The 115,343-nt window shown below is 71.0% G+C and carries 92 protein-coding genes and 3 pseudogenes (2 of these 95 only partly in view); 56 read left to right on the forward strand and 39 right to left on the reverse strand.

The annotated features are described in order from the left end of the window. The 5 genes from OOK40_RS17845 to OOK40_RS17865 form a co-directional block, all read left to right on the forward strand. Nucleotides 1-829, forward strand: the 3' portion of a protein-coding gene (locus OOK40_RS17845; RefSeq protein ID WP_266482442.1) for a beta-ketoacyl synthase. 440 nt of this gene lie to the left of the window's left edge; 829 of the gene's 1,269 nt are visible here — the last part of the coding sequence; the start codon falls outside the window, past its left edge; the stop codon is at nt 827-829. Beyond that, on the forward strand, nt 826-2,076 hold the full coding sequence (locus tag OOK40_RS17850; RefSeq protein WP_266482445.1) for a ketosynthase chain-length factor: 1,251 nt from the start codon (nt 826-828) through the stop codon (nt 2,074-2,076). The genes OOK40_RS17845 and OOK40_RS17850 overlap by 4 nt, the downstream gene beginning before the upstream one ends. 16 nt (nt 2,077-2,092) lie before the next feature. After that, nucleotides 2,093-2,350: an acyl carrier protein gene (locus tag OOK40_RS17855; RefSeq protein ID WP_142213054.1), complete on the forward strand. Its 258-nt coding sequence runs from the start codon at nt 2,093-2,095 to the stop codon at nt 2,348-2,350. Nucleotide 2,351: 1 nt separating this feature from the next. Then, on the forward strand, nt 2,352-2,825 hold the full coding sequence (locus OOK40_RS17860) for an SRPBCC family protein (protein ID WP_266482450.1): 474 nt from the start codon (nt 2,352-2,354) through the stop codon (nt 2,823-2,825). A gap of 75 nt (nt 2,826-2,900) precedes the next feature. After that, a complete protein-coding gene (locus tag OOK40_RS17865) occupies nt 2,901-3,233 on the forward strand; it encodes a TcmI family type II polyketide cyclase (protein WP_266482452.1) in 333 nt (110 codons plus the stop codon). Nucleotides 3,234-3,313: 80 nt separating this feature from the next. Here the strand turns inward: OOK40_RS17865 and OOK40_RS17870 are convergent, their stop codons facing one another. After that, the gene (locus tag OOK40_RS17870; protein ID WP_266482455.1) at nt 3,314-4,381 is read right to left on the reverse strand and encodes a methyltransferase; all 1,068 of its coding nucleotides are present in this window, start codon (nt 4,379-4,381) and stop codon (nt 3,314-3,316) included. 35 nt (nt 4,382-4,416) lie between these two features. Next, nucleotides 4,417-5,481, reverse strand: coding sequence for a nitrous oxide reductase family maturation protein NosD (locus tag OOK40_RS17875; RefSeq protein ID WP_266482458.1), 1,065 nt, complete (start codon nt 5,479-5,481; stop codon nt 4,417-4,419). A gap of 429 nt (nt 5,482-5,910) precedes the next feature. Between OOK40_RS17875 and rsgA the strand changes: the two genes are divergently transcribed. Continuing rightward, nucleotides 5,911-7,020, forward strand: a complete 1,110-nt coding sequence (rsgA, locus tag OOK40_RS17880) for a ribosome small subunit-dependent GTPase A (RefSeq protein WP_266482461.1) — start codon at nt 5,911-5,913, stop codon at nt 7,018-7,020. Nucleotides 7,021-7,254: 234 nt separating this feature from the next. Here rsgA and OOK40_RS17885 read toward each other — a convergent pair whose 3' ends face one another. The 3 genes from OOK40_RS17885 to OOK40_RS17895 form a co-directional block, all read right to left on the reverse strand. Continuing rightward, the gene (locus tag OOK40_RS17885) at nt 7,255-7,620 is read right to left on the reverse strand and encodes a PPOX class F420-dependent oxidoreductase (protein ID WP_266482465.1); all 366 of its coding nucleotides are present in this window, start codon (nt 7,618-7,620) and stop codon (nt 7,255-7,257) included. Between the two features lie 123 nt (nt 7,621-7,743). After that, on the reverse strand, nt 7,744-8,226 hold the full coding sequence (locus OOK40_RS17890; protein WP_266482468.1) for a DUF456 domain-containing protein: 483 nt from the start codon (nt 8,224-8,226) through the stop codon (nt 7,744-7,746). A gap of 23 nt (nt 8,227-8,249) precedes the next feature. Then, on the reverse strand, nt 8,250-9,242 hold the full coding sequence (locus tag OOK40_RS17895; RefSeq protein WP_266482470.1) for a helix-turn-helix domain-containing protein: 993 nt from the start codon (nt 9,240-9,242) through the stop codon (nt 8,250-8,252). A gap of 317 nt (nt 9,243-9,559) precedes the next feature. Between OOK40_RS17895 and OOK40_RS17900 the strand changes: the two genes are divergently transcribed. The 3 genes from OOK40_RS17900 (at nt 9,560) to OOK40_RS17910 (ending at nt 13,390) form a co-directional block, all read left to right on the forward strand. Beyond that, nucleotides 9,560-10,996 carry a protein phosphatase 2C domain-containing protein gene (locus tag OOK40_RS17900; protein ID WP_266482472.1) on the forward strand — a complete coding sequence of 479 codons (1,437 nt, stop codon included), beginning with the start codon at nt 9,560-9,562 and terminating at the stop codon, nt 10,994-10,996. Nucleotides 10,997-11,057: 61 nt separating this feature from the next. After that, nucleotides 11,058-12,800 (forward strand): pyruvate dehydrogenase, encoded by a 1,743-nt coding sequence (locus OOK40_RS17905; RefSeq protein ID WP_266482474.1) that lies wholly within the window; start codon nt 11,058-11,060, stop codon nt 12,798-12,800. Between the two features lie 215 nt (nt 12,801-13,015). Next, nucleotides 13,016-13,390 carry an ATP-binding protein gene (locus OOK40_RS17910; RefSeq protein ID WP_266484394.1) on the forward strand — a complete coding sequence of 125 codons (375 nt, stop codon included), beginning with the start codon at nt 13,016-13,018 and terminating at the stop codon, nt 13,388-13,390. Nucleotides 13,391-13,616: 226 nt separating this feature from the next. Here OOK40_RS17910 and OOK40_RS17915 read toward each other — a convergent pair whose 3' ends face one another. Together OOK40_RS17915 and OOK40_RS17920 are read right to left on the reverse strand one after the other, a co-directional pair. Continuing rightward, a complete protein-coding gene (locus OOK40_RS17915) occupies nt 13,617-14,693 on the reverse strand; it encodes a DUF2637 domain-containing protein (protein ID WP_266482477.1) in 1,077 nt (358 codons plus the stop codon). 210 nt (nt 14,694-14,903) lie between these two features. Next, nucleotides 14,904-15,749: a (2Fe-2S)-binding protein gene (locus OOK40_RS17920; RefSeq protein ID WP_266482479.1), complete on the reverse strand. Its 846-nt coding sequence runs from the start codon at nt 15,747-15,749 to the stop codon at nt 14,904-14,906. A 149-nt stretch (nt 15,750-15,898) separates the two neighbouring features. Between OOK40_RS17920 and OOK40_RS17925 the strand changes: the two genes are divergently transcribed. Further along, a complete protein-coding gene (locus tag OOK40_RS17925; RefSeq protein WP_266482483.1) occupies nt 15,899-16,714 on the forward strand; it encodes a GntR family transcriptional regulator in 816 nt (271 codons plus the stop codon). A 108-nt stretch (nt 16,715-16,822) separates the two neighbouring features. Then, the gene (locus tag OOK40_RS17930) at nt 16,823-17,182 is read left to right on the forward strand and encodes a hypothetical protein (protein ID WP_266482487.1); all 360 of its coding nucleotides are present in this window, start codon (nt 16,823-16,825) and stop codon (nt 17,180-17,182) included. Nucleotides 17,183-17,191: 9 nt separating this feature from the next. Here the strand turns inward: OOK40_RS17930 and OOK40_RS17935 are convergent, their stop codons facing one another. From OOK40_RS17935 to OOK40_RS17945, 3 genes are all read right to left on the reverse strand, one after another. Next, complete coding sequence (locus OOK40_RS17935) at nt 17,192-17,704, reverse strand: protein phosphatase (RefSeq protein ID WP_266482491.1); 513 nt, start codon at nt 17,702-17,704, stop codon at nt 17,192-17,194. 31 nt (nt 17,705-17,735) lie between these two features. Next, entirely contained in the window at nt 17,736-18,560 is an 825-nt protein-coding gene (locus OOK40_RS17940; protein WP_266482494.1) for a hypothetical protein, read from the reverse strand. A gap of 229 nt (nt 18,561-18,789) precedes the next feature. Continuing rightward, complete coding sequence (locus OOK40_RS17945) at nt 18,790-20,487, reverse strand: PucR family transcriptional regulator (RefSeq protein ID WP_266482496.1); 1,698 nt, start codon at nt 20,485-20,487, stop codon at nt 18,790-18,792. Between the two features lie 277 nt (nt 20,488-20,764). On the opposite strand from OOK40_RS17945, the gene OOK40_RS17950 reads away from it, so the two are divergent. From OOK40_RS17950 to OOK40_RS17970, 5 genes are all read left to right on the forward strand, one after another. Next, nucleotides 20,765-21,655 (forward strand): xanthine dehydrogenase family protein subunit M, encoded by an 891-nt coding sequence (locus OOK40_RS17950; protein WP_266482498.1) that lies wholly within the window; start codon nt 20,765-20,767, stop codon nt 21,653-21,655. After that, nucleotides 21,655-22,266, forward strand: a complete 612-nt coding sequence (locus OOK40_RS17955) for a (2Fe-2S)-binding protein (protein ID WP_266482500.1) — start codon at nt 21,655-21,657, stop codon at nt 22,264-22,266. Before OOK40_RS17950 ends, OOK40_RS17955 begins: the two co-directional genes overlap by 1 nt. A 5-nt stretch (nt 22,267-22,271) precedes the next feature. After that, nucleotides 22,272-24,656, forward strand: coding sequence for a xanthine dehydrogenase family protein molybdopterin-binding subunit (locus tag OOK40_RS17960; protein WP_266482502.1), 2,385 nt, complete (start codon nt 22,272-22,274; stop codon nt 24,654-24,656). A 263-nt stretch (nt 24,657-24,919) separates the two neighbouring features. Further along, nucleotides 24,920-26,401: an NCS2 family permease gene (locus OOK40_RS17965; protein WP_266482504.1), complete on the forward strand. Its 1,482-nt coding sequence runs from the start codon at nt 24,920-24,922 to the stop codon at nt 26,399-26,401. 201 nt (nt 26,402-26,602) lie between these two features. Continuing rightward, nucleotides 26,603-27,739, forward strand: a complete 1,137-nt coding sequence (locus tag OOK40_RS17970) for an XdhC/CoxI family protein (RefSeq protein ID WP_266482507.1) — start codon at nt 26,603-26,605, stop codon at nt 27,737-27,739. Nucleotides 27,740-27,754: 15 nt separating this feature from the next. Here OOK40_RS17970 and OOK40_RS35285 read toward each other — a convergent pair whose 3' ends face one another. Continuing rightward, nucleotides 27,755-27,955, reverse strand: coding sequence for a hypothetical protein (locus tag OOK40_RS35285; RefSeq protein ID WP_323136074.1), 201 nt, complete (start codon nt 27,953-27,955; stop codon nt 27,755-27,757). An 88-nt stretch (nt 27,956-28,043) separates the two neighbouring features. Between OOK40_RS35285 and OOK40_RS35290 the strand changes: the two are divergent. Beyond that, a pseudogene (locus OOK40_RS35290) lies at nt 28,044-28,133 on the forward strand (RNHCP domain-containing protein); the annotation flags it as partial. 21 nt (nt 28,134-28,154) lie between these two features. Here OOK40_RS35290 and OOK40_RS17980 read toward each other — a convergent pair. Both OOK40_RS17980 and OOK40_RS17985 read right to left on the reverse strand, forming a co-directional pair. After that, complete coding sequence (locus OOK40_RS17980; protein WP_266482511.1) at nt 28,155-30,533, reverse strand: serine protease; 2,379 nt, start codon at nt 30,531-30,533, stop codon at nt 28,155-28,157. A gap of 17 nt (nt 30,534-30,550) precedes the next feature. Then, complete coding sequence (locus OOK40_RS17985; protein ID WP_266482514.1) at nt 30,551-30,961, reverse strand: CU044_2847 family protein; 411 nt, start codon at nt 30,959-30,961, stop codon at nt 30,551-30,553. A gap of 69 nt (nt 30,962-31,030) precedes the next feature. Between OOK40_RS17985 and OOK40_RS17990 the strand changes: the two genes are divergently transcribed. Next, nucleotides 31,031-33,367 (forward strand): hypothetical protein, encoded by a 2,337-nt coding sequence (locus OOK40_RS17990; RefSeq protein ID WP_266482517.1) that lies wholly within the window; start codon nt 31,031-31,033, stop codon nt 33,365-33,367. Here OOK40_RS17990 and OOK40_RS17995 read toward each other — a convergent pair. Beyond that, a complete protein-coding gene (locus OOK40_RS17995) occupies nt 33,351-34,064 on the reverse strand; it encodes a class I SAM-dependent methyltransferase (protein WP_266482519.1) in 714 nt (237 codons plus the stop codon). The genes OOK40_RS17990 and OOK40_RS17995 overlap by 17 nt on opposite strands. 103 nt (nt 34,065-34,167) lie before the next feature. Here OOK40_RS17995 and OOK40_RS18000 point away from each other — a divergent pair, with 103 nt between their 5' ends. The 6 genes and pseudogenes from OOK40_RS18000 to OOK40_RS18025 all read left to right on the forward strand — a co-directional run bounded on the left by OOK40_RS18000 (nt 34,168) and on the right by OOK40_RS18025 (nt 38,675). Then, entirely contained in the window at nt 34,168-35,553 is a 1,386-nt protein-coding gene (locus tag OOK40_RS18000) for a histidinol-phosphate transaminase (RefSeq protein WP_266482522.1), read from the forward strand. Nucleotides 35,554-35,731: 178 nt separating this feature from the next. Next, nucleotides 35,732-37,015: an ATP-binding protein gene (locus OOK40_RS18005; RefSeq protein WP_266482524.1), complete on the forward strand. Its 1,284-nt coding sequence runs from the start codon at nt 35,732-35,734 to the stop codon at nt 37,013-37,015. 100 nt (nt 37,016-37,115) lie between these two features. Beyond that, nucleotides 37,116-37,655 carry a DM13 domain-containing protein gene (locus tag OOK40_RS18010; protein WP_266482526.1) on the forward strand — a complete coding sequence of 180 codons (540 nt, stop codon included), beginning with the start codon at nt 37,116-37,118 and terminating at the stop codon, nt 37,653-37,655. A gap of 171 nt (nt 37,656-37,826) precedes the next feature. After that, nucleotides 37,827-38,094: pseudogene (locus tag OOK40_RS18015) on the forward strand (hypothetical protein); the annotation flags it as partial. After that, nucleotides 38,064-38,393, forward strand: a complete 330-nt coding sequence (locus OOK40_RS18020; protein ID WP_266484523.1) for a hypothetical protein — start codon at nt 38,064-38,066, stop codon at nt 38,391-38,393. The pseudogene OOK40_RS18015 and the gene OOK40_RS18020, both read left to right, overlap by 31 nt. A gap of 48 nt (nt 38,394-38,441) precedes the next feature. Next, complete coding sequence (locus OOK40_RS18025; RefSeq protein WP_142213014.1) at nt 38,442-38,675, forward strand: DUF6296 family protein; 234 nt, start codon at nt 38,442-38,444, stop codon at nt 38,673-38,675. Nucleotides 38,676-38,700: 25 nt separating this feature from the next. Here the strand turns inward: OOK40_RS18025 and OOK40_RS18030 are convergent, their stop codons facing one another. Continuing rightward, entirely contained in the window at nt 38,701-39,516 is an 816-nt protein-coding gene (locus OOK40_RS18030; RefSeq protein WP_266482529.1) for a VOC family protein, read from the reverse strand. Between the two features lie 179 nt (nt 39,517-39,695). Between OOK40_RS18030 and OOK40_RS18035 the strand changes: the two genes are divergently transcribed. Further along, nucleotides 39,696-40,325 carry an RNA polymerase sigma factor gene (locus OOK40_RS18035; RefSeq protein ID WP_266484396.1) on the forward strand — a complete coding sequence of 210 codons (630 nt, stop codon included), beginning with the start codon at nt 39,696-39,698 and terminating at the stop codon, nt 40,323-40,325. Then, the gene (locus tag OOK40_RS18040) at nt 40,285-41,052 is read left to right on the forward strand and encodes a hypothetical protein (RefSeq protein ID WP_266482532.1); all 768 of its coding nucleotides are present in this window, start codon (nt 40,285-40,287) and stop codon (nt 41,050-41,052) included. The genes OOK40_RS18035 and OOK40_RS18040 overlap by 41 nt, the downstream gene beginning before the upstream one ends. Nucleotides 41,053-41,125: 73 nt before the next feature. On the opposite strand, the gene OOK40_RS18045 is transcribed toward OOK40_RS18040, so the two are convergent. Then, nucleotides 41,126-43,819, reverse strand: a complete 2,694-nt coding sequence (locus OOK40_RS18045) for an FG-GAP-like repeat-containing protein (RefSeq protein ID WP_266482534.1) — start codon at nt 43,817-43,819, stop codon at nt 41,126-41,128. Nucleotides 43,820-44,189: 370 nt separating this feature from the next. Here OOK40_RS18045 and OOK40_RS18050 point away from each other — a divergent pair, with 370 nt between their 5' ends. Both OOK40_RS18050 and OOK40_RS18055 read left to right on the forward strand, forming a co-directional pair. Then, complete coding sequence (locus OOK40_RS18050; protein WP_266482536.1) at nt 44,190-45,260, forward strand: class I SAM-dependent methyltransferase; 1,071 nt, start codon at nt 44,190-44,192, stop codon at nt 45,258-45,260. A 131-nt stretch (nt 45,261-45,391) separates the two neighbouring features. Next, entirely contained in the window at nt 45,392-47,554 is a 2,163-nt protein-coding gene (locus OOK40_RS18055) for a SpoIIE family protein phosphatase (RefSeq protein ID WP_266482544.1), read from the forward strand. Between the two features lie 6 nt (nt 47,555-47,560). Here the strand turns inward: OOK40_RS18055 and OOK40_RS18060 are convergent, their stop codons facing one another. After that, a complete protein-coding gene (locus OOK40_RS18060; protein ID WP_266482546.1) occupies nt 47,561-48,232 on the reverse strand; it encodes a TetR/AcrR family transcriptional regulator in 672 nt (223 codons plus the stop codon). Nucleotides 48,233-48,295: 63 nt separating this feature from the next. Here OOK40_RS18060 and OOK40_RS18065 point away from each other — a divergent pair, with 63 nt between their 5' ends. The 3 genes from OOK40_RS18065 to OOK40_RS18075 all read left to right on the forward strand — a co-directional run bounded on the left by OOK40_RS18065 (nt 48,296) and on the right by OOK40_RS18075 (nt 54,993). Next, nucleotides 48,296-49,822: a monooxygenase gene (locus tag OOK40_RS18065; protein ID WP_266482547.1), complete on the forward strand. Its 1,527-nt coding sequence runs from the start codon at nt 48,296-48,298 to the stop codon at nt 49,820-49,822. A 71-nt stretch (nt 49,823-49,893) separates the two neighbouring features. Then, on the forward strand, nt 49,894-54,405 hold the full coding sequence (locus OOK40_RS18070) for a CHAT domain-containing protein (RefSeq protein ID WP_266482550.1): 4,512 nt from the start codon (nt 49,894-49,896) through the stop codon (nt 54,403-54,405). A gap of 135 nt (nt 54,406-54,540) precedes the next feature. Further along, entirely contained in the window at nt 54,541-54,993 is a 453-nt protein-coding gene (locus OOK40_RS18075; RefSeq protein ID WP_266482552.1) for a PPOX class F420-dependent oxidoreductase, read from the forward strand. A 1-nt stretch (nt 54,994) separates the two neighbouring features. Here OOK40_RS18075 and OOK40_RS18080 read toward each other — a convergent pair whose 3' ends face one another. The 4 genes from OOK40_RS18080 to OOK40_RS18095 form a co-directional block, all read right to left on the reverse strand. Next, complete coding sequence (locus tag OOK40_RS18080; RefSeq protein WP_266482555.1) at nt 54,995-57,199, reverse strand: bifunctional serine/threonine-protein kinase/ABC transporter substrate-binding protein; 2,205 nt, start codon at nt 57,197-57,199, stop codon at nt 54,995-54,997. Between the two features lie 10 nt (nt 57,200-57,209). Beyond that, nucleotides 57,210-59,477, reverse strand: a complete 2,268-nt coding sequence (locus tag OOK40_RS18085; RefSeq protein ID WP_266482558.1) for a bifunctional serine/threonine-protein kinase/ABC transporter substrate-binding protein — start codon at nt 59,475-59,477, stop codon at nt 57,210-57,212. Then, nucleotides 59,477-60,313, reverse strand: coding sequence for a hypothetical protein (locus OOK40_RS18090; RefSeq protein WP_266482561.1), 837 nt, complete (start codon nt 60,311-60,313; stop codon nt 59,477-59,479). The genes OOK40_RS18085 and OOK40_RS18090 overlap by 1 nt, the downstream gene beginning before the upstream one ends. Before the next feature lie 87 nt (nt 60,314-60,400). After that, nucleotides 60,401-63,298 (reverse strand): AAA family ATPase, encoded by a 2,898-nt coding sequence (locus OOK40_RS18095; RefSeq protein ID WP_266482564.1) that lies wholly within the window; start codon nt 63,296-63,298, stop codon nt 60,401-60,403. Nucleotides 63,299-63,968: 670 nt separating this feature from the next. Here OOK40_RS18095 and OOK40_RS18100 point away from each other — a divergent pair. From OOK40_RS18100 to OOK40_RS18200, 21 genes are all read left to right on the forward strand, one after another. Further along, nucleotides 63,969-65,447 (forward strand): sugar transferase, encoded by a 1,479-nt coding sequence (locus OOK40_RS18100; protein ID WP_266482567.1) that lies wholly within the window; start codon nt 63,969-63,971, stop codon nt 65,445-65,447. Nucleotides 65,448-65,521: 74 nt separating this feature from the next. After that, complete coding sequence (locus tag OOK40_RS18105) at nt 65,522-66,838, forward strand: nucleotide sugar dehydrogenase (protein WP_266482569.1); 1,317 nt, start codon at nt 65,522-65,524, stop codon at nt 66,836-66,838. Next, nucleotides 66,828-68,093: a glycosyltransferase family 4 protein gene (locus OOK40_RS18110; RefSeq protein WP_266482571.1), complete on the forward strand. Its 1,266-nt coding sequence runs from the start codon at nt 66,828-66,830 to the stop codon at nt 68,091-68,093. Before OOK40_RS18105 ends, OOK40_RS18110 begins: the two co-directional genes overlap by 11 nt. Beyond that, nucleotides 68,090-69,457 (forward strand): Wzz/FepE/Etk N-terminal domain-containing protein, encoded by a 1,368-nt coding sequence (locus OOK40_RS18115; RefSeq protein WP_266482573.1) that lies wholly within the window; start codon nt 68,090-68,092, stop codon nt 69,455-69,457. Before OOK40_RS18110 ends, OOK40_RS18115 begins: the two co-directional genes overlap by 4 nt. After that, nucleotides 69,454-70,986, forward strand: a complete 1,533-nt coding sequence (locus tag OOK40_RS18120) for a Wzz/FepE/Etk N-terminal domain-containing protein (RefSeq protein ID WP_266482576.1) — start codon at nt 69,454-69,456, stop codon at nt 70,984-70,986. Before OOK40_RS18115 ends, OOK40_RS18120 begins: the two co-directional genes overlap by 4 nt. A gap of 3 nt (nt 70,987-70,989) precedes the next feature. Beyond that, nucleotides 70,990-72,924, forward strand: a complete 1,935-nt coding sequence (gene asnB / locus OOK40_RS18125) for an asparagine synthase (glutamine-hydrolyzing) (RefSeq protein WP_266482578.1) — start codon at nt 70,990-70,992, stop codon at nt 72,922-72,924. Nucleotides 72,925-72,951: 27 nt separating this feature from the next. Next, nucleotides 72,952-75,147 carry a bi-domain-containing oxidoreductase gene (locus tag OOK40_RS18130; protein ID WP_266482580.1) on the forward strand — a complete coding sequence of 732 codons (2,196 nt, stop codon included), beginning with the start codon at nt 72,952-72,954 and terminating at the stop codon, nt 75,145-75,147. Then, the gene (locus OOK40_RS18135; RefSeq protein WP_266482582.1) at nt 75,144-77,111 is read left to right on the forward strand and encodes an alginate lyase family protein; all 1,968 of its coding nucleotides are present in this window, start codon (nt 75,144-75,146) and stop codon (nt 77,109-77,111) included. The genes OOK40_RS18130 and OOK40_RS18135 overlap by 4 nt, the downstream gene beginning before the upstream one ends. Nucleotides 77,112-77,120: 9 nt before the next feature. Further along, the gene (locus OOK40_RS18140) at nt 77,121-78,653 is read left to right on the forward strand and encodes a right-handed parallel beta-helix repeat-containing protein (protein ID WP_266482584.1); all 1,533 of its coding nucleotides are present in this window, start codon (nt 77,121-77,123) and stop codon (nt 78,651-78,653) included. 1 nt (nt 78,654) lies between these two features. Next, nucleotides 78,655-79,887, forward strand: coding sequence for an O-antigen ligase domain-containing protein (locus OOK40_RS18145; RefSeq protein WP_266482587.1), 1,233 nt, complete (start codon nt 78,655-78,657; stop codon nt 79,885-79,887). A 2-nt stretch (nt 79,888-79,889) separates the two neighbouring features. Next, complete coding sequence (locus OOK40_RS18150) at nt 79,890-81,164, forward strand: glycosyltransferase (RefSeq protein ID WP_266482589.1); 1,275 nt, start codon at nt 79,890-79,892, stop codon at nt 81,162-81,164. Next, complete coding sequence (locus OOK40_RS18155) at nt 81,161-82,396, forward strand: class I SAM-dependent methyltransferase (RefSeq protein ID WP_266482592.1); 1,236 nt, start codon at nt 81,161-81,163, stop codon at nt 82,394-82,396. The genes OOK40_RS18150 and OOK40_RS18155 overlap by 4 nt, the downstream gene beginning before the upstream one ends. After that, nucleotides 82,393-83,223, forward strand: a complete 831-nt coding sequence (locus OOK40_RS18160) for a glucose-1-phosphate cytidylyltransferase (RefSeq protein ID WP_266482594.1) — start codon at nt 82,393-82,395, stop codon at nt 83,221-83,223. The genes OOK40_RS18155 and OOK40_RS18160 overlap by 4 nt, the downstream gene beginning before the upstream one ends. Next, entirely contained in the window at nt 83,220-83,867 is a 648-nt protein-coding gene (locus OOK40_RS18165) for a PIG-L deacetylase family protein (protein ID WP_266482597.1), read from the forward strand. The genes OOK40_RS18160 and OOK40_RS18165 overlap by 4 nt, the downstream gene beginning before the upstream one ends. 3 nt (nt 83,868-83,870) lie before the next feature. Next, the gene (locus OOK40_RS18170) at nt 83,871-84,896 is read left to right on the forward strand and encodes an NAD(P)-dependent oxidoreductase (protein ID WP_266482599.1); all 1,026 of its coding nucleotides are present in this window, start codon (nt 83,871-83,873) and stop codon (nt 84,894-84,896) included. Then, nucleotides 84,884-86,167: a DUF4910 domain-containing protein gene (locus tag OOK40_RS18175; RefSeq protein ID WP_266482602.1), complete on the forward strand. Its 1,284-nt coding sequence runs from the start codon at nt 84,884-84,886 to the stop codon at nt 86,165-86,167. The genes OOK40_RS18170 and OOK40_RS18175 overlap by 13 nt, the downstream gene beginning before the upstream one ends. Before the next feature lie 5 nt (nt 86,168-86,172). Next, complete coding sequence (locus OOK40_RS18180; RefSeq protein WP_266484398.1) at nt 86,173-87,468, forward strand: hypothetical protein; 1,296 nt, start codon at nt 86,173-86,175, stop codon at nt 87,466-87,468. Continuing rightward, the gene (locus OOK40_RS18185) at nt 87,465-88,412 is read left to right on the forward strand and encodes a glycosyltransferase family 2 protein (RefSeq protein WP_266482604.1); all 948 of its coding nucleotides are present in this window, start codon (nt 87,465-87,467) and stop codon (nt 88,410-88,412) included. The genes OOK40_RS18180 and OOK40_RS18185 overlap by 4 nt, the downstream gene beginning before the upstream one ends. Then, the gene (locus tag OOK40_RS18190; protein ID WP_266482606.1) at nt 88,409-89,671 is read left to right on the forward strand and encodes a polysaccharide pyruvyl transferase family protein; all 1,263 of its coding nucleotides are present in this window, start codon (nt 88,409-88,411) and stop codon (nt 89,669-89,671) included. Before OOK40_RS18185 ends, OOK40_RS18190 begins: the two co-directional genes overlap by 4 nt. After that, nucleotides 89,668-90,219, forward strand: a complete 552-nt coding sequence (rfbC, locus tag OOK40_RS18195) for a dTDP-4-dehydrorhamnose 3,5-epimerase (protein ID WP_266482609.1) — start codon at nt 89,668-89,670, stop codon at nt 90,217-90,219. The genes OOK40_RS18190 and rfbC overlap by 4 nt, the downstream gene beginning before the upstream one ends. A 7-nt stretch (nt 90,220-90,226) precedes the next feature. Beyond that, on the forward strand, nt 90,227-91,552 hold the full coding sequence (locus OOK40_RS18200; protein WP_266482611.1) for a glutamate-1-semialdehyde 2,1-aminomutase: 1,326 nt from the start codon (nt 90,227-90,229) through the stop codon (nt 91,550-91,552). Nucleotides 91,553-91,559: 7 nt separating this feature from the next. Here the strand turns inward: OOK40_RS18200 and OOK40_RS18205 are convergent, their stop codons facing one another. From OOK40_RS18205 to OOK40_RS18240, 8 genes and pseudogenes are all read right to left on the reverse strand, one after another. Then, on the reverse strand, nt 91,560-92,246 hold the full coding sequence (locus tag OOK40_RS18205) for a phosphatase PAP2 family protein (RefSeq protein ID WP_266482613.1): 687 nt from the start codon (nt 92,244-92,246) through the stop codon (nt 91,560-91,562). After that, on the reverse strand, nt 92,243-92,467 hold the full coding sequence (locus OOK40_RS18210) for a hypothetical protein (protein ID WP_266482615.1): 225 nt from the start codon (nt 92,465-92,467) through the stop codon (nt 92,243-92,245). Before OOK40_RS18210 ends, OOK40_RS18205 begins: the two co-directional genes overlap by 4 nt. Nucleotides 92,468-92,584: 117 nt before the next feature. Beyond that, nucleotides 92,585-93,574, reverse strand: coding sequence for a glycine betaine ABC transporter substrate-binding protein (locus OOK40_RS18215; protein WP_266482617.1), 990 nt, complete (start codon nt 93,572-93,574; stop codon nt 92,585-92,587). Continuing rightward, nucleotides 93,574-94,341 carry an ABC transporter permease gene (locus tag OOK40_RS18220; RefSeq protein ID WP_257153862.1) on the reverse strand — a complete coding sequence of 256 codons (768 nt, stop codon included), beginning with the start codon at nt 94,339-94,341 and terminating at the stop codon, nt 93,574-93,576. Before OOK40_RS18220 ends, OOK40_RS18215 begins: the two co-directional genes overlap by 1 nt. 104 nt (nt 94,342-94,445) lie before the next feature. Next, nucleotides 94,446-95,627, reverse strand: a complete 1,182-nt coding sequence (locus tag OOK40_RS18225) for an ABC transporter ATP-binding protein (RefSeq protein ID WP_266484400.1) — start codon at nt 95,625-95,627, stop codon at nt 94,446-94,448. Between the two features lie 106 nt (nt 95,628-95,733). Beyond that, the gene (locus OOK40_RS18230) at nt 95,734-96,381 is read right to left on the reverse strand and encodes an ABC transporter permease (RefSeq protein WP_266482623.1); all 648 of its coding nucleotides are present in this window, start codon (nt 96,379-96,381) and stop codon (nt 95,734-95,736) included. Nucleotides 96,382-96,442: 61 nt separating this feature from the next. Beyond that, nucleotides 96,443-96,603: pseudogene (locus OOK40_RS18235) on the reverse strand (Lrp/AsnC family transcriptional regulator); the annotation flags it as partial. Nucleotides 96,604-97,176: 573 nt separating this feature from the next. Continuing rightward, nucleotides 97,177-98,316, reverse strand: a complete 1,140-nt coding sequence (locus tag OOK40_RS18240; RefSeq protein WP_266482625.1) for a magnesium and cobalt transport protein CorA — start codon at nt 98,314-98,316, stop codon at nt 97,177-97,179. 183 nt (nt 98,317-98,499) lie between these two features. Between OOK40_RS18240 and OOK40_RS18245 the strand changes: the two genes are divergently transcribed. Further along, the gene (locus OOK40_RS18245; protein WP_266482627.1) at nt 98,500-99,621 is read left to right on the forward strand and encodes a winged helix DNA-binding domain-containing protein; all 1,122 of its coding nucleotides are present in this window, start codon (nt 98,500-98,502) and stop codon (nt 99,619-99,621) included. A 24-nt stretch (nt 99,622-99,645) separates the two neighbouring features. Here the strand turns inward: OOK40_RS18245 and OOK40_RS18250 are convergent, their stop codons facing one another. Together OOK40_RS18250 and OOK40_RS18255 are read right to left on the reverse strand one after the other, a co-directional pair. Beyond that, nucleotides 99,646-100,290, reverse strand: coding sequence for a LysE family translocator (locus OOK40_RS18250; RefSeq protein WP_266482630.1), 645 nt, complete (start codon nt 100,288-100,290; stop codon nt 99,646-99,648). Between the two features lie 341 nt (nt 100,291-100,631). Next, on the reverse strand, nt 100,632-101,459 hold the full coding sequence (locus tag OOK40_RS18255; protein ID WP_266482633.1) for a helix-turn-helix transcriptional regulator: 828 nt from the start codon (nt 101,457-101,459) through the stop codon (nt 100,632-100,634). Between the two features lie 124 nt (nt 101,460-101,583). Here OOK40_RS18255 and OOK40_RS18260 point away from each other — a divergent pair, with 124 nt between their 5' ends. Both OOK40_RS18260 and OOK40_RS18265 read left to right on the forward strand, forming a co-directional pair. Continuing rightward, a complete protein-coding gene (locus OOK40_RS18260; RefSeq protein WP_266482637.1) occupies nt 101,584-103,272 on the forward strand; it encodes an AMP-binding protein in 1,689 nt (562 codons plus the stop codon). Then, nucleotides 103,269-104,885, forward strand: a complete 1,617-nt coding sequence (locus OOK40_RS18265; protein WP_266482644.1) for an AMP-binding protein — start codon at nt 103,269-103,271, stop codon at nt 104,883-104,885. The genes OOK40_RS18260 and OOK40_RS18265 overlap by 4 nt, the downstream gene beginning before the upstream one ends. Nucleotides 104,886-105,145: 260 nt before the next feature. Here OOK40_RS18265 and OOK40_RS18270 read toward each other — a convergent pair whose 3' ends face one another. Beyond that, complete coding sequence (locus tag OOK40_RS18270; protein ID WP_266482647.1) at nt 105,146-105,871, reverse strand: hypothetical protein; 726 nt, start codon at nt 105,869-105,871, stop codon at nt 105,146-105,148. A 204-nt stretch (nt 105,872-106,075) separates the two neighbouring features. Between OOK40_RS18270 and gcl the strand changes: the two genes are divergently transcribed. After that, a complete protein-coding gene (gcl, locus tag OOK40_RS18275; protein WP_266482655.1) occupies nt 106,076-107,863 on the forward strand; it encodes a glyoxylate carboligase in 1,788 nt (595 codons plus the stop codon). A gap of 517 nt (nt 107,864-108,380) precedes the next feature. Here gcl and OOK40_RS18280 read toward each other — a convergent pair. From OOK40_RS18280 to OOK40_RS18310, 7 genes are all read right to left on the reverse strand, one after another. After that, entirely contained in the window at nt 108,381-109,847 is a 1,467-nt protein-coding gene (locus tag OOK40_RS18280; RefSeq protein WP_266482657.1) for a catalase, read from the reverse strand. 191 nt (nt 109,848-110,038) lie between these two features. Further along, complete coding sequence (locus OOK40_RS18285) at nt 110,039-110,926, reverse strand: 2-hydroxy-3-oxopropionate reductase (RefSeq protein WP_266482660.1); 888 nt, start codon at nt 110,924-110,926, stop codon at nt 110,039-110,041. A gap of 38 nt (nt 110,927-110,964) precedes the next feature. Next, nucleotides 110,965-111,804, reverse strand: a complete 840-nt coding sequence (locus OOK40_RS18290) for a TIM barrel protein (protein WP_266482663.1) — start codon at nt 111,802-111,804, stop codon at nt 110,965-110,967. Between the two features lie 188 nt (nt 111,805-111,992). Further along, on the reverse strand, nt 111,993-112,772 hold the full coding sequence (locus tag OOK40_RS18295; RefSeq protein ID WP_266484403.1) for a hypothetical protein: 780 nt from the start codon (nt 112,770-112,772) through the stop codon (nt 111,993-111,995). Between the two features lie 64 nt (nt 112,773-112,836). After that, nucleotides 112,837-113,412 (reverse strand): hypothetical protein, encoded by a 576-nt coding sequence (locus tag OOK40_RS18300; RefSeq protein ID WP_266482666.1) that lies wholly within the window; start codon nt 113,410-113,412, stop codon nt 112,837-112,839. Then, nucleotides 113,385-114,656, reverse strand: a complete 1,272-nt coding sequence (locus OOK40_RS18305; protein WP_266482668.1) for an MCE family protein — start codon at nt 114,654-114,656, stop codon at nt 113,385-113,387. Before OOK40_RS18305 ends, OOK40_RS18300 begins: the two co-directional genes overlap by 28 nt. Continuing rightward, nucleotides 114,653-115,343 carry the 3' portion of an MCE family protein gene (locus OOK40_RS18310; protein WP_266482671.1) on the reverse strand. Its footprint extends 584 nt past the window's final position, so 691 of the gene's 1,275 nt are visible here — the last part of the coding sequence; its start codon lies beyond the right edge, outside the window — the gene reads right to left on this strand; the stop codon is at nt 114,653-114,655. The genes OOK40_RS18305 and OOK40_RS18310 overlap by 4 nt, the downstream gene beginning before the upstream one ends.

The raw sequence follows: 115,343 nt of genomic DNA on the forward strand, positions 1-115,343 counted from the left end.
CCTCGCCTCCGCGGTCGCCGAACAGGCCGGCGCCCACGGCCCGGTGCAGACCGTCTCGACGGGCTGCACCTCGGGACTCGACGCGATCGGCTACGCCTTCGCCTCCATCCAGGAGGGCCGGGTCGATGTCTGCATAGCCGGCGCGTCGGACTCGCCCATCTCGCCGATCACGGTGGCCTGCTTCGACGCGATCAAGGCGACGTCGCCGAACAACGACGACCCGGCCCACGCGTCGCGGCCGTTCGACCTCAACCGGGACGGGTTCGTGATGGGCGAGGGCGGCGCCGTCCTCATCCTGGAGGAACTGGAACACGCCCGGGCCCGCGGAGCGACCGTCTACTGCGAGATCGGGGGCTACGCCACCTTCGGCAACGCCTACCACATGACGGGACTGACCCCCGAGGGCCTGGAAATGGCCCGGGCCATCAACACCGCGCTCGATCACGCCGGGCTGAACGCCACGGCGATCGACTACGTCAACGCGCACGGCTCGGGCACCAAGCAGAACGACCGTCACGAGACGGCCGCGGTCAAACGCTCCCTGGGCGATCACGCCTTCAAGACGCCCATGAGCTCCATCAAATCCATGGTGGGCCACTCGCTGGGCGCCATCGGCGCGATCGAACTCGTGGCCTGCGTCCTGGCCATGGCCCATCAAGTGGTCCCGCCGACCGCGAACTACGAGACCCCCGATCCCGAGTGCGACCTGGACTATGTGCCGCGCACCGCACGCCCCCGGAAGCTGCGCAGTGTGCTCTCCGTCGGCAGTGGGTTCGGCGGTTTCCAGTCCGCGGTCGTCATGACCAGACCGAATGGGAGGGCGCGATGAGCCCCAGCCGGATCCGGCGGACGGTCGTCACAGGTATAGGCGCCATAGCCCCCAACGGGGCCGGTACCGAGGTCTTCTGGAAGTCGACCCTGGAGGGCCTCAGTGTGCTCGACCGGGTCACCCGGGAGGGGTGCGAGCACCTGCCGCTCCGGGTCGCGGGCGAGGTGCGGGACTTCGACCCCGGTTCGCTGATCGAGGAGCGCTATCTCGTCCAGACGGACCGGTTCTCGCACTTCGCGATGGCCGCGGCCGATCTCGCCCTCGACGACGCCCGGCTGGGCCGCGCCGACTACGAGGGCTCGCCGTTCGCGGTCGGTGTGGTGACCGCTGCCGGGTCCGGCGGCGGTGAGTTCGGCCAGCGCGAACTGCAGCGGCTGTGGGGGCAGGGCCCCCGCTATGTCGGCCCGTACCAGTCCATCGCCTGGTTCTACGCGGCGAGCACCGGCCAGATCTCCATCCGGGCCGGGTTCAAGGGCCCCTGCGGCGTCGTGGCCAGCGACGAAGCAGGCGGGCTCGACGCGTTCGCGCATGCCGCGAGAGCCGTACGCAACGGAGCCGACGCGGTCGTCGTCGGCTCCGCGGAAGCGCCCCTGGCGCCGTACTCGGTCGTCTGCCAGCTCGGGTACGAGGATCTGAGCACCTGTGAGGACCCGGCGCGCGCCTACCGGCCGTTCACCTCGGACGCGTGTGGATTCGTGCCCGCCGAGGGCGGCGCGATGCTCGTGGTCGAGGAGGAGGCGGCGGCCCTGCGGCGCGGTGCCAAGCCGCGTGCCGTGGTGGCCGGCCACGGCGCGACCTTCACCGGTCCTTCCCGGTGGGAGCAGTCCCGCGAGGGGCTGGCCCAGGCGATCCGCGGGGCGCTGGCGGAGGCCCGGTGCGCGCCCGAGGAGATCGACGTGGTCTTCGCGGACGCGCTCGGCGTACCGGAGGCGGACCGCGCCGAGGCGCTGGCGATCGCCGACGCGCTGGGCGCACACGGCCGGCGCGTACCGGTCACGGCCCCCAAGACGGGCATCGGGCGGGCTTATTGCGGAGGACCGGTGCTGGATGTGGCCGCCGCGGTACTGGCCATGGAACACGGCGTCGTGCCGCCCACGCCCAACGTCTTCGACGTCTGCCACGACCTCAGCGTCGTGACCGGCCGGGCCCGACCGGCACAGCTGCGGACCGCCCTGGTGCTCAGCCGCGGCCTCATGGGTTCGAACGCGGCCCTGGTACTGCGCGGCGCCACCGACACCCCCGAGTGAAGAAGGAGAGTCCCCCATGTCCGACCGACTGACCATCGAAGAACTGGCCGCCCTGATGAAGAAGGGCGCCGGTCTCACCGTGGACCCCGTCGACCTCGCGAACCGGCCCGACTCCGGCTTCGACGAGTTCGGCCTCGACTCCCTGGGCCTGCTCGGCATCGTCGGCGAGCTGGAGAACCGGCACGGCCGTCCGCTGCCTCCCGACGCGGACCGCTGCAAGACCCCGCGGGAGTTCCTCGACCTCGTCAACAACACCCTCATGACTGGAGCCTGACGTGCCCGGACACACCGAGAACGAGATCACCGTCGCCGCACCCCTGGACCTCGTCTGGGACATGACCAACGACATCGAGAACTGGCCCGGCCTGTTCAGCGAGTACGCCTCGGTCGACATCATGGAGCGGAAGGGCAGCACCACCACCTTCCGCCTCACCATGCACCCCGACGACAACGGCAAGGTCTGGAGCTGGGTCTCGGAGCGTACGACTGACCGCAAGAAGCGAAAGGTCACGGCCCGCCGGGTCGAGACGGGCCCCTTCGAGCACATGAACATCCGCTGGGAGTACACGGAGGTCCCGGGCGGCACCCGGATGCACTGGACGCAGGACTTCGCGATGAAGCCGGACGCCCCGGTCGACGACGACTGGATGACCGACAACATCAACCGCAACTCCAAGATCCAGCTGGAGCTCATCCGGGACAAGATCGAACAGCGCGACCGCGAGCGCCGCTCCGCCGCCGTCAACTGAAGCCGTCCGTCAACTGAAGCCGTCCGACGCGGAAACCAGGCCGGGTGAGGAGCCCGGCCGGGAAAGGAACCTCCTGTGCACCACGCTCTGATCGTCGCCCGTATGGCGCCGGAGTCGGCTCCGGACATCGCCAAACTGTTCGCCGCCTCCGACGCCGGCGAACTGCCGTACCTCGTCGGGGTGTCCCGGCGCAAGCTGTTCCAGTTCGGCGACGTGTATCTGCATCTGATCGAGTCGGACCGGCCACCTGGCCCCGAGATCGCCAAGGTGACGGAACACCCCTCGTTCAAGGACATAAGCGACCGGCTCCAGGCCTTCGTCAGCCCGTACGACCCGGAGACCTGGCGGAGCCCGAAGGACGCGATGGCCCGTCAGTTCTACGCCTGGGAGCGTGACGCCGCCGTCTGAGAAACCCCACACGGCACAACGCCCCGGGCCCGGCTCCAACGGAGCCGGGCCCGAGGCGTTCGTGGTGTACCAGAACCGGATCAGCCGGGGACGACCGACTCGAAGGCGTGCAGATACGCGTTGACGGGCCGGACCTCACCGATGAGCAGGCCCGCCCGGGTGATGCGCTCCACCAGGCTCGCCCTGGTGTGCTTGGCACCTCCGACGTTGAGCAGCAGAAGCAGATCCATCGAGGTGGTGAACTTCATCGAGGGGGTGTCGTCGACGAGGTTCTCGATGACGACGACCCTCGCCCCGGGGCGGGCCGCCGAGACGATGTTCCGCAGGGTCCTGCGGGTGGACTCGTCGTCCCACTCCAGGATGTTCTTGATGATGTAGAGATCGGCCTCGACCGGGATGTCCTCACGGCAGTCCCCGGGCACGATGCGCACCCGCTCGGCGAGCGAACCGCCCGGAAGCAGCCGGGGATCCGCCTTCGCCACCACATCGGGCAGATCCAGCAGCGTGCCCCGCAGGCCCGGGTGCTTCTCCAGCAGGCTGGCCAGCACATGGCCCTGGCCGCCGCCGATGTCGGCGACCACGCCCACGCCGGTGAGGTCGAGGAGCTCCGCGACCTCCAGCGCCGACTGCACGCTGGACGTGGTCATGGCCCGGTTGAACACATGCGCCGACTCGTGCGCGTCCTGGTGCAGATACTCGAAGAAGCCCTTGCCGTACAGCTCCTGGAACACGTTCCCGCCCGAACGCACCGCCTCGTCGAGGCGGGGCCAGGCGTCCCAGGTCCACGGCTCCGTACACCACAGGGCGATGTAGCGCAGGCTGCCCGGATCGTCCTCGCGCAGCATGCGGGACATCTGGGTGTGGGAGAAGCTCCCGTCCTGCGTCTCGGCGAAGACGCCGTAGCAGGACAGGGCGCGCAGCAGCCGGCGCAGCGGCTGCGGCTCGGTGTTCAGTTCGGCGGCGAGTTCCTCGGCCGTGGCGGGTTCCTCGCCGAGGGCGTCGGCGACACCCAGCCGGGCCGCCGCGCGTACGGCGGCGGCGCAGGCCGCCCCGAACACGAGCTCCCGCAGCCGCATGGCCGGCGGGGGAGCGGCCGGCTCGGCAGTGGAGCCGGCCGCCGGCGTGGGTCTGGGACTTACGGTGGTCATACCGCCTCGATTCTCCAGGTGAAGGGGAACACCGGTCAGCACATTCCTGCGGGCTCGGAGGCCTGGCAGACATTGCCGACGAACGTGTTGCCCGTACCGCTGCCGCGATTGGCGAGGTCCGCGGGCCTGTTGCCCTCCAGCTGGTTGTTCTTGATGACATTGGCGGTGTTCTGGGCGCCCACGAAGCTCTGGAACAGCACGATTCCGCCGGACAGCGGCGAGGCGCCGACGTTGTCCGCGACATAGTTGGCACGGATCACTGTCGACTCGGCGCCGGTCAGGACGATTCCGGAGCCCTGGATGGCGGGGAGCCGGGGGGTGGCCGGGCACGACTTGTTGTTCGCGACGATCCTGTTGGCCCGCAGGGTCATCGCACCGGCCGCGGGCTTCGACTCGTCGCCCACGACGAACACGCCCGCGCAGTTCCCGCTGATGTCGTTGCCGCGGACGGTGAGGTTCCGGACCCGCCTGACGGTGACTCCGATACGGTTCCCGGTCAGCTGGTTGCCCGCGATCACCGCGCCCCCGGTGTCGGTCGCCCCGCCCTCGGCGTCGACCGTGTTCGCGATGAAGATTCCCGCATCGCCGCTGTCCCGGACGATATTGCCCTTGAACACGGCACGGGTGGACCTCTGCTGGGCGATGCCCCAGACCCCGTTCTTCTCCGCGATCACGTTCCGGACCGACAGACGGTCGGTGTCGGAGGCCCAGACGGCGTTCTTCTTGAAGCCTGTGAGAGTCAGTCCCCGGATGGTCACGCCGTCGACCGTCTTGGCTGCCGTGCCCATCACACAGATGCCGTTGCCACTCGCGGCGCAGGAGTTGGCCGCCGGTGTGGTGGCCGCTGCAGGCTTGATGACGGTCTCCGTCCCCCACCCGCGCAGGGTGAGGTCCGCCTTGGTGACAAGGACGCTCTCACGGTATGTGCCGGGTGAGACGACGATGGTGTCTCCCGGCTCGGCGGCGTCCACCGCTTCCTGGATCGATTCGCCCGGGTGCACCGTGTGCATGGCCGCGGCGGAGGACGGGGCGGCTGCGCCCAGTCCCGAGACCACGACGACTGCGATGCATGCCAGGCACATGAGCTGTCGTTTCGTCATGAGGCGAAGCTATGGGCGATCATGAGGGCTCGCCACACGGCGTGAGCGTATGGATACATAACGTGCGCGAGTGGCCCAAGCGGGGGCGGCCGAACAGGTGACGGGGTGAGGCTCCACCGTCGGCGCCGGCCGCGCGGGGAACTCGCCGGGGCCGGGGGCTTGTTCAGGCGTGCCGCCGGGCCGGAAAACAGGTTGACGCCTCACACCGCCGCCGGGCATCGTTGCCTCGTTCCCGGCGGCGGTACGAAATCGCCGCACGGGGCCGCCGTAGGAGAACAGGAGGTGAGGACCGTGATGACTGTCGCTGCGCTGGGTGCTGCCCAGGTCCAGAAGATCATCATGCCCACCCCTGTGGTCTCCGGCTGACCTTCCTTCTCCCTCCGCGCCGACGCGCGCGATGCCGGGGCCACCCCTGTGAAGGGTTTCCCCTTGTCTTTCGCTTCTTTCTCTTCTTCTCAGGCTTCCTCGCACCCGCTGTCCGGCTACGGCTGGGACGAGAGCTGGGACGCCGCATTCGCTCCGTACGCCGAGCAGGGGCTGCTGCCCGGCCGGGTCGTACGGGTCGACCGCGGGCAGTGCGATGTCGTCACCGCCGACGGACTCGTCCGCGCCGACACCGCGTTCGTGACCCCGCACGATCCGCTGCGGGTGATCTGCACGGGTGACTGGGCCGCCGTCGACCGGGACGGCGACCCCCGATTCGTACGGGCGTATCTGCCGCGCCGTACCGCCTTCGTACGCTCCACTTCGTCGAACCGCTCCGAGGGGCAGATCCTTGCCGCCAATGTCGACCACGCGATCATCGCGGTCTCGCTCGCCGCCGAACTCGACCTCGGGCGGATCGAGCGCTTCCTCGCGCTCGCGTGGGAGAGCGGGGCGCAGCCGCTCGTCGTGCTCACCAAGGCCGACCTCGTGCCCGACGTGAGGGGGCTTTCGTATCTCGTCCGGGACGTGGAGACAACGGCGCCCGGCGTGCAGGTGCTGCCCGTCAGTTCGGCGACCGGCGAAGGCGTCGAAGTGCTCGCCGCGGTCGTGTCCGGCGGGACGAGCGTGCTGCTCGGCGTGTCCGGGGCGGGCAAGTCGACGCTCGCGAACGCGCTGCTCGGCGAGGACGTGATGGACGTGCAGGCCATCCGCGACATCGACGGCAAGGGCCGCCACACCACCACGACCCGCAACCTCCTCGCCCTTCCCGGCGGGGGCGTACTCATCGACACCCCGGGGCTGCGGGGCGTCGGGCTCTGGGACGCCGAAGCCGGCGTCGGGCAGGTCTTCTCCGAGATCGAGGACCTCGCGCAGGAGTGCCGCTTCCACGACTGCGCGCACGCAGCGGAACCGGGCTGCGCGGTGCTCGCCGCGGTCGAGGACGGTTCGCTGCCGGAGCGGCGGCTGGACAGCTACCGCAAGCTGCTGCGGGAGAACAAGCGCATCGTCGCGAAGACGGACGCGAGGCTGCGGGCGGAGATCCGGCGCGACTGGAAGCAGAAGGGGGCGGAGGGCCGGGCGGCGTTTCAGGCGAAGCGCGGCGGCGTGCGGTAACACCGGGGGCGCTGCCCCGGGACCCCCGCGCCTCAATTGCCGGCGGGGCTGGATTTTCCGCCGGTCGGCCTGAACATTCAGGCCGACCGGCGGAAAATCAGCCTGTCCGGCGTTTGAGGACATGCGGCCGAAGGTCGCATACGGGGGTCTGGGGGCCTGCCCCCCAGTTCGGGATGGGGGTACCTCCCACGGCCGCCAGGCCGTAGGGGGAGGGCGGGGTGGGGGAAACACCCCTCACTCCAAGCCCCAGCTGTGGATCTTCTTCGGGTGGATTCGGATCAGCTCCTCACTGAAGTGCGGCCCCAGCTCATGCGGCCCAGTCACCAGTTCCGCCTCCCCCCGGATGTCCACCCCCCGCACCCTCCACGGGCGCAGGCTCACAATGTCGTCGACAACCAGCGCCACCTTCGGATTCGCCTGCAGGTTGCGCCACTTCTTCGTCGTCGCGAGGGCGTACCCGCCGATCAGGATCGTCCCGTCGTCCTGGGGGAAGAAGCCGACCGGGTTCGCCTGCGGCTGGCCCTTCGGGTCGACGGTCGCCAGCCGTCCCAGCCGCTGGGACGCGAGATACGCGCGCTCGGCCTCGCTGAATTCGGTCATGTACGCAGCCTCACACGCGTACCTCGTCCGCCGCATCGGATACGGGACCCAGTCGGGTCCTAGGACTTCTGTCCGGGTTCAGGCGCGGGGGTGCGGGGGCGGAGCCCCGATGACGGGCACCGCTCAGTTCGCCAGCACCGCGCCCAGCCACGCCCCCATGACCAGCAGACACGCGAACAGCTCCACCAGCACGCTCGTCCCCACCGCCCGCATCACCGTTCGCGTCGAGGCCGCCGCCGGCCCGTGCCCGCCCAGCCGTAGCCGTTCGGATCCGTAGATCCCCCCGATGAATCCCGGGATCGCGCCCACCACCGGTATCAGGAAGAAGCCGATCAGCGCCCCCACGCCCGCGGACACGACCATCCGGCGGGTGACCCCGACCCCCCGCAGCCGGCGCGGCGGCAGCAGCCACACCAGCACCTGGTCGACGAGCAACACCACCGTCGCGCCCACCAGCAGGGCCCAGGCCGTTCCGGTCTTCTCGTGCAGCGACCACCACATGACCGAGGCCCACACCAGCCACCGCCCCGGCACACCGGGAACGAGTACCCCGAGCAGGCCCAGCAGCATCACCAGGCCGACCAGCAGGAGCTGCCACACGCCCATCTGCCAAGGGTGCAGGATCCCGCTCAACCGCGCAGGTCGCGAGCCACCCAGCCCTTCGCGTAGGCATGCCAGCCGAGCTGCAGCCGGGTCGTCACGCCCGTCAGCTCCATCAGCCCCTTCACCCGGCGCTGAACGGTCCTCAGTCCCAGGTCCAGCTGCTTGGCCGCACTCGCGTCCGTCATCCCGGCGAGCAGCAGCGAAAGGATCTCCAGATCCGTGGCGTCGGGCCCAGGAGCCGCTTCCTCACAGACGTCGCCGTGCGCGCCCAGCCGTATCGGCAGGGCGTCCCGCCACACCGCCTCGAACAGGCCCGTCAGCGATTCGAGGAGCCCGCTCGCATGGACGACGAGGGCCGCGGGCTCCGCCCCTCGCCCGGTCAGCGGCACCATCGCCAGGGTCCGGTCCGCGACGACCAGCTTGGTCGGGACCCGCTCCACCACCCTGACCTGTTCGTCGCGGCCGAGCGCCGCGCTCAGTTCGGTGATCCCACCGGGCATGGCCAGCACCTCACGCTCGACCACCACGCGGTAGGTGACGCCGCGCGCCGCCGCCTTCTCCTCCGCTTCGTTGTCCGTTCCGGTGACCACGACCGGATTGCCGGTGACCAGGGCGCAGACCTCCTCGGTCGCACCCAGCTGCAGCTGTACGAAACGGTGCGCGACGGCGCTCGCGCCCGTCACCACCTCGACCAGATCGTGCACCGCGGGCTCGGCGGCCTCCGCGCGGTACTCCTCGGCGAGCAGCGCCGCCGCCAGTTCGGCCTGATCCAGCTCGTGCCGCTGCTGGGTCAGCAGCGCCCCCAGCGCCACTCCCGGCGGAGCCGCCACCCAGCGTCCCGTACGCGCCGAGGACTGCGCGGCGAGGCCCTGTTGCTCCAGCCTGCGCAGCGCGCGTTCCGTGTCCGGCTCCGGCAGGGCCAGCCGGTGCGCGAGATCGGTGACCTCTGCGGCTCCGAGCGCGACGAGCGCGCGGTAGGCCGACTCCTGTCTCTCGTCGAGACCTATCGCTCCCAGCACCAGACCCCACCCCTCCCCGGACGTGCACTTCTTCGGCCGTGATGGCGGAAACCGGCCACGGCGTATTCCCGCCTCGCACATCATCCCTGCTCCGGCCGCCGCTCTGCCAATGTGGCGCCACCGCAGCACCAACAACCCCCGGAAACGGCGCATTTCGCGCACAGCTCGTGGCCGGCGCATACGCCCTGCGCCGACCACGAAACGGTCCGCCGGACGTCCTTCCCGTGGGGGGTTGGGACGCCCGGCGGACCACCCGTCGGACGCCTATTTTCCGGATGCCCCGTTTTCGTACCGCCCTTGCGGTGGACAATAAGGGCATGAGTCAGCAGGGGGAGAGGCCGGCCACCGAGGACGACTGGTGGAACCGGCTGTACGACGCGTCCGCCCCGGACACCGGGCCCGCGTCGAGAGCGGGCGACACGCTTGACGACCGATTCGACTCGGCGGCGGATGCGGTGGCTGCGGACGACGCACCCGAGCCGCGAGAACCGGGCCCGGAGCGGTACCCGGAACCGCGTCCGGCGCCGGACCGGGTGCGCCCGCGCGCCTGGTGGGAGACGCACCCCGCGGACGTCTCCGCTCCCGCTCCGCCCGCCGCGGCGCCGAGCACCCCGGACCGGCCCGCCGCGCCCCCGAGGCAACGCGCGTCGTGGGAGCCGCCGCGCACTGAGCCCTCGCGCACCGAGCCCCTGCACCTCCCGCCCGCCCAAGTCCCGCTCCCTCCCCAGGAGTCGGCCGGCTCTCCGGCCACGCCGCCGCCCACGCCTCCCGCCCGTCCCCAGGCCGGCCACATCGGCGACGGCCCGCCCACCTACGACGCCGAGCCCACCGCCCTGCCCCCGGCCCAGCCCCAGGACCTGGACGAACTCGTCGCCGACACCGTGCTCGACGGCGCCCGCTACGGCACGTACACCCTGCGCGCCGTCTCCAGCCGGGGCGACTCCGCGCGCTACCGCGGCGAGCCGCGCCGCGACGCCCTGCTCACCGCCCGCTTCGGCACCGGCGATGCCGCGCTCGTCCTGGTCGCCGTCGCCAGCGGCGCCCGCGCCGCCGAGGGCGCCCATCTCGCCGCCGCCGACGCCTGCCGCTGGATCGGCGAAGCCGTCGGCCGCAGCCACGCCCGGCTCTCCGAGGACATCAGGGCAGGCCGCCGCGGCGACCTCAAATCCGGGCTCCACCGGCTCACCGACCGCACCTTCGGCAAACTGCGCGCGGGCGCCGCCGAGCTCGGTGTCCAGCCGGAGGAGTACACCGCCCATCTGCGCTGTCTGCTGCTCTCCGCCGATCCCGAGTGCCGCACCCGGGTGTTCTTCGGCGTCGGCGGGGGCGGTCTGTTCCGTCTGCGTGACGGCGCCTGGCAGGACATCGAGCCCTCGGTCCCCGAGCGCGCGGCAGTCACCGGCGACCCCGTCGTCGGATTCGGGTCACCGCCCGCCGAGACCCCCGAGGGCGACCGGCTCACCATGGACCTGGGGATCGCGACGCCGCCCTCGCCGTACATCGAGGCACCGCCCCCGCCACCGGCCGAACCCTTCCGCTTCCGTGCCTCCGTGGCCCGTCCGGGCGACACCCTGCTGCTGTGCAGCACGGGCCTGGCCGAGCCGCTGCGCTGCGAGCCCGCCCTCGCCGAGGAGCTGGCCGTGCGCTGGACCCCCGCCGAGCCGCCCGGTCTTGCGGCGTTCCTCGCCGACACCCAGCTGAGGGTGAAGGGGTACGCCGACGACCGTACGGCTGTCGCCATCTGGGAGGCGTAACCGCTCCCTCCATGGGTTGATGGACGTTCAGGCCCATTGAGCGGAGAAGGGTACGCATTCCATGGCCAAGCAGAATGTGGCGGAGCAGTTCGTCGACATCCTCGCCCGGGCCGGAGTTCAGCGGATGTACGGCGTTGTCGGCGACAGCCTCAACCCCGTCGTCGACGCCATCCGGCGCAACTCCGCCATCGACTGGATCCAGGTCAGGCACGAGGAGACCGCCGCCTTCGCGGCCGGTGCCGAGGCCCAGATCACCGGGAAGCTCGCGGCCTGCGCGGGATCCTGCGGCCCCGGCAATCTGCACCTCATCAACGGGCTGTACGACGCCCACCGCTCCATGGCCCCCGTGCTGGCCCTCGCTTCGCACATCCCCTCCAGCGAGATCGGCCTCGGCTACTTCCAGGAGACACATCCCGACCAGCTGTTCCGCGAGTGCAGTCACTACAACGAGATGATCTCCAACCCGCGGCAGATGCCCCGGCTGCTCCAGACGGCGATCCAGCACGCGATCGGCCGCGGCGGCGTCAGTGTCGTATCCCTGCCCGGTGACATCGCCTCACAGGCGGCACCCGAGAAGTCCGTCGAGCATGCGCTGGTCACCTCCCGCCCCACCGTGCGGCCCGGGGACTCGGAGATCGACAAGCTGGTCCGCATGATCGACGAGGCGGACCGGGTCACGCTCTTCTGCGGCAGCGGCACGGCGGGCGCGCACGCCGAGGTGATGGAGTTCGCCGAGCGCGTCAAGTCGCCGGTGGGGCACGCGCTGCGTGGCAAGGAGTGGATTCAGTACGAGAACAGGTTCGACGTGGGCATGAGCGGTCTGCTCGGCTACGGAGCGGCGTACGAGGCCACCCACGAGTGCGACCTGCTGATTCTGCTGGGCACGGACTTCCCGTACAACGCCTTCCTCCCCGACGACGTCAAGATCGCCCAGGTCGACGTCAGGCCCGAGCATCTCGGCCGCCGCTCAAAGCTGGATCTGGCCGTCTGGGGCGACGTACGCGAGACGCTGCGCTGCCTCACACCGCGCGTGCGCGCCAAGACGGACCGCAGGTTCCTCGACAAGATGCTGAAGAAGCACGCCGACGCCCTTGAGGGCGTCATCAGGGCCTACACCCGCAAGGTGGACAAGCACGTCCCGATCCATCCCGAGTACGTCGCCTCCGTACTGGACGAACTCGCCGACGACGACGCCGTGTTCACCGTGGACACCGGCATGTGCAATGTGTGGGCCGCGCGCTATCTCTCACCCAACGGCCGCCGCCGGATCATCGGTTCCTTCAGCCACGGCTCGATGGCCAACGCCCTCCCGCAGGCGATCGGCGCTCAGTTCACCGACCGCGGCCGCCAGGTCGTCTCGATGTCGGGCGACGGCGGATTCACCATGCTGATGGGCGACTTCCTCACCCTCGTCCAGTACGACCTGCCGGTGAAGATCGTGCTCTTCAACAACTCCTCGCTGGGCATGGTCGAGCTGGAGATGCTGGTCGCGGGACTTCCCGCGTACGGGACCGCCAACCGCAATCCCGACTTCGCGGCGATCGCGCGGGCGGCCGGTGCGTACGGCGTCCGGGTCGAGAAGCCCAGGCAGCTGGCGGGCGCACTCAAGGACGCCTTCCGGCACAAGGGCCCGGCCCTGGTGGATGTGGTCACCGACCCGAACGCGCTGTCCATCCCGCCGAAGATCAGCGCCGACATGGTCACGGGTTTCGCGCTCTCCGCCAGCAAGATCGTGCTGGACGGCGGCGTGGGCCGGATGGTGCAGCTGGCTCGCTCCAACCTCCGAAACGTACCGAGGCCCTGAGCCCGGCCCGGCGTGTGGTTGATGAATCGACATGAGTGGTGCTCTCCGCGCGGGGAATGCATGTCCGTGAGCGTGTGCGACAAAGGGAGTCATTCCGGAGAAGGGGCTGTTCCGACGTGCGGGTGGGGATGATGACGGGGCGTCAGGGAGAGGCCGGGCAGGCGGCGAGCGGGTGCGGCCGGGAATCCGGGGCAGAGCGAGAAGGGCGCGGTCTGCTGCATCGCAGGCTGGGCTGTGCGGATCTCACTGCCGTGCCCGAAGTGCGACGTGCTTTACGGGAGTTGTTACGGCACTGGAGGGGGCAGGACACGAAGGACGTGGCGGAGCTGCTGGCCAGCGAGCTGGTGACCAACGCGCTCGTCCACACCGATCACGGCGCGGTCGTCACGGCGACCGTCGCGGCCTCCACCCTCCGCGTGGAGGTACGGGACTTCATGGCCGGACTGCCGGTTCCCCGTGCACCGGCGGCGCACCTGGACACCCACGGCCGCGGGCTTGTGCTGGTGCAGAGCCTGGCCGACGCGTGGGGCGTCCATACGCACGGCGTGGGCAAGGTGGTCTGGTTCGAGCTGCACGGAAGGCCGGTCTGACCCTCGCAGACCGGCCTTCGTGTGGGTTGCGCTGCGCTTAGGTCCTGTCCGGCCGATCTTGCCGGGCTCGCGTGCCCTGGCACGGCACCTCGCTGCGTTGTCGTCAGTCGCCTACGCTCCGCGTGGGCTCTCCCCCTGCCTTCGGCGGGGGGACCCCCATCCTCCGGCCTGCGAGGCACCACGCCAGACCCCGCTCCCTGATCCGGCCTGATCGACCGGACAGGACCTAGCCGAACTGCCGCTCGAGATCCGTGAGCTTCCGCTCCAGGGAGTCGAGACGCGGCAGCGCCTGGGTGTCGTCCTCAGCGGTGAGGTCGATCGTCCGCGGCTCAGCGCCGTTGGCCGGTTTCACGGCCTGCAGGGAGGGCCGGGAACGATATGGCAGCTGTCCCGGCTCGGATATGGCAGGCTCCGCGACGGACCCGACGCCGCCCGAGGCGGTCTGTGCCGAACCGGTTGCGGAGCCCAGGGCGGGAAGCTCCGAGCGCAGTTCGGACAGGCGGTGGCGGCCGCGCCCCCAGGCTCGGTGCTGCCGGTTGAGTGCCCTTATCTGCGCCCGTTCCATCTTCTCCCGGTCCCGCCTCCGCAGGCGGTTCTGCTCCTTCAGCTGCCGGTCCTCGCGGACCTCCTCCACCGCCTCGTCCAGGGTGCGTACGCCCTCCAGAAGCATCAGCGACCAGGCGCCGAAGGTCTCCCGGGGAGCGCGCAGCCAGCGCACGACGCGGATCTGCGGCAGCGGGCGGGGCACCAGGCCCTGCTCGCGCAGCGCCGCCCGGCGGGTCTGCTTGAGCGCCCGGTCGAACAGGACGGCTGCCGAGAGCGACATCCCGGAGAAGAACTGAGGGGCCCCGTCGTGGCCGAACCCCCTTGGTGCGTGTACCCAGTTGAACCAGGCGGCCGCGCCCGCGAACAGCCACACCAGCAGCCGCGAGCCGAGCGCCGCGTCACCGTGGCTGGCCTCGCGCACGGCCAGCACCGAGCAGAACATGGCGGCGCCGTCGAGGCCGAAGGGGACGAGATACTCCCAGCCCCCGGTGAGGTTGAGATTCTGCTGGCCGAAGCCGACCAGGCCGTGGAAGGAGAGCGCGGCGGCGACGGCGGCACAGCAGAACAGGAGCACATAGGAGGCCGTGCCGTAGATCGCCTCCTTGCGCCGTCGGCGCTCCTCGCTGCGTTCCCAGGAGTCGTCAGAGGCCTTGTCACTGGCGCGCTTGCCGCGTGTGAACACCGTCACCGCGCCCAGGCACCCCAGGAGCATCACGCCGCCAGGAAGCAGCCACAGTGATATGTCGGTCAGTCTCATGGGCGGTGTCCCTTGCATCGCGGTAGAGCGTTTCGGCCGCCATAGTGGCCGAAGTCCCAGCGCCCCCAAGGGGTTTCGGGGCAAGAGAACGCCAATGGGGCACCAGGGCATACAGATAGGTGCGTTTCGCTCGAACTGCCGTATGAACAAGGGGAGTTGGTTCGATTTACGTCACCCGGTCGGATGGCGTGTCAACCGGCATACGGGGGATCAGACGCTCGGCCGCAGCCGTTCCACGCGGTCCGCGTCACATGTGCGCGGACAGGTGACGCACGTGTCCTCGGGCCGCAGGGTGTAGAAGAGGCAACAGCCGGCCCGGTCTCGGGTCGGCAGCAGCTCGCCGGCCGGGCCGGTGAGCTCGCGGAAGCCGGCGGTCCCGACGTAGGGCTTGGTGGTGCCCGGCAGCAGCTGCCCCAGCTCCGCCACCGCGCGCTGCTCCTCGCCGAGCAGATTCCCGACGTACCACAGGCTCTCGACGATCTCGTCGGTCGCCATGCCCCACAGCGCGCGCCTGCCGCGTCGCATCCGTGGGGCGAAGCCGTCCAGTACGGGCCCGATGTGCTCGGCGACGGCGTCACGCACCGCGGCGCACAGGGCCTCCTCGTCAGGGACCACGCGGGCGCCGGGCAGCTGCGCGGCCCGGTCGCCCGGCAGGCAGGTGAATTCCCTCACGCGGACCGTCATGCGGCCGAGCGTCCGCTGGAAGGCGACGTCCTCGACGGGCAGGCGCGGCACGCGGCGGTGGAGAAACCAGGGGACCGTGATCAGCAGACAGGCGGGCCAGGCGTAGCGGTGCAGGCCGAAGCCGGCGATGACGTCGGGGCGGGCCTGCTGTCCGTAGTCCCGCAGGACCTGCGCGTCGTCCCAGGCGAGAAAGGCGTCGAGGGCGGGCCCACCCGCAGCGAGCTCCGCGGCGCCCACCCAGCCGCCGCCCACGGGGGCCTGCTCGCCCTCCGAGAGCTCCCGTATCCGCAGCCCGGAGAAGACCTCGGCCAGGCGGGTGTAGGCGTCCTGGACGGGCGAGGCAAGGGCGGGCAGCAGGGCGGGACGGGTCATGCCGGGACCACCGAATCGCGATCGTTAGGAGGTTAGCCTTACCTTACCCGACGCGATCGATGTTTGAACTGTCGTCTTGTCCGCCTATGGTGCACAAGGGCCCATGCGTACGCGAGCCGGGCCAGACCGCCGTCCGGAGGAGGACCCGAGTGGAGCAGGCCCGAGCGCGCGGCGCCGCGGCGCCGCAGCTTTTCGCGTCCCCGCACGTCCCCGAACAGGCAGGTCCGGCGGACTCCCGGCCCGCCCGTCCCCTTATCCCGGAACAGGCCCGCGTTGTCCCGGAACGGGCCCGCGGCGAACACACCCACAGCGAGCCCCCCGCGCCGGGCACAGCCCCCCGCACGGTTCAGCGCCACTCGGTCCGCGGCCAGATCCTCGAAGCCCTGCGCACAGCCCTCGTCGACGGCGAGCTTGCCCCCGGCGAGGTCTACTCCGCCCCTGTCCTCGGCGAACGCTTCGGCGTCTCGGCCACACCCGTACGCGAGGCGATGCAGCAGCTCGCCATCGAGGGCGCGGTCGAGGTCGTCCCCAACCGCGGCTTCCGCGTCACCGTCCGCAGCGCCCGCGAACTGGCCGAACTCGCCGAGGTCCGCGCCCTGATCGAAATCCCGGTCATGCTCCGCCTGGCCCGCACGATCCCGGCCGCCCGCTGGTCGGCGCTGCGCCCCCTGGCCGACGCGACGGCAGCGGCGGCGGCAACGGGCGACCGCGCCGCCTACGCGGAAACGGACCGCGCCTTCCACCGGGCGCTACTCGCCCTGTCGGGCAACCAGCAACTCGTGGCGGTCGCGGACGACCTCCACCGCCGTTCCCAATGGCCACTGACGAGCGCCCCGGTCACCCGTCGCGCGGACCTGGTGGCGGACGCGGCGGAGCACATGGCACTGCTGGAGGCACTGGTGGCAGAAGACCTGACGGTGGTGCAGTCGCTGGTGAGGGAGCACCTCACGGGCGCGGAGGGCTGACGCCCCATCCGGTCGCGGCATCCCCTGCCCACCCGCCGATGACCCTTGGCCATGGCTGCACTAATCTGTGGCGCCATTGTCGAAGTCCGTACGAACGGGGGGTCGTTGATGACCGCGGAGCTACCGGAGTCGTCCATACCCGACGAGGCATGGGAGGAGTTCCAGCGCGAGAGCGAAGGACCCGCACGGCTCGCCGCGCCGAAGGAGCCGTCCGCGCGGGCGCGGATGGTGGCCGAGCGGTTGCGGCGCGAGGACGAGGAGGCCGCCCGGCAGCAGGGCAGGGTGCGCCGGCTGGGGAAGCGGGGCAGGAGTCGGGTGCGGGCCGAGCCCGAGGCGTGGCGGGCGTGGCCCGATCGGCAGCGGCAGGCGCGGCGGCGCCGTGGGTGGGGAGTTCTCTGGGTCGTCGTGGCCGTCGTCCTCGTACTGCTGGTCATGAATCCGGTCAGGGCCCTTGCCTGGCTGGTGTGAGCCGGATGGTCAGGACGGTGACTCCAGGCCCGTCAGCAGTGAGGCGATGTCCAGGCCGGTCATGAGGTACTGCTCGAAGGCGACGTTGTGCAGGGCCCACGGCGAACGCCTGCGCCGGACCAGGTCGATCGCTCCCGCGCCGTCGTGGCCCAGTTCGATCAGGGTCTGGGCCACCACCAGGCCCGAGCGGTTGTAGCCGGAGTAGCAGCGTACGAGCGCGGTGCGGCCTGAGCGTACGGCGTCGGCGGTGATGAGCGCCAGGCGGAGGACCTCGTCGATCTGCTCCGAGGTCAGCCAGTCGTCCGGGATCGGGACGACATGGTGCTCGATGCCGTCGGGCGGACCGTGGCCCTGGCGGGTGAACAGGCTGATCACCAGGTCGAATTCACGGTCGATGACGGCGTCCAGATGGCGGCCGTCCGCATCGGCCCAGACATGGCCGCCCATCCACAGGCCGGTTGTGATCTCGTCCCAGGGCGACTGGGGTTCCGGGACGGGGCCGTCCGCCCGGCGGGTCCTCACCGGTGGCTCCTCGCGCCCGTCATGCCGCCGGTCATGCCGCGGGCTCGGGCTGCGGAGGCGAGGACTGGACGGGAGGGGACTGGACCGGGGAGGACTGGACCGGCACCGCCGGGGCCAGTTGGGCGCCGAGCCACATCGGTACGCCGCCCAGGAGACGGAACAGCCGTCCCGCCTCCGCCCGTAGCCGGCTCGCCTCCGGCTCCGGCTCGCAGTCGGCGAGCGCGGCCAGCGCCGGGGCCGTGCCGATCAGAAAGCCGAGCTCCTCGCGGATCCGCAGCGACTCGGCGAAGCCGTGCCGTGCCTCCGCCAACTCCCCTTCGCGCAGGGCGAGTCCGGCCTGATGGCGCCAGGTGAACGAGAGCAGCAGCGTGTCCCCGTGCGCGGCCGCTCCGGCGTGCGCCCGCTGATAGGCGGCGCGGGCCGCCTGCGGGGAGTCGGCGATGTGCTCGGCGACAAGGCCGCGGCGGAAGTCCAGCAGCGGTCGTCCCGGCGAGGTGGGGGCGAGCAGCGCCGCGGCCCGGCCGAGTGCCGCGCGGGCCTCGTCGGCGCGGTCGCGTACGCCGATACGGGTCGCCGCGTACGCCAGCCGCCCGCGCTCGCACGCCGCGCCGCCGCGCTCCTCGTCGTCCCCGGCCACCGCCTCCGCCGTACGCAGCGCGTCCTCCGCGTCGGCCCAGCCCTCGCCGGTGAACAGGCAGCGCTCGACGAGCAGTCCGGCCCGTTCGAGCGCCGCGGCCGGATCGGCCGCATGGGCGGTGAGCAGAGCCGCTGCGTCGGTCCAACAGCCGCGCGAGCGCAGCCGCCATACCGCGGTCTGGAGTGGATCGTCACCTGCAGTGGTTCCGGAACCAGACATGGCGGTATGCGCCACTTGCCCTCCCCGAGCACGCCATTGAGCTGTTGAGTCTGCCCGCATCTCAGCATGGATAGGCATGCCTGGCCAAGGGGTCAGGTGAATGAATTCACAATCGCGTGGTGAGAGAGGGGTGGAGCGTCAACTCAATGACTTGCGCCGTCCCTCGTGTGGGTGACGGTGGTGAGCCGGGCGGGGTGAGTTTCCGGCCCCTGGCTCGGCGGAATGCGAGTCAGCTCATCCGCAGCGCCAGGAAGAAGTCCAGCTTGTCCTCCAGGCGCGACAGATCACGGCTCGTCAGTTGCTCGATCCTGCCCACCCTGTACCGCAGGGTGTTCACATGCAGATGCAGCCGCGTCGCACACCGCGTCCAGGACCCGTCGCAGTCCAGGAACGCCTCCAGCGTCGGGATCAGCTCCGCCCGGTGCCGCCGGTCGTAATCGCGCAACGGGTCCAGCAGCCGGGCCGTGAAGGCGCGGCGCACGTCGTCCGGGACGAACGGCAGCAGCAGGACGTGCGAGGCCAGCTCGTGGTGGCCGGCGGCGCAGACCCGGCCGGGGCGGGCCGCGGCCACCCGGCGGGCGTGCCGGGCCTCCTCCAGCGCGCCGCGCAGGCCCTCCGCCGAGCTGACGGCCGCGCTGACGCCCAGCGTGAGCCGTCCGTCGCCGTCGAGACCGGCCGAGAGCGGGTCGCGTACGGAGCCGAGCAGCGCGTCCGCGTGCAGTCCGGCCTCCGTGGACTCGACGTCGGGGCCCTCCGGGTCGACGGGGAGGGCGGGCAGCGGGACCAGCGCGATCGCCTCGTCCCCGGTGTGGGCGACCGCGATCCGGTCGCCGGAGTCGGCGCCCTCGGCCGTCGGGTCGACCAGGATCTCCTCCAGCAGGGACTGGGCGACGGGACCGGCCTCGATCGCGGCCCCCGCCGCCTCGTCCTGCTCCCACTCCACCCGGGCCACCACGACCTGCCAGTGCGGCGCGGTCCCGAGGCCGGGCAGCAGTACGGGGGCGGCCACCCGCAGCCTGGCCGCGATCTCGGCGGGCGCGGCACTCGTCTGGACCAGTTCGAGGACTTCCTGGGCGAGCCGGCGCCGTACCGTACGGGCCGCCTCGCGCCGGTCCCGCTCGACGGCGATCAGCTGGGTCACGCCCTGCAGCAGATCCAGCCGGGCGGCCGGCCAGTCGCCCGCGTCGGCCTCGACCGCCAGCAGCCAGTCCGACAGGACGCTCTCGCGTACGTCGCGGGACGCGGGGGCGGCTCCGCGTCCGGTGTTGCGGATCGGGAAGAGGGAGTACGTCGCTCCTCCGACGGTCGCGCGGTGCGGGCCGCGGCGGCCGGTACGGGTCGCGGCCAGATGCTCGCCCGCGAGCGTGGCGCTCACCGGGCCGGGCAGCGGGTCGCCCGCGCCCGCGATCTGGCGGCCGGTGGGGGAGAGCACCCAGGCGCGAAGGTCCAGGTCGGAGCCGAGGAGGTCCAGGACCACGTCGGGGCCGCCGCCCGCGGGACCCGAGGTCATCAGCCTTCTGTGCCTGTCGACGACTGCCGCGAGGTCACCGGCGCGCTCGCCGGAGACCTGGCGCACGACATACTCTGTGATCGTCGCGAATGCAACAGATTCATTAACTGCAAAGAGTGGCAGCCGATGGCGAGAACACGCCTTCACGAGATCACCGGGAATGTTCCCCAGTTCGGCCTCGCCGGCCGCCAGACCGGCCACCCCGGCGCCCGCCAGGATCCGGACGAACGGCTCCGAGTCCTCGGCCGAATGCCGCCAGGCGAGCCCCGTAAGCACCAGTTCGCCGCCGGAGAGATAGCGGCTCGGGTCCCGCAGGTCGGTCGTCATCACGCCACGTACGCCGCGGTCGAGTTCGTCCTCACCGCCGAGCAGCCGCAGTCCCAGCGCTTCGGTCTCCAGAAGTGCGCGCAGCCGCATCTCGTCGCCGCCGATCTGTCTCGTTGTTGCCGGTGGCCCCTGGCCACGGTTTTCATGGGAAAACAGTGAGGTTGCTGAGCCTCGCCTTTCGTTCGAATCTACAAGACGAGACAGGCGACCAGCCAACTCCTTCATGGTTTCGGTGACTGCACCGGGCGGGGCACGCCTTGTGTACTGGGGCCACACAGCGTTAACGGCACATGAATAACCAGTCGAGGGCCGGCCGTCCCGGGCCCGTTGCGACGAACGACCCCGATTAAGAAGAAGAGAGCCACTCATGGACTTCCTTCGCCCCGCCAGCTGGGAGGAGGCGCTCGCCGCCAAGGCCGAGCACCCCACCGCTGTCCCCATCGCGGGTGGCACCGATGTGATGGTCGAGATCAACTTCGACCACCGCCGGCCCGAGTACCTCATGGACCTGAACCGCATCGGCGAACTGCGCGAATGGGAGATCGGCGAGGACACCGTCCGCCTGGGCGCCTCCGTGCCGTACACCGGGATCATGGACGACCTCCGGGCCGAGCTGCCCGGTCTGGCACTGGCGTCGCACACCGTGGCCTCCCCGCAGATCCGCAACCGCGGCGGCGTCGGCGGCAACCTCGGCACCGCGTCCCCGGCCGGCGACGCCCACCCGGCGCTGCTCGCAGCGGGCGCCGAGGTCGAGGCCGAGTCGGTGCGCGGCAGCCGCCTGATCCCGATCGACGAGTTCTACACCGGCGTGAAGCGCAACGCACTGGCCCCGGACGAGCTCATCCGCGCCGTGCACATCAAGAAGGCCGACGGCCCGCAGCAGTTCTCCAAGGTCGGCACCCGCAACGCGATGGTCATCGCCGTCTGCGCCTTCGGCCTGGCCCTGCACCCCGAGACCCGTACGGTGCGCACCGGCATCGGCTCCGCCGCCCCGACCCCGGTACGGGCGAAGGCGGCCGAGGAGTTCTTGAACGCCGCGCTCGAAGACGGCGGCTTCTGGGACAGCAAGAAGATCATCACCCCGTCGATCGCCAAGCAGTTCGCGGAGCTCGCTTCCGCCGGCTGCAGCCCCATCGACGATGTGCGCGGCACCGCCAGCTACCGCCGCCACGCGGTCGGCATCATGGCCCGCCGCACGCTCGGCTGGACGTGGGAGTCCTACCGCGGCAATGGCCGCAGCATTGAGGGAGTCGCATAATGCGCGTGAACTTCACGGTCAACGGTCGTCAGCAGGAAGCCGACGACGTGTGGGAGGGCGAGAGCCTTCTCTACGTACTGCGCGAGCGCATGGGCCTGCCGGGCTCCAAGAACGCCTGCGAGCAGGGCGAGTGCGGCTCCTGCACGGTCCGCCTGGACGGCGTGCCGGTCTGTTCCTGTCTCGTCGCCGCGGGTCAGGTCGAGGGCCGCGAGGTCGTCACCGTAGAGGGCCTGGCGGACTACGCCAAGCAGCGCGCCGAGCACGGCGGCTGCGCCACCGGCGCCTGCGGTACCTCGCTGGACGCCGCCAAGGGCTGGGAGGCGCGCCCGTCCAACGGCGGGCTCCGCCCGCGGGCCTCCGACGGTCAGGCCGGCGAGCAGGGCGAACTCTCCCCGATCCAGCAGGCGTTCATCGACGCCGGCGCCGTGCAGTGCGGTTTCTGCACCCCCGGTCTGCTGGTCGCCGCCGACGAGCTGCTCGAGCGCAATGCCGAGCCGTCCGACGCGGACATCCGCGAGGCGCTCTCCGGCAACCTCTGCCGCTGCACCGGTTACGAGAAGATCCTCGACGCGGTCCGCCTCGCGGCCGCCCGCCAGGAAGAGGCGGTCTGACAGCCATGGCCACCACCGGAACCCCCACGAACCTCACCCAGGGCTCGCAGACCAAGGGCGGCATCGGCGAGTCGACGCTGCGGCCCGACGGCACCCTCAAGGTCACCGGCGAGTTCGCGTACTCCTCGGACATGTGGCACGAGGACATGCTCTGGGGCCACACGCTCCGCAGCACCGTCGCGCACGCCGAGATCAAGTCGATCGACATCGGCGAGGCCGTCGCGATGCCCGGCGTCTACGCCGTGCTGACCTATGACGACCTGCCCACCGCGGTGAAGAACTATGGCCTGGAGATCCAGGACACCCCGGTTCTCGCCCACGGCAAGGTCCGTCACCACGGCGAGCCGGTGGCCCTGGTCGCCGCCGACCACCCGGAGACCGCGCGCCGCGCCGCCGCCAAGATCAAGATCGAGTACGCCGAGCTGCCGCTCATCACGGACGAGGCGTCCGCGACCGCGCCCGGCGCGATCCTGGTCCACGAGGGCCGCGACGACCACCACATCGGCCATGTCCCGCACCCGAACATCGTGCACCGCCAGCCCATCGTCCGCGGCAACGCCGACGAGGCCGCGAAGCGCGCCGACGTGATCGTCAAGGGCGAGTACACCTTCGGCATGCAGGACCAGGCCTTCCTCGGCCCCGAGTCCGGCCTCGCCGTGCCGTCCGAGGACGGCGGCGTCGAGCTGTACGTCGCCACCCAGTGGCTGCACTCCGACCTCCGCCAGATCGCCCCCGTCCTCGGCCTGCCCGAGGACAAGGTGCGGATGACGCTCTCCGGCGTCGGCGGCGCGTTCGGCGGCCGCGAGGACCTGTCGATGCAGATCCACGCCTGCCTGCTCGCCCTGCGTACCGGCAAGCCCGTCAAGATCGTCTACAACCGGTTCGAGTCCTTCTTCGGACACGTGCACCGGCACCCGGCGAAGCTCCACTACGAGCACGGCGCCACCAAGGACGGCAAGCTCACGCACATGAAGTGCAGGATCGTCCTCGACGGCGGCGCGTACGCGTCGGCCTCCCCTGCGGTCGTCGGCAACGCCGCTTCCCTGAGCGTCGGCCCGTACGTCGTCGACGACGTCGACATCGAGGCGCTCGCGCTCTACTCCAACAACCCGCCCTGCGGCGCCATGCGCGGCTTCGGCGCGGTCCAGGCGTGCTTCGCGTACGAGGCGCAGATGGACAAGCTGGCGGCGAAGCTGGGCATGGACCCGGTCGAGTTCCGGCAGCTCAACGCCATGGAGCAGGGCACGATCATGCCGACCGGCCAGCCGGTCGACTCCCCGGCCCCGGTCGCCGAGTTGCTGCGCCGTGTCAAGGCCATGCCGCTGCCGCCCGAGCAGCAGTGGCTCGCCGCCGGCGAGGAGGCGGACGTACGCGCCCTGCCGGGCGGTCTGTCCAACACCACGCACGGCGAGGGCGTCGTCCGCGGCATCGGCTACGCGGTCGGCATCAAGAACGTCGGTTTCTCCGAGGGCTTCGACGACTACTCAACGGCGCGCGTGCGCATGGAGGTTGTGGGCGGCGAGCCGGTCGCGACCGTGCACACCGCGATGGCGGAGGTCGGCCAGGGCGGTGTCACCGTCCACGCGCAGATCGCCCGCACCGAGCTCGGCGTCACGCAGGTGACGATCCACCCGGCCGACACCCAGGTCGGCTCCGCCGGTTCGACGTCGGCATCCCGCCAGACGTACGTGACGGGCGGCGCGGTGAAGCACACCTGCGAGAACGTCCGCGAGAAGGTCCTGGAGATCGGCCGCCGCAAGTTCGGCTCGTACCACCCCGCGTGGGCCACCGCCGAGCTGCTGCTCGAAGGCGGCAAGGTCGTCACCGACGGCGGCGAGGTCCTCGCCGACCTGGTGGACGTCCTCGAGGACGAGGCGGTCGACCTGGAGCTCGAGTGGCGTCACCGCCCCACCGAGGCCTTCGACCTCGTCACCGGCCAGGGCCACGGCCACGTCCAGTACTCCTTCGCCGCGCACCGCGCCGTGGTGGAGGTGGACACCGAGCTCGGCCTGGTCAAGGTCATCGAACTGGCCTGCGCCCAGGACGTCGGCAAGGCACTCAACCCGCTGTCCGTCGTCGGCCAGATCCAGGGTGGCACCACCCAGGGCCTGGGCGTGGCGGTCATGGAGGAGATCATCGTCGACCCGAAGACCGCGAAGGTGCGCAACCCCTCCTTCACGGACTATCTGATCCCCACCATCCTCGACACGCCGACCATCCCCGTCGACGTACTCGAACTGGCCGACGACCACGCGCCCTACGGGCTGCGCGGCATCGGCGAGGCCCCGACCCTCTCGTCAACTCCGGCCGTCCTCGCGGCGATCCGGAACGCGACGGGTCTGGAGCTGAACAGGACACCGGTCCGCCCCGAGCACCTCACCGGTACCTGATACCTGAACTCTCCGGGCGGTGCGCCGCGACTTCGAGAACGTCACAATTCCCGGCCCGTCGCGCTGCCCGGAGAACCCCAGTACCGCACCGCTCGCGGTCTCTGGAAAACCCCGCAGTAAACCAGCGGTAACCCAGCAGTGATGCAGCACCAACCAAGTTCGCCTCGGGCCGTCCCCCGGGTCGTGCAGCCCACGCACCATCCCAAATCCCGCAATCTCGAGTCCCCATGCGGGTGCCCCTGTGAACCTTGGGAGTAGGCACCATGACCCAGCAGTCCCTTGAGACCAGGACCACGGCGGAGGACGCCGGCGCGGGAACGCGCCAGCCCGCCGGGCGGTCTTGGCTCGACCGGTACTTCCACATAACCCAGCGCGGTTCGACCGTCGGTCGGGAGGTGCGTGGCGGCATCACCACCTTCATGGCGATGGCGTACATCATCCTTCTCAACCCGGTGATTCTGTCGGTTCCCGATGCGGCCGGTCACAAGCTCGACGGTGATCAGCTGACCACCGCGACCGTATTCGCCGCCGCCGCAACCACCATCGTGATGGGCTTCATCGGCAATGTGCCGCTCGCCCTCGCCGCGGGACTCAGCGTCTCCGCCGTCATGGCATTCCAGGTCGCTCCGGAGATGACCTGGGAAAACGCGATGGGCATGTGCGTCATCTACGGTCTCGTGATCGTCCTGCTCGTTGTCACCGGTCTGCGCGAGCTGATCATGAACGCCATCCCACTGGCGCTCAAGCACGCCATCACCATGGGCATCGGCCTCTTCGTCTGCCTCATCGGCCTGGTCCAGGCGGGCTTCGTCACCTCCATGCCCGGCCCCGGCGGCCTCTCCGGCGCGAAGCCGATCCAGCTCGGTACGAGTGACATGCTCACCGGCTGGCCGGTGCTCTGTTTCTCCGTCACCGTCCTGCTGATCTTCCTGCTCCAGGTCCGCAAGGTCCCCGGCGCGATCCTGATCGGCATCGTCGGCGGCACCGTCTTCGCGGCGCTGGTCCACCAGTTCGCCGGCCTCGACAAGAAGGCCTGGGGAGGACTGAACGCGCCCGAGATCACCGGCTCCATCGTCAGCACCCCTGACTTCGGCCTCTTCGGCAGTGTCTCCTTCAGCGGAATCGGCAGCGTCGGTGGCATCACCGTCGGCGTCATCGTCTTCACCCTGGTGCTGGCCGGCTTCTTCGACGCCATGGGCACCATCATCGGCATCGGCCAGCAGGCCAACCTCGCCGACGACAAGGGCAAGATGCCCGGTCTCAACAAGGCGCTCGCCATCGACGGTGCGGGTGGCGCGCTGGGCGGTCTCGCCGGTGCCTCCGGCCAGACGGTGTTCGTCGAGTCCACCGCGGGCGTCGGCGACGGTGCGCGCACCGGCCTCGCCAGTGTCATCACCGGTCTCGCCTTCACGCTCTGCCTGTTCTTCACCCCGCTGGCCCAGGTCATCCCCACCCAGGTGGCCGCCGCCGCGCTCGTCGTCATCGGCGCGATGATGCTGACGAACGCCAAGCACATCGACTGGAACGACCAGGCGACCTCGATCCCGGTCTTCCTCACGACCGTGCTGATGCCCTTCACGTACTCGATCACCGCGGGCATCGCGGCGGGCGTCATCGCCCACGTCCTGATCAAGACCGTCCAGGGCCGGGCCCGCGACATCGGCTGGCTGATGTGGGTGCTGTCCGCCGTCTTCCTGGCGTACTTCGCCCTTCACCCGATCGAGGGCTGGCTGGGAGTCAACTAGGGCCTGTCGTTTGGATCAGGCCGGATCAGTGAGCGGGGTCTGGTGCGTGGGATCGCAAGGCGGAGAAAGGAGCCGACGCGGAGCGTCGGCGACTGACGACAACGCAGCGAGCGTGCGTGCCAGGGCACGCGAACCCGGCAAGATCCGAACGACAGGCCCTAGCTCCCCTCCGCCCTCACACACACCCCTGAGGAGACCGACATGCTGGACATCGCCGACGAGCTGAACCGGTGGGTCGAGCAGGGACGCGAGTTCGCCGTCGCCACCGTGGTGGCCGTCGGCGGCAGCGCCCCCCGGCAGCCCGGCGCGGCACTCGCCGTGGACAGCGACGGCACCGCGATCGGGTCGGTCTCCGGAGGGTGTGTCGAAGGCGCGGTGTACGAGTTGTGTCAGCAGTCGCTCGAGGACGGTCTCACCGTCCTCGAGCGGTTCGGCTACAGCGACGAGGACGCCTTCGCCGTCGGTCTGACCTGCGGCGGCATCATCGAAATCCTGGTCACCCCGGTACGCGGCGGGGTTTTCCCCGCGGCACTCGCGGCCGCCGCCCAGGGAGAGGCGGCGGCGCTCGCCCGCATCACCGACGGACCGCCCGAACTGATGGGCCGGGCGCTGCTGGTGCGGCCCGACGGCTCGTACGAAGGCGCCCTCGGCGGCCACCCGGAACTGGACCGCACCGCGGCGGGCGAGGCCCGGGCCCTTCTTGACGCGGGCCGCACGGCCACCGTCACGATCGGCGAGGACGGCGCGCGCTGCGGCCGCCCGCTGACCCTTCTCGTCGAGTCCTCGGTGCCCGCTCCGCGGATGATCGTCTTCGGCGCGATCGACTTCGCGTCGGCGCTGGTACGGGTCGGAAAGTTCCTCGGCCACCACGTCACGGTCTGCGACGCGCGACCTGTCTTCGCGACCGCCGCGCGTTTCCCGGAGGCGGACGAGATCGTGGTCGACTGGCCGCACCGCTATCTGGAGTCGACGGAGGTGGACGGGCGTACGGTCCTCTGCGTCCTCACCCACGACGCCAAGTTCGACGTGCCCCTGCTCGAACTGGCCCTCAGGCTTCCCGTCGCGTACGTCGGCGCCATGGGCTCACGCCGCACGCACGAGGACCGCAACAAGCGCCTGCGCGAGGTCGGCGTCACGGAACTCGAACTGGCCCGCCTGCGCAGCCCCATCGGCCTGGACCTCGGCGCGCGTACGCCGGAGGAGACGGCGCTGTCGATCGCGGCGGAGATCGTGGCGAACCGACGCGGGGGCAGCGGAGTCTCCCTGACGGGCGCGCACACGCCCATCCACCACGACGGCACGGAGGTTCCGGCGGGCCGGATAGGTTCCGTGGCCTGAGCAGGTACGGGGACGTCAGCCCCTGCCTGCTCCCACACCGCCCGGGGACCGGCCGTGCAGCCCCCGGTCCCGGACGGCCGCGGAAGACGCCCCCGCGCCGACGGCGATGAGCGTCAGGACCGGGCACAGTGCGTAGACCCAGCCGAACAGGGCCAGTTGGACCGGGTATCCGGCGTCGGAGGCCAGGTTCTCCTGGATGTGGGTGAGGTGGGGCACCGCGCGGGAAACGGTGGCGAGGGTCCATGCCGCGAGCGTGATCCGGCTCAGCAGCCGCTGCCGGGCAGGGCCGTGGGCCAGCACGGCGGGCGACGACAACGCCCTGCCGCTGACCCGGCTGGCGGTGCGCCCCCTGGCGCAGCCGCCGTTCCCGCTGGAGCGGCTCACCGCTCTGTGAGGCAGGACGGATCCCGGACTCTCACTGCCCGGGATCCCTCAACTCCAGCCCCTTGTGCCGGAGTTGGGCAACGGGAGCGGCGGCGACCCTCGCCGCCGCCCACTCCGGCCATCCCGGAGCCGTCGGCAGATCCGGCGAGCGCAGAGGCGGCGGCACGCCCGGCTTCGCCTTGCGGGCCCAGCGCTCCAGCACACGCACGGCCGCCCGCGCCAGCGGAGGCGGCACCGGTGCCGCCTCCGCCGCCAGCTTGGTGATCATCACCGCCGCCTGATGGCGACGGCGCGCGGACCAGGCGCCGAGCTCGTCGGCGATCAGACCGGGAGCGGTCGTCAGCAGATGGGCCGCGCGGAAGAGCGCGTACGACTCCTTGTCACGCTTCATGCAGTCCTCGGCGACCTGCCGTACCGCCCTGCTGTCCAGGGGCGTCGTGCTCGCCCACCGGCATGCGGCGAAGTAGTCGACGAGCAGCTCATGGCTGAAGGGCTGGTCCTCTGGGGCATCGGACGCGACCAGCCCCGTCGCGTACAGAAATATCTGGACGTCCTCGATCCAGGGCCTGCTCCCCGACTGCACCCGCAGCTCCGAGGGCACTTGATGGAGAAGTTCTTCCAGGCTCGGCCGCAGCGCGAGCAGCGGATCACGCAGCTCGCCCGCATGAGCCGCGAGCACCCGGCGGAGCTCCTTTCGGGAGAGGGGAGCGGCGCCGGCTCCCTGCTGCTCGGCACCGGTCAGGAGGATCTCCGTCAGCCGTTCCAAGAGCTTGAACCGGCCGCCCTCCAGTCCGTCGGCACCACTCGTCACATACACCGCGCACAGGACGACGCAGAACAACGGCCGCATCGCCAGCTCCGAGAGGCCGAGGCGTTCGAGCTCGCCGAGGAAGATGTCGACGGTGGCGGTGTCGGCGCCGAAGGTGGCGAGGTAATTCTCGGCCAGTTGACGCCGCACCTGCCCACTGAGCCGGCACAGCCGCAGAGTCTCCAGACTCGGCAGCTCGATGTCGTCACCGTCCCGGAACGGGTCGCGGCTGGCCACCACAAGCGTGAACTGCGGGGCATTGGCGAAAGCGGCGAGCGCACCCTGCACCTGTTTCCGGCGCCCCCGGTCCACCTCGTCCACACCGTCGATCAGTACGAGCCACTTCCTGGCCGGGAAGGGCGGCTCCTCGAAGGCCGCCGGCTGGGGCAGCACCTGTTGGAACCGTATGTCGCCCGACCGCTTGGCGGCGGCATCGCTCAGGTCCCAGCTCACGGCACGCGACAGCCAGCGATGGGGATCCCAGGACTCGGTGCCGATTCCGTCGGCCAGAAGGGGTGCCGGGGCATACACAGGCACATAGTCGCCGACCGTGCCGGCGAGCCATTCCTGTGCCGAGTCGCGGGCAACCGCGCGCAACAGAGTCGACTTTCCGGTGCCGGCCTCGCCGACGATGTGTGCACCGGGCAGCAGCGCGGCCGCGTCCAGCGGCCGGCAGTCGGCACCACCATTCTTCTCCGCGTCGTGCCCCGGCTTGGCGCGGACAGGCACCCGGAAGCCGGCCGTCGACAGCGGTGGGCCGCCGGACTCTCCGGACCCGCCGCGTAGCACCCTCTGCAGGACGTCCACATAGCCGTGGCGCGCGGTGGCCTCGCGCAACAGGGTGAGATAGCCCGTCAGATCCGGCCCGGTCCACTTCCAGTTGCCCTCCCGCAGCTGCCCGTCATTGAGCAGCCCGACCCAGTCGTCGAGCGGGCCGTAGCCGATCCGCTGCTCCTGACCCAGCAGCGGAAAGGTGTCCCAGACGACATGAGCCGGCACCAGACGGGACTCGTGGTCCGCCGTGGGGACCGTTCTGCGCTGTTTGGCGCGTACGACTCCGATGACACAGCCGGACTTCTCGTCGATCACCGGCGAGCCGCTGGCCCCTGCCCACAGCTCGGATCCGCCCACCTTGAGGAGCTTGGCCCCGCTCTTGTGCCAGGAGCCGCCGACGATCTCCAGGGTGAAGCTGTCGCCTCCGGAGTAGTCATGGCCCGGGTGCCCGTGCGCGTACAGCTTCTGGCCGCCGGGCGGGAGGCCGGAGCCGCGGGACAGCGCGACGCACGGCTGGTCCCGCGGCGGGCCGCCGGACACCCGAAGCAGCGCCAGATCGGGACCCCGCCCGCCGTCGAACGGCCTCACGTCGATGTCGTCCACGGAGAAGTCGAGGGAGCCCTGCTCCGTGCCCCGGCGCCAGACCCCTTCCACGTGCTCCGCGGCCCTGTCGCCCGGCAGTACGACATGGGCGCAGGTCAGGATGAGCCCGGGGCCGACGAAGAAGCCGGTGCCGTGCTCCTTCGCACCCTGCCGGGAGCTGTGCAGAGCCACGGTCGTGCCGTTGAGCGTCGACTTGAGGCGCTCCCACGCCTGTGCCGGGTCCATCGCGCCGCCCGGCGCGCTCAGTTGCCGCCGCCGGAGCCGCCCGTGCCGCCCGTGCCGACGGACCCGTCCGGCTGCTGTGCCGTCCAGTCCCACTCCATCGTGACCGTCAGGTTCGCGTCCACCGATCCCTTGGTGATGAGAGCGACAAGACCGCTGGTCTCGACACCGACCTGGCAGCCGAACTCCACAGTGAGACGATGGGGTTTGGCCCGGCGCAGCGCGCCCGTGACACCTTGGGCGAAGGTGCCGAGCGCCTCGGTGACTTCGTCGAGATTGAAGGACAGAAGGCCGATCTCCTCCTCCAGAGGCTCGCCCTCACCGTCCTCGGGCCCGGCCCCCGCCCTCTCCGGCGCGACATTGACCGCCTGCAGCATCAGCCGTGTCCCGTCCGGGAGTTCGACTGCTGTCAGGACTTCCTCACCGGCCATCAGGTCCCCCTACCCGCGTTCCGTCCCTGTGCGGCAGAGTAGCGGGCACAGAGTGTCCAAGGGGGGACAGTGAGTGAAGCTTGGGGCGCGATCCGTCCGGCTGCGGCCGACGAGCCCATGACCCTTGAGCTGATTGTCCCCGGTACGCAGCCGGCCGACCCGCAGTATCTGCTCGGGGACCCCCGGATGATCCAGATCGGGGGCGACCGCAGGACCCGGCTGCACCGGCGCGCGGACGATGTCGACGGCGAGCAGCGCCCCGACGAGTACCGAGGCCGCCCCATCCCGGAGACGTACACCTGGGGGTCGCGGGTGGGGGAGGGCCGGATGCGTGGGCTGTGGCTGTTCCTGGGGCCCTTTCTGCTGATGAATCTGGCTTCCTGGATGCTGCCCCAGGCCGACGGCACCGCAGGGCGCGGTCGGTCGCACGTCGCCCGAAGCTACGCCGTGATGATGCGGCTGCTCGCGGCTGCCCTCACCGTTCAGCTCGTCGCGTACCTCGCCGAGATGAGCATGGATCTGATGGTGTGGCAGTGCGCGGCGGCCAGCCGGTCCTGCGTGGAGGAGAACACCTGGCTGCTCTTCCTCAGTCCGGCGAACGGCAGTTGGTGGGCGCGGCCGGGTCCGTCGCTGGCACTCGGTGCGCTCCTTCCGCTGTTCGTCGTCGTCCTGATGGCGCGGCTGGGTCAGCGCACATGGGCGCGGACCGAGGCGCTGCGGCCGGCGCTCTCGGGCCTCCGACCGGAATACGACGAAGGACCCTTCGGCCCCGCCCTTTCCCGGCCGGGGTTCTGGTACGGCCGCAGGCAGGTCCTGCGGCTGCGGTCCGCGCACACCACGCTGGCGATCTCCACCTTGTCCCTGCTGCTCCTGGCTGCGCTGGCCGGGCCCGGCCGGAAGCACGGCAGCGCTCTGTTCACCGGCTTCGAGTGGGCTCTCATCGGCCTGGTGCTGCTGGCCGCCACCGTCGCCGTCTCGGAGGTTGTCCGAGCGGGCCGCAGCGAGCGCTACCTCGCCTCAGGACGCAGCCGGATCGCGGCGTACTCCCCGAGACTCTCGCTGTGTCTGCTCGTGCTCACGTTCGTCGACGCTTTCCTTGCGCGGCCGGGCTGGGTCGCCACCGGCCGGCTCCCGGGCATCGAAGCGCTGCTCGCCGGACTCCTCGTGGGCGAGATGACTCTGGCCGCGGGGCTCTTCGCCTGCTGTGTGCCGCTCGCGGCGAGGCGCGTTTACGGCAGGGTCGCGCTGCGCGGCCTCGGCGGACCGGTCGTGGCGCTGCTCGCATGCTGGCTGGCCACCATCTTCTCGGCGGTCCTTGTCCTCGTGGTCGCGGACATCCTGGAAGGAGGCCGTACACCAGGATGGGGCTCCATCGCGGGGCCGCTGCCGCTCATCGAGGTCGCGGCGTGGGGCCCGGTGCTGCTGGTGCTGCTTGCCGTCGTTTTCGCCGTGGCCGTCAGCGTCCATCACGCACGAAGGGTCCGTCATCTGCGCTTCGTCGTGGAGCACGACTATCAGGGCGAAGCGCCTGATCTGCTGCGCAGCGACGAAATCGCCCGCGCCCACAGCTCGGCTGCCCTCACCGAGACCGTTCCGGTGCTGCTGGCCGCGTCCGGCGGCATGGCGGCTCTGCACTTCGGTCAGATCGCGATCGGCGCAACGGACGCCTTCGCCTACAGCCGCCGTTTCGTGGATGCGCTGGCCGGGCTCGGTACCTGGCTGGGCCCACTGCTCTATGCCCTGGTGTTCCTGGCCGGGTGGGCGGCGTACGCATGGCCCGCCTCCCGTCGCTCGGTCGGACTGCTGTGGGACATCAGTACGTTCTGGCCGCGCGCCGCACACCCCTTCGCTCCGCCCTGTCTGGCGGAGCGAGCCGTGCCCGATCTGCAGTGGCGCATGCTGACCTGGCTGCGCAGCACCGGGGGACGCCTGCTGCTCTCCGGCCACGGGCAGGGCTCGGTCCTCGCGGCGGCGGCCGCGTTTCAACTGGCGCCGGAGTACCGCCGTCGTATCTCACTTCTGACGTACGGATCACCGCTGGCGCGGATCTACGGACGCTATTTCCCCGCCTACTTCGGTCCGTCTCAACTGCGCATGATGGAAGGGGAGTTAGCGATCTGGCGGAATCTGTGGCGGCGTACCGACCCGATCGGGGGGCCGATCGCCATCGACACGGAGCTCAGTGCGGTGGACAGCAGCCCCTTGCGCGACCCGCTCGCCTTCGGCCGCACCCCCAAGCATCCGCTGTACGCGCCCATCCTCGGCCATGACGACTACCAGGCGGACCCCGTTTTCGCCGCGGACCGGGCCCTGCTGCTCGCCCGGCTCGGGCCACGCATGCCTCTCCGCGCCCGCGCGACTGACCGTCCCGCGAGCCGTGGGCCGGGGCTCAGCCCAGGCGGGTAGCCAGCACCAGCCGGCACCGCGGGCTGCCGTCCTTCAGGCGCCCCAGCTCTTCGAGCGGCCGCAGCTCCACCATGAACCCCGCCCGTCCCAGTTCGGACATGACGTCGGAGAGCCGGAAGGTGCGGTAGTACATGACGAACGTCGGCCGCCACAGCAGGTTGCGTACGCGCATCGCCGCGTCGAAGGCCCACAGCGCCCAGTACAGGCGTGATCCGACCCGGGCCGGAGCCGGGAGCGGGAAGACGAATCTGCCGCCGGGACGCAGCGACCGGCGAATCTGCGCGAAGAGCGCCGGGCGCTCACTCGGCAGGAAATGGCCGAAGGCTCCGAAGCTCACCGCCAGGTCGAAGGCCTCGGTGAAGGGGAGCGCGAGCGCGTCCGCCTGTACCCACGTGGCCCAGGGGTACGTGGCCTTCGCCTCGGCCAGCATGCCCGCGCTGAAGTCGACCCCCGTGACCTCGTCCTCGCACAGCTCTCGCAGCACCCGCACTCCCGCGCCCGTACCGCAGCAGACGTCGAGCCCCGACCCGAACGGCCCGAGCGGGCGGATCGCTCGTACCACCGGATCGAGGATCCGGTCGGGGGTACGGAACGGCGTCTCGTCGAATTTCGGGGCGAGCAGGTCATAGCCGTGCTCGATCGACGAGAGCGCCTGTACGGCGAGCTCTCGGAACGTGGGGCCCGACGGTGTGAACATCACGGTCCACAGTAGTCGTTGAACATCACCCCAGGCCCATCCGTATTCCGGGAGGGTCCCTGCGCATCCGTACGGGCCATTGGCAGGCAGGGGAGGCAGATCCATGGCCGGCGGCAACGTCACGGCACTCTTCCGCGCGTCCACCGCGCACAGCCCTTCGTACTTCACCTTGAACAGGGCAGGCGGTGGACAGGCGGGAGAGATCACAGACTTCTGCATCCCGTGCAATCCGTACTTCCCCACCCCCGAGATGTTCGACATGCTCGGCAGCCGACTGCGCGAGATCCTCACCTACTATCCGAGCTCGGCCGACACCATCACCGCCGAGCTGTGCCAGGTACTCGGCCTCAATCCGCAGACCGTCGCCATGGGCAACGGATCCACCGAACTGATCACCTGGATCGACCACTTGCTGGTCCGCGAGTCGCTGGCCGTGCCCGTGCCCACCTTCGGGCGGTGGACCGACCAGCCGATGGAGTCCGGCAAGCGCGTCGACATGCTCCTGCTGCCCGAGGCGCACGGGTTCGGCCTGGACACGGCGTCCTTCGTGCAGTTCATCCGGAGCCGCGGCTCGCGGGCGGCGGTCATCTGCAACCCCAACAACCCCGACGGCGGCTTTCTGCCCAAGCAGCGGGTCATCGCGCTCCTCGACGAGCTCCAGGATCTGGATCTGGTCGTCGTCGACGAGTCCTTCCTGGAGTTCGCGGACGCCGAGCCCGAGCCGAGCGTCGCCTCGGAGGCCGTGCTGCGGACGAACGTGATCGTGCTGCGCAGCCTGGGCAAGAACTTCGGTCTGCACGGCGTGCGCTTCGGCTATCTCGTCTCGAATCCCACCCTCGCCGGGAAGGTGCGCTCCGCCCTGCCGAAGTGGAACCTCAACTCCTTTGCCGAGACTGTGGTGTTCATGCTCAAGGAGCACCGTCAGGAGTACGCCGACAGCCTTCAGCAGGCCCGCCGCGACCGGCAGGAGATGACCTGGCGGCTCTCCCAGCTGCCGGGTATGACCGTCTACCCCTCGCAGGGCAACTTCCTGTACGTACGCCTTCCCGAGGGCGTGGACGGCTCGGTCCTGCGGGACCGGCTGCTCGCCGAGCACGGCGTGCTGGTGCGCGAGTGCAGCAACAAGGTCGGCAGTTCGAGCCGGTTCCTGCGGCTGGTGGTGAGACCGCAGGAGGATGTGCTGCGGCTCATGCAGGCGATGGAACAGGTGCTGTACGGGCGGCGCATCCAGGCTCCGGAGCCGCCTCCGCAGCCCATGGCCCCGATGCTGTCCCAGGTGCCCTCGGCGCAGCCGCTGCCTCCGGAACAGGGCCAGGTGCAGGCGGCGGTGCCGATGCTGGCGCTGGCGCAGGAGCCGGTCTCGGCGCGCGGGCTCGTCCCGGCCCGTGCGCAGCGCGCCGTCCCGGTGGCCGCAGAGCAGCCCCAGCCGATGGCACCCGGCTACAGCTCGGGCACGGCGGCGGTCGACCGTCTGATCGCGGGGGCGTGAGTTCCCGCTCGCGTCTGCGGCGAGCAGTCCAGGGCCGCCCACGGCACGGGCCGGAGAGGCAGATCTGGCTACCGACCAAACGTCGGACTTGCCGCGCCGGGTTGTTCACGATGGAGCAGGACCCGCCGCACGGCCGCCCCTAGCCTCACCGGAACGGCACGAACGAGGGGCGGTACCGGTGAACTGGCTCATCCACGACTACCGAGAGTGCGATCTCGCGGCAGTTGTCCACCTGATCGACACCACGGCCGAACTCGGCCAGGAGTCGGTCTTCTCGCTCGCCGAGTGCATCGGCGCGCTCACCTCCCGCCAGCCCGCCGTCGTCGCCGTCCACCAGGGCGTCCCCATCGGCGCGGCGCTCGCCACCGTGTCCGGTGAGCGGGCCTGGGTGATGCGTATCGCCATCTCCTCCGCGTGGCGCGGCCGGGGCCTGGCCAGCGCCCTCCTGGTGGAACTGGAGCGCCGGCTACTCGCCGCCCGGGTGGGCCGTATCGCCTATGTGCTGCCCGAGGAGGAACTGCTCGGCGAGGGGCTGCTCAACGCGGGGTACACCCGGCAGCCCGCCGTGGCCTACTTCGAAAAGGTCGAGCCGCTCCACGGCCCGGCCGCCGGCCTCCTGGACGACCTCGGCGGACGCTTCCTGCCCAACGGCCTGTGGGCCGAGGTCGCGGGCATGGAGGCGGAGAAGGACCTCATCGAGCGGCGCGTCGTGCTGCCCCTCGCGGAGCCCGAGCGGGCCGCCAGGCACGGGGTCCGGCCGCCGCGGGCCATCGCGCTGTTCGGCCCGCCCGGCACCGGCAAAACGACCTTCGCCCGGGGCATCGCCTCCAAGCTCGGCTGGCCCTTCGTCGAGCTGCTCCCCTCCCGGCTCGCCGACGAGGGCAATCTGGCGGCCGCCCTGCGCAGTGCCTTCGCCCGGATCGCCGAGCTGGAGCGCGTCCTCGTCTTCATCGACGAGGTCGAGGAGATCGCCCCGGTGCGCACCGAGCCCGCGCAGAGCGGCGGGATGCACGGAGTGACCAACGAACTGCTCAAGCTCATCCCCGGCTTCCGGGAGAGGGACGAGCGGCTGCTGGTCTGTGCCACCAACTCCATCCGCTCGCTCGACCCGGCGTTCCTGCGGCCCGGCAGGTTCGACTATCTGATCCCGATCGGCACCCCCGACACGGCCGCGCGTGCGGCCATCTGGTCCCGCTACACCGACGGCCGGCCCGATGCGGATGTGCCGGTCCTCGTGGCCGCCAGCGAACTGTTCACCCCCGCCGACATCGAGCACGCGGCCCGGATCGCCGCCCAGACCGCTTTCGAGCGGGACCTGGAGACGATCGGTACGGGCGAGCGCAGGGCGCCCGGCGCGGACACCGAGGACTATCTGACGGCCATCGCCCAGTGCCGCCCGACCGTGACGCCCGCGATGATCGAGGAGTTCGGCGCGGACATCACCGCGCACGCCCGCTTCTGACGTAAGACTTCCGTCATCCCCCCGGCCGCCCGTCACGGAGCGAAGTCCCGTTGAATGGACAGGCCAGGGCACAGCGCCCGGCGGATATCGGGAGGACGTCGTGGGACGCGTGCGGTTGTGGCTGAAGAGGCCTGTGGTCATCTCGGTGCTGGTCGTCGGTGCGCTGGGGCTGAGCCTGGGGGTCTACTGGTTCCAGCCGTGGAAGCTGTTTGTCGACGAGACGGTACGGGACGCACTCCCCGCCGCCGCGACTCCTGCGGCCGGGGAGCCGGCCGCCGCCGACCCGCGGATCCTCGCGTCCGGCTCGCTCATCAGCCACGAGCACGACACCTCGGGCTCGGCCCGGATCGTCGAGCTGCCCGACGGCTCCCGCATTCTGCGGCTGGAAAACCTGGACACCAGCAACGGTCCTGATCTGCGGGTGTTGCTCACGGACGCCCCCGTGAAGCAGGGCACGGCGGGCTGGCGGGTCTTCGACGACGGCAAGCACGTCAGCCTCGGCAAGCTCAAGGGCAACAAGGGCGACCAGAACTACGCCCTGCCCCGGGACCTCGATCTGACCGGATACACCAGCGTCAGCATCTGGTGCGACCGCTTCGACGTCTCCTTCGGCGCCGCCGAGCTTGCCCCGCGCGCATAGTCCTGCGTTCCCAACTTTCCTGCCGGACAGCGCAGTTGTTCGGGTACCTCCGAGGTTGCCCGAGCCTTCGGGGCGGAGAGGAATGGGACTCCTGCGGTGCAGGGCGGGGGAAGACGAATCGCGGTCAGGGTGATTCGTCGTCTGTAACGGGAGTGCCGCGCTCGGCCTGCCGTGCACCTGGTACATCCCGCGCACACCACGATGGACTGCGCGCAGTGCGGAGCGAGAACCAAGCACGCACTACCTCTTTTCTGGTCTCAACCCGGCTGGTGCTGATCGTGTAAGAGCTGACGGACCGCCGGTCCACAGCCAACGTGAGCCAGGAATCCCCTCCCCCAGGGAGGCGAGGAGTCAACTACCAGGCACAGTTCCAGGCGGGCGGAGTCCAACAAGCTGGACACCGAGCGGGTGCTGCTCTACCCGGCCGGTCAGTTCGTAACCCAGCCGCAGATCATCGCGCTCAACCGGGACGGGGAAAGCTCGGTGACCATCACCCAAGTGGCAGAACCGATATCGGTGATCGGCATCGGACGCAATGCCGCGCTGTCCAACGGGCAGGCGGCGCCGGATCCGGCCGATCCCGCGGCGGGGCCTCGCGTCCGGGTCACCTGCGCCACGGAAGGACTGCGCAACGAGGTCCTGCAGGGCACCGTCTCGGCCCGCTGCCTCGGCAAGGTCCAGGACTGGAACGCCGAGGACGCGGTACTCGAAGTACAGGCGATGGCGATCTTCCGATAGGCGCCGGGGGCCGGTCTGCGCGACGATGGACGATGTCGGGAGGCACTCATGGATTACCCGGAAACCTACGAGCTGGTGTTTCAGGCGTCCGCCGTGGAGGACGATGCGGTGATCGTCCACCGCACCGCGCAGGCGGGCGCGGGGGGATATCCGATCTACGAGGACGAGACTGGAATCGTGCGCGCGGAGATCAGCGACCGGGGAGAGGTACGCATGCTGGCCAGTGGCGGCCATCAGGTGCTCGGGACGCCCATGACGGTGCGGCCGCTCGGCTCCAAGTGAGGTCCCTGCCGCGACGTGATGGTCCCTACCGCGACGCGCTGGACGCCGGGCGGCTCGTGACGGTGAACAGGGCGCCGTCGGGATCGCGCAGCGTCGCCTCCACCCCGTAGGGGGCCGGGCCCTGCCCGAGGACCGAGCCGCCGTGGAGCAGCGCGGCCTCGACCGTGGCCTGCACATCGCCCACGGGGAAGTGGACGTGCCAGCGAGGCTGGAACAGCGGGTCGGGTGTCGTGCCGACCGCGCCCGAACTGAGCCGGGCGAGCACCTGACCGTGCTGGTGCAGGACCACCTCGCCCTCCTGGTAGTCGACCTGGCAGCAGCCGGAGCGCTCTGAGGCCCAGTCGAGGACCTCCCCGTAGAAGATCGCCGCCTCGAACGCGTCGCGCGTGCGCAGCCGCAGCCAGGCGGGCGCGTTCTTGCGCCAGGCCTGCCAGTTGGAGACCAGCTGCCCCTCCCAGATGCCGAACACGGCGCCGTCCCGGTCCGCTGCCAGGGCGCCGCGGCCCACCGGGAAGCGCAGCGGGCCCACCGCGACGGTTGCGCTGCGCTCCCGGATCCGGGCCGCCGTCTCGTCCACGTCGGCGACGGCGAAATAGGGCGTCCATGTGACGGGGGCCCGCAGGGCGCGGCCGAGGGCGCCGATACCGGCGACGGGCGTGCCCTCGAAATGTGCGATCCGGAATGCGGCACCGAGCCGGGCACGCCGGAAGGTCCAGCCGAGGACCGCACCGTAGAAGGACTGCGCGGCCTGAAGGTCGCGTGCCATCAGGCTGATCCAGCACGGTGCGCCGAAGACCTCATGGCTCGACGTCACGCCGGGGGCCGTGCTCGTTGTCTCCATCACCCTCCATCCTCGCCCGCCGCGGGAGGGCTCGCGAGCCCTGCGGCGGCTCGAACGCATGTGACATTTCCGCGGGGCGCGGCGCAGTCATGTGTAGGGGGCATCAGTACGGGTGTGCCGTGACGCGGGGCGACGAAGAGGAACGAGTGGGCAAGGTGCGGGGCGGTCGCCGTGCGGAGATGTACGACGCGAAGCTCGGTGAGGACGTCGCGCGGGCACAGCAGGGGGACGAGGCGGCCTTCGCGGCCGCCTTCCGGCTTCTGCAGCCTCGCCTGCTCGGCTTTCTGCGCGGTCTGGTCGGGGACGACGCCGAGGACGTCGCGTCCGACGCGTGGCTGGAGATCGCACGTGACCTGGGACGCTTCCGAGGAGACGGGGCAGGCTTCCGTGCCTGGACCGCGAGCATCGCGCGCAACCGTGCCATTGACCATCTGCGTCGGCTCGGGAGCCGCCCGCGCGGCACGCTTCTCGAACAGGATCTGATGGAGCTGCCCGCGAGGCAGGACACGGCCTCGGAGGCCTTCGAAACCATCTCCACCGCGCAGGCTCTCGCGCTGATCGCCACCCTGCCCCGAGGGCAGGCGGAAGCGGTCCTGCTGCAGACCGTCATCGGTCTCGACGGACCCACGACGGCACGGGTGCTGGGCAAGCGGCCCGGCGCGGTACGCGCCGCCACGCACCGCGGTCTGAGACGTCTGGAGAAACATCTGGCGACGCTCGGGCGAAGCCGCGTGACAGATTCGGACTCCCGTGCGCTGGGAGAAAGAGATGACCGAGAACCGATCCAGAGGTGCCATGGACCCCGGTGACGAGCCGCGCACGCCGACGTGGAATCCGACGTGGACTCCGATGCGGGCAGCGGCGCCGACTGTGACGGCGGCTGTGACGCTCGACGATCTGCTTGCTGCGGCTGCGCGCACGGCGCCCGCGGCACCGCAGGCAGAGCAGCGCGCCGTCGCCGCCTTCCGGGCGGCACGAGACGCGGCGATGCCCGCCGTGGCCACCCGGCGCAGGGACGACTGGCGGCCCGCGCCGCCGCGGGCCGGGGCCCGCTGGATCAAGGTGGGCCTGGGCGGCTTCGTGGCCGCGCTGACGCTGGGCGGCGTGGCGATGGCGGCGGGCGCGATCCCGGCACCGTTCGGGGACGCGCCGGGCGGGCCCGGGCCGGTGCCGAGCGCTTCGCCCTCGCGGGGCGGGGGGACCACGGCCCCGCCGCGCCCCTTTGTCCCCGTCCCCCCGAAGGTCGGACCGACCGGACCCACGGGCGACGAGCGACCTCCGACCGCCAAGGACCAGCTGGCGCAGTGCCGTGCGTACGAGGCGCGGCAGGGACGCCCCGGGAGTCCGGACAGCCCGGCCTGGCAGCGACTGGAGGACGCCGCCGGCGGTCCCGACGCCGTCGCCGCGTACTGCGCGGACCTGTTGGCCGAGCCGCCTCTCCCGCAGCCGTCGAAGGAACGCCCGTCCAGGGACGCGAATGTCGACGAGTCCAGCGCGGCTCCCGGGCAGAAGCCCCTCACCTCCCGGACCGACTGACCGGGGGACCACACGAAACGGCCGGGGCCCCAACTCGTGGGACCCCGGCCGCAGTTCGTCGGCGGCAGCCGGACTACGGCGTCAGCACGATGCCGATGCGGGCGCCGCTGGGCGCCCCCAGAGCCGTCGTGCCGTAGTACACGGCGGAGCCGGTGACGATCCCGCTCGTGCTGCTGTTGTCGAGCTGGAGGATCGTGCCGTTGTTCGCGTCCTCACCGTCGGCTCCGACGGCGAGATCCGCCCGGCCGTAGCCCGACAGGTCGGTGAGCGAGACGGCTGAGCCCAGGCGGTCGTTGAGCTCGGTGAAGCCGGGCACCCCGGTGGTGTCCTGGTGGTACGCGACCGAGCCGGTGGCCGTCGGTCCGGTGGAGGAGCCGCGCAGCAGGATGACCTGGCCCGCGTTGCCCTGCGAGACACCGTCGCGGGTGAGGTCCTCGCCCGGCAGGCCGGTGAGGATGTCGTCGTAGCCGTCGAGATTGACATCGCCGACGGAGACGGACGCACCCATGTCGTCACCGCTCTCGCCGGTGTCCGGGACGCCGGTGGTGTTCTGCCCGAAGGTCTTGCGGCCGGTCGAGGTCAGCCCGGTTGACGAGCCGAAGACCGCGGTGACCGCACCGCCGGTGAGGGCGTGGCCCGACTCCGTGGTGATCGGCTGGCCGACGGCGAGGTCGGTGTAGCCGTCGCCGTTCAGGTCGCCAGCGGCGAGCGAACGGCCGCCGCGCGCGTCCAGGATGCCGACGCGGACCAGGCCGGTCGCGGAGCCCTTGAGCCACAGCAGTCGCGAAACCCCGCTCGGGTCACGGAAGTTGATCGCGGCGTCGGCGTAGCCGTCCTTGTTGAAGTCGCCGGTGACCGCTGCGGCGTAGGAGACGGCGGCGGTGTACGCGGTCGTGTTGAGGAAGCCGGCCTTGGTGGGGAGGGCGGACTTGTCCTCGAACACCCACCAGCGGCCCGGCTTGCCCGGGGCGATGGAGAGAATGTCCGCCTTGCCGTCCGCGTTGAAGTCGCCGACGGTGACGGAGGAGCCGAGCTTCTCGCCGGTCAGCCGGTAGGCGGCCGAGGTCAGGTACTGCTTCCCGCTGCCCAGCCCCGGGCCGTATGCGACGGTGACCGAGCCGGTGTCGCCGTGGCCGGAGTCGTCGTCCTCGCCGAGCGCGCCGATGGCGAGGTCGGCGTAGCCGTCGCCGTTGACGTCGCCGTACGCCGACGAGGAGCCGAAGCTGTCGCTGGTCTCGTTCTCGCCGGGGATGCCGGGGGAGGCCTGGGTGAGGGTGCGCCGGGTGGCGGAGACCGGGCCGCTCGTGCCGCCGGGCAGGACGGTCACCGCGCCGCCGTTGGCCGCGATCTTCGGCAGGCCGACGGCCAGGTCCTTGATGCCGTTCCGGTCGAAGTCGGAGGTGGGAATCGCGGAGTTGCGCCCGGCGCCCGCGGCGAAGTCACGGATCGAGGAGAGCTTGGCGTACAGGTTCTTGCCCGGGCAGGCGGTGGCGAAGGCGTCGCGGTGGCCGGAGATCACGTTCATCGTGGCCTGCTGGCCAAGGGTCCACTTGCCGGTGTTGCCCATGGAGGTCAGCGTGACGGTGCCCTTGGGGTTGCCGCCGTACTGGCCGAGCTTCCAGGCGGCGATACGGGCGGCCGACTGCATGGCGGCCGTGGTCGGCCGTCCGGCCGGCTTGCCGGTGGCGGCGTCGCCCTCGAAGTCACCGAGCAGCGCGATGCCGGTGGAGTAGCTGTTGAAGCCGTAGGTGTGCGCGCCCTTGACCGGCAGGTCGACGCCGCCGGCCCGGCCCTCGAAGATCTGGCCGCACTTGTCGACCAGGAAGTTGTAGCCCAGGTCGTTCCAGCCCTCGGACTGGATGTGGTACGTCATGATGCCGCGGACCAGGGCGGCCGATTCGGCGCAGCTGTAGTTGTTCGAGCCGACGGTGTGGTGGATGAAGACCGCCTGCACCTTGTCGATGTACTCGGCGGGGTCGTCGACCAGCGACTCGTCGGCGCCCCAGTGGGCCCGGTCGACGATCGGCGGCCGCTTCACCGTGGACGGCGGCGCGGTCGGTTTGGTGGGCGTCGGACTCGGGGACGAGTTCGGGGACGCGGTGTCGGCCGGCGAGTCCGTCGGGGTCGGCGTGGCCGGGTCCGTGGGCGTCGCGGTGTCCGTCGGTACGGCGCTGTCGGACGGCGATGCCGGATCCGTCGGGGCGGCCGGATCGCTCGGGGAGCCGGAGGGGGTCTCGTCCACCACGAAGGCGGAGTTGTCCATGTCCGTGTCCGTGCCGGCCGGGTTCTCGGCCTCGGCCTTGCTCACACCGGGGTCGACCATGTGCAGCTTCAGGTCCTTGGGCAGTGCCTTGCCCGAGCCGACGCGCACCTGCACGGCGGTGGAAGGCCCGACCCACAGTGGCTCGGACGCGCCGTGGTCGGTGCCCTCGGCACCGTCCGGCCGGTGTGCTTCCAGGTCCACCGCCTGCCAGCCGGACCACTTGCCGTCCTCGGCGCTGCGCGTACGCACCTCTGCCGTGCCGTCGACCTTGGCCGTGGAGCTGTCCCAGCCGATTCCGACGACGGAGAACGGCTCGGTGTCGGTGGCCGGCAGCTCCCGGGCCTTGGCTCCGCCCTTGGTGAGCCCCAGTGTGCGGAGCTTGGCCGGCCGCTCCTGCTGATGCGGATTCTTGGGCGAGTCGGACGGGTTGGCCGTGGCGATCGTGACCACCCCCGCCCCGCCGAGGACAACCGCGCCCAGGGTCAGCCAAGCTCGGCGCTTCATGCTCAGGGGTTTGTACGCGTGCGACCTACGCGGGCTCAAGTGCCCCACCTCTCCGATACGTTCACTTGAGGCGCACCCGTCACTTGGGCGGCCTGGACTACCCAGCGCACCGGGCCGTCAAAACATCACGGCTCCGGGCCGGCATGTGATGCGGATCACTGATCAAGGGGTAGTGGGGCGTCGGGCGGGACGGGCGGGCCTGGTCCGCATCTGACGAAACCGTGATGCCGACCCTTCCCGGCGGCGGGGCGCAGGCCCCCCGCGTAGCATCGGAAACATCGACGACATCCTCGGCCGGTCTGCGGCTCGACGTCTCCTGATCGTTCTTTGAATCGCTCTCCGACCTGCGATGACGAAGGAGCGAGATGCGATGACCACGCAGGCGATGGACCCCGCGAAGCAGGAAGAGTTCGCCGGCCGTGCGGTGCAGATATTCAGCGACTCCTGTCTGGGCTTTCTGTGCAGCCTCGGGCACCGGACCGGACTGTTCGACACCATGGCGGGGCTGCCCCCGTCGACCACTGAGCAGATCGCCCGGGCCGCCGGCCTGAACGAGCGCTATGTGCGGGAGTGGCTCGGCGGGATGACCGTGGGCGGCATCATCGAGTACACCGCCAAGGACGGCGCCTACCGGCTGCCGCCCGAGCACGCGGCCTCACTGGTCCGTGCCTCGGGCCCCGACAACATGGGCTCCTTCATGCAGTACTTGGCGCTTTTTGGCACCGTCGAGGACCAGGTGCTCGAGGCGTTCGAGCGGGGCGGCGGCGTGCCCTACTCCGCGTATCCCCGCTTCCAGGAACTCCAGGCCGAGGAGACGGCGAGGGTGTACGACCGCGACCTGGTCGATGTCGTCGTCCCGCTGGTGTCCGGCCTCCCGGAACGGCTGCGAGAGGGAATCGACGCCCTCGACATCGGCACCGGACAGGGACGCGCGGTCAATCTCCTGGCCAAGGCCTTCCCGGCGAGCCGCTTCCGTGGCGTGGACATCTCGGAGACGGGTATCGCCGCGGCCCGCCGCGAGGCCGAGGAGATGGGCCTGGAGAACGCTCGCTTCGATGTGGCGGACACGGCCGAGCTGACCGGCGAGTACGACCTGATCACCGCCTTCGACGTGATCCACGACCTGGCCCGCCCGGCCCGCACGCTGTCCGCCGTGGCCGGCGCGCTGCGGGACGACGGGGTGTTCCTGATGGTGGACGTGGACGCCTCCAGCAAGCTGGAGGAGAACGTCGACCATCCCCTGGGCCCCGTGCTGTACGCCTTCTCCGTCTTCTACTGCATGACCGTGTCCCTCGCCGAGGGCGGCGCCGGACTGGGCACGGTATGGGGTACGCAGACGGCTCGGCGCATGCTCGCCGAGGCCGGATTCGACGATGTCGAGGTACGCGGGGTGGAGGGCGACATCCTCAACGCGTACTACGTCGCACGCAAGCGGCACTGACCTCACCTGGGGACTGCGTCCCACCACCCCCGGGCGGTGGCTCGGTGCCATGCTGGAGGCAGCACTGGAAGGAGCCATGCGGGCGCCGGTCATGCGCCGAGATCCCGGCCTCTCATGGGTGAGGTAGCGCGATGGACACCTCCGACGGCAGCGCCGGGAATGATCCCCTGGCCGCATCGTTCAATGACCTGGGCACCGAGAGCGGCACGGGGCAGGGATGGGAGATGGACCGGTCGCTCGTGGGTCAGTTTCTCGCCCGTTCACCGGTGGGCATGGCCGTGATGAGCCCGGAACTGCGCTACATCTGGATCAACGACGCCCTGGAACGCCTCGGTGGCGTCCCCCGGGAGGAACGGCTGGGGAAGCGGCTCGGCGACGTACTGCCCAAACTGGACGCCGAGGCGATCGAGGCGACCATGCGCAGGGTCCTGGAGACGGGGAAGCCCGCGGTCGACATCGAGTACCGGGGCCGCACCCAGGCCGATCCGGAGCGCGAGCACGCCTACTCGACCTCCTTCTTCCGGCTCGACGACACGCTGGGCAGGGTGCGGGGCGTCTGCTACATGGTCATCGACGTCACCGACCGCTGGCGTGCCGGGTCGCGGCTCGCCCTGCTGAACGAGGTCGGCGCGCGGACCGGCAAGAGCCTGAACCTCATGCACATCGCGCAGGCGCTGGCGGAGTCCTGCGTCCCCCACCTCGCCGACTTCGTCGCCGTGGATCTGCTGGACCCGGTGCTGCTCGGTGAAGCCCCCCGCCCCGGACCTCTGGCCAGTACGCAGCAACTGCGCCGCGCGGGTCTGTGCTCCGCCATCTCGGACCTGCGGGAGCCGATCGCGGAGACCGGGCAGAGCGTGGTCTTCCCGCCGTCATCACCGGGCGAGCGGTGCCTGCTTGACGGCTCGTCATACCTCCGCCCCGTCCTGGACGACGAGGCGGGTGGGTGGCTCGCCGCCGAGCCGCACCGTGCCGAGGACAACCAGGGCCTTGGCCGGTGTTCCCTGATGCTGGTCAGAGTCGGCGCCCGCGGCAACGCTCTGGGCGTCGCCACCTTCATCCGCCGCGAGAGCCGAGGCCCCTTCGAGCAGGCCGATCTCCTCCTCGCCGAGGATCTTGTCGCGCGAGCGGCCGTCAACATCGACAACGCCCGCCAGTTCACCCGGGAGCACAACACCGCGCTGGCTCTTCAGCGCTTTCTGCTGCCCCAGAGAGTGACGACGCAGAGCTCCCTGGAAGTGGAGTCGCGCTACCTTCCCGCGGAAGCCAGCGACGGGGTGGGCGGCGACTGGTTCGACGTGATCCGGCTGTCCGGGGCGCGGGTGGCCCTGGTCGTCGGTGACGTGGTCGGCCACGGGATCCGCGCCGCCGCCTCCATGGGCAGGCTGCGCACCGCCGTCCGTACGCTGGCCGACCTGGACCTTCCTCCGGAGGAGCTGCTGGCCCACCTGGACGACCAACTGCTCGGTCTCATCGGCGAGGACGTGGCGCACCACGAGAGTCCGGCCTCCGCCGTGCTCGGTGCCACCTGCCTGTACGCCGTCTACGACCCGGCCAGCCGCAGATGCAGCATGGCCCGTGCCGGGCACCCGCCTCCCGCGCTCGTCTCCCCGGACGGTTCGGTGGCCTTCCTCGACCTGCCGCCGGGACCGCCGCTGGGCCTGGGAGGTCTGCCGTTCGAGTCGGCCGATTTCGAGGTGGCGGAGGGGAGCGTCCTCGCCCTCTACACCAACGGGCTGATCGAGGCCCGCGAACGGGACGTGGAGGTCGGGATGTCCCGGCTGGGCACCGCTCTGGCCAGCCCCGGCATGCCCCTGGACGAATTGTGCGCGAGCGTCCTGACCCACATGCTCAACGGCCCTCCCGACGATGACGTCGCGCTTCTTCTCGCCCGTACGCACGCCCTCGGCAGCGATCAGGTGGCCTCCTGGGACCTGCCGTCCGATCCGGCGGTGGTGGCCGAAGCCCGTGCCCGGACCCTGCGCTGCCTCGACGCATGGGGGCTCGGCGAACTGGGCTACACGATGGAACTGATCGTGAGCGAGCTGGTCACCAACGCCATCCGCTACGCGTCGGGGCCCATCCGGCTGCGTCTGATCAGCCAGGACGTACTGATCTGCGAGGTCTTTGACACGAGCAACACCTCCCCGCGGCTGCGCCATGCGCGCACCACCGACGAGGGTGGCCGCGGGCTGTTCCTGGTGGCCCAGCTGGCCAAGCGCTGGGGCACCCGCTACACCGCCGAGGGAAAGATCATCTGGGCCGAGCACGACCCTTCCGAAGCTGCGGTGATGTAGGCCCTGTCACGGCCTGGGCTGTCGCAGCGCCCGCAGGCCGTGGACGAGCAGGCGCAGGCCGAACTCGAACTGAGCCTCGAAGTCCGTGCCGGTCAGCACCGGCAACGTCGCGGCGAGATGCGGGAACCGCTCCGTCGTCACCGCCGCGCGCAGGGCGTCGGGGTCCGCGGGACCCGCGTCCCCGGGCTGGAGCGCGGCCTGCTCCTCCAGCGTGTGGCCGAGCGTGAAGTGCACGACGGCGAGCCCGCCGCGAGCCGCTTCCTCGTCACCGAAGCCCGCCTCGCGCAGGGTCCCGATCAGGGTTTCGGCGTACCCCAGGGTGCTCGGGCCGATGGAGTGCGTGCCGGCGTAGACGCGGGCTCCGTCGCGGTGCCGCAGCAGCGCGTCGCGCAGCGTACGGGCCAGAGCGGTCAGCCGCTCGCTCCAGTCGGCCTCGGCCGCTGATGCGGACGGGGAGGTGCCGGCCAGCATTCGCTCGGCCATCGCGGTGAGCAGGTCCTGCTTGGTCGCGAAGTAGCGGTACAGCGCACCGGCGCGGACGTCCATCGCGTCGGCGAGGCGTCGCATGGTCAGGGCGTCGAGACCGCTGTCGTCCAGCAGTTGCAGCGCCGTTTCGACGGTACGTGTCCGGTCGAGCCGGGCGGGCCGGCCTCTGGCGGGGGTTGACGGAGCACTCATGGGCCTCACTATAGTGAACATCGTTCACGTGAACGCCGTTCACTAAATGCTGAGGAGATCACCATGCACACCGATGTGATCGTCGTGGGCGCCGGCCCGACCGGGCTGATGCTCGCCTGCGAGCTGGCGCTGGCGGGCGTACGGACCCGGGTCGTCGAGCGCCGCGCCGAACCGCAGCGGGACTCCCGGGCGCTGACCCTGCACCCCCGCAGCGTCGAGCTGATGGACCAGCGGGGCATCGCCGCCCGCTTCCTCCCGCTCGGCCGGACCGTGCCCGGCTGGCATTTCGCCGGTCTGGACACCCACTTGGACTTCTCCGCGCTGGACTCCCGGCACGGATACACCCTGTTCCTGGCCCAGGCGCGTACCGAGGCGCTGCTGGAGGAGCGGGCGCGCGAGCTGGGCGTGGAGATCAGCCGCGGGCACGAGAGCGTCGGGCTCGGCCAGGACGCCGACGGTGTCGAGCTGACCGTGCGCCGGCCCGGTGGCGAGGAGACCGTGCGGGCGAGGTACGCGGTCGGGTGCGACGGCGGACGCAGCGTCGTGCGACAAGCCGCGGGCATCGACTTCCCGGGAACGGACGAAACGCTGACCGGGATGCTCGGGGACTTCGCCGTCGTCGACCCCGCCGGTCTCGACCGCGCGCGGGCCGCCGGTGTGCTGGCCGTGCCGCTGGAGCACGGGCTGATCCGCTTGGTCTTCATGGATCCGCAGCGGATACGGACGCCGAGCGCGCAGCAGGTGACGATCGAGGAGTTCCGCTCCTCGCTCGTCCGGATCTGCGGCACGGACTGCGGTGTCGCCGAGCCCCGGTGGCTCTCCCGCTTCGGCAACGCCACCCGGCTCGCGGAGAGTTACCGCTCCGGCCGCGTCCTGCTGGCGGGGGACGCCGCCCACATCCACTTCCCCGCGGCCGGCCAGGGCCTCAACACCGGGCTCCAGGACGCGATGAACCTGGGCTGGAAGCTTGCCGCCGAGATCAACGGCTGGGCGCCGCCCGGACTGCTCGACAGCTACCACGAGGAGCGCCACCCGGTCGGGCGGGCGGTCACCGAGAACACCGAGATCCAGACGCTGCTGTGGGAGCTGACGCTCCTGCCCCAGTACGAGCGTCCGGCGGCGGCCCTGCGCACACTCCTCGACGACCTCCTCGGCATCAAGGAGGTCAACCGCCGCCTGGCCGCGCAGGTGTCCGCACTCGGCACCTGCTACCCGCCCGCCGACGCCCAAGCCGATCCGCTGGTGGGGCGCCGCGTGCCCGACATCGGACTGACCGCTGCCGGTTCGGAGGCGACCCGGGTCTACGAACTGCTTCCCCAGGGCCGGTTCGTCCTGCTGGACCTCAAGGGGGACGCCGGCCCGGGGGAGGACGGAGCCGCCGGGCGGCAATCGCGGGTCACCGCTGTGACGCTCACCAAGCACGACGAGCACGCGGACCTGGACGGGGTGACCGAGGTCCTCGTACGTCCCGACGGACACATCGCCTGGGCCACCCGCGCCACCGACGCGGACACCCGGCGCACCGAACGGGCCGAGGCGCTGGCCGCCTGGGCCGGACCGGCGAGGAACCGAACGGCGCCGACCTCGTAATCACGGGCGGATACGGATTCATCGGTCCATTCCGGTTGCTGGCGCGGACGGCGCACCAGCATGCTGAACCCATGGTTTTCTCTCCCACCACGGTCGCACTTGCCGACATAGTTGCCGAGTTGGGCCTGTTCCAGTCTCCGCAGCCCCAGCAGCCCATTGGCTCGCACCACGCCCGTCACCTGTACGAACACGACAGCGGACGGGCCGCCGAGGAGGCCCTCATCGCGTGGTACCGCAGGGCGATCGACCATCCGGGCACCACGCGCCGCCAAGTACGCGCCAACCGGGTCGACCTGGCGCTTCTGCTCATCGACCGGGCCGAACGAAACACGACCGCGCCCACGCCCGGGAATCCAGCCCGGCGCAGCGACCTCGGCGAAGCCGCCGAGCACCTCGACCTGGCACTGGAGGGGCTGGCCCTGCGGCCCGGGCCGGGCGAACCACCCGAGACCGACGAGGAACGCGCCCAGGAACGGCTCAACATCCTCCTGGCGCTGGTGACCGTGCTGAGCATGCTCCTGCCCGGCAGCACCGACGATGCGCGGCTCGACCGCCTTGTCCGGCGGGGGCAGGAGCTGATCGACGTCATCCCCGACGCCGACACCGACCGCGGTGATGCCTGCCTCCGGCTCGCCCTCGCCCTGTTCGAACGGACACACCGTCGCGCTCTGCCGCATCTGCACGAGCTGCTGCTCCGGGCGATGACGCCGGGCCGGGTGGACCCCGAGATCGCCCTGGCGGCCGGGGCCCCCGGCGTACGGGAGGACAACGAGCTGACGATCAGCCTGCTGCGGACCGGCGTCGGCCTCTACGGCTACGAGGACGACCTCTACGAAGCGGCAGCGTGTGCGCTGGCGATCAGCCTTCTCATCGGCTACGCGATCCGGCTGCCGGTGCGGGACCGCGCGCTCATCCAGGAATCGGTGCGCTGGTTCCGTATCGTGCTCGATCGCGCGCACGAGAACGGAGACAGCTTCGCTCCGGATCCGGACTTCGACGCACTTTTCATCTCGGCACTCGCCAACAGCATCTGGACCAGCGACCCCTTCGACCCGGCGCACTTCACCTCCTGGGGGGAGCCGTCATGGGGCCCCGACGTCTCCCGCCACCCCAGCGTCGAGGACGACCTCCAGACCCTCAGGCACCTGCTCGAAACGTCGGCGAAGCGGCGGGAACAGCCCGTGCCCGTGTACGAACTACTGCTGCTCCTGGTCACCTTCGTACGCAGCCGGGGCGAGCTGGACGACGGGGCATGCCGGCACTGGCGGGACCGGCTCCACCGGGCATCGGCGCACACCGACCCGACCGAGCAGCCACTGAAAGGGTTCCTGCTGATAGCGGCTGGGGCACTCGGTCACGAGCTGGGGCGGCGGGGGTCGGCCGACCCGGCCGAGATCGCGTCGGCCGACCGGCTGCTGCGCGAGGGCCTGCGGTACATGCCGCCGGACAGCGACATCGCCCCGTGGTCCGAGCGGCTGCGGCCGGCCGGCTACGCCGGGCTGCTCCAGGGGCTGTTGGGCGCCTTCACGGGGGGCGCAGGGGGTGCCGGTGGGGGAGTGGTGCACGGCGAGGACGCATCCGTACGCTCCCCAGGCCCTGTACGTGCCCAGGGCCACGAGCGAACGACCCCTGACCCTGCGCCTGCCCCCATGTCTGCTTCCGTGCCTGCTTTCGTGCCTGAGGCCGAGCCGGAGGACATTCCGCTGTCCGCCGCCGCGATCCTGCCGGGCGACGGGAGCGGCTATCCCTTCACCGAACCGGTCGGCCGAATCATCGAGATCGTCACACAGCCGACACGGCGAGGCGGCAACGATGACGGCCACCGGCCGGCCGCCGTCATCGCCGTGCACGCTCTGGCGCTCCACCGGCGCTGGCTGCACGAGAGCGGGACCTCGGACCTGACCGACGCCATCGCCCTGACCCAGCAGGCGATCGCGACCCTGGACGGCAGCGACCGACCCCTCGCCGACCGGCTGGCCATGCTCCTCGCGGGCATGCTGCTCGACCGCCACCTGCTGCTCGGCGACCGGATGGATCTCGCCGCCGCTCGCGAAGCCTATGGGCGGCTGCGTGACCGTTCGGCCCCCCGCGACGCCCACCCCGAACTCGTCACCCTGCTGGCCCGGCCCGCCGCCGGGTCCGCCGTGGGACAGCCTGATCTCGGGGCCCTGCTGCGGCCGGGGCGACCGGCGCCGCCCGGCACCTTCTCCGCCGAACTGCTCGCGGCCTCCGGGCTGGTCGGTCTGCTCGCCGCCCGGCGGGACGGAGGCACGGATCTCGCGGCACCCCCGGGCGACGAGGCGGACCGGGCTGTGCGGGCACTCACGGAAGCAGCCCCCGCCCTGCCCGCCGACCACCCGCTGCTGCCCGCGGTGATCAGTGAGTCGGGCCTGTTCCTCGCCACCCGAGCGGCCCACGACGGCGATGTCGCGGCCCTGCGCGCGGCGGTCGAGGATGTCGTCCGCGCGGCCTCGCTCTGCTCACCGAGCAGCGCACACCGGGCGCCGCTGCTGCTCCGAGCGGCCGCTGTGCTCTGCGCGCACTCCCACGCGCTGGACGGAGGCGGCCCGGCCGCCGCCGGCTCTCCCGCTCGGACCTCCCTCGACCGGGGAATCGACCTGCTGGCCGCAGCCGTTGATGAGGCGGGCCAGGGTTTCCACGGGGCCCGCGCCCGCTGCCGGTTCGGCCTCGGACGCCTGCTGCTCGCCCGCTTCCGACGGACGCACGACAAGGCGGACCTTCAGCGGGCGGTCGAGCTCCTGCAGGATGCGCGTACGGCCGTGCACTCCCGGCCCGGTGACCCCTTCACGGTGCTCCTCACGCGCGCGCTGGCCGAGGCGTTGCGGGCCTACGGTCCGCGGGACACGGACCGTCGCGCACAGTCGCGTGAGGCCGCCAAGTCGGTTCTGGCCGCGCACGGACGGGCGGTTCTGCTCCAGACCGGCACCGAAGCCGCCCTCGACTCGGCCCGCGCGGCCGGCACCGACATGATGCGGCTGGTCGACTGGTGCCTCACCGACGGCTGTACCGAAGCAGCCCTGGACGCACTGGAGTTGGGGCGCGGACTCGTACAGAACGCGGCGACCGTTGCCGCCACTGTGCCCGACCTGCTGGAGCAGGCGGGGCGGGCCGAACTCGCCGAGGAATGGCGCGCGGCAGACCACGGGCGAACGCCCGGAACGCCGTCCGGTGCCCCCTTTGGCGTTCCCGACGGACTGCGGCTGCGCGTACTGCAGGCGCTGGAGGGAGGTCCGGCCGAACGGCGCATCCACTCCGCGCCCACGCCGTTCGAGATCGGGCGTGCCCTGCGGGCAGTCCGTGCCGACGCCCTGGTCCACCTGATACCGGGAGCGGACGGGACGGGCGACGCGCTCGTCGTGACGGCCACCGGCCGGGTGGAGCGTGTGCGACTGCCGGGACTGTCAGTCCCCGACGACGGGCCGGCGGCCGCCTACGGCGAGGCGCTCCTGGAGTTCAGCGCGGCCACTCGCGAGCCGGGCGTTCTTCCGGCGGAGAACGATCCGCCCGTGATGTGGGAACTCCACCGGCGCAGCAGGAAGCGCGTGCGCAGGGCGTCGGACCGGTGGCGCAAGGCTCTGGAGCCGCTCTGTTCATGGGCCGGTGAGGTGGCCATGACCCCGTTGATCGAACACTTCCGGTCGAGCCGGCCCCACCGGCAGCCGCGGCTGGTCCTGTCGCCGGTGGGCATGCTGGGGATGGTGCCCTGGCACGCGGCACGGCTGCCCGACGGTCCCGACGGCCCCGTCTATGCCTGCCAGGAGGCAGTGATCTCGTACTGCTCCACACTCCGGCAGCTCGTGGACGTGGCGGCCCGCTCCCGGCTGCCGTGGGACGGTCCGCAGGTCGTCGTCGCCGACCCGGGAGGCACGCGGGTGATGCACGACGAGGCGCGGCTGATCGCGGCACAGTATCCGAAGGCCACCGTCGTCGGACCGGTCGACGATGTGCCCGAGCCCGCCGGCCCCGGTACCCGTCCGCCTTCCCGGGCAGCCACGGCGGCCGCAGTAGGTCCGTTCCTGCCGGGCCGCGGCGGGTCCAGCGCAGCCGTCTGCCACATCAACTGCCATGCCACCGCGCGGGCGACACCCGCCGGGTCGAGTCTCGACCTGCACCCCGCCGCGACGCCGCCCCAGACGTTGACCGTTGCGGAGATCCAGGCGCTCGCCCACGGCCGCGACGCCCGGGCCCCGGGCGGCCTGTTGGTGCTCGCCAACTGCACCAGCGATCTGACCCTGGCCGACTACGACGAGGCACTGACACTGTCCACGGCGTTCCTCACCGCGGGTGCGGCATCGGTGGTCGGCTCCCTTTGGGCGATCTCCGACGACGTTCGTACATCGCTGGTGATGTACATGTTCCACCACTACCTCACCGGCCGGGGACTGCCCGCACACCCGGAGACGGCCGGCTCACCCGCCGACGCCCTGCGCGCCGCCCAACTGTGGATGCTCGACCCGAACCGGATCGTGCCGCCCGCCCTCGCCCACCTGGTGAAGGCGAACCCCGAACTCCCCCTCGACACCCCGCAGATCTGGGCGGCATTCACGCACCAAGGACACTGACCCGGACTCAGGTCACCGGGCGCTCCGGCGTCGGCCGTCGGGGTTCACCTCCTGGCGTGTCGGTTCGGTGCCGATCCGGAGGGATGCCCTTCGTAGGGAAGGTGGAGGACCCCACGCAGACGCCAGGAGGATGCCATGTCGTTCACCGACGAAGAGATCGCCTACATGGGGTCACAGCCGCTCGCCCGCGTCGCGACGCTGTCTCCCGACGGCCGGCAGCCCGATGTGGTCCCGCTCGCCTTCGAGTACGACGGCACGTACTTCTGGGTCGGAGGGACCGGCGCGTCGGTCGCCGGGACCCGCAAGTTCCGCAACGTCCGGGCAGGCCACCACGAGGTGGCCCTCGTTATTGACGATCTGGTGTCCCTCGAGCCGTTCGTCGCACGAGGCGTACGGGTCTACGGCCGCGCCGAAGAGCCTGTCGAGCGCGTGGGGATGGTCGGCCCGGGCCTCTACATGCGCATCACGCCGACGGTCTCCTGGAGCTGGAACATGGAAGGCCGCCCGGCGGGCAATGAGTGGTACCCGTCGCGGCGGACGGTCCACGAAGCCCCGCCTCGCGGCTCTGCTCCCGCCGCCGAGGGCTGAGTCAGGCCGTGGCGTTCTCGTACTGGCCCAGCCAGCGGAAGCGGCCACCGGACGCCTGGAAGAGATACAGCCCGTCCACGTTGTAGCGGGTGTTCGATGCCGTGTAGTGCAGCCGCTTGGTGATCCCCCTGTAGTCGGTGTCGCGCAGCCGGTCCACGATCGCACCCCGTTCCGAGCGGGATGCGCCCAGCGTCGTCATGGCGCGGGCAACGAAGAGCGTCGCGTCGTATGCCTCGGCGGAGTACCAGGGCGGGTCGGCGCCGTTGAAGCGTTTGCGGTAGGCGGTGACGAACGGCTTCGCGGCGGCCACGCGGGTCGGATCGAGGAAGGCGGTGGAGAAGACCCATCCCTCGGCCGCGTCGCCCGCCGAGGTGAGGAAGCCGGGGTCGAGGGCGCGCTGAGTGGCCAACCGCGTACCGGAGTAGCCGGCGGAACGCAGCTCCCGGGCCAGCTTCGCGGCGCGCGCATACCCTCCCGCGAACACCACGGCATCCGCTCCCGAGTCGGTCAGTGTCTCGGCGAGGGCACGGAAGTCGTCCGCTGCGTCGTCCTTCGCGGCGAGGGTGCGCCGGGTCGTGGTGTGCTGCCCGGAGCGCATGGCCTCACTGACGCGTGTGCAGATCTCCCAGCTGAAGTCGCCCTCGGCCGTGTCGTCGACCAGTACCGTCCTGCGTGCCCGGGCGGTGCGGACGAGGTGGGCGACCAGGGGCGCCGCGAGGGTGCCGTCGGTGGGTCGGGTGGCCGCGTACACCCGGTACGTGAAGGCGGACACGTTGTCGAGCCCGACCGACACGGAGACCATGGGGAGCAGCGCCTGCTGGTACCGGTCGAGGGCGGCCTTCGCGCAGGCGTCGGTGGTCGGCCCGATGACCGCGCGGACCCGGTCGTCGGCCGCCAGCTGACGTGCGACCCGTTCCGCCCGGGTGGTGCTGCCCGTGTCGTCGTGCACCTGGAGCGCCAGCTCGAAGCCGCGGTCGGCGCGGGAGTTGAGGTGTTCGACGGCGAGCCGGACGCCGTTCTCCTGGGCGCGGCCCACCGTCCGGTGGTTTCCGCTCAGGTCGGCGTGCAGCGCGACGACAAGCTGCGGAAGCCGTGGGCGGGTCCGGGTTCCCTGCGTCGAGGCGCGGCCCGAACGATCCGCGGTCCACCAGACCGCCGTTCCGCCCGCCGCCAGCACCCCGGCGGCCGAGCCCAGCACCAGGAACCGGCGTCGTGTGGAGCCCTTCGGCGCCTCCTCCGGGACGGGTACGGTCTCGTCGCCGGGCAGCGCACCGGCCGTCGTCGCCCCGGAAACCTCCGTCGCATCGACGGCGGGCAGGGAAAGGACGGCCGTCGAACCGCGCGCGATCAAGCGGGTGAGCGACTCAGGCAACCAGCCCTCGCCGTCCCGGCCGTGGGGCTCCGCCTCGTCCAGGGTCCGCCGTATCTCGGCCACCGTGGGGCGGGAGCCGGAGTCCTTACTCAGACAGTCCCGCAGCAGCGGCAGCAACTCCGCCGGAACGCCGTCCAGGTCCGGCTCGTCGTGGACCGTACGCACCAGCACTTCGGCCGCCGAGCCCCGGCCGAAGGGGCGTTCGCCCGTCACGGCGTACGCCAGCAGACAGCCGAGCGAGAAGACGTCACTGGCCGGCCCGATCTCCCTGCCCCTTCCCTGGGCCTGTTCGGGGGAGAGGAACCCGGGGGAACCGACCACCATCCCGCTGGCGGTGAGCGCGGTGTCCTCCGGCATGCGGGCGATACCGAAGTCGATCATTCGCGGTCCGTCGACCGCGAGCAGCACATTGCCGGGCTTGACGTCCCGGTGCACAAGGCCCGCCCCGTGTACGGCCTCCAGCGCCTCGGCGAGGCGGGCTCCCAGGAACCGGACCGAGCCGTACGGCAGCGGCCCGCACTCCTCCACCGCCTCCGCCAACGAGGGGCCCGGCACGAATGCCGTGGCGAGCCAAGGCGACTCCGCGTCCGGGTCCGCCGCGAGCAGTGGCACCACCCAGGGGCTGGAGACCCGGCCCGCTGTCTCCACCTCTCGGCGAAAACGGGCCCGGAAGCCCGGGTCGCCCGAATGGGCGGCGCGAATGACCTTCAGCGCGGCGAGCGAACCTCCGCTGGAGCGTGCCAGATACACCACACCCATGCCGCCCGCGCCCAGTCTGCGAAGCAGCCGGTAGCCCGCGATCCTGGCAGGGTCGGCGCCGCGCAACGGCTCCATCAGTGCCCCATCAGGTGGACACCTGGTACGGCGCCACGCCCTGGAACCGGAACCGGCCGCCGGTGACCTTCCACAGGAAGACCCCGCTGCCGTCGATGACCAGGGCCCCGGTCTGCTTGTTGAACGCGAAGTTCTTCGTGATCCCCTTGTACGTCGCCGAACGGAGCGCCGTCGTCAGGTTCTTGCGGGTGACGCTCTTGGCGGGCAGCGTGCTGAGGGTCTGCGCTGCCAGACGGGCCACGTCGTAGGCCTCGACGGCGTACCGCTCCGGCTCGGCACCGAAACGCTTGCGGTACGCGGCCGCGAACGCCTTGGCTTCGGGAGCCACGGAGGAGTCCATGACGGGGGCGACGATCACCCAGCCCTCGGCCGCGTCCCCGGCAGCGGACAGGAACCGTATGTCGAGCACCCCCTGGGCGGCGGCCTTGGCCCCGGGGAAGTCACGGTTCCTCAGCTCCCGGGCCAGCAGCGCCGCGCGGTCGTGGTGGCCGGCGAAGACCAGGGAGTCCGCGCCGCCGTCGAGAAGGGCGTCGAGGGTCGGCCCGAAGTCGGTCCGCAGTGCGCTGACCACCTTCGGCACGGCCGGCTGTCTCCCCTGCCTCAGGATATGGCTGAGCGTGCTGCTGATTTCCCAGGCGTACGCGTCCGCCGCCCGGTCGTCGACGATCCCGACCGTGCGCGACTTCGCGGTGCCACGCAGATACGCGCTGAGATACAAGGGCAGGATCGTGTCCGTCACACGGGCGTGGAGGAAGGACCGGCTGCCCATCACCCCCAGCACGGTGGCTCCGGGCGACACCGCGATCACGGGCAGCAGCGCGGCGTCGTATGTCGCGAGTGAGGCCTGCGCGGTGGCATCCGTGGTGGGACCGATCACGGCCACGACGGAACGGTCGGCGACCAACTGCGAGGCCGCGGCGGGCGACTTTGCCGGATCGCCGCTGTCGTCCACGGTCTTCACGGCGAGCGTGAAGGGCTTGTCCCCACGGGAGTTGAACTCATCGACCGCGAGCCGCAGTCCTCGCTCCTGAGCCCGGCCGACCAGCTTCTGATCACCGGTCAGGTCGGCGTGCAGCCCGATGGTGTGCACGGGCCGGGCGGCCGTCGAGGCCGGGCCGGAACCGTCGCCCCTGTCCTTGCCGTCACCGGAAAGCGTCGCCCAGGCGGCCAGGCCGCCTCCGACCGTGACAGCCGTCGCGCCACCCGCCAGAAGGAGGAAGCGGCGTCTGCCGACGGCGCGGCTCTGCGGTGGGGCTCCCGCCGCACCGGAACCGTTTGCCCCGGGGACGACCTCGGTGTCGTCGATGCCGGGCAGCGCGAGCCCGGCAGCCGACCGCTCGGCGATCAGCCGGATCAACGACTCGGGCAACCAGTCGGCTTCGTCGCCGGAGACGTGGCTCGCGGGCGCGTCCGAGGACTGAGAACGCATCCGCAGGGCCTCCCGCGGGTCGGGAGGCGAAACGCCGAGCCCGGGTGGGGCGACCGCGAGGGTCCCCGACAGCGCCTCGGCCGTGGGCCGTAGGGACGGGTCCTTCTCCAGGCAGCCGCCCACCACCTCGGCGAGCTCCTGCGGAACACCCTCCAGATCCGGCGCGTCGTGCACCGCGCGGAACAGCAGAGCGTCGAGTGTGCCGGTACCGAACGGAGGGCGGCCGGTGGCTGCGAAGGCCAGCACACAGCCCAACGAGAAGATGTCGGCGGCCGGTCCCAACTCCCGTCCACCCTGGGCCTGTTCCGGTGACAGAAAGCCGGGAGTGCCGACCACGATGCCGGTCGACGTGAGCGCGGTGTCCTCCGGATCGCGGGCCACACCGAAGTCGATCAGCCGTGGTCCGTCGAGCGCCAGCAGCACATTGCCCGGCTTGACGTCCCGGTGCACGAGACCGACGGCGTGGAGGTCCCGCAGCGCCTGGGCGAGCCGTGCGCCCAGCACCCGCAGGCTCCGCTGGGGCAACGGCCCGTGCGCGGCGACGGCCTCACCGAGCGAAGGCCCCGGCACGAAGGTGGTGGCCAGCCAGGGTGCCGCCGCCCCGGGGTCCGCGTCCACGAGGGATGCCACCCACGGGCTGGTCATCCGGCGCGCCGTGTCCGCCTCGCGCCGGAACCGCTCCCGGAAGTCGGCGTCCTCTGCGTACTCGGCCTGGATCACCTTCAGCGCGACCAGTGATCCGCCCACCGAGCGTGCCAGGTACACCACACCCATGCCGCCCGCGCCGAGCCGCCCGAGCAGCCGATAGTCCGCCAGCCTGGCCGGGTCGGACGTACGGAGCGGTTCCATCACTTCCCCTTCAGCTGTTGCTGGATGCGTGTCAGCATCTGTGCCAGGGCGGTGGCGCCCAGTTGATCGAGTTCCGGCTGGGGGCGCCCCTTCGCGCCCGTCACGGAGACGGCCACGACGATCGTGCCGAGCCGGGCGACCATCCACCGGTACGGCACGGTGCCGCCGCCTTTCCCGCCGTACTCGCCCGCTTCGAGTACGGAGTCGTCGGCGTACTGCTGCTCGCGGTTGCCGAAGGGGGTGCCGAGCGACATCAGGCCCGTGATCCGCTCGTCGGTCCGGGGCTCCTGTTCAGGGCAGCGCAGAACGTCCTCGAGGGTGGTGCTCAGCTGTTCGTCGGCGCCGAGGACGGAGGTGTGCGCGGTGGCCGTGGCTGACACCTTGACGGTGCCCTTGCCTCCGGCACCGGGCAGTCGGCTGTACCGGGACACGCCGGCCAGTACCCCGTGGGGGAGCTTCTCCCGCTGCCAGCGGCAGCTGCCGTCCAGCACGGCCCAGGTATTCGGAGTGCTCTTGGCCGGATTCTGCGCGACGAAGCCCCGGCCCCAGTCGCTCGGGGCGAGCACGACAGAGTCGACCAGTCTTCGCGCGTCCTTCGAGGTCCTGGGGACAAGCGCAGCGTCGGGTGTGAAGCCGGAAGCGGCGCTCGAGCCGTCCGAAGGGGTCGCCCCGGTTCCGGGCGAGGAGCTGTGCGAGGGCGATCCGGTCTTCCGGGAGGCCCCCTCGTTCGCCCCTTGCGCCGACCCCCCGGAACCGCCCGCACAGCCGGTCAGCAGACTCCCCGCCACCAGGACGGCCCCCCAACTCCCCAGCACGCCCCTGGCGTTGCTCTTCACCCAGCCCCCCGAAACCGCTCGCGTCGTCCGACTCCTCGAACGTAGACGGCTGCGAGGGAAGCAGCCTCAGTGGAAACACGTAACCGGCTACGTATTCCTCTGCGAGTCCAGCCCTATGCGGGTCATGAGGCCGGCCAGCGCCGAGCGGGACGGTACGGAGGCCTTGCGGTAGATCGACGACAGGTGCGTTTCGACGGTGCGCCGGCTGAGGTGGAGCCGGGCGGCGATCTCCTGGTTGCTCAGGCCTTCCGCCACCAGTCCCGCCACCTCGAGTTCACGCGGCGTCAGTTCAGCCAGCTCCGCCGGAATCGCTGTTGCCTCAGCCATCACCTGAGGGCGAATCAACTCGGCCAGGTCCACAAGCAGTCGTGCGCCGCCACCGACGGCGATCCGGTGGGCGCGGTGCCACATTGCGGCGGCACGCGGGCCCTGACCGGCGCTCTGCACCAAGGGCGCCGCACGCAGCAGGGAGTACGCCTCCCACAGGGGCTGGCCGCAGCGGACGTATTCCTCTGTGGCCGCGTCGAGGAGGCGTACGGCCTCGCCGGTGTCGCCGCGGTGCTCGGCCAGCGCGGCACCAGCACGCAGCGCGGCTGCGCGCTGACCGCCGAGGCCCAGCCGGTCGGCCTCGCGCTCAGCCTGTGCAGCCCAGCGTTCGGCCTGGTCGATGTCCCCGGTCGCGAGGGCCGCGCCCGCGAGGCTGTCCAGTTGGCCCGGACGGACCGACGGTTGCAGAAGGGGCAGTTCAGTGCCCCCGCCGGCCGTCATGATGGCCTCCTGGGCGCGGTGCGGGTCGCCGCTCACGAACGTCGCGTGCCCGAGCATGCACCAGGCCAGGGCGGACCACCAGCCCTTGCTCCCGCTGGTTGCAGCGACGGCCTCCTCACCGGTCGTCAGGGCGCTGTTGTCCCCCAGCGGACGGGCCAGCAGCAGCACCAGCGTCTTGATGGCGAGGGTGAACGCGAGGAGGTCACGGCTGCCCGCGGCCCGCGCTATGGACTCCGCTTCCTCGGCCGCCTCCAGCGCGGACGGCAGGCGGCAGGTGTTGAGGTGGAGGAAGGCCCTGCTCGTCAGCAGGTGCGGCAGGACATGGAGTTGTCCACTGCGGCGGGCGATGTCGAGGCCCCGGGTGATGTGCCGTTCGGCGTCGGTGTAGCGCTCCAGCACGACTTCCGCCCAGCCCAGCCAGACCAGTGACTCGCACAGATCCGTCAGGCCGGGGTCCGTCAGCGCGTCCGCGAGTCGGCAGGCGGCGTCGGCGAACCGGGTGGCCGCTTCCGTCTCGCCCTCGTAGGCCTCTCCCAGGGCCGCCAGTGCCAGGGCCGCCGCTTCGCCCGTGGGGTCGTCGTCGGAGCGTGCGACGGCGACGGCTTGTGCGACGTCCGCGCGTGCGTCGGGGTAGGACGCGGTCAGCAGGGCGGACATGCCGAGGGCGAGCCTCAGGGAGACTGCCTGGCCGGGGGACGGGCCCGGATGGCGGGACAGCTCCCGGCGAAGCAGTGCGGTGGCCTCGGGGGAATGGCCGAGGTGCCGTTCCATGACGGCGCACTGGGCGATGGCCTGCGTACGCAGCTCGGGATGGTCCTTGCCCGATGCCTCGATCAGGGTGTGCAGCAGGTTCCGGCTCTCCCGGGAGTTCCCGCTGACGCCGAGCGCACGGGCGCGCGCCAGGACGAGTTCGCCGCGCCGCCGGGTGTGGGCGGGTGTGTCCGGCATGCGCCTGAGCACGACGTCCAGCAGGTGGGCGGCGGTGGCCGGCGCGGTCGAGGCGAACTGCGCGGCGGCCTCGCTCAGTACGGCCGCGGCCGTGGGATCCCAGTCGGTCAGCGACCGTTCGACGTGGTGGGCCCGCTCGGTGGCGGGAGCGCCGCTGCGGGCCAGTTCCTGCGCGGCGCGGCGATGGACCTCGGCACGGCGGTGCGGGGCGATGTTCTCGTAGACCAGTGCCCGCACCAGCGGGTGGCGCAGGGCCCATCGGCCGCCCGGCCCGGCGCGCAGCACATCCCGCACCACCAGAGCGCCGGTCTGGTCCTCCACGCATCGGACCGTGAGCCCGGTCGCCACGGCCAGCATGGCGGACGTGGCATGGTCGCCGAGCGCGGCCACCGCTTCGACGATGCGGCGCTGCGGCTCGGTCAGCGCGGTCAGTTCGTCGAGCAGTAGCGCCGCGAGCCCGCTGGGCACGCCAACCGCGTCTGTGGCGACGGCATGGGCGGTGATGCTGGGCAGCGGCGCACCGTTGCGGTACGCGTGCAACAGCGAGAGCAGGTACAGGGGGTTGCCCTCGCTGGCGGTGTACAGCTGCTTGGCGTGGTCCTCGGGAATGTCCAAGGCCAGCGTCCGGAGGGACTCCTGCTCGGGAAGCGGCTCCAGGGCGAGATGCAGCACGGCTCCGCTGTCGGCACCGCGCGTCAGCGCCGCGGTCAAGGGCGTCGGCGTCTGCCGGGAGCGCCGCGCCACGACCAGGAGGACCCGGCCGCGCGCCGGGTGCCGCACCAGGTGGTCCACGAGTTCCCGTGACGCGGGATCCGCCCAGTGCAGGTCGTCGATGGCCAGCACCAGGCCGCGCTCGCCCAGGCGCGCGAAGAACTCCGCGATCGCACGATGCGTCCCGAACCGGGCAGTGGCGCCTGCGTGGGACGCGTCGCCCGGCACGTGCCGGATGTCGTGCAGCACCGAGCCCGCTTCGGCGAGGGCTGGATCAGCGGCCGGTGAGCCGGGAGCGGCATCGGCGAGCGCGTCGGTGAACGCCTGGAAGGGAACGTGCTGTTCGTACTCCGTCGCCCGGCCGCGCAACACCGTGAAACCGGCCTGCTCAGCCCTGGCGCACGCTTCGCCGAGCAACCGGCTCTTGCCGATGCCGGGCTCACCGGCGATGTCGACGACCGCGGGCACTCCCGACTGCCCCAGTCCGGCGAGCACGGCGTCCAGCCGTGCGAGTTCGCCGGATCTGCCCACCAGTTGTGCCGCGCTCGCGTCCCCCACCGGCAAAACTTCCCCCTGTCCAACGGTCCCTGTCCCCACCGACAACCCTACGGTCAGGCGCTGACACGCAGAGGCACCCACAGCCGCACGGCGTAGTGGACAGGGCGTCAGCAGGGCCTGGGTGCGGCCCAGTTGCCACTGCCGGACGCCTCGGGTTTGCCGGTGCCGGCGGCCCAGAGAACTCCCATCATCACAGGTCACAAGGCATGTCTCTTCGTCAAGGCACGCGTAGGGGTCACCGATCGGTGGATCCAGTCTCAAAGCTTGAGCACAAATTGCACACATCCCCTCTACACACTGGCCCCGATGGTCTAGATTGACCGTGCTTCAGCTATTTGGTCGAGGCGACCAATAATCGATCTATAGGTCCGGCGCGCTACGGACGGTCAGCAGTCGCGTCCCCGGCGCCAGACATAACGGGTTCCCGCGCACGTCGAGACTCTGGCAGGACATACGAGTCCGCCGGCGCCTGGGTGGGGTGTTCAAGTAGCGCTGCAATAGCCGGCGGTATGTCATTCGCGGGGGGCGGGGGCCTCCCGGAGGGAGGAACAGCGCGGCGCGGGGGGCGGGGCCTCCCGAGGGGAGGAACAGTGCGGGGGGCGGGGGCCTCCCGGGGGGAGGAACCGTGTGGAAAGAACACGTTGAGCCCACTGGGACCCTGGGGGGGTCTGTGCAGCAGGGGGAATTAGTACGCCCGCTTCTATCGGCGCGTGAGCGTCCGGTGAACGGGGCAATCAGCCGGCCCGCGATCGACTGGGAGCAGCGGTACCGCCGTACCGTGATCACCAGCGATACCGTGGTCACCGCTTTCGTGGTGGCGGCGATCGGCGGCTTCTTCGGGGTCCGGGACGCGGCCAACTGGCACGAGAATTGGGGATTTCTCGCATTCGGCACCGAGCTGCTGGTGCTGGGAGCGCTTGCGGTGGGCCGGTCGTGGGCTCCGGCCGTGCTCGGCCAGGGCGCCGAGGAATTCCGCCGGCTCGGACGCTCACTGTTCACGGCGGCCGTCGTACTGGCGCTGGGCGGGATCGCCCTCACCTCGCGCAACATCAAGCTCTGGATCTTCGTCGCGATCCCGGCGATCGCGCTCGTCACCATGACCGCGCGGTATCTGCTGCGCCTCGGGCTGCATAAACAGCGGAAGGAAGGACGGTGCCTGAGACCGGTGCTCGCTGCCGGGAGCCCGGCCACCGTGCGCGACCTGATAACCCGAGTCCGTAAGTTCCCGCACCTCGGCTGGCGCGTGGAGGCGGTGTGCACGCCGGACGGTCTCGGGCTCGACGGTGACCAACTGGACGGAGTGCCGGTCGTCGGCCGACTGGCGGACGTCGCCAACCACGTCCGCCGCGACGGCTACCGTGTCGTCGCGGTCACACCGGACCCGCACTGGTCACCGTCCCGGCTGCAGCGGCTGGCTTGGAACCTCGAAGGCAGCGATGCCGAGATGGTCGTGGCCCCCGTGCTGATGGAGGTGGCCGGCCCGCGGTTGCACGTCGACGCGGTGCTCGGGATCCCGCTGCTGCGGGTCAGCATGCCGATCTTCTCCGGGGGGCGCCGGGCGGTCAAAGAGGTCGTCGACCGGATGGGCGCGGCGGTCCTGCTGATGCTGTTCGCGCCGCTGATGGTGCTCGTCGGGCTGCTCGTGCTGATGGACAGCCGGGGTGGGGTGTTCTACCGCCAGCGCAGGGTCGGCAAGGACGGCCGCGAGTTCACCATAGTCAAGTTCCGCACCATGGTCGCCGGGGCCGACGGGGCACGTGCCGAGCTGGCCGACCGCAACGAGGGCGCCGGCCTGCTGTTCAAGCTCCGCCGGGATCCGCGGGTGACCCGGTTGGGAGCGATGCTGCGCCGGTACTCGATCGACGAGCTGCCGCAGCTTTTCAACGTGCTCAGCGGATCGATGTCGCTCGTCGGTCCGCGGCCTCCGTTGCCGGAGGAGTCCGCTGCGTACGGCCCGGACATCCGGCGGCGGCTGCTGGTCAAGCCCGGGCTCACCGGCCTGTGGCAGATAAGCGGACGCAGCGACCTGCCGTGGGAGGAGGCGGTCCGGCTGGACCTGCGGTACGTGGAGGACTGGTCGCTCGCCCTTGACACAGTGATTTTGTGGAAGACGCTGCGTGCGGTGCTTCAGGGGCAGGGGGCCTACTGATGCGCGGGGGGGCATCGATCGATCGGCGCGCGGATGGCAGGCCAAAAGGGCCTGCCTGGGGGGAGGAACGGGTCATGAGGATCAGCGTCTTTGGACTCGGCTACGTGGGCTGCGTGTCGGCCGCGTGCCTGGCCAGCCTCGGTCACGAGGTCATCGGGGTGGACGTCAACCAGGTGAAGGTCGACCTGGTCAACGACGGCAAGGCCCCGGTGGTCGAGGAGCGGATCGGCGAGCTCACAGCCGAGGTCGTGCGGACCGGAGCATTACGCGCCACGGGCGACGTCCGCGAGGCGATCATGGACAGCGAGGTGTCGCTGATCTGCGTGGGCACGCCGTCGGAGCCCAACGGCAGCCTGTGCACCACATATCTGGAGCGGGTCACCGAGGAGATCGGTGCCGCGGTGGCCGAGCGGGGTGGGCGGCAGACCGTCGTGTTCCGCAGCACCATGCTCCCGGGCACCTGCCTGAACCTGCTGGTACCGATCCTGGAGAAGTACGTCGGCGGCACGGCCGGGGTGGACTTCGGGGTCGCGGTCAACCCGGAGTTCCTGCGCGAGGGCACGAGCGTGCGGGACTTCTTCGACCCGCCCAAGACCGTCATCGGCGAGCTCGACCCGGCAAGCGGCGACGTGGTGGCGGCGCTGTACGACGGCTTGCCCGGCGAGGTGTTCCGGGTGCCCATCCCGACGGCCGAGGCGATCAAATACGCGGACAACGCGTTCCACGGTCTCAAGATCGGCTTCGCGAACGAGCTGGGCGCGGTGTGCCAGGCGCTCGGGGTGGACTCGCACCAGGTGATCGACGTGTTCCTGGCCGACCGCAAGCTGAACATCAGCCCCGCCTACCTGCGGCCCGGCTTCGCCTTCGGTGGCTCCTGCCTGCCCAAGGACTTGCGCAGCCTGGTCCACGCGGCGCGGCGGGCCGACATCTCGGTGCCCATCCTCGCCCACGTGCTGCCCTCCAACGCCGAACATCTGCAGCGCGCGGTGGAGTTGGTCGAGCGCACCGGCAAGCGTCGGGTGGGCCTGTTCGGGCTGTCCTTCAAACCCGGCACCGACGACCTCCGCGAAAGCCCGCTCGTCGAGCTGGCGGAGAGGCTCTACGGCAAGGGTTACGACCTGCGGATCTACGACCCCAATGTGAACCTCTCCCGGCTGCTCGGCGCGAACCGCGAGTACATCGAGACCCGGCTGCCGCACCTCGGGCAGCTGCTCGCGGAGTCCGTCGACGAGGTCCTCGAGCATGCCGAGGTGTGCCTGGTCGGGACCAAGGATCCGGCCGTCCTGTCGGCGCTGCCCCATGGCGACGGCACGGTGCTCATCGACCTCGTCCATCTTCCCGACGCCGAGGCGCGCCGGACCGAACCGGGATACGTGGGCCTTGCTTGGTGACAAGACCAGCGGCGCCGGGCCCGCCCGGCGCGCGCTGATTCTGGTGGAGAACCTGTCGGTGCCGTTCGACCGGCGGGTGTGGCAGGAGTGCACGACGCTGCGCGACGCGGGCTGGACGGTGCACGTCATCTGTCCCCGGGGGGAGAAGCGGGACACGGAGCCGGAGGCGGAGATCGACGGGGTGCGCATCCACCGCTACCCGTTGCGCGCGGCCACCGGAGGGCCGGCCGGCTACCTGCGGGAGTACGGATCGGCGTTGTGGCACACGCTCCGGCTGGCCCGCAAGGTCGGCCCGGTCGACGTGGTGCACGCCTGCAACCCGCCGGACCTGCTGTTCCTGCCGGCACTGTGGCTGAAGCGGCGCGGGGCGCGGTTCGTCTTCGACCAGCACGACCTGGTACCCGAGCTGTACCTCTCCCGGTTCGACCGCGGCGAGGATCTGCTCTACCGCGCCGTGTGCGCGCTGGAACGGCGCACCTACCGGGCCGCGGACGTCGTGCTCGCCACGAACGAGAGCTACCGGGATGTCGCGCTGCGCCGTGGCGGGCAGCGGCCGGAGGACGTCTTCGTGGTGCGCAGCGCGCCCGACACCAACCGGTTCCAGCCGGTACCGCCCGAGCCGGAGCTGAAGCGCGGGAAGCCTCATCTGCTGTGCTATCTCGGCGTCATGGGCCCCCAGGACGGCGTCGACTACGCCTTGCGGGCCCTCGCGAAGCTGCGCGACGAGTTCGGGCGGACCGACTGGCATGCGGTGTTCGTCGGCGGCGGCGACACCTTCGACGCGATGGTCGAGCTGTCCCGGCGGCTCGGGCTCTCGGAGCAGGTGCAGTTCACCGGGCGCATCCCGGACGCCGACCTGGCGCGCTACCTGTCCACCGCGGACGTGTGCCTCTCTCCCGACCCGCACAATCCGCTCAACGACGTGTCGACCATGAACAAGGTCCTGGAGTACATGGTGATGGGACGGCCGATCGTCTCGTTCGACCTCCGGGAGGCGCGGGTCTCCGCCGGCGACGCCGCCGTCTACGCACCCGCCAACGACGAGGCCGAGTTCGCCAAGCTCATCGCGCTGCTCCTGGACGACCCGGAGAAGCGGGCCCGCATGGGCAAGATCGGCGAGGAACGGATCAACGGGCCGCTCGCCTGGCGGAACTCCCAGCAATCGCTGCTCGCCGCCTACGCCGCTGCCTGCCGGGACCACGCTCCGGTGTCGGCGGGCCACCCGGACCGGGCAGGGAAGAGGCAGCGCCGTTGAGCGATGACACGATACGCCTGGTCACGATCGGCCGGATCATCCGTCGGCGCCGGCGGCTTCTCACCGTCCTCGCCCTGGTGGGTGCGCTCGTCGGTTACGGCACCTCTTTGCTGATTCCGCCGCGCTACACGACATCGGCATCGGTACTGCTGCCGGGCGCGTGGGAGGAGCGCGAGCTGCTGACTCAGTCGGAGATCGCGACCAGTTCGGTAGTGGTCGACCGCGCGGCCGCTGCGCTCGACTGGAGCGGGGTCAGCGGCCGCGAGCTGCGGGACCAGGTGAGCGCCAAGGCCTCGGACGGGAACATCATCAAGATCTCTGGTACGGCCGACACCCCGGAGCGTGCGCAGCGGCTCTCCGACCAAGTGGCCCAGCAGTACGTCACATTCGCCGCGCGGATAGCCGGCGACAACACCGACCCCGAAGCGGCGGCGGGGCCCGAGGCGTTGCGGAAGATGGTGGTGCAGACCAGCCGCCGCATCACCGACCTGGCCGAGGCGGCCGATCCGGGGCAGACCGTGGAGAGCGTGCAGGGCCGCACCGAGCTCGAGAAGCTGCGCACCACCCTGCAGGAGGCCATGGACAAGCTGGACCAGGCCGACCCGGCGACCAACAAGGCCAACCTGGTCGTCATGGGGCCGTCCGCCCGGCCGGCCGGCGAGGCACCGCCGACGAGGATGCAACTCATCGTCGCCGGGGCGCTGCTGTTCTTCCTGGTCTCGGTCATCGGCCATCTCACCGCCGCGCGGGTGAGTCGCCGACTGCGCACCGAACCGGAGATCGCCGCGGCGCTGGGCTCGGCGCTCCTCGGCTCCGTCGACGTACCTGGTGAACGGCCCGCGCACCGACCGGAAGACAGTGCCCTGCGGCCCCGGATCCGCCGGCTCCTCGGCCTCGACATCCGGTGGGACGTACCGACCCCGCAGACCTCCGGCGACGAGGCCAGCAGGCAGATCCGCTACCGGCGGGTGTGCGCCCGCCTCCGGGACCAACTGCCCGCCCCCCGACGGCTGCTGGTCGTCGTCCCGGACGGCGACGAGATCGCCCGCCGGGCCGCCGGGCAGCTCGTCGCCGAGGCCGGGAGCGATCTGCTGCTGCGCGAGGTGGGGGTTTCGGTGACCCGGCCGATGGTGCCGGACCGCGACAACGAGTCCGGTGCCCTGGTCGTGCTCAGCGCGGGCAGCTGGACCGCAGGGGAACTCGCCGGCATCGCCGAGGCGTGTGCGGATGCCAAGCACGAGGTCGTCGGCATCGTCCTCGCCGGCACGGTCTGGACCCGTCCGACACGGTCCGCCGGCCGGCCTCGGGATGCCGCCACGCCCCCGCTCGCAGTGGGCAACGACGCAAGGGGAGGCTCAGGGTGACGACGAGTACAGGTTCGGAGTCGTCGGCCGCCACTCCACTGCTTGACCTGCAGTCGCTGGTGGTGGCGGTACGGAGGCGGCGCCGCCTCTGGTCGGCCATGGCACTGCTTGGGCTGCTCGTCGGCGCGGCGGTGGCGGTCCTGCTGCCGCCACCGCCGACCGCGGTGACCAAGGTGCTGGTCGCGCACCAGGCGGACCAGCCGAACGACCCCGGAACGCTGATCCGCACCGACGTCGCGCTGCTGGGGACCACGCGGATCGCGAGCAAGGCCCTGCAGTCCCTCAAGTCCCCGGAAAAACCCGAGGACTTCATGCAGGACTACGGGGGCATCGGCTTGACCAACAACCTGCTGCAGATCGATGTGACAGGTGACAGCGACGCGGAAGCGGTGGCCCGCGCCAAGGCGCTGGCCGATGCGTTCGTCGCGGACCATGTGCGGCGGATACAGGAAGCCGCGAACGCCGAGTCCAAGACCCTGCTCGAGCAGCGTGACCGGATGCGGAACGAACTCGCCCAGGTCAACAAGACGATCGGGGACAGAACCCCGGAGAGCAGAGCGGAAGACTCGGCGAACCTCGAGTCTCTCTTCGCCCGCCGGGCCGAACTCACCTCGCGGATAGCCGATTTCGATCAGCGCGCCGGAGAGGCACGCACCAGCACGCCCCGGCTCATCGCCGGCACACAGATCGTGGACGCCCCGCGCGCGGTGCAGCACTCCCTGCCCAAGACCGCTGCCACCAACGCCGTGATCGGGCTCGTGCTCGGTCTCGTCCTCGGGCTCGCGGTGGCCGCGGTCGGCTCGGTGGTGGCGGACCGCCCCGTGCTGCGCCGGGAGATCGCGGCGAACCTGGGCGCCTCGGTCATCGCGGAGCTGCGCCGCGTGCCCCGCTGGTCGATCAAGCTGTGGCAGCGCCGACGGACCCGGGCGGCACGGACAAGGCTCACCTCGTCCCTGGCCCGCACCGTGCGCGGCTCCGCGGAACCGGTGTCGCTGCTGGAACTGGGCTGTGCGCGCAGCACGAGTGTGATCGCCCTGGACCTGGCACGGGCACTGGCGACGGCTGAGGAGCCGGTGGTCATCGTCGATGGTCTGCCACGCCAGCAGCTCGCCAACCGCCGCCCGAAGCCAGGAGACCCCACCGTGGTCAGCGGCGAGAGCGCCGCGACCGGATCGCAGCAGGAGCGCCGGCTCGGCGTCGGCTCGGTGGCACCCGGCGCGGCGTGGACCGACCTGCAGCACCTCGGCACCCAGACCGTGCTCGTCGTACGTGCCGGGCACGGCAGCGCCGCATGGCTGCACACCGTGGCGCGGCAACTCGCGGACCAGAGCATTCCGGTGATCGGCGTGGTGCTGATCGACCCCGATCCGCGGGACCGGACCGACGGCACGCTGTGGGACGGGCTGCACACCGCGCTGCGCGGCCACAACGAGCGGCTGGCCCGGCAGAACGGGACCGGCAGGCGGCGCATTGAGCGGCAGCCGAAGTGGGCCGCACGGGTCCCGGACAGCGACCAGGAGGCACGGTAGGACATGTGTGGCATCGCAGGCACTTACCGATGGCCGGACGGGAAGGCCGTGACCGACCGGCTCACCGACACCCTCGCCCACCGCGGTCCGGACGGGGCGGGCCGGTACAGCCACTCCGTCGGTGACGGCGAAGTGCACCTCGGGCACCGCCGGCTGGCCATCGTCGACCTGTCCGAGACCGGCGCCCAGCCGATGGTCTCGGACGGCCTCGTCCTGACGTACAACGGGGAGCTGTACAACGCGCCCGAATTACGTGCCGAACTGGCAGCCGCCGGGGTGCGCTTCCGCGGTACCTCCGACACCGAGGTGCTGCTTGAGGCCTGGCGGCGCTGGGGCACGGACTGTCTGCCCCGGCTGCGCGGCATGTTCGCGTTCGGGATCTTCGACGAGCGAACCGGTGAGCTGGTGCTCGCCCGCGACCAGCTCGGCATCAAGCCGCTGTTCCTGCTCCGGCGCGGTGCGGGCCTGGTGTTCGCCTCCGAGCTCAAGGCGCTCGCCGCCGCCACCGGCGGATCGCTGCAGGTGGACGAGGCGGCGCTGGTGGCGTCACTGCTCTACTACTGGGTGCCGGACTCACGGTGCGCGTTCCGCGAGGCGGAGAAGTTGCCGCCGGGGAGCTGGCTGCGGTGCAGGCCCGACGGCCGGGTGGAGCGCGGCCGGTACTGGCACCTGAAGGACGTCGCCGCCGAGGGCAGGGAGCGGGCCCGGGGCGGCGAGCAGCCGGATCTGGCCGCCATTGTCGAGGATTCGACTCGCCGCCACCTGCTCTCCGACGTACCCGTGGCGACCTTCCTCTCCGGCGGCCTCGACTCCAGCTACCTGACCGCGCTGGCCGCCCGCGACCAACCCGGGATCTCCGCCTACACGATCGGGTTCCGCGCCGAGGACGCCAAGTTCGAGGCGATGCCGGACGACCTTCGCTACGCCCGGCAGGTGGCCGAGCGGTTCGGCGTCGACCTGCACGAGATCGAGATCGCTCCGAATGTGCTCGACCTGCTGCCGCGGATGACGTACCACCTGGACGAGCCGATCGGCGACCCCGCCGCGATAAACACGTTCCTGATCTGCGAGGCCGCCCGGGAGGCCGGGGTCAAGGTGATGCTCTCGGGGATGGGTGCCGACGAGCTGTTCGCCGGTTATCGCAAGCACCTGGCCAACCTCCTTGCACTGCGCTACCAGCGCGTCCCGCGGCCCCTGCGGCGCGGGGTGTCCAGGGCCGTGGACCGGCTGCCGGTGGCAACGGCCCGCCGGGGGTACCGGTCGGTGCGCTTCGCCAAACGGTTCCTCTCCTTCGCCGATCTGCCGGAGGAGACCGCGTTCCGGCGCAGCTACACCATGTACGACCAGGACGAGTTGCTCGCCTTGGTCGATCCGGACCTGGCCGGGACGGTGGACGACGTGCTGACCGAGCACGCGGACATCTACGAGGACAACGAGCTGGACGACTTCGTCAACCGCATGTGCCTGGGCGACGCCCGGATGTTCCTGCCGGGCCTGAACCTCGCTTACACGGACCGCTCCAGCATGGCCGCGTCGACCGAGGTGCGGGTGCCGTACGTGGACGTCGAGGTGGTCAAGGCGGCGTTCGCCGTGCCCGGCGATCGCAAGATCGTCGGACGGCAGGGCAAGGCCGTCCTCAAGGAGGCGGCCACCTCGATCCTGCCCCGGGAGATCGTGTACCGGCCCAAGGGCCTGTTCAGCGCCCCGCTGCGCGCCTGGATGAGCCGGGATCTGGCACCCCTGGTGCGCGAGGTGGTGAACGACGGCGTGCTCGTCAACTCCGGGTTCCTGCGCCGCGACGCGCTGGCGCGCATGGTCGCCGAGGACGCTGCCGGGCAGCGGGACTTCTCCAAGCATCTGTGGCATGTGCTGACCCTCGAGTACTGGTACCGCGACGCGACCTCCGGGTCCGGCCGGAGCGCTCGCTCGGCGGCGTAGTAGACGGCGTAGAAACAAGGGGACTTTGTGAAGCAGGTTGTGCAGAACTACAAGAGCGGCGAGCTGGCGGTGCTCGACGTGCCGGTGCCGGGGTGCAAGCCGGGCGGTGTGCTGGTCCGCACCGCCTACTCGCTGATATCCACCGGGACCGAGCTCATGAAGGTGTCCGAGGCCGGTATGTCGATGCTGGGCAAGGCCCGTTCCCGTCCCGATCAGGTGGCCAAGGTCATGCAGAGCGTGGCCACCAACGGGGTGCCCGCCACCTACCGCAAGGTGATGGGCAAGCTGGACTCCTACACGCCGCTGGGCTACTCGCTGTGCGGGGTGGTCGAGCAGGTCGGCGCCGGGATCGACGATGTGAAGGTCGGCGACCTCGTGGCCTGCGCCGGCAACGAGCACGCGTTGCACGCCGAGCTGAACTGGGTGCCGAAGAACCTCTACGCCCCGGTGCCGGACGGCCTCGCGCCGCGGCACGCGGCCTTCGGCACCGTCGGGTCGATCGCGATGCAGGGCGTGCGCCGCGGCGAGCCGCAACTCGGCGACGTGGCGCTGGTTATCGGCCTCGGGCTGATCGGGCAGTTGGTGGTGCAGCTCCTCGCCGCTTCGGGGGTCCGCGTCGTCGGGGTCGACCCCGACCCGGTGCGCTGCGAGCTCGCCGAGGGCCTGGGCGCCGCGGCCTGCGGCGATCCCGCGTCCGCGGCCGTGGAAGCCGCCGTCGCCGAACTCACCGGCGGTCACGGCGTGGACCAGGTGTACCTGGCCGCCGGCGGCGGCAGCAATCAGCCCGTCGAGCTGGCTGCCCGGTTGTGCCGGGACCGTGGCCGGGTCGTCGACATCGGCAAGTGCCGCCTGGACCTGCCGTGGAACGCGTACTACGAGAAAGAGCTCGACGTCCGGTTCTCCCGCAGTTACGGCCCCGGGCGCTACGACCCGGAGTACGAGCTCGAGGGGCGGGACTACCCGATCGGCTACGTGCGCTGGACCGAGCGCCGCAACCTGGCGTGCTTCCTCGATCTCCATGCCCGCGGCAGCGTCGACGTGGAGCCCCTGGTCTCCCACATCGCCGACTTCGACGACGCCGTCGAGACGTACCAGAGCCTGAAGGACGGCGACCTGAAGGCCGTGGCCGTGCTGTTCCGGTACGCCGAACAGAAGGAGGAAGCGGGGGAAGCGGAGGCACCGGCGGTCGCAGTGCCCGCGGTGCGACGCAGCGGCAAAGCGTCCACCCCGGCCCGGTCCGCCAAGGCACCGGTGCGGCTGGCGTTCGCCGGCGCGGGAAACTACGCGACGTCGATGCTGCTGCCGCACCTGGCACAGCGCGACGGCGTCGAGTTGTCCACGGTCGTCACCACGACGGCGCTGTCCGCGGCCAACGCCAAGCGGAAGTTCGGCTTCGCCGAGGCGACCACCGATCTCGACGCCGTACTCGGCGACAAGTCCGTCGACGCGGTGTTCGTGGTCACCCGCCACAGCTCGCACGCCGAACTGACCCGAAGGGCGCTCCTGGCCGGCAAGGCGGTGTTCGTGGAGAAGCCCCTGGCGCTCACCGAGGACGAGCTGGCCGGTGTGCTCGCGGCGGTGGAGGAGTCCGGCAACGACCGGCTGCAGGTGGGCTTCAACCGCCGGTTCGCGCCGCTGTTGCAGGAGGCCAGGAAGCGGTTCGGCGCCCGGACCGGTCCGGCGAGCCTGCGCTACCTGGTCAACGCGGGCCGGCTGCAGCACGGCAGCTGGTACCTCCAACAGGGCACCGAGGGCTCGCGCTTCGCCGGCGAGGGCGGACACTTCATCGACACGGCGAGCTGGCTGCTCGAGGCCGACCCGGTCTCGGTGTACGCGGTCGCCACGGCAGGCAACGAGGACCTGCAGGTCGTGCTGCGCTACCCGGACGGGTCCACCGCCACCATCAGCTACGTCACCACCGGCGCGGCCGGCTTCCCCAAGGAGACGCTGGACCTCGTCGCGGACGGCAAGGTGCTGCGGCTCGACGACTTCGTCCGTGCCGCTGTTTACGATGGCCGCCGCAAGCGGTGGGTCAGTTCGCGGCTGCCCAAGGCCCGGGACAAGGGCCAGTCCGCCGAGCTGGCCGCGTTCATCAAGGCCGTGCGGACCGGCGGGCCGATGCCGGTGCCGCTTGAGTCGCTGGTCGCCACCACCGCGGCCACCCTCGCCGTACAGGCAGGCCTGGCCGGCGGCGCGCCGGTGACGCTGGCGAGGGCACGATGACCATGAGCGCGGGCTGGTACCTGCGGCGGTTGTCCCGGATGGGACCGCGGGAGGTCGGCGGCCGGGTGGGCGACGCGGTGCGGAGGCGGCGGTGGCGGTCGGCGCCGCCGGACTGCCCGAGCGTGACCGGCGCCCGGTTCACCGCGGTACTGCCCGCCGGGGCGATCGCCGCAGTGCCACCGGACGCAGCGAAACGTCTCATCGCCGAGGCGGACCGGCTGATGGCGGGGCACGCCGAGTACTTCGGGGTCGACCGCGACGACATGGTCAACCCCGACTGGTGGTACGACCCGAAGACCGGGCGCCGGGCTCCTTGGGGGTACGCCTTCGACGTGCCGTACCGGAACGAGGACGCGGTCGGGGACATCAAGCAGATCTGGGAGCCGTCCCGGCATCAGTACCTCACCGTGCTCGCCGCCGCCTACGCGATCACCGGGAACGAGCGGTACGCGGAGCGGGTGGCCGAGCACCTGCGGTTGTGGTGGGCGGCCAACGCGCCGCTGCGCGGAGTGCACTGGGTCAGCGGCATCGAGCTGGGCATCCGGCTGCTGTCCTGGGTGTGGATCCGCCGGCTGCTCGACGGCTGGCCGGGCGCGGCCGGGCTGTTCGAGGACAACCCGGTGGCGCTGAACCAGATCTGGCACCACCAGCGCTGGCTGGCCGCCTTCCCCAGCCGGGGGTCCTCTGCGAACAACCACGTCATCGCCGAGGCCGCCGGGCAGTTCGCCGCAGCCTGCGCGTTCGGCTGGTTCCCCGCCTCGGCGCGTTGGCGAGCCGGCGCGCTGCGATCGCTGGAGCGGCAGCTGCGCGGCAATACCTTCCACTCGGGCCTCAACCGTGAGTTGGCCACCGAGTATCACGGACTCGTGCTGGAGCTCGGCCTGGCCGCGATGGCCGAGGCGGATGCCGCCGACGTGCCGGTCCCCGCATCGCTCCGGCTGGTGCTGCTGCGGATGACCGACGCCCTCGCGGCCATCGTGGACAACCGGCTGCGGCCGCCGCGCCAGGGGGACGCGGACGACGGGCACGGGCTGATCGTGGACGGCGCGGGCACCGACCGCTGGGGCTCGTTGCTGGCCACCGGGGACGCCGTGTTCGGCCGGCTCGACTGGTGGCCGGCGGTGACCGGCACCGATGTGCGCACCCCGCTGCTTGCCGCGCTCATCCGGCCGTACTCGAAGAATGGAACTGCACCGGCCGTGACCCGCCCGGCGAGCCGACCTTCCCACTTGGCTGACGCGGGCATGACCATCCTGCGCGGTCCGGAGGAGATTTGGTGCCGCTGCGACGGTGGCCCGCACGGATTCCTGTCCATCGCCGCGCATGCCCACGCGGACGCGCTGTCCATAGAGGTCCGGCACGACGGAGTCGACGTACTCGCCGACCCGGGGACGTACTGCTACCACGGGCAGCCCGAGTGGCGTGAGTACTTCCGGTCCACCCTCGGCCACAACACCCTGCAGCTGGACGGCGGTGACCAGTCCGCCTCCGGCGGCCCGTTCCTATGGACCCGCCATGCCGGCAGCCGCGTCCTGGTCGCGGACACATCCGACACCTCCGACGGGGGGACGGCCCGCTGGTGCGCCGAACACGACGGCTACCAGGGCTCCGTGCACCGCCGCCGGGTGGAACTGACCGCCGCAGCTGAGGAGTTGCGGGTGGTCGACGAGGTGCGCGGCCCGCGCCGGGACATGCGCCTCGCGTTCCACCTCGGCCCGGCGATCACCGCGGACCTGGCGGAGAACCGGGCCGTGCTCACCTGGACCCGGGACGGCGAGGACCGCTCCGCGGTGCTCGACCTGCCCGGGCAGCTGCGCTGGCGCGCGCATCGCGGCGAGAGTGACCCGCCGCTGGGCTGGTACTCCGCCGGATTCGGACGCAAGGAACCCTCCACCACGCTGGTCGGCACCGGTTTCGCCGACGGCGCGGAGGGGTTCACCACCGTGCTCAGGTTCCGCGGCTAGGGAGGACGCGTGGTGATCAAGAAGCGGTACTGGGCGTTGCCGACGGCACCGCTGGTGCTGGTCCTGCTGGCGGCGACCGGCTGCGTGAGCACACCAAGCGCCCCGGGGGAGCCGACCGTTGCGCCATCCACGTCCGGGGCCCGGTCCCTGGCCCGGGTGTGTGCCAAGCCCGCGGCCGGGCCGGTGAAGGCGCCGGCGGGTGCGGTGACGGTCGACCCCGCGGTGGTCGGTGACCTGGCTGCGAAGACCAAGAAAAGCCCGCCGAACACCACGTTCTGGCTGCGGCCGGGGAAGCACAGGCTCGAATCGGACCGTTACGCCCAGATAATCCCCAAGAAGGGGAACACCTACCTCGGCGCGCCCGGCGCGGTGCTCGACGGCCGGAAGACCAACCAGTACGCGTTCGGAGGTGCCGCCCGCGACGTCACCATCCGCCACCTGACCGTGCAGGGTTTCGTCGCGCCGCAGAACGAGGGCGTGGTCAACCACGACTCGGCCGACGGGTGGGTGATCGAGCACGCGACGATCCAGAACAACTCCGGCGCCGGGCTGATGGCCGGTGCCCGCCAGCAGGTCCGCGCCAGCTGCCTGCGCGGCAACGGACAGTACGGAATGAACGCGTACAAGGTCGGCGACCCCATCAGTGACCTGGTGCTCGAGGGCAACGAGATCGTGGGCAACAACAAGGACGACTGGGAGCGGCGGCGGCCGGGCTGCGGCTGCACTGGAGGCGTCAAGTTCTGGGCCGTCAACGGCGCCGACATCCGCGGCAACTGGGTGCACGCCAACCGCGGAGCCGGGTTGTGGGCGGACACCAACAACAACGACTTCCGCATCGAGGACAACGTGCTCGAGGCCAACGACGGTGCCGCGCTGATCTACGAGACCAGCTACAACGCGGTCATCCGGAAAAACACGATCCGGCGGAACAACTGGGTCGTGGGCCGCACGTACGCCGACCGCGGCGACAACTTCCCGTTCGCGACCGTCTACCTGTCCGAGTCCGGCGGCGAACCACGGATCCGGGCCCGCACGGACAAGATCGAGATCTACCGGAACGTGCTGGAGAACAACTGGTCCGGAATCACCCTGTGGGAGAACGCCGACCGGTTCTGCAACAGCCCGGCCAACACCTCGTCCGGTGACTGCACGCTGCTGGTGAAGAAGACAGAGCGCTGCGCACAGCCGGGGATCGCCACCGCACCGCTCTACGCCGACTGCCGGTGGAAGACCCAGCGGGTGGACATCCACCACAACCGCTTCGTGCTGGACACGTCCGTCGTCGGGTGCACGGTGGAGTGCGGCCGCATGGCGGTGCTTGCCAACTACGGCACCTATCCGGACTGGACGCCGTACCCGGGCGAACAGGTGGCTGAGGCGATCACCCACAAGCAGCACAACCGCTGGCACGACAACGTCTACCGCGGACCATGGAGCTTCATCGCCCACGACCCGAGCCGAAAGCTCGACTTCGGGCAGTGGCAGGGCACGCCGTACCAGCAGGACGCGGGCAGCACCTTCCGCGCACGGGACGGTGGTTGAGATGGGCGCGGACCACACGTCGAAGATCGTCGGGACAGTCTGGGGGCTGCTGATCCTCAACACGCTCGGCTCCGCCGGGGCGAAGACCATCATCCCGCTGCCCCGCTCCCTCATCCAGATGGTCACCATGGGCGCGCTGGTCGCCGCGTTCGCGCTGGCGCTGGCAATCAATCTCCGGCTGCGCATCCGAGCCAGCGCCTTCGTCTTCCTGCTCACCCTCCTACTGGTGCCGAGCGTGATCTCCAGCGCGAACCTGGAGTCCGGGTTCGGCGCGCTGTTCCGCTGCGCCCGGCTGGCTCTCTTCGTCGGCACGCTGTGGCTGCTCAGCCGCTGGTGGGACGGAAACCCGACGTTCGTCCGGCACCACATCCGGATGTACTTCGTGGTCCTCGGGTCGGTGGCCGCCGGCCTGGTCATCTCACCGGGCGCCGCCATGCCCGAGCTCTACGGCGGGCGCCTGGTCGGCGCGTTGTGGCCGCTCACCCCGCCGCAGATCGGACAGTACGCCGCGGTGATCATCGGGCTCACCGTGCTGCTCGTTCTGGGCCGCCGGACCGACAGGGGCAGCGCGGCGGTGGTCATCGTCCCGGCACTCGTCCTTCTCGCGCTGACCCATACCCGGACGGCCACGCTCGGCCTGCTGATCGGGCTGGTGCTGGCGATCGGCTCGCTCGTTCTGACCAGCGCCGCCGCCCGCCGGTTCTTCGCCTGGGCGGTGCTGTGCGCCGCCGTGGCCGCGGTGGCGTTCAGCTCCGCGCTGCAGGCGTGGTTCCTGCGCGGACAGAGCAAGGAGAACTTCTCCAACCTCACCGGTCGGGCCAAGGTCTGGGACGCCCTGCTGTCAGCCCCCCGGACGACCTCGGAGTACCTGTTCGGCGCGGGCCTCGGCGACAAGTCGTTCGGCGGGCTGCCGATCGACAACAGCTGGCTGGCCGTTTACCACGAGCAGGGTCTGACCGGCACCGCCATCGTGGCGGCGGTCATCATCGTGCTGGGCGGCGTCGCGTTGCTGCGGCCACCGTCGCTGTCGAGGGCCTGCGCGATCTTCCTGATCAGCTACTGCGCGATCGCGTCTTACACCGAGGCCGGTCTGGGCGACGCCTCGCCGTATCTGCTGCATCTGACCGTGGCCGCCTCGCTGCTGGCGGCACCTGCCGCGGCCACTCCCCTCGCGAAGCACGAAGTTCCTCGACGACGCATACCGCATTGGGCCCGGAGATCGGAGGTGACCTGAGCATGCACATCCTCGTAGTGCACAACCGCTACGCCTCGGCGCAGCCGAGCGGGGAGAACAACGTCGTCGACCAGGAGGTGGCGCTGCTGCGCGAAGCCGGCCACCGGGTCGAGGTGTTCGAGCGGCGCAGCGACGACATTGCCGCCCGGTCCCTGCTTTCCAAGGCCGCGCTGCCGCTCCTCGTGCCGTGGAACCCGGCGGTCCGCACGGAGCTCGCCGGCCGGCTTCGCACCGAGCGGCCTGACGTCGTGCACGTGCACAACGTCTTCCCGCTCCTGTCTCCCGCGGTCCTTGCCGCCTGCGCCGACGCCGACGTGCCCGCCGTCGCCACACTGCACAACTACACCCAGGTCTGCCCGCCCGGCACGCTGCAGCGGGACGGCCGGCCGTGCACCGAGTGCGTCGGGTCCGCGCCGCTGCCCGCCGTCCGGCACGGCTGCTACCGGAACTCCCGCCTTGCGACGGTGCCGCTCGCGGTCAGCCTGTCGGTCAACCGGCGGCGGTGGTGGTCCGGCGTGGAGCGGTTCTTCTGCATCTCCGCGGCACAGCGCGACGTCCTGGTGCGGTCCGGCATGCCGGCCGAGCGGCTGGCGGTGAAGCACAACTTCGTGCCCGACCCGGGCACTTGCCGAGCGGGCGCCGGCGAGCAGGTGCTCTATCTCGGCCGACTTGCGGAGGTCAAGGGCGTGCGGCTGCTCATGGCCGCGTGGGACGAGATCGCAGCGAGCGGCGGTGTGGGCGTGCCGCTCGTGATCGCCGGCGCGGGGCCGCTGGAGCCGGAGGTGACCGCCTGGGCGGCGGGCCGGGACGACGTGCGGTACGTCGGCCTGTACGACCCCGCCCAGTGCCGGCAGGCCGTCGCGAGCTCGGTCGCCGTGGTGGCTCCCTCGACCTGGCTGGAGGCGTTCGGCCTGGTGGTCGTGGAGGCGATGGCGGCGGGGGTCCCGGCCGTCGCCGCCGGTCACGGCGCCTTCGTCGAACTCGTCGAGGACGGGGTGACCGGGCTGTTGCACCAGCCGGGCGACCCCGCCTCGCTCGCGTCCTGCGTGCGCCGGATCGCGAACGATCCGCACCGCAACCAGGAGATGGGCCAGGCGGCCCGGCGCCGATACGAACAGGGCTTCAGCCCGGCCGTCGGCCTCGAACGCCTGGTGGAGGGGTACCGCACCGCGATCGCGGGTCGGTCCGGCGGCGGGGACACCGTGCCGTCGACAGGTAATGGAAACACTCGCTCGCGGCGGGGCACCCGCGCGAGCAGGGATGGGGGCAGTAAATGACACGATGCCGACTCTGCGGCTCGGCGGCGTTGGGGAGCGTCGTCGATCTGGGGGCGACCCCGCCGTGTGAGAGCTTTCTCGCCGCGGAGCAACTGGACCAGCCGGAACCGGCGTACCCGCTGCACCTGCGGGTCTGCACCGACTGCTGGCTCGCGCAGATCCCCCCGCTGATCACGCCGGAGGAGACGTTCAGCGAGTACGCGTACTTCTCCTCCTACTCGACCTCCTGGGTGGAGCACGCGCGGACGTTCGTCGCCGACACCGCAGCGCGCCTTGCTCTCGGCCCCGACGCCTTCGTGGTCGAGGTCGCGAGCAACGACGGCTACCTGCTCCGGCACATGGTCGACCGGGGAATCCGATGCATCGGCATCGAGCCGTCGGTGAACGTCGGCGCCGCGGCACGGGACGCGGGCGTGCCCACGCTCACGGCGTTCCTGGACCCGGACACAGGCTCGGCCGTCCGCGCCGAGCACGGCCCGGCGGACCTGGTCGTGGCCAACAACGTGTACGCGCACATCCCCGACGTGGTCGGGTTCACCAAGGGGCTGCGCGCCCTGGTCGCCGACGACGGCTGGGTCTCCATCGAGGTGCAGCACCTGCTGACCCTGATCGAGGAGAACCAGTACGACACGATCTACCACGAGCACTTCCAGTACTACACGGTCGCGTCCGCGACCCGGGCGCTGGCGAGCGGCGGACTCGCGCTCGTGGATGTCGAGTTGCTGCCCACGCACGGCGGCTCCATCCGGCTGTGGGCCCGGCCGACCGAGGTGGCCGGCGAGCCGACCCACCGGGTGGCCGACGTACTGGACCGGGAGAAGGCCGCCGGGCTGCAGGAACTGTCCGGGTACACCGAGTTCTCCGCCCGGGTGGCCAAGGTGCGCCGGGACCTCCTGCGGTTCCTGATCGAGGCGGCCGAGCGCGGCGAGACGGTCGTCGGCTACGGCGCCCCGGGCAAGGGCAACACCCTGCTCAACCACTGCGGCATCCGGCCCGACCTGCTTCCGTACACGGTCGACCGCAACCCCTACAAGCACGGCAGGTACACCCCGGGCACCCGCATCCCCATCCTGCCGCCCGAACAGATAGCCGCCGACAAGCCGGACTACGTCCTCGTCCTCCCGTGGAATCTGCGGGCCGAGCTGGTCGAGCAGCTGTCCTTCGTGCACGACTGGGGCGGCCGCCTTGTCTTTCCCATCCCTGAACTGAGCATTGTCGAGGCCAAGTCATGAAGGTCGTTCTGTTCTGCGGCGGTTACGGGATGCGGATGCGCAACGGTGCCTCCGACGACATGCCCAAGCCGATGGCGATGGTCGGCCCGCGGCCGCTGATCTGGCATGTCATGCGCTACTACGCGCACTTCGGGCACACGGAGTTCATCCTGTGCCTCGGGTACGGGGCTCACCACATCAAGAACTTCTTCCTCAACTACGAGGAGACGACGTCCAACGACTTCGTGCTGCGCAACGGGCAGACCGAGCTGCTGTCCACCGACATCGCCTCCTGGACGATCACGTTCGCGCAGACCGGCATCGAGTCGCCGATCGGGGAGCGGCTGCGCCGGGTGCGGCACCACCTGGACGGCGACGAGATGTTCCTCGCCAACTACGCCGACGTGCTCACCGACGCCCCGCTGCCGGAGATGATCGACCGGTTCGCCCGGCGTGACGCCGGTGCGTCGATGATGGTGGTGCCGCCGCAGTCGTCGTTCCACTGCGTGGACCTGGGCGAGGACGGCCTGGTGGGGGGCATCACCGCGGTGAGCGACATGCCGCTGTGGGAGAACGGCGGCTACTTCGTGCTCCGCCAGGAGGTCTTCGACCACATCCCGGAGAACGGGGACCTGGTCGCTGACGGATGCGCCCAACTGGCCAAGCAGGGACGGCTGGTGGCGCACCAGCACCGCGGCTTCTGGAAGCCGACCGACACCGTGAAGGAACGGGCCGCACTCGACGACGCGTACGCCCGGGGCGACCGCCCGTGGGCCGTGTGGGAACGGGACGGCGCGGGTGCGAGCGCGACCGGCAGCAGGGACGGCGCCGGGGCGAGGACCGCATGATCCGGCTCGGGGCCGGGCCCCTGGACCGGATCGTCGCGGTGGGCGCGCACTGCGACGACATCGCCATCGGCGCCGGCGGCACGCTGCTGACGATGTGCCTCGCGCGGCCGGGTATCCGGGTCGACGCGCTGGTGCTCTCCGGTGGTGGCGGCGAACGGGAACAGGAGGAGCGGGCCGCGCTCGCCGCCTTCTGCCCGGGCGCCGAACTGCGGCTGAGCGTGCTCAAGTTGCCGGACGGCCGACTGCCCGCGCACTGGGAGGAGGCCAAAGCCGCGGTCGAGGAGCTGCGCGGGCAGACCGAGCCGGATCTCGTGCTGGCCCCGCGTACCGATGACGCGCACCAGGACCACCGCGGCCTGGCGAAGCTGATGACCACCGCATTCCGCGACCACCTCGTGCTCCGCTACGAGATCGTCAAGTGGGACGGCGATCTCGGCCGTCCGTCGGCGTACCAGCCGCTGACGCCGGAGATCGCCGAACAGAAAGTGCGGCTGTTGCAGGAGCACTACCCCTCGCAACGGCACCGGCCCTGGTACGACCGGGAGGCCTTCCTCGGCCTTGCACGAATCCGCGGCATCGAATGCCACGCGCGCTACGCCGAGGCGTTCGCCGTCACCAAACTCACGCTCAATCTGGGGGAATGAACCTTGCGCGTACTGCTGACCGGACACCAGGGCTACCTGGGCACCGTGATGGCCCCGGTCCTCACGGCCGCCGGACACGAAGTCGTCGGCCTCGACGCCGGCCTGTTCGCCGACTGCGTCCTCGGCCCGCCGCCCGCCGACCCGCCGGGGCCCCGCGTGGACCTGCGCGACGTCACGGCCGACCACGTGGCCGGGGTGGACGCCGTGATCCACCTGGCCGCGCTGTCCAACGACCCGCTGGGATCGCTGGCGCCGGACCTCACCTACGACATCAACCACCACGCCTCCGTACGGCTTGCCCGGCTGGCCCGCGACGCCGGAGTGCGGCGCTTCCTGTACGCGTCTACCTGCTCGGTCTACGGCGCCGCCGGCGGTGACGACCTGGTGACCGAGGACGCCCCGCTGCGCCCGGTGACGCCGTACGCGGAGTCCAAGGTGCGGGTGGAGGACGATCTGCACGCGCTGGCCGACGGCGACTTCACCCCGGTGTTCATGCGCAACGCCACCGCCTTCGGCTACTCGCCCCGGCTGCGCGCCGACATCGTGCTGAACAACCTGGTGGGCCACGCGCTCCTGTCCGGCGAGGTTCTTGTCCTCTCCGACGGCACCCCCTGGCGCCCGCTGGTGCACGCCGCCGACATCGCACGGGCCTTCACGGCCGCGCTGACCGCGCCGCGCGAAGCGGTGCACGACCGGGCGTTCAACATCGGCAGCGAGATCAACAACGTCACGGTCGCCGAGGTCGCCGAGCAGGTCGCCGAGGCGGTATCCGGCTCGCGGGTGGTGATCACCGGGGAGACCGGTGCCGATCCGCGGTCGTACCGGGTGGACTTCTCCCGGTTCCGCGCCGCGGTGCCCGGCTTCGACTGCGAGTGGACGGTGAAGCAGGGCGCGCTCGAACTCGCCGACGCCTACCGGAAGTTCGGGCTGACCCGGGAGGACTTCGAGCGACGCTTCACCCGGCTGGCCGTGCTGCGCGCGGCGTCCGACGCCGGCGCCGTCGACGACACCCTGCGGTGGCGCCGATGACCGCTGTCGGCGAGGAGATGCACGCGCTGGTGGAGCGGCTGTACCCGCTGTGCCGGAGCATCACCGGCGACGGTGTGCGCGCCACCCTGGAGATCGTCGGCGAGTACGTTCCGCTGCAGGTGCACGAGGTACCGACCGGGACGCAAGTGCTCGACTGGACGGTGCCGCAGGAGTGGAACATCCGGGACGCGTACATCGCCGACACCGCCGGCAACCGGGTCGTCGACTTCGCCGCGTCCAGCCTGCACGTGCTCGGCTACAGCGTGCCGGTGTCGGCGACCATGCCGCTGGCCGAGCTGCGGGCACACCTGCACACCCTGCCGGACCACCCGAGTTGGGTGCCGTACCGCACCAGCTACTACACACCGGAATGGGGATTCTGCCTGGCGCAGGAGACCCTGGACGCGCTGCCGGACGGCGAGTACGAGGTGCGTATCGACTCCACGCTCGCGGACGGTCACCTCACCTACGCCGAGCACGTGATCCCCGGGCAGGTCCCCGACGAGGTGATCGTCTCCTGCCACGTCTGCCACCCGTCGCTGGCCAACGACAACCTGGCCGGCATCGCGGTGGCGACGTTCCTGGCCCGCGCGCTGGCGCAGGAGACGCCGTACTACACCTACCGGTTCATCTACGCGCCCGGCACCATCGGGGCGATCACCTGGCTGGCCCGCAACGCGGAGCGGGTGGAACGGGTCAAGCACGGCCTTGTGCTGGCCTGCGCCGGCGACCCGGGTCAACTGACGTACAAGCAGAGCAGGCGCGGCGACGCGGAGATCGACCGGGTGATGAGACATGTGCTGACCGCCTCCGAACGCCCGCACCAGGTCAACGAGTTCGCCCCGTACGGCTACGACGAGCGGCAGTACTGCTCGCCCGGGTTCGATCTCGGCGTGGGCTCGCTCAGCCGGACCCCGTACGCCGGGTACCCGGAGTACCACACCTCGGCGGACAACCCGGACTTCGTCTCCCCGGAGGCGATGGCGGACACCCTCGCGGTCTGCCGCGAGGCGTTCGCCGTGCTGGACCGCAACCGGCGGTACGTCAACCTCAGCCCCTACGGCGAACCGCAGCTGGGCCGACGCGGGTTGTACGACTCGCTCGGCGGCCGCAGCGACGCGAAGCAGGCCCAGATGGCCATGCTCTGGGTGCTCAGCCTCTCCGACGGCGGGCACAGTCTGCTGGACGTCGCCGAGTGCTCCGGGGTGCCGTTCAGCGCCGTCGCCGTCGCGGCCGACGCCCTGCACGGCGCCGGTCTGATCAAGGCATGACGTCCATGACCGCCGAGGGGGAGAAGACGACGACACCGGCGGACCGGCGGACCGCCAAGCAGGCCATGGTCGGCCGGCTCTCCTGGGGACTGGCCGACCAGGCGGCCTCCAGCATGACCAACTTCGCGGTGGGCCTCTACGTGGCACGCTCGCTGGGGCTGACCGCTTTCGGCGTGTTCAGCCTGGCCTGGCTGACCTACGGCGTGGTGCTCAACGTCGCCCGCGGGCTGGCCACCGACCCGCTCGTGGTCCGCTTCAGCGGCGTGCCGGACACGTCCTGGCGCGCGGCGGCGGCTCGGTCGTCGGGTGCCGCCCTCGGTGTCGGTGCCGCCCTCGGCGCAATGTGTCTGCTGATCGGGCTCGGCCTCGGCGGCCGCGTGGGGCCCGCGTTCGCCTGCCTCGGCGTCGTACTGCCGGCGCTGCTGCTGCAGGACGCCTGGCGGTTCGCCTTCTTCGCCGCCGGCACCGGGCGGAAGGCGTTCGTCAACGACCTCGTGTGGGGCGTCGCGCTCGTCCCGGCCATGGTCCTGGCGGCCCGCGTGGGCAGCGTGGCCGCCTTCGTGCTCGCCTGGGGCGCGTCCGCCGCGGTGGCCGCGGTGTACGGCTGCCTCCAGTCCGGCATCCTGCCCCGGCTGACCGGAGCGCCCGGGTGGCTTCGCGAGCAGCGCGATCTCGGCTACCGGTACCTGGCCGAGAACGTCAGCCTCAGCGGCGCGAGCCAGCTGCGGGCGTACGGGCTCGGCGCGATCGTCGGGGTCGGCGCGGTGGGTGCGGTCCGGGGCGCGGAGCTCCTGCTCGGCCCGTTCCTCGCCGTGCTGATGGGGCTGTCACTGGTCACCGTCGCGGAGGCGGCACGGGTGCTGCGGCGGGCCCCGCACCGCCTTGCCAGGTTCTGCCTCCTGCTCGGCGGCGGGCAGGCCGCCGCCGCACTGCTCTGGGGCGCGGCGCTGCTGCTGGTGCCGGACCGGGCCGGCGAGCTGGTGCTCGGCGGCGTCTGGCACTCCGCCTCGGAACTCATCGTGCCGGCCACGCTCGGCGTCGCGGGCGCCGGCCTCGGCACCGGCGCGGCGGCCGGGCTGCGCGCGCTCGCCGCGGCCCGGCGCAGCCTGCGCTGCCAGCTGTTCGCCTCCGCCTGCTACGTCGGCGGCGGGCTCGGCGGCGCGGCCGTGGCAGGCACGATCGGCTCGGCCTGGGGCGTCGCCGCCGCGACCGTCTGCGCCTCGGCCGTGTGGTGGCTGCAGCTGCGGTCCGCCCTGCGCGAGCGCCACCGCAACCCCATCCCCGAAGTGAGGACGTCATGACCGCCCAACCCCGGCTGAGCATCGGCCTGCCCGTGTACAACGGCGAAGAGTACCTGGCCGAGTCGCTCGACGCCCTGCTCGGCCAGACCTACGAGGACTTCGAGCTGGTCATCTCCGACAACGCCTCGACCGACGGGACTCAGGAGATCTGCCGCAAGTACGCCGCGCAGGACTCGCGCATCCGGTACATCCGGCTGCCCCGCAACATCGGCGCCGCGCCGAACCACAACTACGCGTTCACCGAGTGCCGTGGCGAGCTGTTCAAGTGGGCCTCGCACGACGACCTTTATGCCCGGGATCTGCTGCGGCGCTGCGTGGAGGCGCTGGACGAGCGGCCGGACGTGATCCTCGCGCACAGCGGCCAGGCGGTCATCGACGGAGACGGCCAGGTGAAGGTCCCGTACGAGTACGGGCTCGCCACCGACTCGCCGCACGCGCCGGAGCGCTTCCGCAGCCTGCTGTTCGAGCCCGGTGGCGACGACTTCTACGGGGTGATGCGGGCAGACGTGCTGCGCCGGGTGAAGCCGCACGACAGCTACCACCACGCGGACCGCACGTTCGTCGCCGAGATCACCCTGCACGGGCCCTTCCACCAGGTGCCGGAGCTGCTGTACTTCCGCCGCGACCACCCCACCCGCGCCGAGCGGGCGAACCCTTCCAAGCGCTCCCGGTGCGTCAACCTGGACCCACGCCGGGCAGGCCTGCTGCACCCGACGCCCCGGCTGCTCGCCGAGTACGTCTGGGGCTTCGCCTCGGCGATCCGGCGGGCGCCGTTGTCCCCCGCCGACCGGCGCGCGTGCTACCGCCACCTGGCCACATGGATGACCAGCCGGGTCCGGCCGGGCGCCGGCGAGCGGGTCGAGGACCGCGCCCCGGTCGACCCGGGCCGGCACACCGTCTCCGTCGACGCCCTCGTCGCGGGACGCGAGGGGAGGCAGGCATGACGTCTGGAGACGAAACTCCTGTGCGCGTGGGGGTGTTCGGCCTGCTCGGCTCCGGCAACCTCGGCAACGACGGGTCGCTCGAGGCCGTGCTCGGCTACCTCCGCGCCGCGCACCCGGAGGCTGTCGTGGACGCCCTGTGCGGCGGACCCGAGGTCGTCGCGACCCGGTACGCGATCCCCGCGACGCGGCTGCACTGGTACCGCGGGGAGTACCGGACCGCGTCGCGTGCGGGCGCGATCGCGGGCAAGGGCCTGGGCAAACTCGTCGACGTCTTCCGCACCGCTGCCTGGGTGCGCCGGCACGACGTGGTGATCGTGCCGGGCATGGGCGTCCTGGAGGCCACGCTGCCGCTGCGGCCGTGGGGCTTCCCGTACTCGCTGTTCCTGCTCTGCGCATCCGGCCGGCTGTTCGGCACCCGGGTCGCGCTGGTCGGCGTCGGCGCCGCCGCGATCGGCGACCGGCCGACCCGGGCCCTGGTGCGCCGGTCGGCGCGGCTGGCCACGTACCGGTCGTACCGGGACACCCAGTCCCGCGACGCGATGCGGGCGATGGGCGTGGACACCACGCGCGACGAGGTCCACCCGGACCTCGCCTTCGCCCTGCCGACGCTGCCGGCGAGCGCGCCCTCGGGTCCGCCGGGCCGGGTCTGCGTCGGCGTCATGGACTTCCACGGCGGCAACGACGACCGCGCCCGGGCCGAGGAGATCCACCGGCGCTACCTCGACGGGACAACTCGCTTCGTTCGCGCGCTGGTCGAGGACTGCAGGCCGGTCCGGCTGCTCACCGGCGACGAGTGCGACGTGGCGGTGGTCGCCGCGATCCTCGACGCGGTGGACTCGCCGCTGGTCACCGCTGCCGAGGCGGACTCCCTTGCCGACCTGATGAAGGAGATGGCGGCTGCCGACACCGTGGTGGCGACCCGATACCACAACCTGATCTGCGCGCTGAAGGTCGGCACGCCGACGCTCGCACTCAGCTATGCGGCGAAGAGCGACGCGCTCATGGCTCAGATGGGTCTTGGCGCGTACTGCCACCCGGCTCGCGAGGTCGACGCCGACCGGCTGCTCGAGCAGTTCCGGGCGCTGGAGCGGCGATCGGCGGAGCTGCGGCGGACCCTCACCGAGCGGAACCTGGTCGCCGTTCGGCAACTTGAGCACCAGTTCACCGCCTTGACCGCGGCGCTGTTCCCGGCGACCGACGACGCCAACGCCAACGCCAACGCCAACGCCAACGCCCACGCCCGGCAGGAGGCTTCATGAAAGCGACAGCAGTTCCGGAGATAGCCGGCGCGTACCTGTTCGAGCCGACGCCGTACGCCGACGAGCGCGGCTTCTTCTGCCGCACCTTCGACGCCGACGTGGTCCGCTCGGTGGGCCTCGACCCGGACACCTTCATCCAGGACAGCGTGTCCCGCTCGGTCCGGGGCGTGCTGCGCGGCCTGCACCTGCGCTCCGGCGCCGGCGAGGCCAAGCTGGTGCGGTGCTCGTACGGGAGGATCTTCGACGTCGTCGTGGACCTGCGGACGGACTCGCCGACCTACCGCAACCGGGCCTTCTTCGAGCTGTCCGGCGAGACGCAGCGGACCCTGTACATCCCGGCGGGGTGCGCGCACGGCTTCCAGGCGCTGACCGAGACCGCCGACACCTCGTACCGGATCGACCGCCCGCACGATCCGGCCGAGGACGTGACGATCGCCTTCGACGACCCGGAGCTCGCCATCCCCTGGCCGCTGCCGGTCACATCGATGTCCCAGCGGGACCGGGAGGCCCCGAGCCTCGCCGAGGTCCTGAAGCAGAAAGAGAGCTGAAGTCAGCGTGGACACCGAAGAGTTCCTCCTGCCCCGGTCGCGGATGGCGAACGAGCGGCTGCACGCCATGATCCCCGGGGGCGCGCACACCTACGCCAAGGGCGACGACCAGTACCCCGAAAACCTGGCCCCGGTCATCAGCCACGGCCGCGGTGCCCATGTGTGGGACGTCGACGGCAACCGCTACATCGAGTACGGCTCCGGCCTGCGGTCGGTCAGCCTCGGCCACGCCCACCCACGCGTGATCGAGGCGGTGCGGCGGGAACTCGACCGCGGCAGCAACTTCGTCCGGCCGTCCATCGTGGAGGTCGAGGCCGCGGAACGCTTCCTTACCACCGTGCCGACCGCCGAGATGGTGAAGTTCGCGAAGAACGGCTCCGACGTCACCACCGCCGCGGTGCGCCTCGCCCGCGCCGTCACCGGGCGCCAGCGGGTGGCCATCTGCGGCGACCATCCGTTCTTCTCCGTCGACGACTGGTTCATCGGAACCACGCCGATGTCCGCCGGTATTCCGGCGGCGACCACCGAGCTCACGGTGGCGTTCCCTTACGGGGAACTGGCCGCCACGGAGGAGCTGCTCACCCGGTACCAGGACGAGGTCGCCTGCCTGATCCTCGAACCTGCCGGCCACACCGAGCCGCCGCCCGGGTACCTCGCCGGCCTCCGCGAGCTGGCCGACCGGCACGGCTGCGTACTGATCTTCGATGAGATGATCACCGGCCTCCGCTGGTCCGAGGCGGGCGCCCAGGGCCTGTACGGCGTCGTCCCCGACCTCTCCACGTTCGGCAAGGCGCTGGGCAACGGGTTCGCCGTCTCCGCGCTGGCCGGGCGCCGCGATCTGATGGAGTGGGGCGGGCTGCGTCACTCCGGCGAGCGGGTGTTCCTGCTGTCCACCACGCACGGTGCGGAGACGCACTCGCTGGCCGCCGCGATGGCCGTGCAGACCACTTATGCCGAGGAGGGCATCACCGCGCAACTGCACGCCCTCGGAGAGCGGTTGGCCGCGGGTGTCCGCGCCGCCGCGGCCGGCATGGGTGTCGGCGACCACGTCGTCGTACGGGGCCGGGCCAGCAACCTGGTCTTCGCCACCCTCGACGAGCACGGGCAGCCGTCGCAGGGGTACCGCACCCTGTTCCTGCGCCAACTCCTCGCGGGCGGAGTGCTGGCCCCGTCGTTCGTGGTGAGCAGCGCGCTCGGCGAGGCCGACATCGACCGCACCGTCGATGTGGTGGCCCAGGCATGTGCGGTGTACCGGAAGGCACTGGACGCGGCTGACCCCACCCCCTGGCTGGCCGGGCGGCCGGTGAAGCCCGTATTCCGCCGCTTGGCGTGACGTGACGTCAGCGACGCTGCCGACGACCGGCGTCGGCCATCCGATCGACCAGCCGGTCGGCCGTCCGGTCGACCAGCCACGCGGTCGCGGGTATCACCGCCAGCGCGGTGCACCAGCCGCCGAGGACGTCAGTCGGGTAGTGCGCGCCCAGGGCGACCTGCGCCCAGCCCATGGCGGCGCCGGCAGCCAGCGCCGCGGTGAGCACGAGTAACATGCCGGCCGTCCTGCCGAGGCAGAGCCGGCCGGTCGCGAGCAGCGCCACCATGAGGGCGAGCGCGGTGAAGAAGGCGGTGTGCCCGCTCGGGTAGGACAGGTTGTCGTCGCCGTGGATGGTGCGTCCCACCAGGGACTTGAGCAGCGTCGATGCCCCCACGGTCAGGCTGACGCCGGCAACGATGAGCACGGCTGCGCGAGGACGCCGTAACAGCAGGCAGCCCGTCACGGCGGCCACGACCAGCATCGCTGCTCCGGCGGGCTCTCCCAAGAAGTCCGTGGCCAGAGCGACGCGCCGCCACGGCGGCCCCACACTGTCCGCCGTCGGCTGGATGATCCACCTGTCCACCGTGCCGGGCTCGCTGTGGCCGGCGTACAGAACCCCGAGCACGACGACCACCAGCGCGGCGAGGACCGCGATCAGCCCGAGCGACACGCGTAGCGACGGGGGCAGCACCGCGGGCGCCGGCCGGCCGGTCACACGCCCACCGCGTCCGGTCGACCTGCGCCCGGCCTGTTTTCCGCGAACGCCTCGCGCACCGGCTCGAACCCGGCCGCGACCTCACCGCCGATCGTCGTCATGCCGTCCATCGTGGCACTCTGGCCGTCTGCTCCCAGGGGCGGGCCGGCTCCCGGCGCCTTGTCTTCGAGGAGCGCGGCGCCGTAGTTCGCGGCGTCGAGCGCTCCGTCCAAGATGCTCACCGGCATCGTCACCAAGTGGCTGCCGGACGACCGGGCCGACGTGCACCGTCGTGCCGTGATCTCTTCGGGGCGGTGAGCCGGTTGTGATGGAGTTCAAGCCTGGGGCGAAGCCGTCTGTCAGCCCTCCCGGATGAAGCCCTCCCGTACCAGCCAGTCCTTCGCCACCTCGTGCGGGTCCTCCCCGTCCACGTCCACCCGCGCGTTCAGCCGCTGGGCCTCCGCCCCCGTCAGCCGCTTGGTGATCGGGGCGAGGACGTCGGCGATGGCGGGGTACTTCCTCATCGTGGCGCTGTTCATCTCGGGTGCCGCGTTGTAGTTGGGGAAGAAGTGCCGGTCGTCCTCCAGCACCTTCAGCTCGAGTTCCGGAATGCGGCCGTCGGTGGTGGCCGCCACGCCGAGGGTGCAGGCCGCGCCCTTGGCGACCTGGGTGTAGACGACGCCGTCGTCCATCTTTTTGAAGTTCCCGCGCCGGAGGGCGAATCCGTACGTCTTCGCCACGCCGGGCAGGCCGTCCTCGCGCACCGAGAACTCGCTTCCCCCGCAGATCGTCGCCGCGCCCGGGTCCTCCTTCGTCAGACGTGCCACGTCGGAGAGAGTGCGCAGCCGGTACTTCTGCGCATTCGCCCGGTTCGCGACCAGCGCGTAGGTGTTGTTGAGCGGGGCGGCGGGCAGCCAGGCGATGCCGTTGCGGCGGTCCTCGTCGCGCACGGCCTCCCACTGCTCGTGCGGGTCGACGACCGGCTTGGTGTGACCGAGGTAGGTGATCCAGGCCGTGCCCGTGTACTCGTACATCCCGTCCGCCGCACCGGACTTGACCGCCTCGCGGGCACCGATCGAGCCCTGGATGTTCGTCCGGTCCAGGACTTCCGCGCCGGCCGCTTTGAAGACCAGCCCCATGATCTGGCCCAGGATGATCTGCTCGGTGAACTCCTTGGAGGTCACGGTCAGTTGGGCGCCCTTCAGCGGTCGCCCCTTCCCGATGGAGCCGGGCTGCACCGAGTCGGCCAGCGGGCTGCCGCTGGTCAGTCCGCAGCCGCTCAGCCCTGCGGCGGCGAGCAGCAGGGCGCCCGCGCCCGCGACGGCCGTCCGTACCCGGGTCAGGCGCATCAGTCCACCTCCAGGCCGCGCGGGCGCAGCAGCAACTCGACGAGCATCCCCAGCCAGTCCACGATCAGCGCCATGGCGACCGTCAGTACGGAGCCGAGCACCAGCACCGGCATGCGCTGGTTGGTGATGCCGGAGGAGATCAGGTCCCCGAGTCCTCCTCCGCCGCCGAAGGTGGCCAGCGTCGCGGTGCCGACGTTCAGCACGAGCGCGGTCCGTACGCCCGCCAGGATCAGCGGTACGGCCAGGGGCAGTTCGACCCGGAACAGCACCAGCAGCGGCGACATCCCGATGCCGCGCGCCGCCTCCACGAGTGCCGGGTCGGTGGCCCTCAGGCCGGCCACGGTGTTGCTCAGCACCGGCAGCACCGCGAATGCCACGATGCCGACCAGGGCGGCTCGTTGGCCGATGCCGAGCCAGATCACCAGGAGCGCCAGCAGGCCCAGGGCCGGGGTCGCCTGGCCGATGTTGGCCACCGCGACGAACAGCGGTGCGGCCCGGCGCAGGACCCCGCGCGTCAGCGCGATGCCCAGTGGGATCGCGATGATGAGCACGAAGAAGGTGGAGATCGCGACGAGTTCGGTCTGCTGGAGGAGTGCGGTGCGCACGGCGCCGTCTGCGAGGGCGTTCCTGGCGATCGAGTCCAGCTCGGTGGTGCGGAGATACAGCGCGGTGGCGCCGAGGACTACCGCGACGAAGGCCGGCAGCGTCACCAGCTTCTGCCAGGTGATACGGGGCGGGACCCGGTCCAGTGCGGCGAGCCGGGTCACGGGCTCGTCATGCCCTGGCCCTGGAGCCGACCCCGGGGCCGGGGACCCGTAACCGGCCTCGGGAGCGGCTCCACCACCGGCCCCGACATCGACCTCGCTCCGGCTCACGCGGGCTCACCCCGGCCGGTCGGCCGAGCCTCCTCGGCTCCCCGCTCGCCCGGCGCCCCGTGCATCGCGTTCAGTAGTGTCGACATGTCCACCACGCCGGCGTACGCGCCGTCCTGTCCCGTGACCGCGACGCGGCCCGCACCGTCGGCCAGCAGCGCCTCCAGCGCGTCCCGCAGCGTCATGTCCACCCCGATCCGGCTCCGTACGGGGGTGCCCGCCGACAACGGCAGCGGCTCTCCGGCGGGTTGCGCACTCCGGGCGCGCGTCAGGTCCTCGCGTCGCAGCCAGGAGTGTGGGCGCCGCTCCCGGTCCAGTAGCAGCAGGTGGTCGGCGGAGGCGGAGCCCGCGTCCAGCAGGTGCAGGGCGGTCTCGAGCGGGTCGTCGACGGTGGCGGTCGGGACGTCGGCGAGCTTCACCTCCCGTACGCGCTTGAGGTGCAGCCGCTTCACCCCGGCTCCCGCGCCCACGAAACCGGCGACGAAGTCGTCCGCCGGACTGGCCAGGATCGCTTCCGGAGTGTCGAACTGGGCGATCTGCGACCGGTCGCGCAGCACCGCGATCCGGTCGCCGACCTTGATGGCCTCGTCGAAGTCGTGCGTGACGAAGACGATCGTCTTGCGTAACTCGCGCTGCAACCTGATGAGTTGGTCCTGCAGGCGCTCGCGGGTGATGGGGTCGACGGCCCCGAACGGCTCGTCCATCAGCAGCACGGGCGGGTCGGCCGCCAGCGCCCGCGCCACCCCGACCCGCTGCTGCTGGCCGCCGGAGAGCCGGCGCGGATAGCGGCCGCGGAACTCCCCGGGATCCAGCCCGACGAGTTCGAGCATCTCCTCGACCCGGTCCCGCACCTTCGCGCGGGGCCAGCCGGCCATCTTCGGTACGAGCGCGATGTTCTCGGCGACGGTCATGTGCGGGAAGAGGCCCGTGGCCTGGATGGCGTAGCCGATGGTACGGCGGAGCGCCACGGGGTTGATGCCGGTGACGTCCTCGCCGCCGATGGTGATCCGCCCCGAGGTCGGCTCGATCAGCCGGTTGATCATCTTGAGGGTGGTGCTCTTGCCGCAGCCCGAGGGCCCCACGAGGATCACGGTTTCGCCGGCCGCGACGTCCAGGGTCACGTCCTCCACGGCCGGGGCCTGGCTGTCCGGATAACGCTTGGTGAGGTTGTCCAGCCGGATACTCGCGCCGACGGCGGCCGGCCGGTCGGGCCCGGCGGATCGGGCGGATCCGCCGGGGCCTGCGGCGCCGGACGTCGGGGAGGTCGGTTCGACGATTTCGGCAGAGTCAGCCACGGATCCCCCGTGAGATGGTGAGCCGTCCGATCAGCACGTACCCGGCGTCGAACAGCAGGGCCAGGACGACGATTCCGAGCGTCCCCGACAGTACTTCGTTGAGCGCGTTCGCACTGCCCAGGCTGGAGATCCCGCGGAAGATCTGGTTGCCGAGCCCGGGCCCCGAGGCGAAGGCCGCGATCGCCGCGATACCCATCAGCATCTGGGTCGACACCCGGACACCGGTGAGGATCGGCGGCCAGGCGAGGGGCAGTTCGACCCTGAGCAGCTGGGCGAACCGTGACATCCCCATGCCCTTGGCGACCTCGACGAGGGCCGGGTCGACTCCGCGCAACCCGACGACCGCGTTACGGACCACGGGCAGCAGTCCGTACAGCGTCAGCGCGATGACGGTCGGCGCGACGCCGAGGCCGACGACCGGGACGAGCAGGCCGAGGAGAGCCAGGGAGGGGACGGTGAGGATGCTTGCGGTCGTGGTGATCGCGAGGTTTCCCGCCCACTCGGTGCGGTAGGTGAGGACGCCGATCAAGACCCCGAGCAACGTGGCGACGACCATGCACTGGAAGACGGCGCTGGCGTGCTGACAGGCGTCTACGAGCAGCTGCTGGTAGCGGGTGCCCAGGTACTCCCAGAAGCTCACTTCTCGGTCCCTCCCCCAAGGCCGGTCCTCCAGCGGTCAGCGGTCCATACGGCGCCTGCCGCGACGCCTGGCGCACCAGTGGAGTGATCCGGAGCGGCACCGGATTCACCATCATGATCGCCGTCGAGGCCCGTACGATGCTCCATCGAATCCCACCATCCGGTCGATCACGCGCTGCAAGTCGGCATTCGAGCGTGCCACCAAACGGCACAGCATGTCACCACCCCGCCGGCGGCGAGGAGTACTTGGGCCGCGCCCGGCGGGCGATGTCGAAGGCCAGGACGGCCTGTTGCCGTGCCGCCCGGGTGACCGCCCGCCCGTTCGGGGGTGCCCGACACCGTCCGCCCGAGTCAGGGTCGGGGGCTGCGTGATGGCTGACGCCGCACCCTGGCCTCCCGGCCCTTGTGAGGGCACATGCGTACGTGGTCTTCCCGGCCCCACCCGGGAAGGGCGCATGGCATGCGCACGTACGGGAACCCTCCGTACGCGCCGGGCACCGGGATGCGGCTCCGACGTCTCACGGGCAGTACAGCGGACCGGTCACGGCAATAGCCGGAAGGGGCTGAGCTGAAGGCGGCGGTGATGTGGAGGTTGACTACTACCGAGAGTGACTAGGCCCTCGGCGAGCCGCAAGGGCTCCGGGGGTTGTACTTGAGGGTCCAGCCGTTGCCATCGGAAGATAGAAGAGATCACGAGCGCTGAGTCTCCCCAGATTCTCCCCAGGGTTGCAGAGTGCCGTGGTCGCGTGTGCGCGATCGCAAATCCAGCTCCGCTGAGGAGGGTTGCGGTGATGGACTACAGCCAGTCCCGGCGCTTGAAGATGAAGTACAGGCTTACGCACACCACCGCCATGAGCAGGATCGCGAACGGATACCCCGCTGCCCACTTGAGCTCCGGCATCGACTCGAAGTTCATGCCGTAGATCGTTCCCACGAGCGTGGGAGCAAAGAGGATGGCGGCCCACGAGGAGATCTTCTTGATCTCTTCGTTCTGCTCGATGCCCGCCTCCGCCATCGCCCGCATCTCCTCGTTCTGCTGCTGCGTCACCAGCGTCGCGTTCACGGTGAGGATGTCCGCCAGCGCCTGGCGGAAGCCGTCCACGCGCTCGCTCGTGTGGGTCACGTGGTCGGCGACGTCGCGGAGATAGCGCTGGAGCTCCTCGTCCGTGCCGTATTTCGCGAAGCCCGCCATCAGCGCGTGCAGCATGCCGACGAGGGGGCGGGTGGCGCGCTGGAACTCGACCATTTCGCGGGAGAGTTCGTAGATGCGCCGCGACACCGCCGGGTCGCCGCCGAAGACCTCGGTCTCGATCTCGTCGATGTCGTTCTGCACGCCCGCCACGACCGGGGCGTAGCCGTCGACCACCGCGTCCAGGATCGCGTACAGCACCGCCTCCGGGCCAAGCGCCAGCAGTTCCGGGGTCTTCTCCATGCGGTGGCGGACCGCGGACAGGTCGGGGGCCGCGCCGTGGCGGACCGTGATCAGGAAGTCCCTGCCGACGAAGACATGCAGCTCGCCGAACTCGACCTCTTCCTGGGCGTCGAGATAGCGGGCAGCGCGCAGCACCACGAAGAGGGTCTCGCCGTACCGTTCGAGCTTCGGGCGCTGGTGAGCCTCCAGCGCGTCCTCCACGGCCAGTTCATGAAGGTCGAACTCCTCGGCGAGCGAGAGGACTTCGGCCTCGGTGGGGCGGTGCAGCCCGATCCACGCCATGCCGTCGGGGTACTCGCGCAGCTGGCGGAAGGTCTGGGCGAGGGAGTCGGGCGTCGCGACGCGGCGGCCGTCGCGGTAGAGCGCGGCCTGGACGACGCTGCCCTGATCCTTCTGTACGGGGGCGGGAGCGACCGGCTCCGCGGGCAGGGGATTGGCGGGCGGCGGGCTCGCGGGGAGGAGCGACCGGCGGCGCCATTGGTGCCTCTTCGGGGACAGCGGCATCGTGTCTCTCACCTCCCACCTCGGAAACTGCGCGGGTGTCGTCCGCGCCCGTACGGCCACGGAGCAGGATATCCGGGTCGAATTGCCCCGGCATGACGGGGGCGACCAGCGGGATTCCCTCGGGATCCCTTCGGGGTTCCTTGAGGACAGAAGGTGTCCGCAAGCCTGAGTAGCGTGGGGCGCATGGCTTCGAAGACGACCTACCCCGTGCTCGGCAACCGCGCCCTCAACCGCGCCACACTGGAGCGCCAGCTCCTGCTGCGCCGTGCTCCCCGGTCCGCGATGTCCGTCAAGGGCGCCGTCGGGCATCTCGTAGGCCTCCAGGCGCAGAACGTGAAGCCTCCGTACTACGCGCTCGCCGCACGACTGGAGGGCTTCGACCCCCAGGAGCTCTCCGGGCTGATGGCTTCTCGCGAGGTCGCGCGCCTGGTCACGATGCGTTCCACCATCCATACGCACACCGGCGGGGACTGCCTCACCCTGCGGCCGCTGGTCCAGGCGGCCCGCGACCGGGAGCTCAAGCAGTTCCGTGCGGGCCTGGCCGGGGTCGATCTGGTCCGGCTCGGAGCCATCAGCCGGGAGCTGGTCGAGGAGCAGCCCCGGACCATGAAGGAGCTGCGCGAGGCGTTGCTGACGCACTGGCCGGACGCCGATCCGTTTGCCCTCTCCGTCGCCGCGCGCTGTGTGCTGCCGCTGGTGCAGGTCACCCCGCGCGGCCTGTGGGGCAGGAGCGGCCAGGTCGCGCTCACGACCGCCGAGCACTGGTTCGGGCGGACGTCGGAGCCCGCGCCCGCGCCCGACGCCACAGTCCTGCGCTACCTGGCGGCCTTCGGGCCCGCATCGGTCAGGGACATGCAGACCTGGTCCGGACTGACCCGGCTGCGTGAGGCCTTCGAGCGGCTGCGGCCGCAGCTGGCCGTCTTCCAGGACGAGAACGGCGTCGAGCTCTTCGACCTCCCGGACGCACCCCGGCCGGACGCCGACACCCCCGCGCCGCCCCGGCTGCTGCCGGAGTTCGACAATCTGCTGCTCTCGCACGCCGACCGCACCCGGGTCGTGCCCGAGGCGTACCGGCAGCGGACCTGGAAGGGCAACCAGGCCCACTGCACCTTCCTCGTCGACGGCTACCTCGCCGGGATCTGGCGGCTGACCGATACCAAGGACAGCGCGCATGTGATCGTGCAGGCCTTCGGCAAGCTGACCCGCGGGCAGCGCGAGGCGGTGGCCGAGGAGGCGGAGCGGATGCTCACGACCCTGTCACCGGCCACCGCGCACGACATCGAGTTCGGGGTTTTCAGCGAGTGAGCGAGTAGCGGCCGTCCGTACGCCTCAGTCCGCGCGGCCCGTCGCCGCCACCGTCACGCCCAGGCCGATCATCGCGAACCCGCCCGCGCCGCCCACCATCGACAGGCGGCGCTCCGAGCGGGCGAACCAACTGCGCGCCGCCGCCGCGCCCAGACCCCACAGGGTGTCCGTGACCAGGCCGATCGAGATCGGGACCAGGCCGAGTAGCAGCATCTGCGCGGGCAGGTTTCCCGCCGTGTGGTCCACGAACTGCGGAAGGACGGCGGCGAAGAAGACGATGCCCTTGGGGTTGGTGACGCCCACCAGGATGCCGTCCACGACCGTACGGAGATCGCCGCGCGCCGGTCCGGACGGGGCCTGCATGTCCGAGACCTTCATGTCCTTGCGGTGCCGGAACGCCTGCACCCCGAGGAAGACCAGATAGGCGGCGCCCGCCAGCTTCACCGCCATGAGCACCGCCGCGGAGCGCTCCACGAGCGCGCCGATGCCCAGCGCGACGGCCACCACCAGGACGTACGAGCCGAAGACATTGCCCAGCGCCGTGGCCACCGCCGTGCGGCGGCCGTGGGCCAGAGCCCGGCCGATCACGAAGAGCACGCTCGGCCCCGGGATCACGATCACCAGCAGCGACATCGCGGCGAATGCGAGGAAGCGGTCTGTGGACACCATTTGCACATTCAACCTCAGTGCCGGGCGGCGCTGCCAGTGGCTGTGGAGACCGGGCTTCGCCCCGGACCCCGTATGCGAGCTTCGGCCGCATGTCCTCAATCGCCGGACGGGCTGGATTTCCGCGGGTGGCCTGAAGGGCGTGGGGTGAGGCCCGCCGCCGGCGCCTAGGCCGTGTCTGACAAATAGCGCCGTCCGCCCGCAGGGCGGGGTGCGCGGCGTCCGGTGCGTGCAATCGCAAGGCGGAGGATCATCCTCGTACTGGACGTACTTGGATGACTCCGACAACGCAGCGAGTGTGCGTGCCGGGCGTCGCGCGCCAGGCGAGATTTGTCAGACACGGCCTAGGGCAGCAGGCCCGCCCGCCGCGCCGCCACCACCGCCTCCAGCCTCGTGTGCGCCCCCAGCTTCCGCATCGCCGCCCGCAGATACCCCTTCACCGTCTCCGGCTTCAGCCCCAGCCGCTCGCCCGCCGCCGCGTTCGTGGAGCCCGCGGCCACGCAGGCCAGCACGTCCAGCTCCCGCGGCGCCAGCCCGACCATGTGCGGCCGCGGCGGGCCGCCCGACGCGGTGGCCAGACGGCCGCAGACCGCCAGCAGCTCCCGCCGCAGCCCCTCGTCGACGATCCGCGGTGCCAGCGCGCGCAGCTCGCCGTGCACCTCGCGCACCTCCTCCCACGCCCCGGGCCCCGCCACCGGCTCCCGCGCCGCGACCAGCAGCCGCTGCACCTCGTCCCGTACGACCAGCGCCTGCTCCACATCGCGCGCCGCGGCCACCGCCGCGTCGAAGGTCCGCTCGCCGAGCGTCCTCGGTTCCCGCAGCGCCCCGTACAGCACGCCGCGCACCTTGCGCCGTACGACGACGGGCACCGCGAGCACCGAACGCAGCCCCTCCGCCGCGACCGCCGCGTCGTACTCGTGGCTGATGTGCCGCGCCGAGGGATAGTCCGTCACCGCGCACGGCCGCGAGAGTGCGATCGACTTGCCGCCGAGGCCGTTGCCCGCGCTGATCGCGAGACCGCGCAGCGCGCCGGTCGCCGTGCCGCTCAGCTCGGCGATCCGCAGCTGCCGTGCGTCGTGCAGCAGCCCGCCGAAGGCGACCGGCAGCCCGGTCGCGCGGCGCAGCCGCGCCAGCGCCGCTCGCATCTCCACCGCATCGGCCGGCTCGGACACTTGCTCTCCTCCTGGGTGCCGGGTCACCCCCGTAGGGGGGCTGTGTCACCCCCGTTCGGGGGTAGTGAGACCTGGGTCACTGATTACACGATGTCAGTGGCCGGTCCCGCAATGAGGAGGACGAATGACGTCAGGCAGCGCGACGGAGAGTTTCAGGGCGGCCCGGGACTTCCTGCTGCGGCACAGAGACGACTACGCGGCTGCGTACGAGGGTTTCTCCTGGCCCCGGCCCGAGCGCTTCAACTGGGCACTGGACTGGTTCGACGAGATCGCCGACGGCAACGCCAGGACCGCGCTGCACATCGTCGAGGAGGACGGCCGCGAGATCACCGTCTCGTTCGGCGAGATGTCCGTGCGCTCGGACCAGGTCGCCAACTGGCTGCGGGACCGCGGCGTGCGGGCCGGGGACCGGATCCTCGTCATGCTCGGCAACCAGCAGGAACTGTGGATGATCGCCCTCGCCGCAATGAAGTTGCGGGCGGTCGTCATCCCCGCGACACCGCTGCTCGGCCCGGTGGACCTGCGGGACCGGGTCGACAGGGGACGCGTCCGGCATGTCATCGCGCGCGTGGCGGACACCGCCAAGTTCGCGGAGGTGCCGGGGGAGTACACCCGGATCGCGGTGGCGGACCGGGGTGCGGCCGATGTGCCGGGCTGGCTCGATTTCGAGGAGGCGTTCTCCGCGCCGGGCCACTTCGAGCCGGACGGCGTGACGCGGGCGGACGACCCGCTGATGCTCTACTTCACCTCCGGCACGACCGCCCGCCCCAAACTGGTGGAGCACACTCATGTGTCGTACCCGGTGGGCCACTTGGCGACGATGTACTGGATCGGGCTGAAGCCGGGTGACGTGCATCTGAACATCTCCTCGCCCGGCTGGGCCAAGCACGCCTGGTCCAATCTCTTCGCGCCCTGGAACGCCGAGGCGACCGTCTTCATCCACAACTACACACGCTTCGACGCGGCCCGCCTGATGGCGGAGATGGACCGCGCGGGCGTCACCAGCTTCTGCGCCCCGCCGACCGTATGGCGGATGCTGATCCAGGAGGATCTCGGCCTGTTGCGTACGCCGCCGCGCGAGGTCGTCGCCGCCGGGGAGCCGCTGAACCCCGAAGTCATTGAGACCGTGCGCCGCGAATGGGGCGTGACCATCCGGGACGGCTTCGGGCAGACGGAGACAGCCGTGCAGGTCGCCAACAGCCCCGGCCAGCTGCTCAAGGCCGGGTCGATGGGCCGCCCGAGCCCCGGCTACCAGGTGGTCCTGCTGGACCCCGTCACGGGCGAGCCGGGCGCGGCGGAGGGCGAGATCTCGCTGGATCTGTCCGGTGATCCGGTCGGCCTGATGAGCGGCTATCACGGGGACCCGGAGCGTACGGCCGAGGCGATGGCAGGCGGGTTCTATCGCACGGGCGACATCGGCGCGCGCGACGCCGACGGCTACATCACCTACATCGGCCGCTCCGACGACGTCTTCAAGGCGTCCGACTACAAGATCTCGCCGTTCGAGCTGGAGAGCGCGCTCCTGGAGCACGAGGCGGTGGCCGAAGCGGCGGTCGTGCCCGCGCCCGACCCCGTACGGCTCGCTGTGCCGAAGGCGTACATCGTGCTGGCGGAGGGCTGGGAGCCGGGACCGGACACGGCGAAGCTGCTGTTCGAGCACTCGCGCGCGGTTCTCGCGCCGTACAAGCGCATCCGGCGGCTGGAGTTCGGCGTGCTGCCCAAGACCGTCTCGGGCAAGATCCGCCGGATCGAGCTGCGCGAACGCACGGCCGAGGGCTCGACCGCCGAGTACGTCGAGGGAGATCTGCGATGAGCCTGTCCTACGCGCACGGCACCGGCACGACCGCGCTGCTCGGCGACACGATCGGCCGCAATCTCGACCGGTCGATCGCGGCGTGGCCGGACCGCGAGGCGCTGGTCGATCTCGGTATGGACGCTCGCTGGACGTATGCCGAATTCGGCGCCGCGGTGGACCAGTTGGCGCGAGGCTTCCTCGGGATCGGCGTCGCCAAGGGGGACCGGGTCGGGATCTGGGCGGTCAACTGCGCGGAGTGGGTGCTCGTGCAGTACGCGACCGCCCGGATCGGCGCGATCATGGTCAACATCAACCCGGCGTACCGGGCGCACGAACTCGAGTACGTGCTGAAACAGGCCGGGATCTCCGTGCTGTGCGCCTCGCAGCGGCACAAGACCAGCGACTACCGGGCGCTGGTGGACCAAGTGCGGGCCAACTGTCCCGACCTGCGGTCCGTCCACTACATCGAGCACGGCTCCTGGGACGTACTCCTGGACGCGGCGCCTGCCGTCACGGACGAGCAACTGGCCGCCCGCGAGGGGGAGTTGTCCTGCGACGACCCGGTCAACATCCAGTACACCTCCGGTACCACCGGCTTCCCCAAGGGTGCGACGCTCTCGCACCACAACATCCTCAACAACGGCTATTTCGTGGGCGAGATGATCGCCTACACCGAGCAGGACCGCATCTGCATCCCCGTGCCCTTCTACCACTGCTTCGGCATGGTGATGGGCAACCTCGCGGCGACCTCGCACGGCGCCTGCATGGTCATCCCGGCCCCGTCCTTCGACGCGGCGGCCACCCTGCGCGCGGTCGCCGAGGAAGGCTGCACCTCGCTGTACGGCGTACCGACGATGTTCATCGCCGAGCTCAACCTCGCCGACTTCGCCTCGTACGACCTGTCCACGCTGCGCACCGGCATCATGGCGGGCTCGCCCTGCCCGGTGGAGGTCATGAAGCGAGTCGTCTCCGAGATGAACATGGCCGAGGTCTCGATCTGCTACGGAATGACGGAGACCTCGCCGGTCTCCACCCAGACCCGCCGGGACGACGACCTGGAACGCCGCACCGGCACGGTCGGCAGGGTCCTGCCGCACGTCGAGGTCAAGGTCGTCGACCCCGTCGGCGGGGTGACACTGCCGCGCGGCGAAGCGGGCGAGCTGTGCACCCGCGGCTACAGCGTGATGCTCGGCTACTGGGACGAGCCGGAGAAGACCGCCGAGGCGATCGACGCGGGCCGGTGGATGCACACGGGCGATCTGGCGGTGATGCGCGAGGACGGGTACGTCCAGATCGTCGGCCGGATCAAGGACATGATCATCCGCGGCGGTGAGAACGTCTATCCGCGCGAGATCGAGGAGTTCCTCTACGCCCACCCCAAGATCGCGGACGTCCAGGTGGTCGGGGTCCCCGACGAGCGCTACGGGGAGGAGATCCTGGCCTGCGTGATTCCGCGGGATGCGGGGGATCCGCCGACGCTGGAGGACATCGCGGCGTACTGCAGCGAGCAGTTGGCGCACTACAAGATTCCGCGGCGGCTGGAGATCTTGGGCGAGTTCCCGATGACGGTGAGCGGGAAGGTGCGGAAGGTGGAGCTGAGGCGGCGGTTCGGGGCGGCGGGGGAGGAGTAGGCGGGGCGGGGCGTGGGTGCGGGTGCGGTGCCGCCTGCGGCGGGCCTGTCCCCACCCCGCCCCTTCCCGAACTGGGGCAAGCCCCAGACCCCATACGCCCTTCGGGCGTGTCCTCAATCGCCGGACGGGCTGAAATGTGCGGCCGAGCCGCACATTTCAGCCCCGCCGGCGATTGAGGCGCGGGGGTCCGGGGGCAGCGCCCCCGGTTACGGGAAGGGGCGGGGTGGGGTGAAAGCCCGCCGCAGGCGCCCCCGTACCGCTCACGCCCCCGTCGAGATCAGCTCGTCCGCCGCCGCGTTCACCGGCTGCGGGCTCCCCGTCAGGTCCATGACGAACAGCGGGACGCCGAGGTCGTCCGCGCGTGACCTCGCGTCGTCCGCGTAGCCCGCCAGAGAGAAGAAGACGCCGGCCGCGGAGACGCTCAGCCCGTTCAGCCACAGGCACTCGACGTCGCGCAGGGTGGCCGGGCGGGTGGAGGGGTCGACCTGGGCGACCAGGCCGGGGCCGCGCAGGTCGATTCCGGACAAGGGGCGTACCTCCGGCTGGACGACGTCCTGGAACCCGAGCCACTTCAGATAGAGCGCCGCCGCGGTCACCGCGTCCCGCGCGGTACGGATCGTGACCGGCCGGAACGAGGGGCGCGGCACGGTCGCCGTGCGCGGCAGCGGGATGTGCCATGGGCGCGCGGCGAAGGGCATCGTGTCCGGCGCGCCGGGGCCGGGGGTGCTCACCGGGCGGACCGGGATGCGCAGCACCGTGCCGCAGGGGCAGCCGAGCTCGGGCTGCGGCCAGTGGTCCTGGCGGCCGCAGGCGAGGCAGCGCACGGTGACCCAGTCGTCCGTCCAGGTGCGGTGCGTGATCCGTTCCGGCGGGGCGTGCAGCAGCGGCGGCGCGAGCGGGGCGCCGCAGGCGCAGGGGTAGACCGGCGACGCGAACACGTGGTCGCGGCGGCAGGACGGACAGCGGACCGGCACCGTATCGGCCATCGCGCTCCCCCCTTCCCTTCGTACTGCCGTCCATCGTCCACCAAGCGGGATGCCTTCGGGCGGGACTTCTGTCATCCCTTGACGCCGTTCTGCAAGCGCCATACATTGCTTCCGTATAGCAGAACTACACTTCCGCATTACGGAATAGCGGCTCTGGAGTGACGCGAAAGAGCCCGAGTCCGACCGGCCGAAGCAGGAGCACCCATGCCTCGTATGACCGCTGCCCGAGCGGCAGTTGAGATCCTCAAGCGCGAAGGCGTCACGCACGCGTTCGGTGTGCCGGGCGCGGCGATCAACCCCTTCTACAAGGCCCTCCAGACCGGCGGCGGCATCGACCACACGCTCGCCCGCCACGTCGAAGGCGCCTCCCACATGGCGGAGGGCTACACCCGCGCCAACCCCGGCAACATCGGGGTCTGCATCGGCACGTCGGGCCCCGCGGGCACCGACATGATCACCGGCCTGTACTCGGCCATCGGCGACTCCATCCCGATCCTGTGCATCACCGGCCAGGCGCCGACCTCCGTGATCCACAAAGAGGACTTCCAGGCCGTCGACATCGCCTCGATCGCCAAGCCGGTCACCAAGGCCGCGACGACCGTCCTGGAGGCCGCGCAGGTCCCCGGCGTCTTCCAGCAGGCCTTTCACCTGATGCGCTCGGGCCGCCCGGGCCCGGTCCTCATCGACCTGCCCATCGACGTCCAGCTCACCGAGATCGAGTTCGACCCCGAGACGTACGAGCCGCTGCAGGTCTACAAGCCCGCAGCGACCCGAGCCCAGGCCGAGAAGGCGATCGAGCTCCTGCTGGAGTCCGAGCGCCCACTGATCGTCGCCGGCGGCGGCATCATCAACGCCGACGCCTCCGATCTGCTGGTGGAGTTCGCCGAGCTCACCGGTACGCCGGTCATCCCGACCCTGATGGGCTGGGGCACCATCCCCGACGACCACGAGCTGAACGCGGGCATGGTCGGTCTGCAGACCTCGCACCGCTACGGCAACGCGACCTTCCTGGAGTCCGACTTCGTCCTGGGCATCGGCAACCGCTGGGCCAACCGCCACACCGGCTACAAGCTCGACGTCTATACCAAGGGCCGGAAGTTCGTCCACGTCGACATCGAGCCCACCCAGATCGGCAAGATCTTCGCCCCCGACTACGGCATCGCATCCGACGCCAGGGCCGCGCTGCAGCTCTTCGTCGAGGTGGCCAAGGAGCTCAAGGCAGCCGGCAAGCTGCCCGACCGCTCCGACTGGGTCGCCTCCACCCAGGAGCGCAAGGCGACACTGCTGCGCCGCACGCACTTCGACAACGTGCCGATGAAGCCGCAGCGCGTGTACGAGGAGATGAACAAGGCTTTTGGCCCGGAGACGCGTTACGTCACCACCATCGGCCTGTCCCAGATCGCCGGCGCGCAGATGCTGCACGTCTACAAGCCGCGCCACTGGATCAACTGTGGCCAGGCGGGCCCGCTCGGCTGGACCATCCCGGCCGCGCTCGGTGTCGCCACCGCGGACCCGGAGTCTCCGGTCGTCGCGCTGTCCGGCGACTACGACTTCCAGTTCATGATCGAGGAGCTGGCGGTCGGCGCGCAGCACAGGATCCCGTACGTCCATGTCCTGGTGAACAACGCCTACCTGGGCCTGATCCGGCAGGCGCAGATCGGCCTGGACATCAACTTCCAGGTCAACCTGGAGTTCGAGAACATCAACGCCCCCGAGCTGGGTGTCTACGGCGTCGACCACGTCAAGGTCGTCGAGGGCCTGGGCTGCAAGGCCATCCGGGTCACCGAGCCGGACCAGCTGCTGCCCGCGTTCGAGGAGGCCAAGAAGCTGGCCGCCGAGTTCCGGGTGCCGGTCGTCGTCGAGGCGATCCTGGAGCGCGTCACCAACATCTCGATGAGCAAGACGGCCGACATCAGCGATGTCACCGAGTTCGAGGAGCTGGCGACGGAGCCGGGCCACGCGCCCACGTCCATCAAGACGCTCAAGGTCTGAGCGCCCGCGCGAGCCACGAACGGCCCCCGGCCCCGGAATCACTCCGGGGCCGGGGGCCGCTTTGTGTTCTCAGCGCAGGGTGCGGGCGCCGTCGGTGGCCCGCCCTGCGAGTGCCCCTGTCGAGCCACCTGAGCGACCTTTACGGGGCCTCATGGAACAGCCGCACACAGGAGAGCGCCGAGCTGCGGGACCGTCCGCAACTCGGCGCTCTGGCTGTGCAGTTGTTACCGCCCGAGGACGCGAGGCTGGCGCGACAGGACATTCGTGCCGCCGGGCGGAGACTGTGTGGCCGACTCCCTCAGGGAGAGGCCCGCGGCGGCGGCGATTGGGACCGAGGGTTCGCTTCCTTCAGGTCAAGAAGCGGACTCCGGTGCCTTGACCACCGCACTGGCATCGCACTACCGCCGCGGTCCTCGGCCTGCCCGCACCGCATGACCACCCCTCATCCGGGTCTCCGCGGCACAGGCGGCGCCCGGTCCTGACCTCCCGTCAGGGGCCGGGCGCAGCTTGTTCGTTCCTAGTCCTCGCGCAGGGCGCGGACGGCCTCCTCGACGCGCTTGCCGTAGTCGGCGTCCGCGGCGTGGAAGTGGGCGAGGTTCTTCTCTATGACGTCGTCACGGGTGACCTGCGAGAGGCCGCCCGCGATGTTGGCCACCAGACGGGACTTCTCCTCCTCGGACATCAGGCGGTACAGCTCGCCCGCCTGGAAGAAGTCGTCGTCCTTGTTGTGCAGCGCCGCTGCATGCGTGCCCGTCCAGCCGTGGACGGCCAGCGGGGCCGACAGCGCGGAGTCCGTCTGCGCGGGACCGGCGTACGAGTTGGGCTCGTAGTTCTTGTCGTGGCGCGAGCCGTGGCGCGTGGCCATGAAGCCGTCGCGGCCGTAGTTGTCGGCAGACCCCCCAGGAACAGCCTTCGGCGTGTTCACCGGCAGCTGGGTGTGGTTGACGCCCAGGCGGTAGCGGTGCGCGTCCGCGTAGGCGAACAGTCGGCCCTGGAGCATCTTGTCCGGCGAAGGACCGATGCCCGGCACGAAGTTGTTCGGCGAGAACGCGGCCTGCTCGACCTCGGCGAAGACGTTGTCGGGGTTGCGGTCGAGGACCAGTCGGCCCACCCGCTGCAGCGGGTAGTCGCTGTGCGGCCACACCTTGGTGAGGTCGAAGGGGTTGAAGCGGTAGTCCGCCGCCTCGGCCGCCGGCATGACCTGGACGTAGAGGGTCCACGAGGGGTTCACGCCGCGCTCGATGGCCTGGAGCAGGTCCGTCTGGTGGCTGTTGGCGTCCTTGCCTGCCTGCTCGGCCCCCTGCTCCGAGGAGAGGCAGCGGATGCCCTGGTTGGTCTTGAAGTGGTACTTCACGAAGAAGGCCTCGCCGGCCTCGTTCGTCCACTGGTAGGTGTGCGAGCCGTAGCCGTTCATGTGGCGGTACGAGGCGGGGATGCCGCGGTCGCCCATCAGCCAGGTCACCTGGTGCGTCGCCTCGGGGGCGTGCGCCCAGAAGTCCCAGACGTTGTCCGGCTCCTGCTTGCCCGTGAAGGGGTCGCGCTTCTGCGAGTGGATGAAGTCCGGGAACTTGATGGGGTCCTTGATGAAGAACACCGGGGTGTTGTTGCCGACGAGGTCGTAATTGCCCTCTTCGGTGTAGAACTTCAGCGCGAAGCCGCGCGGGTCGCGGACCGCGTCCGCGCCACCCAGCGAGTCGGCGACCGTCGAGAAGCGGATGAAGGTCTCGGTGCGCCTGCCGACCTGGGAGAGAAAGTCCGCCTTGGTGAAGCCGGTGACGTCGTCGGTCACCTCGAAGTAGCCGTACGCGCCGCTGCCGCGGGCGTGCACCACGCGCTCCGGTATGCGCTCGCGGTTGAAGCGGGCGAGCTTCTCGAGCAGGTGCTGGTCCTGCAGGAGGATGGGGCCACCGACGCCTGCGGTGGCGGAGTTCTGGTTGTCGGCGACCGGGGCGCCTGACTCGGTCGTAAGCACACGCTGCGTCATGGTGGCGGGATTGACCTTCCGTGCTGGAGCTGCTGGCGGTGCGAGGAGCGTAGATTCGCCTCGAACGTCACGTCAACAGTTTGTTGAAAGCGAAATGAGGTGTTCCGGACGGCGTCGGCGCCTGGGCGCGACAGGACAGGTGTCAGCGCCGACGCCGCCCGGAAATCAAGGGGCCCGGTGCGGGCCCGGACTCAGACCTGCTGCCCGGAGAGGCGCTCGACGGCGCGCAGCAGGGCGGAGTGGTCGAGGCCGCCGTCGCCCTGCGCACGCAGGGAGGCGACGAGCTGGGCGACGACCGAACCGACGGGCAGCGCGGCGCCGACGTTGCGCGCGGCGTCGGTGACGATGCCCATGTCCTTGTGGTGCAGGTCGATCCGGAAGCCGGGCTTGAAGTCCCGGTTCAGGAAGTTGCCCTTCTTGCGGGTCAGGACCGTGGAGCCGGCCAGACCGCCGTTCAGGACGTCCAGGGCGGCCTGGAGGTTCACGCCGGACTTCTCGAGGAAGACGACGGCCTCGGCGCAGGCCTGGATGTTGACCGCGACGATCAGCTGGTTGGCGGCCTTCACCGTCTGGCCGGAGCCGTGCGGGCCGCACAGGACGATGGTCTTGCCCAGCGCCTGAAGGATCGGCAGTGCGCTGTCGAAGTCGTCCTGCTCGCCGCCGACCATGATCGAGAGTACGGCCTCGATCGCGCCCGCCTCGCCGCCGGAGACCGGGGCGTCCAGTACGCGGATGCCCTTCTCGGCCGCGGCCTTGGCGAGGTCCACCGAGGTCTGGGGGGTGATGGAGGACATGTCGATCAGGAGGGCGCCCTGCCTGGCGTTCTCCAGGATGCCGTTCTCGCCGTACGAGATGGCCTCGACCTGCGGGGAGGCGGGCACCATCGTGATGATGACGTCGGCGTCCTTGACGGCCTCGGCAATCGAGGACGCGGCGGTGCCGCCGGCGGCGGTGAGGCGGTCCAGCTTGTCCTGCTCCAGGGTGAAGCCGGTGACCTGGTAACCCGCCTTCAGCAGGTTCTCGGACATGGGGGAGCCCATGATGCCGAGGCCGATCCATGCAATCTTGGGGGTGCTCATGAGGGTGCCTTCCTAAAAACCTTGGTACGTCGGGGAGTTCAGCGGGCCGCGCGAGCCTCTGCCGGGAGCCAGCCGAAGGACTCGGCGCTCGGGCGGTCGCCGGCCTTGTACTCCAGCCCGACCCAGCCGTCGTAACCGGCCTTCGTCAGCTCGTCGAGAAGCTGCTCCAGCGGCAGCGAGCCGGTGCCCGGCGCGCCTCGGCCCGGGTTGTCCGCGATCTGGACGTGGCCGGTCTTGCCGGCATAGGCCGCGATGACCTGGCTGACGTCCTCGCCGTTCATCGACAGGTGGTAGATGTCGAGCAGGAACCTGGCATTGCCGAGTCCCGTCGCCGCGTTCACCTTGTCGACGACCTCGATCGCGGCCGGGGCGCTCACCAGCGGGTAGCGCGGGGACTCCGGCTTGTTGAGGGTTTCGACCAGCAGGATCGCACCGATCCGGTCGGCCGCGCGGGCTGCAAGTACCAGGTTCTCCAGGGCGAGTTCGTCCTGGACGGCCGGGTCGACGCCCTCGACGCGGTTGCCGTACAGCGCGTTGAGCGCCTTGCAGCCCACCGAGGCGGCGAAGTCCGCGGCCACGTCGATGTTGGCGCGGAAGCGGCCGGACTCCTCACCGGGCACGGAGAGCGCGCCGCGGTCGGGGCCCGGCAGCTGCCCGGCGTAGAAGTTCAGGCCCACCAGCTGGGTGCCCGCGTCGTCGAGCGCCTTCTTGAGGGCGTCGAGGTCGGCCTGGGGCGGGGTGGGGGTCTCGATCCAGGGCCACCACAGCTCGACCGCCGTGAAGCCCGCCGCGGCTGCTGCCGCGGGGCGCTCCAGGAGCGGGAGTTCCGTGAAGAGGATCGAGAGGTTCACATCGAAGCGCTGGTTCGTGTTTCCCATGAGGGGTGCTGCGCTCCTTCCGTATTGCGGAAGTCAGTTTCTGCTTAACGGAAGATTGCCTGTGATGGGGGAGGGCTGTCAAGAGCGGGCAACCAAAAAAGCGCCCCCGAGCCAGGGGACAGAGGGCCTGTTCAGGCTCCTGTCCCCGGCTCGGAAGGCGCTCGGCGGCTTTCCGCGGGCGAAAGGGGCTAGAGCGCGTCCACCGCACTCACCTTCCAGCCCGCGGACGTACGGGTCAGAGTCATCCGCACCCGATTCAGGTCGACGCGCGGCCCCGTCACCTGCGTGCTCGTGGTCACCTGGTTGACGAAGAGCAGCACGACGGCCCTGTCCGGCGAGGCCGACACCACCGAGGCGGCCGGTGCGCCGCCGCCCGGCGGCTTCACCACCGTCGCCCGGACCACCCCGTGGTACTTCGCCGCGGTCGGCGCCACCACCCTTGCCGTCGTCCTGCCGTACTCGTCACGGAACGAACCGGTGAGATGGCCGCGCGCCGCGGCGAAGTCCTTGTCGAGCCGCCGGTAGTCGTACGACAGCACCGCGGGCGCCGCTTGCCGCGCCGCGGCGAGTGCCTGCGCCCGCGCCCCCTCGGTCCGCCGGCCGTCCCCGTACTCCCAGCCGAGCACGGCGACCGCGGCCAGCAGCGCCGCCACGAGCACGGCCAGCACGGCGCAGAACCTGCCTCGCCGCCGGCCGCGTGCGGCAGCGGCCACCGGTTCGTCGGCGACCAGGACGGGCCCGGCCTGCTGTTCGACCGCCTTCCGTCCCTGGCTCGCGTCGTCCGGTGCCTCCAGAGGCAGGTCATCCGGTGCCTGCGCAGGCGCATCCTCCCCGGCCTGCGGACACGTCTCCTCGGGACTGCGGGTCGCGACCCGTTCCGTACGCCGGGCCGCCGCGCGGGCGGCAGCGGCCATCGAGCGACGGCCGGGGGATGCGGCGCCGGGGCCTCGGCCGCTCGGGTTCGCCACGGTGTTGCTCCTCACTGCCTTGCTCCTCACTGCAGGTGGTACGGGTGTGTGCCCGGGCACGGCGTCAGCCGACGAACTCGACGTCGGAGGTCAGCCAGCGGCCGTGCTCCAGTACGAGATCGAGCTGCAGCCGATAGGTGCGGGCCTGGCCCCCCGGCGCGGCGGTGTTGGTCACCTTGCTGTCGGCGACGACCAGGACGCGGGCCGTGCGCTCGTCGGAACGCGTGATGCCCGCTTCGAGCACCTGCCCCTGCGAGACCGACTTGTTGGCCGCGACCAGCTTCGTCAGTTCGTTCGTCTGCGCGGAGAACTGCTCCTTGAAGTCACCGGTGGCGCCCTTCAGCACGTTCTCGCTGTCCTGCGCGTAGTGCCGGTAGTCCAGCGAGGTGAAGTTCAGCGCGGACTGCCGGGCGGCGGCCAGTATCTCCTGGTGCCGCTGCGCCTCGGCGCGCTGCTCGTACACCTGGACGCAGAGCCAGCCGCTCAGCGCCGTGGTCACCACCGTCGCCACCACGAGGGCCGCCGCCGTCGCTCTGCCCTGCCGGGCCGAGGCCGCCGTTCTGGTGCCGAGCAGGCGCAGCGAGCGCGTCAGGCGCGTGAGGATGCCCGCGTTCATGCCATAGGTCCGACGAGCAGCCATTGCCACGAGTCCTTTCCGAGCACGCTCTGTTCGCCGCCCGTCGAGCCGATCTCGACGAGCGTTCCGTCCGGACCGGCCACGATGCCGGTCTCGGGGTCGTACGGGGTGACATACGCCGCCCGGCCGGCCCCCGCCGAAGCCGTGGCACCGGGCACGTTCTGTGCGCCGCGGACCGAGGTGGCGCTGCCGCGCGGGGCCGCGCAGTGCGCGCCCGTGTTCGCGGGGCGCTCGGCGGTGTCCGCCGGGTCGCGCCGCTGGGTGCCGTATCCCTGGCGGCACGGCGGCGGATCGTCGGCTCCCGCGACCAGCCCGAAGTGGGTGGTGCCGTCGCCCGGGATCACGGTGGAGCTGCCCGCGACGACCACCGGGAAGGTCACCAGGGCCTGTTCCACGCCGGGCAGCCGGGCCACCGTGATCTGGCCGCCGCTGATCAGATTTCCCAGCAGTACGGGCAGATGGGTCTCGTTCGCCTTGAGCAGCGAGTTCAGCTCCTGCGCGGCAGGCGCCGCCGAGCCGATCAGCTTGCGCAGATCCCCGTCGCTCGATTTCAGCTCGGCGGTCAGGGCGGCAAGGTCGTGCGAGAAGGACTTGATGGCCGAGCCCTTGTCGACCTGCGTCTTGAGAACCGTGCGCGAGTCCTCGATCAGCGAGACGGTCTGCGGCAGGGACGCGGACGCCGACTCCACGAGACTGTTGCCCGAGTCGACAAGTCGGCTCAGATGCGGGCCGGTTCCGGCGAAGGCCTTGCCGAGCTCGTCGACCGTGATCCGCAGATCCTCTTTGCCCACGGAGTTGACCAGCCGGTCCAGACTCAGCACGACATCCGTGGTGGGCAGCGGCACCCGGGTGTCACCGCGGCCGATCACGCTGCCGTCCCGCAGAGAGGGGCCGTCGCTGTTCCGCGGCTGGAGGTCGACGTACTGCTCGCCGACCGCCGAACGGTTCGCCACCACCGCCAGCGTGTCGGCCGGTATCCGCACCCCGTCCTCGATGTCCAGCATCACCTGCACCCCGTCGGCACCCGCAAGCCGCAGCTCACCGACGCGGCCGACCGGCACCCCGCGATAGGTGACCTCCGCCCCCGGGAAGACGCCTCCGGACTCGGTGAATTCGGCGCGCACGGTGTAACCGCGGTCGAGGAGCATGTCCGCCAGGCCCGTGTACTGGGCGCCGACGTACGACACCCCGACGGCGGTGACCGTGGCGAAGGCGAGCAACTGGGCCTTGACCGTACGAGTGATCACGGCTGCATCCCCTTCAGCATGAGCTCGGCGAGGGCGGGGGAGACCCCGGCAGGAAAGCGTTCGGCGTCCCCGCCTCCGTAGGCGGCGTAACTGCCGGTGCACACCGGCGGGCACAGCGGATCCGTGTCGACCGGCGGGGGAGAAGGTGTCGTCGGCGCGCCCGGGACCTTGGGCAGCGAGGTGGGCAGCGGTACGCCGGGCAGCTCGGGCAGGTCCGGCAGCCCGGGTTTGTCCGGTGCGCCCGGCTTCTTTGGCTCCTCGGCGAGATTGCCGTAGATGCTCGCGAGATCGAGATCCGCGGTGATCCTGAGATTGACGTAGTCGCCCTTGATCGCGCCCGTCACATTGCGCGGGAACGGATACGTCGTCAGCAGCTCCAGCGCGTTCGGCAGATCACTGCCCGCCTTGTTCAACTGCGCCAGGATCGGCCGCAGACTGCGCAGATTGGCGACCAGGTCGGCCCGCGAGGCATTGACCACCTTGGTGCCCGCCGTGCCGAGCTTGGAGAGCGAGGTGAGCATCGCGGTCAGATTGCGGCGCTGGTCGGCCAGCACCTTCAGGGCGCCCGGCATGGTGTCGACCGCCGTGGCGATGGTCTTCTTCTCCCGCGCAAGTCGCCCCGCCAGCCGGTCGATGCCTTCGAGCGCGCGGACGATCTCCTTGCGCTGCCCGTCGAGGCCGCCGATG

Source organism: Streptomyces sp. NBC_01481, assembly GCF_026339995.1.
In the GTDB taxonomy this organism is placed as follows: domain Bacteria; phylum Actinomycetota; class Actinomycetes; order Streptomycetales; family Streptomycetaceae; genus Streptomyces.

Excerpts from the sequence above, each read along its gene's own strand:
- OOK40_RS18070 (WP_266482550.1), top strand. The coding sequence starts at position 49,894 with ATGGTTTTCTCTCCCACCACGGTCGCACTTGCCGACATAGTTGCCGAG.
- OOK40_RS18185 (WP_266482604.1), top strand. The coding sequence starts at position 87,465 with ATGACCGCCCAACCCCGGCTGAGCATCGGCCTGCCCGTGTACAACGGC.
- OOK40_RS17890 (WP_266482468.1), bottom strand. The coding sequence starts at position 8,226 with ATGGGCGTGTGGCAGCTCCTGCTGGTCGGCCTGGTGATGCTGCTGGGC.
- OOK40_RS17995 (WP_266482519.1), bottom strand. The coding sequence starts at position 34,064 with ATGTTCACACCGTCGGGCCCCACGTTCCGAGAGCTCGCCGTACAGGCG.
- OOK40_RS18280 (WP_266482657.1), bottom strand. The coding sequence starts at position 109,847 with ATGACGCAGCGTGTGCTTACGACCGAGTCAGGCGCCCCGGTCGCCGAC.
- OOK40_RS18065 (WP_266482547.1), top strand. The coding sequence starts at position 48,296 with ATGCACACCGATGTGATCGTCGTGGGCGCCGGCCCGACCGGGCTGATG.
- OOK40_RS17965 (WP_266482504.1), top strand. The coding sequence starts at position 24,920 with ATGACCCAGCAGTCCCTTGAGACCAGGACCACGGCGGAGGACGCCGGC.
- OOK40_RS18245 (WP_266482627.1), top strand. The coding sequence starts at position 98,500 with ATGGCTTCGAAGACGACCTACCCCGTGCTCGGCAACCGCGCCCTCAAC.
- asnB (WP_266482578.1), top strand. The coding sequence starts at position 70,990 with ATGTGTGGCATCGCAGGCACTTACCGATGGCCGGACGGGAAGGCCGTG.
- OOK40_RS18055 (WP_266482544.1), top strand. The coding sequence starts at position 45,392 with ATGGACACCTCCGACGGCAGCGCCGGGAATGATCCCCTGGCCGCATCG.
- OOK40_RS18165 (WP_266482597.1), top strand. The coding sequence starts at position 83,220 with ATGATCCGGCTCGGGGCCGGGCCCCTGGACCGGATCGTCGCGGTGGGC.
- OOK40_RS17960 (WP_266482502.1), top strand. The coding sequence starts at position 22,272 with ATGGCCACCACCGGAACCCCCACGAACCTCACCCAGGGCTCGCAGACC.
- OOK40_RS17950 (WP_266482498.1), top strand. The coding sequence starts at position 20,765 with ATGGACTTCCTTCGCCCCGCCAGCTGGGAGGAGGCGCTCGCCGCCAAG.
- OOK40_RS17940 (WP_266482494.1), bottom strand. The coding sequence starts at position 18,560 with ATGTCTGGTTCCGGAACCACTGCAGGTGACGATCCACTCCAGACCGCG.
- rfbC (WP_266482609.1), top strand. The coding sequence starts at position 89,668 with ATGAAAGCGACAGCAGTTCCGGAGATAGCCGGCGCGTACCTGTTCGAG.
- OOK40_RS18145 (WP_266482587.1), top strand. The coding sequence starts at position 78,655 with ATGGGCGCGGACCACACGTCGAAGATCGTCGGGACAGTCTGGGGGCTG.
- OOK40_RS18265 (WP_266482644.1), top strand. The coding sequence starts at position 103,269 with ATGAGCCTGTCCTACGCGCACGGCACCGGCACGACCGCGCTGCTCGGC.
- OOK40_RS18155 (WP_266482592.1), top strand. The coding sequence starts at position 81,161 with ATGACACGATGCCGACTCTGCGGCTCGGCGGCGTTGGGGAGCGTCGTC.
- OOK40_RS18285 (WP_266482660.1), bottom strand. The coding sequence starts at position 110,926 with ATGAGCACCCCCAAGATTGCATGGATCGGCCTCGGCATCATGGGCTCC.
- OOK40_RS17885 (WP_266482465.1), bottom strand. The coding sequence starts at position 7,620 with ATGACCGAATTCAGCGAGGCCGAGCGCGCGTATCTCGCGTCCCAGCGG.
- OOK40_RS18075 (WP_266482552.1), top strand. The coding sequence starts at position 54,541 with ATGTCGTTCACCGACGAAGAGATCGCCTACATGGGGTCACAGCCGCTC.
- OOK40_RS17875 (WP_266482458.1), bottom strand. The coding sequence starts at position 5,481 with ATGACGAAACGACAGCTCATGTGCCTGGCATGCATCGCAGTCGTCGTG.
- OOK40_RS18300 (WP_266482666.1), bottom strand. The coding sequence starts at position 113,412 with ATGGCTGCTCGTCGGACCTATGGCATGAACGCGGGCATCCTCACGCGC.
- OOK40_RS17915 (WP_266482477.1), bottom strand. The coding sequence starts at position 14,693 with ATGAGACTGACCGACATATCACTGTGGCTGCTTCCTGGCGGCGTGATG.
- OOK40_RS18030 (WP_266482529.1), bottom strand. The coding sequence starts at position 39,516 with ATGGAGACAACGAGCACGGCCCCCGGCGTGACGTCGAGCCATGAGGTC.
- gcl (WP_266482655.1), top strand. The coding sequence starts at position 106,076 with ATGCCTCGTATGACCGCTGCCCGAGCGGCAGTTGAGATCCTCAAGCGC.
- OOK40_RS18050 (WP_266482536.1), top strand. The coding sequence starts at position 44,190 with ATGACCACGCAGGCGATGGACCCCGCGAAGCAGGAAGAGTTCGCCGGC.
- OOK40_RS17945 (WP_266482496.1), bottom strand. The coding sequence starts at position 20,487 with ATGCGGCTGCGCGCACTTCTGGAGACCGAAGCGCTGGGACTGCGGCTG.
- OOK40_RS17920 (WP_266482479.1), bottom strand. The coding sequence starts at position 15,749 with ATGACCCGTCCCGCCCTGCTGCCCGCCCTTGCCTCGCCCGTCCAGGAC.
- OOK40_RS17850 (WP_266482445.1), top strand. The coding sequence starts at position 826 with ATGAGCCCCAGCCGGATCCGGCGGACGGTCGTCACAGGTATAGGCGCC.
- OOK40_RS18025 (WP_142213014.1), top strand. The coding sequence starts at position 38,442 with ATGGATTACCCGGAAACCTACGAGCTGGTGTTTCAGGCGTCCGCCGTG.
- OOK40_RS17930 (WP_266482487.1), top strand. The coding sequence starts at position 16,823 with ATGACCGCGGAGCTACCGGAGTCGTCCATACCCGACGAGGCATGGGAG.
- OOK40_RS18060 (WP_266482546.1), bottom strand. The coding sequence starts at position 48,232 with ATGAGTGCTCCGTCAACCCCCGCCAGAGGCCGGCCCGCCCGGCTCGAC.
- OOK40_RS17900 (WP_266482472.1), top strand. The coding sequence starts at position 9,560 with ATGAGTCAGCAGGGGGAGAGGCCGGCCACCGAGGACGACTGGTGGAAC.
- OOK40_RS17955 (WP_266482500.1), top strand. The coding sequence starts at position 21,655 with ATGCGCGTGAACTTCACGGTCAACGGTCGTCAGCAGGAAGCCGACGAC.
- OOK40_RS18080 (WP_266482555.1), bottom strand. The coding sequence starts at position 57,199 with ATGGAGCCGTTGCGCGGCGCCGACCCTGCCAGGATCGCGGGCTACCGG.
- OOK40_RS18215 (WP_266482617.1), bottom strand. The coding sequence starts at position 93,574 with ATGCGCCTGACCCGGGTACGGACGGCCGTCGCGGGCGCGGGCGCCCTG.
- OOK40_RS17985 (WP_266482514.1), bottom strand. The coding sequence starts at position 30,961 with ATGGCCGGTGAGGAAGTCCTGACAGCAGTCGAACTCCCGGACGGGACA.
- OOK40_RS18150 (WP_266482589.1), top strand. The coding sequence starts at position 79,890 with ATGCACATCCTCGTAGTGCACAACCGCTACGCCTCGGCGCAGCCGAGC.
- OOK40_RS18260 (WP_266482637.1), top strand. The coding sequence starts at position 101,584 with ATGACGTCAGGCAGCGCGACGGAGAGTTTCAGGGCGGCCCGGGACTTC.
- OOK40_RS18045 (WP_266482534.1), bottom strand. The coding sequence starts at position 43,819 with ATGAAGCGCCGAGCTTGGCTGACCCTGGGCGCGGTTGTCCTCGGCGGG.
- OOK40_RS18160 (WP_266482594.1), top strand. The coding sequence starts at position 82,393 with ATGAAGGTCGTTCTGTTCTGCGGCGGTTACGGGATGCGGATGCGCAAC.
- OOK40_RS18270 (WP_266482647.1), bottom strand. The coding sequence starts at position 105,871 with ATGGCCGATACGGTGCCGGTCCGCTGTCCGTCCTGCCGCCGCGACCAC.
- OOK40_RS18035 (WP_266484396.1), top strand. The coding sequence starts at position 39,696 with ATGTACGACGCGAAGCTCGGTGAGGACGTCGCGCGGGCACAGCAGGGG.
- OOK40_RS17980 (WP_266482511.1), bottom strand. The coding sequence starts at position 30,533 with ATGGACCCGGCACAGGCGTGGGAGCGCCTCAAGTCGACGCTCAACGGC.
- OOK40_RS18135 (WP_266482582.1), top strand. The coding sequence starts at position 75,144 with ATGACCATGAGCGCGGGCTGGTACCTGCGGCGGTTGTCCCGGATGGGA.
- OOK40_RS17855 (WP_142213054.1), top strand. The coding sequence starts at position 2,093 with ATGTCCGACCGACTGACCATCGAAGAACTGGCCGCCCTGATGAAGAAG.
- OOK40_RS17905 (WP_266482474.1), top strand. The coding sequence starts at position 11,058 with ATGGCCAAGCAGAATGTGGCGGAGCAGTTCGTCGACATCCTCGCCCGG.
- OOK40_RS18105 (WP_266482569.1), top strand. The coding sequence starts at position 65,522 with ATGAGGATCAGCGTCTTTGGACTCGGCTACGTGGGCTGCGTGTCGGCC.
- OOK40_RS18180 (WP_266484398.1), top strand. The coding sequence starts at position 86,173 with ATGACCGCCGAGGGGGAGAAGACGACGACACCGGCGGACCGGCGGACC.
- OOK40_RS17970 (WP_266482507.1), top strand. The coding sequence starts at position 26,603 with ATGCTGGACATCGCCGACGAGCTGAACCGGTGGGTCGAGCAGGGACGC.
- OOK40_RS18240 (WP_266482625.1), bottom strand. The coding sequence starts at position 98,316 with ATGCCGCTGTCCCCGAAGAGGCACCAATGGCGCCGCCGGTCGCTCCTC.
- OOK40_RS18085 (WP_266482558.1), bottom strand. The coding sequence starts at position 59,477 with ATGGAACCGCTCCGTACGTCCGACCCGGCCAGGCTGGCGGACTATCGG.
- OOK40_RS18190 (WP_266482606.1), top strand. The coding sequence starts at position 88,409 with ATGACGTCTGGAGACGAAACTCCTGTGCGCGTGGGGGTGTTCGGCCTG.
- OOK40_RS18000 (WP_266482522.1), top strand. The coding sequence starts at position 34,168 with ATGGCCGGCGGCAACGTCACGGCACTCTTCCGCGCGTCCACCGCGCAC.
- OOK40_RS18040 (WP_266482532.1), top strand. The coding sequence starts at position 40,285 with ATGACCGAGAACCGATCCAGAGGTGCCATGGACCCCGGTGACGAGCCG.
- OOK40_RS18290 (WP_266482663.1), bottom strand. The coding sequence starts at position 111,804 with ATGGGAAACACGAACCAGCGCTTCGATGTGAACCTCTCGATCCTCTTC.
- OOK40_RS18250 (WP_266482630.1), bottom strand. The coding sequence starts at position 100,290 with ATGGTGTCCACAGACCGCTTCCTCGCATTCGCCGCGATGTCGCTGCTG.
- OOK40_RS17870 (WP_266482455.1), bottom strand. The coding sequence starts at position 4,381 with ATGACCACCGTAAGTCCCAGACCCACGCCGGCGGCCGGCTCCACTGCC.